Consider the following 113,844-nt stretch of genomic DNA (forward strand, 5'->3'; position numbering starts at 1 on the left):
CACGCAGACTCGACACTACGCGGTCCGCCGCTCCCGGTTCGAGGTCGGTCACCATCCCGACCACGTGCGGCAGGGTCTCCACCGCTTGGAAGGAGGCGCCGCCCTTGCAGTCGACGAGGAGCAGGGAGAGCTCCTGCGGCGAGCACTGCGCGGCGAGAGCCGTGATCCAAGTGATGAGCAGCTCGCTCTTGCCGCTCCCGGTCGTGCCGCCGACCAGTGCATGGGGTCCGTCCGCTCCGAGGTCCAGCAGCTGCACGCCCTCGACGCCGGTGCCGACGGCGGCCCGGAGCGCATCGGGCCGCCAGTCCGATCCCGCCGACGGGCGACGGCCCCGCACCGGATGCACCTGCGCGAAGGCGACGTCGGTCGGCAGACTCGAAAGGGTCGGGGACTCCCCCGTCGTGAGTGCGGCGGCGGTGAGCGCCCCGACGACGTGTTCCGCCTCGGCCTCCGCGAGCAGGGTTGGCGACACCGGCACGGACGAGGAGGCGCCGGTACCGTCGGCGAGGACGGTCCGGCCGTCGGTGTCGAGGACGAGCAGGTGTCGGCAGCGGGTGGGGATGAGCTCGACAGTGTCGGACAGGGCGACGAGTACACCGCCGGTCGGCGGGCGTCCTCCCGATCGCCCCGCGGCGGACCCGACCGCTTCCCAGCGTTCGACGACCGAGACGAGGGTCGGCTCCGCCGTTCGCCCACCGGGCATCGGGTCGGCGGGGTCTGAGACCGCACGGTGCGGGAGGTCCTCGAGGAACGCCCAGGTGCGGTCGTCGGGAGCCGCGGGCTCACCGGAGAACTGCGCTGCCTGCGGTGGGAGCTGCCGGGCGAGCTGCAGAAGGATGCTGCGGGCCACCGCGCGCGCGAACACCTTCCCACCGACGATGCCGATCCCCTCGACCGCCTCGACCACGACCGGCGCCTCGGACAGCCGTCCCGCCCACTCCCATCGGTCGTCGTCCGCCCCCGCGTCCACTCGGACGGCACTCCTCGTCTCCCCTCGCCCGACGCAGACGAGCGTGCGGCGGGCCTCCGGTACCCGCCACCTGGCACGATCGGGTCCGTCGATGACCTCGAGGAGCCGACCGGCAGGGTGGAGTGCTCGCAGTTCCTCGCGTTCCTCGACGTGTGCTCGCGCGATGTCCTGCTCCAGCTCCTGCGCCGCAGCGTCATACGCTGCGCGCGCCCGCCGTCCGCGCCGACGTCTGGTCCAGCGTGCGTCGATGTAGCCGGCGACGGCGATGAGGGGCCCGAGCGCGGCGAAGACGAGGGTCACGGGTGAGCCGGTGATCGCGAACAGGGCGACCGACCCGACGACCGGGGCGAGACTTGCGAGGATCGGGAGCGACCCGGTGGGCGGCTCTGCCGGCGGGCTGGGGGCACGGAGGCGGGCCGGCGTCGGCGCGGGCCGGTGCGAGGTGGTCGCGGAGGGCGTCACGTCCGAAGGGCTCATGGCTCCAGTGGAGCACCCTGTGGCCCTGACCGGCTGACGGGACGATCCGACCGGGCGCGAAGCCCGCGCGAGCAGCGGCTGTGGAGCGAGCTCAGGAGGCGGGCTGCTCGACGCTCTCGTCGACCGCCGCGATGTCGAGCACGATGACCGAGACGTTGTCGCGTCCGCCGTTGTCGAGGGCGGCACGCAGGAGGAGTTCGGCCGCGTCGACCGGCGTGGCCCCCTCCGTCAGGAAGTACCAGATCCCGTGGTCGGTGAGTTCCTTCGTGAGCCCGTCCGAGCAGACGAGCCATCGGGCACCGGTCTCGATCGGGAAGAGCTCGACGTCAGGTACGGGGTCGTCCGACGGTCCGACGGCCCGGGTGATCATGTTGCTGTTCGGGTGGAACTCGGCCTCCTCCGGGCTGATCGCTCCCGCGCGGATCAGCTCCTGGACGATCGAGTGGTCTTCGGTGACCTGAACCAGCTCGCCGTCCTGCAGCCGGTACACCCTGGAGTCGCCGATGTTGAAGACCGCGACGCGACCCTCGCCCTCGTCGGCAGTCAGCACGACACCGGTGACGGTGGTGCCCATGCCGAGTTCGCCCTCCTCCGCGGTGTCGATCATGTCCGCGACGGCCATGCGCAGCGCGTCGACGAGGCCGTCGACGGTGAGGATCTCGGCTCCCTCGGTGGCCTTGGTCAGGCGGTGCGCGACCGCGGCACTCGCGACCTCGCCGGCGGAGTGCCCACCCATGCCGTCGGCCACGGCAAACACGGGAGGGAGCGCCACGAAGGCGTCCTCGTTCAGCTCGCGTCGCTTGCCGACATCGGTCATGCCGGCCCACGCGAGTGAGACTCGACGCCCGCCGGGCAGCGTGACGATCCGTTGCCCGTGCTCGGTCACGTCTGCTCCTCTAATACGGCTGGCGGTGGCTGATGCACCCTCGACGATAGTACGGTACCGGCCGACCGCAGGACCGCCCCACCCGGCTCGGCGGATTCCGTCCGGGGATCGGCGACGACGGATCCGGACGCCGGGGTCGGTCGGTCCTACGGATCCGCTTGCCGCGACCCGTCCACGCTGTCATGATCGACGCATGACACGAGCGAGCTCCGATGCACCGGCGAAGGCGGCGCCGCCCGACGACACCTCGAAGGCGATCATCGAGCAGCTCCAGACCGACGGACGCCGCTCCTACGCCGAGATCGGGAAGGCCGTCGGACTCAGCGAGGCCGCGGTGCGGCAACGGGTGCAGAAGCTCACGGAGTCCGGCGTCATCCAGATCGTCGCGGTGACCGACCCGATGCAGCTCGGTTTCACCCGACAGGCGATGATCGGCGTCCGGGTGACCGGTGACACCCGCGTGGTCGCGGACCGCCTGTCCGCGTTGTCGGCCGTCGACTACGTCGTCCTGACCGCCGGCTCCTTCGACCTGCTGGTCGAAGTGGTCTGCGAGGACGACGAGGAACTGATCGCGCTGCTGAACGACGAGATCCGCACCGTCGACGGTGTCTCCGGAACGGAGACCTTCGTCTACCTGCGCCTGCACAAGCAGCTCTACGACTGGGGCACCCGCTAGAGGGGATCCCCGCACCGGCGCAAGCCGTCCCCAGTATCACGTTCCGCCACCCCCGACAGAGGTACGCTCAACCCATGCCCGCGAAGCCGATCGGAGAACGGACTCCCCCGTCCGGCCCGTCGGCGTCGGGTGACACCGCCTCAGCACCCGGTCTCGCGGACACCGGGCCCACGAGAACGGGCCCGCACGCGGTCGAGGTCCCACGACGCGTCGGCCGGATGACCGGCTACAGCGCCTTCCCACAGCTGCTCTTCGGCCTGGCGGTGGTCGCCATCCTCTTCGCCACGCTCCTGTTCCAGGGCGTCGACGACAACTCCGTCCTCTTCTACATCGGGGTGATCCTGGCGTTCATCGCGACGGCGCTCGCGCCGATCGTGCCGTGGCACCAGGTGCCGCGGCTCCTCATCGCGCTCCCGATCCTCGACATCATCGCCATCGCGCTCATCCGGCAAGGCGAACCCCTGATCGGCGCGGGACTCCTCTGGGTCTTCCCGACCATCTGGATGGCGACGGCCTTCGGCCTCGCAGGTGCCGTGACCGCCATCGTGCTCGTCTGCACGTCGAGCTGGTCATCCCTCGCGATGACCCCGGGGGACATCACCATCGCCAACCTGCCGGCGCTCGTCATCCTGCCCACGGTCCTCGCGTTCGTCGCCGTCTCCACCGCGATGACCGCGAAGCGGACGGAGGCGCAGCGCGTGCTGCTGAACAAGCAGGCCGGACAGCTCGAGACTGCCCTGGGGCGTGCACAGGACCAGGAGAGCCGCCTCGCGGAGATCCTGAACGCCGTGAACTTCGGCGTCGTCCGCTTCGACCGCATCGGAGCCCGGGCGATGGTCAACCGGTTCCAGACGCGGCTGCAGGACGAGGTCGGCGAGCTGTCCGACGTCAATCCCGCACTCCCGGTGTGGGCCGAGGACGGACTGACCCTCCTCCAGCCGCAGGACAAGCCGTACATCCGTGCACGCCGTGGTGAGGAGTTCGAGAACCTCACGGTGTGGCTCGGCGCCCCCGGTACCGAGCGGATCGCCCTCGCCCTCACCTCCCGCCGCCTCTACGACCACGAGGGCGGCTACGACGGCACGGTGCTCGTCTCACGCAACGTCACGAGCGAGATCAACGCGATCCGCGCCAGGGACGATCTCGTGGCCTCCGTGTCGCACGAGCTCCGGACGCCGCTGACGTCGATCCTCGGGTACCTCGACCTCGCGCTCGACGACCCGGGGCTCCCACCGCGGGTCGCGAAGCAGCTCACGATCGCCCAGACGAACGGCGATCGACTCCTCGAACTCATCGCGGACATCCTCGCAGCCTCCCGCGACGTGAACCGGACCATGGTGCTCGAACGCTCCGAGTGCGAGCTGCGGGAGATCGTCGACCGCTCGGTCGAGTCGTTGGCGCACGTGGCCGCCGAACGGAGCATCACCATCGTTCGCCACGACGAGGAGGCCGTGCCGTTGTTCGCCGACCCGTTCCGCCTCCGGCAGGTCGTCGACAACCTGCTCTCGAACGGCATCAAGTACAACCGGGACGGCGGCGAGCTGAGCGTCGGTGTCACCGCGGAGGGCGACACCGCCTGGGTCATCGTGCGGGACACCGGCATCGGCATCTCCGAGGAGGACCAACCGAAGCTCTTCGAGCGGTTCTTCCGCTCCGACCTCGTCCGCAACTCCACGGTGCACGGCAGCGGTCTCGGCCTCGCGATCAGTCGGGACATCGTCCGTCTGCACGGCGGCGACCTCACCGTCCACAGCGTGCTCGGTGAGGGCACGACCGCGGTCGTCCGTATTCCGAGAGGCGGGACCGAATGACCTTCGACAGCCAGACCGTCGCGGTGATCAACGCGCTCGTCATCTTCGTCTGCGGCGCGACGTTCATCGTCAACACCTTCATGCGCAAGGACGACGCGAGCGGGAGGGTGTGGTCCGTGTCCTACATGGCCGGGATGTTCACCAGCTTCTCCTACGTCGTCAGCGCCTTGAGCCAGGAGGCCTGGTGGGCGATCGCCGCCGGGAACGGTGGATACGTGCTGAGCATCGCCGCCCTGTGGTCCGGCGCGCGGCTCTTCAACGGCAAATCGAGTCTGCTCTGGGTCTCACTCATCGGGACGACGGTCACGATCGTCGCCGCGCTCGCCGCCGGGCCCTCGGGAGGCCCCTGGGCGGGCGCGCATGCGACGTTCCTCTGCATCGCCCTCTTCGCGGGCCTCGGCGCGGCTGAGACGCTCGTCGGCGCGATGCGGGACAACCCGACCACTCGTGGCTTCACCATCGTGCTCGGCATCGCGTCGGCGTTCTTCGCGGCTCGGCTGGTCGCACTCCTCGTGGAGGGGCCGGACGGTTCGTTGTTCACGACGCTCTTCGGGACCGTGGCCGCCTCGCTGCTGCTCATCGCGCTCCTCATCGTCGCGACCGTGGTGCTCTCGGTCCTGCGGGCCGAGCGCGCCGCGCCCGCCAGCCGACGGCACGGGAGCATCGTCGCGTACACGGGCGACGACGTCCTCCTCCAGGAGTCCTTCGTCCGGATCGTCGACGACTGGCTGGAACGGGCGAACTTCCATGACGAGCAGCTCGCGATCCTCCACGTCCGGCTCGACGACCTCGATGAGATGAAGACGGCGTTCGGAGCGGCGTTCAGCCGTGAGGTCGCCGAGGGGTTCATCTCCTCGGTCCGTCGGTACGGTCCGACGCTCTCCGACATCGGCGAGGACGGCGCGGGGTGTCTCCTGATCGCGACCCCCGCAACGGACGCCGACGTCGCGCTCCAGGCGGCCAAGGGCATCCAGGACGGCCTGCTCGACCACCCCGTCGAGACCACGCCGCGCCTGCGCCCGACGGCCAGCATCGGGATCGCTCTGACCGACTACCTCGGGTACGACGTCGCCGTCCTCACGCGTGCCGCCAGCGACGCCAGCCTGCGTGCCGCAGCGTCCGGCGGGAACCGCACGGTCCTCGCCTCGTCCTCGCCGACGGGCCGCTGACGGATCGGATCGAGCTCGGTCAGGCGGGCGGGGCGATGGCGATGGTGAGGGTGTCCACCGCAGTCTGCTTCGCATATTCGGCGGACGTCGGCGTCGCCTGCACCAGCAGCTCGTAGGTGATCGTCAAGGTGACGCCGGTCGCGGTGCTGTCCACCTCGGGGAGGACGAACGTCTGGCTGTAGCTGTACGGTGCCTTGATGAGGTACCCCGGTGCCACCGTCGACTGGTCGGTGAACGGGGCAGGCGACTCCAGCTGCCCCTTCGGTCCGTGGACGGTCGTGGTGAGCGTCACCCGCGAGAGATAGAGCGCCTGGAGGTCGTCGGGGTTGAGCACGCCGCTGAGCGAGAAGCTCACCGGTTTGTTGACGTCCGCGGTCCACGCGTCCATCGACAGTGTGGACCAGTAGTCGACCGTGAGGGTGGCGGAGCCCGCCGTGAGCGTGTGCTTGGCACTCCCGCTCGCGAGTTCGTTGGTGATCGCACTCACCGTCGGCCTCGGTGTCTTCGACACGCGCGGCGAGCTGGTCGGCTGCGCGCCAGGCTCCTCCCACGGAGGCGTCCCGCAGGCGCTCAGCCCGAGGACGAGCGCGGCGGCGGTCGCGGCCTGGAGGGCGTGCCTGACGTGCCGGTTCCGGACCGGGCTTGGGTGGTTCGACATGAGGCTCCTGGCGGGTGTCGGAGGGATGATCGAGTGACCCTCGAGGGTCCATATGACCCACGAACTGGGGCCAGCGCGAATCTTGAGGAAATCCTGAGCCGACGCTATCGCATTCACGCGCGAAAGCCGCGCCCAACGCGGCAGAGTTGCAACTGCAGCGCGAACCGTTGCACTCGACCCACTCGGAACAGGACCCCTGATGTCAGAACTCGAAGCGCGACCGGACAGCTCTCGGCCCAACGCCCAGCAGCCTGACCCTCGGTACATTCAGACGCAGCCGCTTCTCGCGCCCGAACTTGAAGCGTATGCCAACGAATTCATCGACTCGGTCAACTCGCTCCCCGAGTACCGCGCGACCATCGGGTGCATCATCCCCGCCTACAACGAGGAGGAGTCGCTGCCGGCGGTGCTCGCGTCCCTCCTCGAGCAGACGCGGATGCCCGATGTGATCCACGTGGTCATCAACAACACCACGGACCGGTCGGTCGACGTCGCCGCGCCCTACGCCGGCCCGCACTCCCGGGTCGACGAGGACGGCTACGAGCAGTTCACCGAGGTGTTCATCCACGACATCGGGAAGAACCCCGACAAGAAGGTGGGCGCGCTCAACTACGGCTTCACGCTCGTCGAAGGCTACGACTACCTGCTCGGTGTCGACGGTGACACGGTCGCCGACCCGACCGCGATCGAGTCGCTCGAAGCCGAGATCGTCTCGGACAGTCGCATCGGCGGCATCTCCGCGATCTTCTCGATCGACGACGAGCCGTTCAAGAAGCAGCTCGTCCCGGCGTTCCTCATCGCCGGCCAGCGCACGCAGTTCGCCGCGTTCAACATGCAGAACATGCTCCGAGGCCGCAACATGGCCGTGCTCGGCGGGCAGTACTCGATCTTCTCCGTCCAGGCCCTGCGCGACGCGATGGAGCAGAACCACCAGTCCACCCCGTGGGTCAAGGACTCCGAGGTGGAGGACTCGCTCCTGTCGCTGCAGATCAAGAGCGCCGGCTACCTCACGAAGATCAGCGCCCGCGCCCGTGCCGACGTCGGTGGGATGACCACGGTCCGCTCCCTCGACGCCCAGCAGGTGAAGTGGAACTACGGAGCGATCGAGCTCATGTGGCCCGGCCAGCGCGGCGACACCAAGGGGCAGCCGTTCCACCCGAACTTGCGACTGCGGTGGCTCGAGAACGCGGAGATGCTCCTCAACATCGTCACGCGCATCCTCTTCGTCGTGCTGCTCGCCGGTTCGCTGTCGATCCACGCCTTCGTGTTCAGCCCCGTGTGGCTCATCCCGCCGCTGGTCGCCATCTTCCTCAACCTGCGCATCGCGCTGTCGATGAAGAAGCGGAACGCCCGCGACATCCTCTTCGCGGTCCTCATCTTCCCAGCCGAGTTCTACATGTGGATCCGCATGGGCCACTTCATCCGTGCCTGGTCGAAGTTCGCGTCGAACAAGAAGGTCGACAACTGGGCCGAGCAGGCGAAGGCAGAACGCGGCTCGGGCAACGCGCACCTCGCGCCGCTCCTGTTCGTCCTCGCCGCCATCATCGCGATCGTCGCCGCCTGGACCCAGCTCTCCCCCGTCGTCCAGTCCACGATCCTCTGGGCGGGCTGGCCGGTCCTCGGCGTCATCACCGTGCTGCAGACGCTCAGCATGTTCGGCAAGCTCATCCGTCGTCAGCGCGGCTACCGCGTGTGACGTCCCCCGACCCGGGCACGGTCGACGCCGACGAACTGCGCAGGTTGCTCCGAGAACTCTCGGGCGACCTGCGCAGTCGTCGTCGGTTCGTCCAGACCTACGTCGAGATGTGGCCCACCCGTCTGGCACGTCTGGGAGCGGCGCTCGACGCGCATGACACCGACGAGTCCAAGGTCGTCCTCCTCAGCATCCGCTCCTCCAGCGTCATGCTGGGCGTGATCGGGGTGGCCGGACTCGCGAGTGCCGGTCTCCAGGCGATCGAGCTGGGGCGACTCGAACGCGCACGCGAGATCCACACCGCCCTCCAGGAGGTCGGCCGCCGCAGCTGCGAACGACTGCTCGAACTCGACGCGGCAGACGCAGCGGAATCCTGAGCTCCGTCCACCAGGCGTCGTTGGTCGCCGGCGAGGCGCCGTCGCGGTCGGGACCGCGGTGGTCTCAGTCGTCGGAGGTCATGCGGTAGCCGACGCCGCGCACCGTCTCGATGAACCGCGGGGCCACGGTGCTGTCCGCGAGCTTCCGTCGCAGGTTGGCGAGATGCACCTCGATCGCACGCTTGTCGGCTTCGCTGACGTAGTAGGCCGTGATGTAGCTCTCGCCACGGAGCATGAGCGCGAGGTCCGCCTTGCTGCGCACTCGACGGCGGGACTCCATCAGTGCTTGCAACAGGTCGAACTCGCTCCGCGTGAGGTCGACCTCGGTGCCGTCGACCTCGACGATGCGGGTGGCCGAGCTGAGCTTCAGACCGCGGTGGACGAGCCACCCCTCGCCGTCGTCGGGCGCTGCGGCAGCCGGTTGCATGATGATCGGGACGACCGACTGACCGACGGGAGCGGCATGACGCGCGACGGTCTCGTGGACGATCGTGGGGTCGGGCGACGACACCTGCTGCTGCAGCGGCGGAGTCGCGACCTGAGCAACGGGAGCCGGCGCGACCGCGGTCGGAGCCGGTTGCGCCGGTGCCGCCGCGGCGACGGCCGGAGCATCACCGTTCGCGCGAGGCCGACGCAGCATCGCCTCGATGCGGGCACGGAGCTCGCGCGGACGGAAGGGCTTGGTCATGTAGTCGTCGGCGCCGGAGTCGAGGCCCTGCAGGGTGTCGATCTCGTCGCCTCGGGCGGTCAGCATGACGATGTAGGTGGAGCTGATGGCGCGGATGCGCTTGGCAGCCTCGAAGCCGTCGATACCCGGCATGCTGACGTCGAGGGTCGTGACGAGGGGGTTGTGCCTCCGCACCGCCTCGACGCCGTCCAGACCGTTCGCAGCGGACACGGTCTCGAATCCGGCCTGCTCGAGAACGGTCTCGAGCAGTTGGCGGATGTCCGCGTCGTCTTCGATGACGACCGCGGTCCGACGTTCGCTCAGCTCTTCGGTCACGATGCCCCTACCCGTTCCACCCGTCAGCGACGTGCCGGATGTAGCCGTTGCCGACTCACCACGCGCTGAATCCCTTGGCCAGTTGCACGGCCTGCTCCGGCCACCATACCCCAGCAAGGGGGCCACCGTTGCACGCTCCGTCGCTCTCGCCGGGGGCTTTCACCCAGAGGTTCGCGTCGAGGTGTTCGGCCTGCGCGGTGAGGGGCTGCTGCCCCACCGTCCGGCCGGACGGGTTGCACCATTCGCCGTTCGAGCCACTGCCGTTCCGAGAGGTGTCGATCACGTAATGGGCGCCGTCGAGGAGGCCGCTCAGTTCCTCCGCATAGGCGATCTCGTCCTCGGTCGTGTTGTAGTTGGAGACGTTGGTGGCGAAGCCCGTTGCGTCGGCGACACCGGCCTCCCGGAGGAGCTCGGCCATCTCGGCGGGCGGTCGCCAGTCGGAGTGGCCGCCGTCGAGGTACACGGGGACCGATGCGTCCGCGAACTGCTCGGTCGCGGCTGCAAGTTGCCGCATCCGCGCGGTGCGGTCACCGCAGTCCGGCGCGAGCGCGACGGCATCCGGTTCGAGGATCACGGCGACGCGGTGATCCGCGACGGCGGCGACGATCTCGGCGACCCAGTCCTGGTACTCGTCGCTCGACAACCCACCGGCGGACTGGTTGCCGCAGTCCCGCTCCGGCACGCCGTAGACCGTGAAGACCGGCATGGACCCGGAGCGCTCGGCGGACCGGACGACCTCGGAGACGGTGTCCCGGACGGTTCCGATCGGGTAGCGCTCCGGCACGAGCCAGATCGCGGTCGGCTCCGCCGCGAGCCGCTCCGCCGCTGCGAGCTGTTGGGCGACGTCGCTCGGGTCGCCGTTCGAACCGCCGCTCGTCCCGGCCGTGGCGGAACTCGTCGGTTCCTCGGTCGCGGCCGCCGGATCGGCTGCGGCGGCTCGGGCGGCAAGCGAGGACGGATCGACGTACAACTGCGCTCCGTCGAACGGGCCGGCAGCGGCGTTCGGGACGCGGCTCACGAGCGACACCGCGAGCGCACCGCCGGCGAGGAGGACGGCGACGACGCCGAGGGCGACGGCCGTCCGGGTACGTCGTCGGTCGCGGGGCGTTCTCGGCACGGATCCTCCTGCATGGTCATCCGCAATTGTGCCCGACAAAGCCTCGCCACGGTGCCGATTCGCTCGAATCCGTGCCCCGAGTGGGGGTGGGCGCGATGTCCGAGAGGCACCGACGCGTCCGGGACCGCCCAGCCGCTCGACGAGCGCGCACGCCGGACTGCACACCAGGGCCCGCTGCGCAACGTTGTCCGGATCGCCGCGGCTCCCTACCCTTGATGATCGTGGCGACGCAGGGTCGCCCGCACGGCCCGAGGAGCGCACACGTGAGCACGAAGACCATCCCCACCTCCGACGCGGCGGCTGGTGACGCCCCCGCGAAGGTCATCCCCTGGGTGCTCGGGCCGGCCCTCGTGGTCATCCTCGGTGTCGCGCTGTTCTCGATCCTGCTCCCGAAACAGGCCGAGTCCGTCTTCAACGCCATCCAGTCCGGGATCATCGGAGGCCTCGGGTGGTACTACGTCCTGCTCGTCGCCGGGTTCGTCATCGTGGCGATCGTCTTCGCCGTCTCGAAGTTCGGCGACATCAAGCTCGGCAAGGACGACGACGAACCGGAGTTCTCGCTCCTGTCCTGGTTCTCCATGCTGTTCGCCGCCGGGATGGGCATCGGGCTCGTCTTCTACGGCGTCGGTGAGCCGCTCACACACTTCCTCGAGCCGCGCCCCGGGGTCACGGGCTCCCAGCAGTCCCTGGCCCAGCAGGCCATGAGTCAGACCTATCTCCACTGGGGACTCCACGCCTGGTCGATCTACGCGGTCGTGGGTGTGGCCCTGGCGTACGCCGTGCATCGCAAGGGGCGCCCGATGTCGATCCGGTGGTCGATCGAGCCGTTGCTCGGCAAGCGCGTGCAGGGCGGCTGGGGCAATGCGATCGACGCGATCGCCGTCATCGGTACCGTGTTCGGCGTCGCGACCTCGCTCGGCCTCGGTGTGCTGCAGATCTCCGCGGGGCTCGGGTACACGGGCATCGCCGAACCGAACATCGTCACGCAGGTCATCCTCATCCTCGTGATCACCGGCGTCACGATCTTCTCCCTCGTCTCCGGCGTGCACAAGGGCATGAAGTGGATCTCGAACACCAACCTCGTCCTCGCGGCGCTGCTGCTGTTCTTCGTCCTGTTCGCCGGCCCGACGCTGTTCCTCCTCCGCGAATGGGTGCAGGCCATGGGCGCCTACCTCCAGAACGTGGTCGGGCTCACCTTCAACGTCTCCGCGTACCAGGGTGCTGCGGGCGAGGCCTGGCAGTCCTCGTGGACGACCTTCTACTGGGGCTGGTGGATGTCGTGGGCGCCCTTCGTCGGCGTCTTCATCGCCCGCATCTCGAAGGGACGCACCGTGCGGCAGTTCGTGCTCGGCGTCCTGCTCGTCCCGACCCTCGTCACCTTCCTCTGGTTCGCCGTGCTCGGCGGCACCGCCATCATGCAGTCGCTGGAGGGCCGTGACTTCAGCGGCGCCGACGGCCCGGTGGATCTCAACACCGCCCTGTTCAACATGCTCGCCGGGCTCCCTGGCGGATCGATCGCGACCGTCGGTGCCCTGCTGCTCATCCTCCTGTTCTTCGTGACCTCGGCCGACTCGGGATCGCTCGTGATGGGCATGCTCACCACCGGCGGCACGGAACCGCGGAACCGGGTGCGGATCGCGTGGGCGCTCGTGACGAGCCTCCTGGCCATCTCGCTGCTGATTGCCGGCGGTCTCGCATCGATGCAGACGGCGGCCATCATCACCGCGCTGCCCTTCAGCGTCGTGATCATCCTCATGTGCATCTCGTCGTTCAAGGCATTCGGGATCGAGGTGCGACGGGAGCAGCGGGCGAAGCGCCGCCTGTTCGCCGCAGAGCTCACCGAGAGCGTCTCAGCCGACGTGAGCGAACAGCTGTCGGATCAGGTCTCGGAGCAGGTCACGGAGCACTTCGGCACGATGACCGCCCAGCTCGACCTCCGGCAGCTCGCGTCCCCGGACGCACCGGGGTCATCGGCCGCATCCACGGAACCGCAGACGCAGGACCCGGAGCAGCGCCGCTCGAAGGACTGACCGGACGGCTCAACCGACGGGGAAGCGGTCCGAGATCCAGGCCGCTTCCTCGGCGGTCGGCGACCACGCCGAACCGGCCGCGGCGTTCGCGCGGATCTGTTGCGGAGTGGTCGCACCGGCGATGACACTCGTGAGCCCGTCCTGAGCGAGCAACCAGCCGAAGGTCGCCTCGAGCATGGAGATGCCGCGCTCGTCGCAGAAGACCTGGTAGGCCTCGATCGCGTCCCAGGGCGCCGTGTCGAGGAGGTGCTTGCGCTGGCGCATGATGCGGCTGTCGGCCGGCCCGCCGTCGCGGGAGAACTTCCCCGTGAACAGGCCGTTGTAGAGCGGGAAGTACGGGAGGAAGCCGACGCCGGCGGCGCGTATGGCCGGGAACAGCTCGCGCTCCGCTCCCCGGACGAGCAGGCTGTACTCGTTCTGGGCCGAGATGAAGGCGGGGTGGCCGGCGGTGCGAGCCGCCCAGTCCGCCTCGGTCAGCTGCCAACCGGCGAAGTTCGAGTGGCCGGCGTAGCGGATCTTCCCCTCGTGGACGAGCTCGTCCAGGGCCGCGATCGTCTCCTCGATGGGCGTGAACGGGTCTGGGGTGTGCAGCTGGTACAGGTCGATCCAGTCGGTGCCCAGGCGGCGGAGCGAACCTTCGACCGCGAGCCGGATGTAGCGACGGGAGCCCTTGGCACCCCAGTTCGGGATCGGGCTCTCGTAGTCCACATGGCCGAACTTGGTCGCGAGCACGATCTCATCCCGCCGTCCGGCGATCGCCTGCCCGAGGAGTTGTTCGCTCAGCCCGTACTCCCGGCCGTAGATGTCGGCGGTGTCGAAGAGGGTGACTCCGGCGTCAATGGCCGCGTCGACGACGGCTCGCGTGCCGTCCAGGCTCTCGGTGACCGTGCCCTCGCGTCCGAAGTTGTTGCAGCCGATGCCGACAGCTGAGACGAGGAGGCCGCTGCGACCGAGTGGGCGATAGCTGAGATCAGACATGCATCCAGGCTAGCCCGACCGTCCTCCACAGGCACCCGTCGGCCCCCGACGCCGCGGCCAGGCCCACGTGACGCATCGCGCCGATCACGGGCTTCCTACGCTCGGTGCATGACCACACACCTCACCGTCACCGCTCCCGTACTCCCCTGCTCCGTCATCGCCGACCCGACCACCGAGGGCTTCCTCAGGATGCCGACGCCGGTGGGGCGGATCGAGCTCCGCTCCGTCGACGACGCGGTCTCAGCCGTGCGCTTCGAGCACCACGGGCGACTCCCCCTCGACGGCGTGGACGAACGCCCCACCGCGGTCCTCCTCGACGCCGCGGAGCAGATCGACGAGTACTTCCGCGGACGACGCACCGTGTTCGACCTCGCGCTCATCACGACCGGCACGCCGTTCCAGCAGGCGGTCTGGTCGGCGCTCGGCGAGGTGCCGTTCGGCGACTCCATCGGGTACGGCGCCCTTGCGGCCGCGGCCGGTGCCCCGCAGGGCGGCCGGGCGGCCGGCCAGGCGGTCCGGGCGAACACCATCGCACTCCTCATCCCCTGTCATCGCGTCCTCGGAACCGGGCGGATCGTGACGGGCTATTCTGGCGGAGACGGACCGGCCACCAAACGCTGGCTCCTCGACCACGAAGGGATCCCGTACCGCCGATGAGTCCAGCCTCCCCGACCATCGTCGGCACCGACGGCCTGACCCGCTGCGCCTGGGCCGGGACGGACGCGGAGTACCAGCGCTATCACGACGAGGAGTGGGGCGTACCGCTCCACGGACAGCGGCAGGTTTTCGAGAAGATCAGTCTCGAAGGGTTCCAGGCCGGGCTCTCCTGGATCACGATCCTCCGGAAGCGACCGGCTTTCCGGGAACGGTTCCACGGCTTCGACCTCGACGCCGTCGCAGCGTTGACGGAGGCGGATGTCGAGAGCCTGCTCGAGGACGCCCGGATCATCCGGCACCGCGGGAAGATCAACGCGGTCATCGGCAATGCCCGCACCGCCCTCGAGCTGGGCGACGACCTGGACGAGATCCTCTGGAGCTTCGCTCCCCCGCCACGGCCCGCACGGTTCGCCCAGTGGACGGAGGTTCCCGCGGTGACCCCCGAGTCCACCGCGCTCAGCGCCCACCTGCGGAAGCGCGGCTACCGGTTCGTCGGCCCGACGACGATGTACGCCCTCATGCAGTCCGGAGGCCTCGTCGACGACCACCTCGTCGGCTGCTGGCGCTCCGAGAGCACTCCCTGATCCGGAGGTATCAGACGACGAGGGCGAGCTCCGTCACCCGACCGTCGTCGGCACGGGAGTGGATATCGAGCACCCATCCGGTCGACCGCGCCCACTCGAGCAACGAGTCGACATCAGGGTGGTCGACACCGGCCTCCAGCATCGCGCGGGTGAACCGGCCCTTGCCCTGCTTGTTGAAGTGGTTGAGCGCACGACGGCGGCCATCGTCACCGACCGTGAGCACACGCAGGTAGACGGCACCGACGCGGTCCGGCAACGGCCCGAGCGACGCGTAGCCTTCCGAGCGCAGGTCCAGCAAGACACCCTGGACGGCGTCCAACTCTCGCGCGACCGGCACCGCCCAGTGACGTTTCAGGACGAACCCGGGGAGCCTGGAGTCGTGGGAGAGCCGATACGCCGGAATGGGATCGAGCGCGCCGACCGGGCCGAGCAACGCCGAGTGCACGACCAGGTGCTCAGCGGCGAAGCGTCGCGCGTCCGCTGAGAGCGTGGCACCATCGAGCGCGTCGTACAGCACCCCCGTGTACCGGTCGATCGCCGGCATCGTCGAAGACGTCGCCGCCACGCGGTTGCGCTGGACCTCACCGAGCTGCTTGGGGCCGAGCTTCAGCGCCTTCACCGTCGCGGCCTCATCGGCAGCGAGCGACACCAGGGCGCCGAGGCAATCATTCCGGGACGAGGAGAGCCCTGGAAACCGCAGCAGGGCGGTGTCCAGGGCTCGTCCGTCGCCGCCGTCCCGCTTCGTCTCCGAAGGGGGAAGGAGGATCAGCACTGAATCAGGAGCTGGTCACGAGCGTGGCGTTGCCGGCCACGACGGTGACGGTGTTGTTCTCGACCGACAGGAAGCCGTCTTCAGCGTTCGCGACGATCTTCGAGCCGTCTTCGAGCGTGACACGGACCTCACCGGCGGCGAGGATGGCCAGCATCGGCTCGTGGCCGGGCAGGATACCGATCTCGCCGTCGACGGTCTTCGCGATCAGCTGGCGTGCCGGGCCGGACCACACTTCGTGGTCGGCCGCGACGACGCTCACGGTCAGAGGAGCGGAAGCCATGCTTAGCCGTTGTCCTTCTGGATCTGAGCCCACTTCTCTTCGACGTCGGTGATGGAACCGACGTTGAAGAAGGCCTGCTCGGCGACGTGGTCGAACTCACCCTTGGCGATGGCGTCGAACGACTCGATGGTGTCCTTCAGCGGGACGGTCGAGCCCTCGACACCGGTGAACTTCTTCGCCATGTAGGTGTTCTGCGAGAGGAACTGCTGGATCCGGCGCGCACGCGACACCGTGATCTTGTCTTCCTCAGAGAGCTCGTCGACACCGAGGATGGCGATGATCTCCTGCAGTTCCTTGTTCTTCTGGAGGATCTGCTTGACCGTGGTGGCGACGCGGTAGTGGTCGGCACCCAGGTAGCGGGGGTCGAGGATACGGCTCGTCGAGGTCAGCGGGTCGACGGCCGGGTACAGACCCTTCGACGCGATCTCGCGGGAGAGCTCGGTCGTCGCGTCGAGGTGCGCGAAGGTGGTCGCCGGTGCCGGGTCGGTGTAGTCGTCGGCGGGGACGTAGATCGCCTGCAGCGAGGTGATCGAGTGACCACGCGTCGAGGTGATGCGCTCCTGGAGGAGACCCATCTCGTCGGCGAGGTTCGGCTGGTAGCCCACGGCGGACGGCATGCGACCGAGCAGGGTCGACACCTCGGAACCGGCCTGGGTGAAGCGGAAGATGTTGTCGATGAAGAGCAGCACGTCCTGCTTCTGGACGTCGCGGAAGTACTCCGCCATCGTCAGCGCGGAGAGGGCGACGCGCAGACGCGTTCCCGGCGGCTCGTCCATCTGGCCGAACACGAGGGCCGTCTTCTCGAAGACACCCGCCTCTTCCATCTCGTGGATGAGGTCGTTGCCCTCACGGGTGCGCTCACCGACACCGGCGAACACCGACACACCACCGTGGTCTTGCGCGACGCGCTGGATCATCTCCTGGATGAGGACGGTCTTGCCGACACCGGCACCACCGAAGAGACCGATCTTGCCGCCGAGGACGTACGGCGTCAGGAGGTCGATGACCTTGATGCCGGTCTCGAACAGCTGCGTCTTCGACTCGAGCTGGTCGAAGGGCGGCGGCTGACGGTGGATCGGCCAGCGCTCGGTGATCTCGATCTGCTCGCCGGGCTCGGCGTTGAGCACCTCGCCGATGACGTTGAAGACCTTGCCCTTGGTGACGTCGCCGACGGGCACCGAGATGGGCGAACCCGTGTCGGTGACCTCCTGGCCGCGGACGAGGCCGTCCGTGGGGTTCAGGGCGATGGCGCGGACGAGGTCGTCACCGAGGTGCTGTGCGACCTCGAGCGTGAGGACCATCGTCTGCTCGCCGATCACGACGCTGGTCTTCAGGGCGTTGTAGATGCCCGGGATCGCGTCGTGCGGGAACTCGATGTCGACGACCGGGCCGGTGACGCGGGAGATGCGGCCGACGGCGCCGGCCTTCACCTCTGCAGCGCCCTGCTCGGCAGTTGCGGTGGGAGTCATGTTCTTCTCTTCTCTGTCTCTACAGATACGTGTGCGTGTTGCGATGACTAGGACGAGAGCGCGTCTGCGCCGCCAACGATTTCGGAAATCTGCTGGGTGATCTCGGCCTGCCTCGCGTTGTTGCGGAGGCGGGTGTAGTCGGTGATGAGCTTGTCGGCGTTGTCGCTGGCCGACTTCATCGCCTTCTGCGTCGCGGCGTGCTTCGCGGCGGAGGACTGCAACAGCGCGTTGAAGATCCGGCTCTCGATGTAGTTCGGGAGCAGTGCATCGAGCACGCTCTCCGCATCCGGCTCGAACTCGTACAGCGGCAGCACAGCGGTGTCGGTGGGCTCCTCGACGCCTTCGACGACCTCGAGCGGCAGGAGACGGACGACCTCGGGGGTCTGCGTCATCATGCTCACGAGGCGGTTGTAGACGATGTGGATCTCGTCGACGCCACCCTGGGAGGCGTCCGTGAGGAACGCCTTGAGGATGGACTCGCTGATCTCCTGCGCCGTGGCGAAGTCGGGGTTCTCCGTGTTGCCGACCCACTCCCCTGCAGCCTGCATCCGTCGGAACGTGAAGTAGGCGACGGCCTTGCGGCCCACGAGGTAGTGCGTGACGTCCTTGCCCTGGCTGCGCAGGAGCTCGGTCAGCTCGGCGGCCTCACGGAGGACCTGCGAGTTGAAGGCGCCGGCGAGGCCTCGGTCGGATGCGAACACGACGACCGCAGCCCGCTCAACCTTCTCCGGCTCGGTCGTGAGCACGTGGTCGACGTTGGAGTACGTCGCGACGGCGGACACGGCACGAGTGATCGCACGAGAATAGGGTCCGGATGCCGCCACCCGCGCCTGCGCCTTCTGGATGCGCGACGCGGCGATGAGCTCCATCGCCTTCGTGATCTTCTTGGTCGTCTGCGCAGACTTGATCTTCTGCGTGTAGACCCGGAGTTGAGCGCCCATGGACTAGCGGCGACCCTTCACGATCTTCTCCTGGTTGACGTCTTCAACCGGGAGCTCCTCGACCTGCTCCGAACCGAGGGCAGCGCCCTCGCCCGTCTGGAACTCGAGCTTGAACTGGTCGACAGCGGCATCGAGCTTCGAGACGGTGTCGTCGTCGAGCACGTTCGTGTCGCGCAGCGTGGAGAGGACCTCGGTGTTCCGACCCAGGTAGTCGAGCAGTTCGCGCTCGAAGCGGAGGACGTCCTCCACCGGGACGTCGTCCAGCTTGCCCTTGGTTCCGGCCCAGATGGAGACGACCTGCTCCTCGACGGGGTACGGCGAGTACTGCGGCTGCTTGAGCAGCTCGGTGAGGCGGGCACCACGGGCGAGCTGACGGCGGCTGGCCGCGTCGAGGTCGGATGCGAACATCGCGAACGCCTCGAGCGAGCGGTACTGCGCGAGCTCGAGCTTCAGCGTTCCGGAGACCTTCTTGATGCTCTTCACCTGAGCGTCACCACCGACGCGCGAGACGGAGATACCGACGTCGACCGCGGGGCGCTGGTTGGAGTTGAAGAGATCGGACTGCAGGAAGATCTGGCCGTCGGTGATGGAGATCACGTTGGTCGGGATGTACGCGGAGACGTCGTTCGCCTTGGTCTCGATGATGGGCAGACCCGTCATCGACCCGGCGCCGAGCTCGTCGGACAGCTTCGCGCAACGCTCCAGCAGACGGGAGTGGAGGTAGAAGACGTCACCCGGGTAGGCCTCGCGTCCCGGCGGACGACGGAGGAGGAGGGAGACGGCACGGTAGGCCTCGGCCTGCTTCGACAGGTCGTCGAAGATGATCAGGACGTGCTTGCCCTCGTACATCCAGTGCTGGCCGATGGCCGAACCGGTGTAGGGGGCGAGGTACTTGAAGCCGGCCGGGTCGGACGCAGGCGAGGCGACGATCGTCGTGTACTCGAGCGCGCCGGCCTCTTCCAGCGCACCCTTGACGGAGGCGATGGTCGAGCCCTTCTGGCCGATGGCGACGTAGATGCAGCGGACCTGCTTGTTGACGTCGCCCGAGTCCCAGTTGGCCTTCTGGTTGATGATGGTGTCGATCGCGATGGCGGTCTTGCCGGTCTGGCGGTCGCCGATGATGAGCTGGCGCTGGCCGCGGCCGACGGGGATCATGGCGTCGATTGCCTTGATGCCGGTCTGGAGCGGCTCGTGCACCGACTTGCGCTGCATGACGCCCGGAGCCTGGAGCTCCAGTGCGCGGCGGCCGGTGCTGGCGATCTCGCCGAGGCCGTCGATCGGGTTGCCAAGCGTGTCGACGACACGGCCGAGGTAGCCGTCGCCGACGGGGACCGAGAGGACCTCGCCCGTGCGGGTGACGTCCATGCCTTCGACGATCTCGTCGAACTCACCGAGGACGACGACGCCGATCTCGTGCTCGTCGAGGTTGAGCGCAAGGCCGAGGGTGCCGTTCGCGAAGCGGAGGAGCTCGTTCGCCATGGCGCCCGGGAGGCCCTCGACGTGGGCGATGCCGTCAGCGGCATCGATCACGCGTCCGACCTCGGTGGCCGCGGCGGTGCCGGGCTCGTAGGCCTTGACGAAGTCCTTGAGAGCATCCCGGATCTCGTCTGGGCTGATCGTGAGTTCTGCCATCATGTTCCTTTTGGTTGTGGAACCCGGGGGTTCCGAGAGGTGCGATCCGTCAGGATCAACGTCTTGAGTTGTGGAGACAGTCGGGCCGGTCCCCGCGCTGCACGGGCCGTTATCCGGCCAGTTGCAGACGGAGGTCGTTCAGTCGGGCAGCGAGGCTGCCGTCGATGACGTCGTCCCCGAGCTGCACGCGCAGTCCACCGACGACGGCGGGGTCGATCACCTGGTTGATCTTCACCTGACGGCCGTAGGCCGTGGCGAGGTGGCGCTCGAGGCGCTGGAGCTGCGACGCCTCGATCGGTGCGGCTGCCGTGACCGTGGCGACCGCGAGGCCCTGCTGGTCGGCGACGATGCCTGATGCGTACCGGAGCAGTTCTCCGATCCGACGGTCACGGGGCTGCTGCACGAGCTGACCGACGATGCTGACGGTCTGCGGGCTCGCCTTGCCCGCGAGGAGGGACGCCGCGAGGGCACCCTTCGCAGCGGACGAGCCGAGCTTGCTGCTGAGGGCGAGTTCGAGCTCGTGGTTGCTCGACACGAGCTTCCCGAACTCGAACAGCTCGGCCTCGATGTCGCCCTGAGCGCCGGCGGAGATCGAGGCGGCCCGGAGGCCGAGCTCCTCGATGCCCGCGAGCAGGTCGGCCTCGCTGGACCAGCGGCCGGAGACGACGGTCTGCAGCAGGCCGAGCGCCTGAGCGCTCAGCTGGGTGCCGAAGATCCGCTCGACGACGGTGCGCTTGGCACCGGCGTCGGCTGCGGGGTCGCTGAGCGCTGCGCTCAGGTGGCTCGAGCCGCCGATGGCCCGGCCCGCTGCGAACAGTCCGTCCGCGGTGGCCAGATCGGCCCCGGCGCCGAGGGCGGCGAGGGCCTCCTTCGACGAGGCGAGTGCTTCTCTGGTCGCGCTTCCCATTACTTGGCTGCCTTCTCCGACGCTTCGAGGTCCGCGAGGAACCGGTCGACGACCGCCGTGGCCTTCGCGTCGTCGTTCAGCGTCTCGCCGATGACGCCACTGGCGAGGTCGAGTGCGAGCGTGCCGACCTCGGCACGCAGCGACACGACGGCCGCCTGACGCTCGGCTTCGATCTGTGCCTGAGCGCTCGCGGTGACGCGAGCGGCTTCGACCGTGGCCTGCTCCTTGAGCTCGGCGAGGATCGTCTGACCCTCGACACGAGCCTGCTCGCGGATGCGGCCGGCTTCCTGACGGGCCTCGGCGAGCTGAGCGTTGTACTGCTCGAGCGCCGCTTCGGCCTGCTTCTGCGCTTCATCGGCCTTGGCGATGTTGCCCTCGATGGCCGCTGCGCGGTCGTCGAGGAGCTTCTGCACCTTGGGCAGGACCAGCTTCCAGAAGAAGCCGAGGATGATGATGAAGACGACGGCAGACCAGACGATGTCGTAGACCGCTGGGATGAGAGGGTTCGTTGGAGCGCCCTCTTCAGCAGCGATGATCACTGCATCAAACATCTTGCCTCCTTCGGAGATGTGAAAGGGGGCTTAGACGAAGATGAAGTAGGTCGCGATGCCGATGAAGGCGAGCGCCTCGGTGAAGGCGATACCGATCCACATGAGGACCTGGAGACGACCACCCAGCTCGGGCTGACGCGCGGTGCCTTCGATCGTCTTGCCGACGACGATACCCACACCGATGGCGGGGCCGATGGCTGCGAGACCGTAACCGACCGTCGCGATGTTTCCTTCAAGGGCGGCGAGAACGGTAGTTGCGTCCACGTTTGTTTCCTTCCGTTGGGTGAGACCTGGCGGGTGCCGGGCTCGATTAGTGCTCTTCTGCGACCGCGAGCTGGATGTAGACCGCGGTGAGGAGGGTGAAGACGTATGCCTGGAGAACTGCGACCAGGAGCTCGAAGAGGGTGAAGACGAGGCCGAAGGCCAGCGTCCCGACGCCCATGAGGGCGAACCATCCGCCGAGGTTCACGATGAAGAACTGGGTTGCCGCGAAGAACAGGACCAAGAGCAGGTGCCCGACGATCATGTTCATGAGGAGTCGGAGCGTCAGCGTGAGCGGGCGGATGACGAAGGTCGAGATGAGCTCGATCGGCGTGACGATGATGTACACCGGCCACGGCACCCCGGAGGGGAAGAGAGAGTTCTTGAAGAACTTGCCCGGACTCTTCTTGATACCGGCGTAGATGAAGGTGACGTAGGACACCAGCGCGAGCACCAGCGGGACACCGATGACGGAGGTACCGGCCAGGTTCAGCCCGGGGATGATGCCCGTCAGGTTCATCGCGAGGACCATGAAGAAGATGGTCGTCAGGATCGGCAGGAACCGGAGGCCGTCCTTCTTGCCGAGCAGGTCTTCCGCGATGTTGACGCGGACGAAGCCGAGCCCCATCTCGGCGAGGCTCTGTGCGCGGCCGGGGACGAGGCGCATCTTGCGCGTCGACAGCCAGAAGAACAGGAGGAGCGCGATCACCGCGATGAACCGGATCAGGATGACCCGGTTGATCGCGAAGGGCGTGCCCTCGAAGAGGATGATGTCGGGGAAGAACTCGTCGATCGACGGACCGTGGAACTCGCCATCTTCGGCGGCCATCGGTGCGATCAGGTGCACGGCGTTAGCGAACAGCACGTATCTCCAGTTTCGGGGGCGTGGAGCAGAGCTCTCGCGGCGACGAACAGGGGGGATGTCTCCTCGCCGCACGCCGAAGCGGTGCTAGTGGGAGGATTCGTTGACGAGTCTAGCAAGGAAACCGGGCCCCGACGAACCCAGGGGTGGTATTCCACGGCTATATTCCGAGCCGCGACCTCGGCTGCGCCTCGGATACCGGTTCCGGCATGCTCCCGCGCGACCACGTTGCGTCCGCGGCGTCAGCTCGGGTCGGAGTCCTGCGGCGACGCCTTCGGGAGGATGTCGTCCGAGACGTAGGGCACCCGCACCTTCGCAGCCACGACGGCGTCGATCACGAGCGATCCGACGACACCCACGATGACGCTCCCGAACAGGATCGGTGCGTTGACCCACGGCTGGTCCTTCAGGATGAAGCCGAGCACGAGGAAGATGACGAACTTCACGAGCCAGCTGCCCATCACCACCCCGAACAGGATGCCGACGAAGAACTCCTGGCCGGACCAGCGGTTGGCGAAGAGGATGCTCACCGAGGTGATGCCGAGGAACACGAGCGCCATCGCGGTGCCGATGAGCGCACTCGTCAGCCCGCGGGAACCGTCGACGCTCCAGCCGACCACTCCCCCGACGACGGCGATCACGAGCGCGAGGAGCGCGCTGTACCGGAGTGCCGTGCGGAAGACCCGGTTGGCGCTCGCGTGCGAGCCGGCCTGGGCGGGAGGAGTCATGGGTGCTGGTCCTTCTTGGCGAGAGAGTCGAGGGTGTCGAGGGTGTCGCCGCTCACGGGCGCCTCGGGGTCGCGCTGCCCGGAGGCCTCGTCGAGCCGATCGTACAGCGCGGACCCGGGAGCGCCCTCCGTGCCGGTGGCAACGCGCTGCGCGAGCCGGTCGGCCCGCCTGCGGCGACCGATCGGCAGGAGGGTGAACGCCGTGCAGGTGACGACCCCCACGGAGACGAAGAGGACGGCCAGCCACGTCGGGGCAGCGAAGAACGCCAGGCATCCGACGGAGATGACGACCGTCCAGCCGTAGAAGATGAGGACGGCGTGCACCTGGCTGTGACCGAGGTCGAGCAGCCGGTGGTGGAGGTGCATCCGGTCGGCGCTGAACGGTGACTTTCCGGCGCGGAGACGACGCAGGACGGCCAGGACGAAGTCGGCGAGCGGCACGACGAGGATGGCGAACGGCAGCAAGATCGGGATGAACGCGGGCAACAGTTGCGTGCGGCCGAGGGCGGCCGGGTCGACCTGGCCGGTCACGGCGGCTGCGGAGGTCGCCATGAGCAGCCCGACGAGCAGGGCGCCGGCGTCGCCCATGAACAATCGGGCGGGGTGCCAGTTGAGCGGGAGGAAGCCGAGGCAGGCTCCGACGAGGATCGCGGCGATCAGCGAGGCCAGGTTGAAGTAGTCGCTCGCCCCGGTGGAGGTCACGAGCAGCTGGGTGTAGACGAAGAACACGGTGTTCGCGATGACGGCGACACCGGCGACGAGTCCGTCGAGTCCGTCGACGAAGTTGATCGCGTTCATCACGAGCACGATGGCGAAGACCGTCATCGAGAACGACACCCATGACGAGCCGACCGTCAGGCCACCGATGGGCAAGGAGTAGATCTGCACACCGAGCCAGGCGACGAGCCCTGCCGCCATGAACTGCGCGGCGAGCTTGATCATCCAGTCGAGGTCCCACAGGTCGTCGGCGACGCCGATCCCGACGATGAACAGGGCGGCACCGAGGATCGCCAGCACCGGTTCCGGATCGGCGAACACGAGGTCGAAGAACGGCAGCTGCCAGGCCACGCCGAACGCGACCAGGATGCCGATGAACATCGCGACCCCGCCGAGCCGCGGCGTCGGCGTCTGGTGGACGTCGCGTTCGCGGATCGGCGGGTGGAGACCGTACTTCACGCCGACCCGCCGCGCGAGGTGGGCGAAGCCGAAGGTGATGCCCGCGCTCACGACGAGCACGATGAGGTACCCGGAGAACTGGCTCATGGTTCGCGCGGCTCGGGGAGCAGATCGCCCACCACGCCGCGGATCGCCTCGCGGGAGACGGCTCCGTCGCGCAGGACGACGATCCGTTCGTCGGCTGTGCCGAGTCGGGTCGCGTCGATGATCGTCGACGACTGCTCGCCGCTTTCGCCGCCGTCGAGGTAGACCGAGACCGAGTCGCCCAGCATCTCGAGCGCGGCAGCGGCTGAGGTGGCGGCCGGTCGGCCGGTGAGGTTCGCCGAGGAGACCGCCAGCGGGCCGGTGTCCTGCAGGAGTTCGAGGGTCACCGGGTTCGACGGCATCCGGAGCGCGACCGTGCCCGCGGTCTCGCCGAGGTCCCAGGCGAGCGACGGCTGGGCCTCGAGCACGATGGTCAGGCCGCCGGGCCAGAACGCCTCGACGAGCCGGTGCACGGCATCCGGGACGGACGCCGCCAAGGCCTCGAGCGTGTTCACACCGGAGACGAGGACGGGCGGCGGTGACTGCCGGGTCCGACCCTTCGCGTCGAGCAGGCGCTGCACCGCGGCCGGCGAGAACGCGTCGGCGGCCACCCCGTAGACCGTGTCGGTCGGGAGCACGACCAGCTCACCCCTCGCCAGGGCCGTCCGTGCCAAGCGCATCCCGGCGAGCAGCTGCGCGTGATCCTGGCAATCGAAGGTCTGCGGCATGTGGTGGGTCCTGGCTGAACGGGGCCGCCGATCGGTGATCAGTCGGCCGGATGATCGGGGTGACGACGCTCAATCATAGCCTCGGGCGTCTTCCGAGCAGTCTGGGCAGGCACAGGTAGACGGCGAGGACGAGCAGGATGCCGAGGACGGCGAGGACCTGGAAGGGCCAGGTGCCCGTCGCGACGACCACCCCGAGGAGCCCGGTGGCGAGGGTCGCGACGCTGACGACGGCGGTGGACCCGAGGTGGCCGAGTCCTCCGGCGGCGAGACGCTGGTACACGTGGCTGCGATGCGCCTCGTGCAGCGGCTCCCCCCGCCTCCAGCGCGCGATGATCGTCGTGCCGGTGTCGGCGACGTACACGAGGACCGGGCCGATCAGCGCGACGAAGGAGATGCCGCTGAAGGCCGCGTAGATGGCGACCGCGACGAGGGAGCCGCCGAGCAGGTAGCTGCCGACGTCGCCCAGGAACATCCGGCGCCGAGCGAGATTCCACGGCAGGAACCCGAGGAACGCGGCCGCCACGACGAGGCCGGCTGCCGTGACGCCCGGGAGACCGGCCACGGCGCCGAGACCGGCGTAGAACCCGCCGACGACCGTGCCGTGCATCGAGGAGATGCCGTTGACGCCGTCCATGAAGTTCGCGATGTTCGTGTAGGCGACGAGCGCCACGATCCCGAGCGGGATCCACCAGGAACTCGCGGCCATCGAGACGACGAGCACCCAGGTCGCCACGAGTCCGAGCACGACCTGCAAGCCGAAGCGCACCCGGACGGGGAGTCCGCGGACGTCCTCCACGGCTCCGATGGCCGCGTTCACGATCGACACGGCGGCGACGATCCAGAGCGGCAGACTGTGGAGCAGGACAGCGGCCGTGCCGAGGCCGACGGCGACCGCGAGCGCGACCCCGATCCCTCCCCCGCGAATCGTCGGGGTGACGTGCATGGATCGGTGGTTCGGGGTGTCGACGACCGCCCGACGGAGGAGGATCGGGCGGATGGCGAGCTGGGACAGCAGGCTCACGACGAGCGCGAGCACCCCCGCCAGGATGGCAACCGTCATTGCACCAGGTGGTGGGTGCCGGCGCCCTCGTCGGCGATCGTCTCCCGCCAGACGGCGATGTCGAGCAGTGCCGGGTCGAGCGGCTGGATCCGCGTGTGCGAGACCTTCGGGTGCTTCGAGCGGTCGGCGATCTCGTCGGTGTCGATGAGGACCTCGTGCAGCTTCTCGCCGTGCCGGAGACCGGTGTACACGATCTCGACGTCCTTGCCGGACGCGGCGATCATGCGCTTGGCGACGTCGAGGATGCGGACCGGACGGCCCATGTCGAGGATGAGGACCTCGCCCGGGTCGCCGATCGCGCCGGCCTGGATGACGAGCTTCGACGCTTCGGGGATCGTCATGAAGAAGCGGGTGACGTCGGGGTGCGTGACCGTGACCGGACCGCCTGCCTCGATCTGGGCGGTGAACGCCGGGATGGCGGAACCGCGGCTGCCGATGACGTTGCCGAACCGGACCGAGAGGTACCGCGCGTCGGTCTCCTGGGCGCTCATCCATGCGGTGAGCTTCTCGGCGATGCGCTTGCTGTACCCGAGGACGGTCGTCGGGTTCGCGGCCTTGTCGGTCGAGATGTTGACGAAGGTGCCGACGCCGACCGCCCGCGCCGCGTTGAGGACGTTCAGGGTGCCGAGGACGTTGTTCTTCCAGGCCTCGTCGGGGTACTGCTCGAGCATCGGAGCGTGCTTCAGCGCTGCCGCGTGGAAGACGACGTCGGGACGGCGGTCCTCGAAGATCTCCATGAGCGACGGGAGGTCGCGGATGTCGGCGAGCACGACCTCCTTGGTGTCGAGCAGTCCGTGTCCCGAGATCGAGAGCTGTGTGGTGTGGAGCCCCGTCTCGTCGCGGTCGAGCAGGACGAGCTCCGCCGGGCCGAACTGGTTGACCTGGCGGGCGATCTCGGATCCGATGGATCCGCCGGCACCGGTCACGAGCACGCGCTTGCCGGTGAGGTACCCCGCGATGCTCTCGACCTGGAGGTCGACGGTGTTGCGGCCGATGAAGTCCTCGACGTTGAGGTCGCGCAGGCTCGGCGCGCTCTCGCCCGTCCCGGGAGCCAGCATCGTGTCGATGGGCGGCACGACGAGCACCCGGAGCTTCGCCTCGTCGGCTCGCTCGCTGACCTGGCGGATGAAGTCGTTGTCGACGTCCGCGATGCTGATGATGAGCGCCTGCGCCCCGGTGCGCTTGACGGCCGCCACCAGGTCGGCTCCCGTGCCGACCACGGCGACGGAGGCGATGCGGAAGTTGCGCTTCGACGGGTCGTCGTCGATGACGCCCACCGGGAGGTAGGGCGACTGCGGGTCGCGCATGAGCCGAGGGATGATCGACATCCCGAGCGCACCGGCTCCGTAGACGAGGACGCGCTGCGCCTCGATCGGCCGACTGCGGCTGTCGACGAAGAGGCGCTTGACGTAGCGCGTGATGCCCATGAAGACGATGGCGAACGGGAACGCGATGACCGTCGTGGATCGCGGAACCCCCCAGGCGACGCCGAACACCGCGTTGACCGCGATGAGGATCGCGGTGACGATCAGCGCGACGACGATGAGCTGTTTCGCCTCGTAGAAGCTGCCGAAGCTGTGCAGGCCGTGGTAGTAGCTCCACAGGTAGGCCACGACGAGCTGGGCGACCACGGCGATGACGCACAGGAGGACCGTCCCGACGAGGGCCACGCGCTCGTACTCGAGCTCGAACCGGACGAGCTGGGCGACCACGATGGCGAGCACCCAGCACAGTGCGTCGAGGGCGGTCTTCGCGGCGAAACGAGGGCCTGGCGCCTGCGTCCATCTACGGGGGGCGTCGGGGAGCGTGGAGGTCATAACGTGTCGATCCTACCGATCGCCGGCTTCGCGTTGGCTGCGCACGGACTGCGCGTCGGGGCCGGGCGCACCGCGCTCCGCGGCGAGGGCTGCGATCGAGGACCGGAGACCGTCGTCCGTCGCCGTCGGCATGCGGTCGTGCCCGAGCGCGCCGAGCAATCGGGCACCGGAGACGCGGTAGTCCTCGGTGAGCTTCGCGAGACGCCCGGAGTTGAGCGGCACGGCGGGGACGCGATCGCCGACGGCGGCCGCCAGCCGGACGAGTGCCGGCGGCAGGGCCAGGCGACGGACCCGGCGACCGGTGACCTCGGCGATGAGGCTGACGAGGTGCCCCGTCGACACGGCCTCGTCGTCGGCGACGAGGTAGACACCCGTCGTGACGGCGGGCGTGTCGATGATGCTCGTGATCGCCCACGTGAGGTTCTGGATCGACACGAAGCTGCGCTCGTTGCGGAAGGCGTCGAGCGGGTACGGGATGCCGCGGGACAGGAGGCCGAAGAGGAGGCGGAGGTTGCCCTTGTCCCCCGGCCCGTGCACCATCGTCGGACGGAGGACGATCGTCCGGCGACCGGCAGGGGGCTCGACGGCGAGCAGGAGCCGCTCGGCCGCGAGCTTCGACTTCCCGTACGGGGTCACCGGGTGGGGCTCGGCGGACTCGTCGAGCACACCGACGACCGTCGCCTCGTTCACCGCGGCGACGCTGCTCAGTTGGATGAAGGTGGTGGCGTCCGACGCCAGGAAGGCGACGTACGCGCGTTCGGCGAGGTCGGTGTTGATCCGGCGGTAGACCTCGGGAGAGGCGGTGCCGTCGAGGTCGTGCGCCTTCCCGGCGAGGTTGACCACGACGTCGACGTCCGCGGGGAAGGGCTCCCCCGTCCACCCGCGCAACGAGAACGGCACGACCTCGTGGCCGGCCGCCTCGAGGACGGGGACGAGGTTCGTCCCGATGAAGCCGGTCGCACCGGTCACGAGCACCCGGCTCATCGTCCGAACCATCCCCACGTGCGGAAGTACACGAAGGCCCCCTGGATCGAGTACCACATCAGCTTCCGGTTGTGATGCGAGCCCTTCGCGAAGTGGTGGTGGATCGTCGCGCCGGGATAGTACGCGGTCCGGGACACCTGGAGGAAGCGTCGGGTGAGGTCGGCGTCCTCGATGTACATGAAGATCCGCTCGTCGAAGAAGCCGACGCGGTGCAGGGTCGAGGTCCGGAGGAACATGAAGCACCCCGAGAGGTAGGGCACGTCGAACATCGTCTTGCTGTAGTCGTGCGCCGGGTTCTCGTCGATGTCGCGGTACTCGTAGCGGGCCATGCGCTTCGCGACGAGCGGCTTCAGCGGACCGGGCAGGAATCGGCGGGCGAACAGGTCGAAGACGGAGGGGTTCCGCTTCACCAGGTACTGGAGGGATCCGTCGGGGTACAGCACCTTCGGCATGACGTGCCCGACCTCGGGGTGCTCGAGCATGAACTCGTGGAGCTGCTCGATCGCCTCCGGCTCGAAGTACACGTCCGGGTTGACCACCATGTGGAACTTCGAGCGCCCGAGGACCTTCGCGATCGCGAGGTTGTGGGCGGCGCCGAAGCCGGGGTTCGAGGGGTTGTGCAGGTACTCGACCCGCGGGTCGACCACGAGGTCGCGGAGCTCGTCCGTCGGCGAGTTGTCGACGAGGTAGAGCGTCTCGACGAGCGGGCTGCCGAGGGTCGAGTCGATGGCCGCACGCAGCTTGTCGCGATCGTTCCGGTACATGACGATGCAGGCGGTCACAGGACGGTCCACGGTTCACCCTCTCCGGCGGCGGGGACGGCACCGCCGAGGCACGACGGACGTGGGCCCGACGCGCCTGGTCAGTCTACGTGCTGCCCGCGTCCGGTCCTGGGAGCCCGTGGCCGCATACTGGAGTGGTGCCAGAGCGTGTGTTCTTCTTCGACTGCGACAAGACCCTGTACGACTACGACTTCCGGAAACGCCTCCCGGCGCTCTCCCGGTTGACGGGCGTGAGCCAGTACCGGCTCGCGAAGCAGTGGTGGGTCGGCGGCCACGAGGCCGCGGCCAACATCGGCGAGTACCCGACGAGCGACGACTATCTGGCGGTGTTCGCCGAGGTCACCGGATACCCGCTGTCCCTCGAGGAGTGGCGCGAAGCCCGTGCGGCGGCGATGACCCCGGTTCCCGGCGTCCTGGCCACCCTCGCCCGTGCCGCGACCCTCGGCACGGTCTCCCTGCTGTCGAACAACCCGATCCCGTTCCGGGACTCCTTCGCGCAGCTGGCTCCCGAGGCCGCAGCCCTCCTCGGCGAGAACGACCTCGTGTCCGCCGTCCTGGGAGCGGAGAAACCCGAGCCCCGTGTCTACACCCGCGCGCTCAGCCGGTACGGCGTCGCGCCCGACCGCACCATGCTCATCGACGACTCCGCGGCGAACTGCGCGGGCGCCGAGGCCGTGGGGATGCACGCGTTCCAACTGACGAAGGACGCCTCAGGGGCATTCGACGTCGCGGGACTCGACGCCGCGGTCGACGCCTTCGTGGCGGCCACACCCTGACTCGGCCCACCGGGCGGTGCGTCCCACCGGTCCCTGAACCGAACCGAACCTCGATTCCCTGAACCGAACCACCGGTCCCTGAGCTTGTCGAAGAGCGGCGGATCCACGGCTCGGACTCGCCCTTCGACAGGCTCAGGGACCGGAAGAGGGGCCCACGGAGCGGAGAAGCGCGGGCTCGCGACGCGTCAGCGGATTGCGATGGTGGTGCGGTCTCGGGTGGTGAGGTCGCGGTGGGTCGCCGCAGCGTGCCAGCCGTCGGCCGTGAGCAGCTCGCGGATGGCCTGCCCCTGGAGTTCACCGTGCTCGATGATGAGCGTGCCGCCCCGGTGGAGCAGTCGCTGCGCGGTGGCGGACACCTGGCGCACCACGTCGAGACCGTCCGGCCCGCCGTACAGCGCGGCCGAGGGGTCGTGGAGACGCACTTCGGGATCGCGCGGGATCGCGTCGTCCGGGACGTACGGAGGGTTCGAGATCACGACGTCCACCGAGCCGTCGAGCTCGTGAAAGGCGTCGGCGAGGTGCTCGAAGACCACGGTGGCGTTGGCTGCACCGGATTCGGCGAAGTTCCGTCTCGCCCAGATGAACGCCTCGACCGAGTTCTCGGTCGCGTAGATCGCCGCGTTCGGGACTTCGGTCGCCATCGCCAGCGCGATCGCTCCACTGCCGGTGCCGAGGTCGACGCCGATGGGCCGAGGGATCGGCACGGCTCGGAGCGCATCGATCGCGAACTGCACGACCGACTCGGTCTCGGGGCGCGGGACGAAGACGCCCGGTCCGACCGCGAGTTCCATCGAACGGAACGCGGCGCGACCGGTGATGTGCTGCAGCGGTTCGCGCGCGGCCCGACGCTCGACCAGCTCGGCGAACACGGTGCGTTCTTCGGCGTCCAACACGCGACCGGTGATCGCCGCGGCTTGTACAGCCCCGCGACCGAGTCCGAGCACGTGTCCGAGGAGGAGCTCCGCGTCGACGTCGGGTGACGGCACGGCTGCACGGATGAGGATCTCGACGGCGTGTCGGCGCGCGAGTTCGACGGTCGCAGGGTGGCCGGCGGACGGGGTGTCTGCGGCGGCGGCGGAAGGGGTGCTGGGCATGAGCGAGGTCATCATCTGGGGCGGCCTGGTCGGGTGGGCCGCACCGAGCCTACCCCACCGCCTCGGTGCGGCCGCGGGCCGGCGACCCTCGTCGTCACACGGGACACCCCCGATCGGCCAGGTCGTAGGCTGGACCGAGCCCCGTTCGAGGAAGAGGAACACCGTGACCGGCACCGTCTACACCGACATCACCCAGGCCTACGGCCGTACCCCGCTCGTCCGTCTGAACCGCATCGCCGAGGGTGTCGGCGCGACCGTCCTGGCGAAGCTGGAGTTCTACAACCCCGGATCGAGTGTCAAGGACCGTCTGGGTATCGCGCTCGTCGATGCGGCGGAGGCCTCGGGCCAGCTGCAGCCCGGAGGGACCATCGTCGAGTCGACGAGCGGGAACACCGGCATCGCGCTCGCCCTCGTGGGAGCCGCGCGGGGCTACCGGGTCATCCTCACGATGCCCGCCTCGATGAGCAAGGAACGCCGGACCCTCCTCCGCGCCTACGGTGCCGAGCTCGTCCTCACCGATCCGACCAAGGGGATGGCGAACGCCGTGCAGGAGGCGCAGCGCATCGTCGCCGAGCACCCCGGCGCCGTCTGGGTCAGGCAGTTCGAGAACGAGGCGAACCCCGCCATCCACCGGCGGACGACCGCACCCGAGATCTGGGAGGACACCGCCGGCACGGTCGACGCGTTCGTCGCGGGCATCGGGACGGGCGGGACGATCACCGGCGTCGGCGGCTGGCTCCGCGAGCACAACCCCGACGTGCAGATCATCGCCGTGGAACCCGCGGACTCCCCGCTGCTCAGCGAGGGTCGCGCCGGTGGACACAAGATCCAGGGCATCGGCCCGAACTTCGTGCCCGACATCCTCGACACCTCGTTGTTCAGCGAGATCATCCCGGTCGAGACCGACACGGCCTACGCGACCGCACGACGCCTCGCGACCGACGACGGCATCATCGGCGGCATGTCCTCCGGCGCCGCGGTGTGGGCAGCCCTCGAGGTCGGACGCCGTCCGGAGATGGCCGGCAAGACCATCGTCGTCATCATCCCCGACGCGGGCGAGCGCTACCTGTCGACGACGATGTACGACGACCTGCGCGACTAGGCTCGACGCATGGGAATGCTGTCGCGGGTCCGCGAGGACATCGGTGCCGCACGCGCACACGATCCGGCGGCCCGCGGCACCATCGAGATCGCGCTCAGCTATTCCGGTCTGCACGCCGTCTGGGCGTACCGGCTGCACCATCGACTGTGGCGGCGCGGCTTCCGCACCCTCGCCCGGTTCGGCTCGCAGTTCACCCGGTTCCTCACCGGGATCGAGATCCACCCGGGCGCCCGGATCGGCAGGCGGTTCTTCATCGACCACGGTATGGGCGTCGTCATCGGCGAGACGGCCGAAGTGGGCGACGACGTCATGATCTTCCACGGCGTGACCCTCGGCGGGAAGAGCCGCGGCGTCGGCAAGCGCCACCCGACCATCGGTGACGGCGTCGCCGTCGGTGCCGGGGCGAAGATCCTCGGGCCCATCCTGATCGGTGCGGGGACCATCGTCGGCGCGAACGCCGTCGTCACCAAGGCCTGCCCACCCCGCAGTCTGCTGCTCGGCGTCCCGGCGGTCGAGCGCCCGCGCGGGAGCGGCGCCCACGGCCTCGCGTTGCTCGATCCCGAGTACCACATCTGATCCGCGCGAGGTGAGGTGATCCGTCGCCCACGCCTCCCCCGGACGACGATCTCCCGCATTCCACCCGCATCCCCGCTCCTCGAGAGGTCCCCATGAGTCTCATCCGCCTGCACGACGTCACCGTCCGGTTCGAGGAGCGCCCGGTGCTCCGCGACGTCTTCTTCCGGCTCGAGCCAGGCGACCGGGTCGGGCTCATCGGCCGGAACGGCTCCGGCAAGTCCACCCTCCTGAAGCTCGCGCTCGACCAGCTCCAGCCGGACTCGGGCACCGTGACCATCGAGGACGGGACGCGGATCGGGTACTTCTCGCAGTTCTCGGAGCTCGACGGCAGCGCAACCATCACCGAGGTCCTCGAAGGGCTCTTCGGTCACATCCACGCCATCGAGGCGGAACTCGCATCCATCGACGCCGCGATCGCCGCCGACCCGGACGACCTCGACGGGATGACGAAGCTCATCGAACGGCAGGCCGAACTCTTCGAGGAGATGGAGCGCCAGGACGGCTGGGACTACCAGCGCCACATCGACACCGCCCTCACCACGCTCGGCTTCGACGCCGCGCGCCGCGTGCTCCCCATCGACTCGCTCTCCGGTGGTTGGCGCAACCGCGCGGCGCTCGCGAAGATCCTCCTCGAGCGGCCGGACGTCCTGCTCCTCGACGAGCCGACGAACTTCCTCGACGTCGCGGGGGTCGAGTGGCTCGAATCCTGGTTCGGCTCGTTCCGCGGCGCGGCGATCGTCGTCTCGCACGACCGGACCTTCCTCGACGCCGTGGTCACACGCATCGTCGAGGTCGAGAACTTCCACCTCCACGAGTACCCCGGGAGCTTCGACGAGTACGTCGTCCAGAAGCAGTTCCGGCTCAAGAGCCTCGAGGCGCAGTTCGTCCACGAGTCCGAACTGCTCGCCTTCGAGGCCGAGGGCATCTCGGACCGTCGCGAGGCGGCCAAGGCCGCTGGGAAGAAGGACCTCTCCTCGCAGCTGGCGAAGATCAAGAAGGCCAGGCCGCCGCGTCCGGTCGACGACATCATCACCGACATCTACGGCGGCCTGCACATCAAGGACACGCTCTGCCGGATCCAGGGGCTCACGAAGGCCTACGGCGAGCACACGCTGTTCGACGGACTCGACCTCGAGATCGGCCGCCGCGAACGCATCGTCGTCCACGGTCCGAACGGTGCGGGCAAGTCCACGTTCCTCCGGATCCTCGAGGGCGACGAACGCGCCGACGCCGGTCACGTCACGTGGACCGGCGGGGTCAGATACGCGTCCTACAACCAGATGGTCGACGAGCTGGACCTCACCGACACGGTCGCGCACGCCGTCGGCGCCATGCCCGACAGCCTCGCCTTCGCAGCGACGAAGAAGTCGGTGAACCGCTTCCTCGGCATGTTCCAGTTCTCCGACGCCGACCTCAAACAGAAGATCGGCATGCTCTCGGGTGGGCAGCGCGCCCGCGTCGCCATGGCCCAGTGCCTGCTCTCCGGAGCTTCGGTGCTCCTCCTCGACGAGCCGACGAACCACCTGGACCTCGCGAGCACGCAGGTGATGGAGCGCGCACTCGTGCACTTCCCCGGTGCCATCGTCGTGGTCAGCCACGACCGGTTCTTCGCCGACAAGGTCGCGACGAAGCGACTGCGCATCGGCTGAACGACGAGAGCGCAGTCGTGGTCGTCATCCGAGCGGGATGACGACCACGACTGCGCTTTCGAGTGCTAGTCCTGGTCGCCGATGTCGGCCAGGCGCGCTTCCTCATCGGCGGTGATCGCTGATTCGATGATCGGCCCGAGCGCGCCGTTCATGACGCCGTCGAGGTTGTACGCCTTGTACCCGGTCCGGTGGTCGGCGATGCGGTTCTCGGGGAAGTTGTAGGTGCGGATGCGCTCGGAGCGGTCCATCGTGCGGATCTGCGTCTTGCGGGCAGCGCTGTCGAGTGCCGCCTGCTCCTCCTGCTGACGCGCGAGGATGCGAGCGCGGAGCACACGCATGCCGGCCTCACGGTTCTGCAGCTGGCTCTTCTCGTTCTGCATCGACACCACGATGCCGGTCGGCAGGTGGGTGATGCGCACCGCGGAGTCCGTGGTGTTGACCGACTGACCGCCGGGGCCGCTCGACCGGTAGACGTCGATCTTCAGGTCGTTCTGGCTGATCTCGACCTCCTCCGGCTCATCGACCTCGGGGAAGACGAGGACACCCGTGGTGGAGGTGTGGATGCGGCCTTGGGACTCGGTGGCCGGGACGCGCTGCACGCGGTGCACGCCGCCCTCGTACTTGAGGTGCGCCCAGACCCCCTGCGACGGGTCGGTCGCGTTCGACTTGATCGCCACCTGGACGTCCTTGTATCCACCGAGGTCGCTCTCGGTGCGTTCGAGGAGCTCGGTCTTCCACCCCTTGGACTCCGCGTAGTGCAGGTACATCCGGAGCAGGTCGGCGGCGAAGAGCGCGCTCTCGGCGCCGCCCTCGCCACCCTTGATCTCCATGATGACGTCGCGGCCGTCGTCGGGGTCGCGCGGGATGAGCAGACGGCGGAGCTTCTCCTGGTTGGTCACCAGCAGCTCTTCGAGCACCGGCACCTCCTCGGCGAACGCCTCGTCCTCCTTGGCGAGTTCCCGGGCGGCGTCGAGGTCCTCCTGCGTCGCCTGCCAGGTGTGGTAGGCCGCGATGATCTTCGACAGCTCGGCGTAGCGGCGGTTGATCTTCTTCGACCGTGCGGGGTCGGCGTGGACCGCCGGGTCGGCGAGCTGATCCTGGAGATCCTTGTGCTCGGCGACGAGCGTCTCAACTGATTCGAACATCGTTCTCTTCCTTCATCACCATCATGCGGCACCGGGGGCGAAACGGGACCGACCCCACCCGTTCCCGATGCCAGTGCGGCGCGGGTACGGATGGGGTCGGTCGGGACCGCTAGCGGTGGTTGTTCTCGTGTCCGTGGCTGTGCGAGGTCGGTGCGGGCATCGACTTCTGCATCTGGACGAGGAACTCCACGTTGGACGTGGTCTCCTTCAGCTTGCCGAGGACGACCTCGAGGGCCTGCTGCTGGTCGAGGCCGGCGAGGGCACGACGCAGCTTCCAGGTGACCTTGACCTCGTCGGGGGCGAGCAGCATCTCCTCGCGGCGGGTCGAGGACGCGTTGACGTCCACGGCCGGGAAGATCCGCTTGTCGGCGAGCTGGCGCGAGAGCCGGAGCTCCGAGTTGCCGGTGCCCTTGAACTCCTCGAAGATGACCTCGTCCATCTTGGAACCGGTCTCGACGAGCGCGGTCGCGAGGATCGTGAGGGATCCGCCGTTCTCGATGTTGCGAGCGGCACCGAAGAAACGCTTCGGCGGGTACAGCGCCGCGGCGTCGACACCGCCGGAGAGGATCCGACCCGAGGCGGGTGCGGCCAGGTTGTAGGCACGACCGAGACGCGTGATCGAGTCGAGCAGCACGACGACGTCGTGGCCGAGCTCGACGAGACGCTTGGCGCGCTCGATCGCGAGTTCGGCGACCGTCGTGTGGTCCTCGGCCGGACGGTCGAAGGTGGAGGCGATGACCTCACCCTTCACCGTGCGCTGCATGTCGGTGACCTCTTCGGGACGCTCGTCGACCAGCACGACCATGAGGTGGACCTCAGGGTTGTTGATCGAGATCGCGTTGGCGATCTGCTGCAGGACGATGGTCTTCCCGGCCTTCGGCGGGGCGACGATCAGGCCGCGCTGGCCCTTGCCGATCGGTGCGACGAGGTCGATGATGCGCTGCGTGAGCTTCGTCTGCTCCGTCTCGAGACGGAGGCGCTCCTGCGGGTACAGCGGGGTCAGCTTGCCGAACTCGACGCGGGCGCCGGCCTCGTCGACGGACAGGCCGTTGACGGAGTCGACCTTGACGATCGCGTTGTACTTCTGGCGGCTGCTGCTGTCGTTGTCGCGCGGCTGACGGATGGCCCCGACGACGGCGTCACCCTTGCGCAGGTGGTACTTCTTCACCTGGCCGAGGGAGACGTAGACGTCGTTGGTGCCCGGGAGGTAGCCGGAGGTGCGCACGAAGGCGTAGTTGTCGAGGACGTCGAGGATGCCGGCGACCGGGATGAGGACGTCGTCCTCGGCGATCTCAGGCTCGACGTCGTCGTTCTGCACGGATCCGCGACGCTTGCGGTCGCGGTAGCGGCTGCGGCCGCCACGACCCTCGGAGTCGTCGCCCGGTGCGCCCTGGTTGCCCTGACCGCCCTGGTTGCCGCGGTTCTGCCCCTGCTGCTCCTGCTTGGCGTCGGCCTTCTGGCCGCCGTCGGCGTTCTGGCCACCGTTGTTCTGGTTGCCGTTGTTCTGGCCACCGTTGTTCTGGTTGCGGCCTCGGCCACGACCGCGGCGCCCGCCGGACGACTGGCCGTCCTGCTGCTCGCCGTCCTGGGTGTCGTCGGCGTCCGTGTTCGCGGCGTCGTCGTTCGAGTCCTGCTCGGAGGCGTTCTGTGCGGCGCGGTTCTGCTCGCCGCCGGCCTGCTCGCCGGTGCCCTGCTCAGCCGTGTTCTGCTCGGCGTCGTCGGCGTTGCGGTCGCGATCGCGTCCGCGACCACGGCGGTTGCCGCGCGAACGCCTCGGCGTCTGCTCGGGGGTCGTTTCGTCGGCGCTCGGCGACTCGGCGGTCGCGGCAGCGTCATCGGACTGCTCGGCGGGAGCCGCGTCGGCCGGAGCGGACGGTGCCTCGGCCTCGACCGGGGCGGGCGCTGCAGCCGGCGCAGCCGGTGCCTCGACGACGGGGGCGCCGACGATCGGGGTCGCGTTCGGGGCGACGGTGGCCGTCGTGGCCCGGCGGGACTTGCGTCGCGCCGGCGGGGCCGCCTTCTCGGCACCGAAGGCCTGGTCGAGCGCGAGGTCGAGCTCGGGCAGCTTGGACTGCACCGGTGCCTCCGGCGCGACTTCGAGCGCGGAGACCGACTCGATCACGTCGGCGGTCTCGGTAGCCGCGGCGTCGGTGTCGGTGTCGGTGCTGTTCTGGATGTTCTGGATGGCTTCGACCAGCTCGCCCTTGCGGAGCTTCGAAGCTCCGGCCACTCCGAGAGCGGCGGCGAGACGCTGCAGGTCGGCGACCTTGAGCGTCTTCGGGTCGGCATCCAGCGAGACGCCTGAGGCGCCTTCGTTGACGTCTGTCACGTGTGTCTTCCTTCCCTTGCGTCGAGACAGAGCTGTCTCGCGCAGGCGGCGATCGCACCGGAATCCTGTGCGGCGGGTGGGTGATGTTCACACGACGCAGAGCCTGTGCGGATAGCCCGGTGCGACGACCCGGCGGAGCGCTGCTCAGCAGGATGGAAACACGGTGGGACCCGAACAGACGCGATCAATTGGTGCGAAAGCGATGATTGTGCGGAATTGCCCCGGAAGCCGGTTACGCCGAAGAGGCGGGGTGGGCCGGGTGCCCTCCCACTGTAGCACCCTTGAAGTCGACCGCGAGCATGAGCGACTGCCACGGCGTGGTGGCGTGCTCGGCGACCAGCGCAGTGGCTTCGAGGCGTCGTCCGGGATCGTCCGCGAGCACGAGGATCGACGGACCGGCGCCGGACACGACGGCGGCGAACCCGTGCTCGCGCAGCACCGTGATGAGGGTGTTCGTCTCGGGCATCGCGGCGGCGCGGTAGCTCTGGTGGAGCCGGTCCTCGGTGGCCGCGAGCAGGAGCTCCGGGCTCTGCGTGAGCGCGGCGACGAGGAGCGCCGAACGCGAGACGTTGAACGCCGCGTCGGCGTGTGGCACGTTGGCGGGCTGCAGGCTGCGGGCGAGTTCCGTGGACATCGTGTGCTCGGGGACGAGCACGAGCGGCGAGACCCCGCGATGCACGATGAGCTTCTTGTGCTGCGGGCCGTCGTCCGTCGTCCACGCGATCGTCAGGCCGCCGAACAGCGCCGGAGCGACGTTGTCGGGGTGACCCTCCATCTCCGTCGCGAGCCGGAGGAGGTCGTCCGGTCCGAGCTCGACCCGACCCTCGAGGAGCCCCTTCGCCGCCATGATGCCGGAGACGATCGCGGCGCCCGAGGAACCGAGGCCGCGGCCATGCGGGATGACGTTCCGCGCGACGACGTCGAGACCGGGGAGGTCGTGGCCGTAGGCACGCAGAGCATGTGCGATCGCGGTGATCACGAGGTTGGACGCGTCGGTCGGCACCTCGCCGGCGCCGACACCGATGACCTCCACGAACACGCCAGGCTCCTCGCGGACCGTGACAGTCAGCTCGTCGTACAGGGCGAGCGCCAGACCGAGCGTGTCGAAGCCGGGGCCGAGGTTGGCGGTGGTCGCCGGCACCTTCACGGTGACGGTGCGTCCGATCGCAAGCGGTTCGGTGTGACTCATAGGGATGCCTGCAATCTGGTGAGAGGTCGGCGAGCGACGCGGTCGGTGGTCCTGCGGTTCGGCACCTACTCGGCTCCTTCGACCCGGAGCACGGACACGACCCGCTCGACGTGGGCGTTCGAGGCGAGCTGCTCGACCGTGGCCGCGAGGGCCGATTCGAGCGCCCGGTGGGTGCCGATGACCAGGGTAGCGGTCGACAGCGTCCCGTCCGAGGAGGCCACGGACTGCTGGAAGGTCTCGACCGAGACACCGCCGTCGCTGAGGATCCCAGCGACCGCGGCGAGCACGCCGGGTTCATCGGCCACCTCGAGGGTGACCTGGTATCGCGTCGTGACGCGGCCGATCTCGAGGACCGGCAGGTCGGCGTGCGTGGACTCGCCGACACCGGGGCCGCCGGCGACGTGACGACGGGCCGCCGAGACGAGGTCGCCGAGCACCGCGGAGGCGGTCTCCTTGCCACCGGCGCCGGCGCCGTAGAACATCAGACTCCCGGCGTTCTCGGCCTCCACGAAGACGGCGTTGTTGCCGCCGTGCACCGCGGCGAGCGGGTGCTCCCGACCGATGAGCGCCGGGTAGACGCGGGCGGACAGGCCCTCCTCGCCGGTGGTCTCGTCGACGATCCGCTCGGCGATCGCGAGCAGCTTGATGACGTAGCCCTCGCTGCGGGCGAGGTCGACCTGCGCCTTCGTGATCCCGGTGATGCCTTCACGGTGGACGGCCTCGACGGGGACGGTGGTGTGGAAGGCGAGACTCGCCAGGATGGTCGCCTTCTGCGCCGCGTCGTAGCCCTCGACGTCGAGGGTCGGGTCGGCCTCGAGGTACCCGAGCTCGCTCGCGACGGCTGCCGCGTCCTCCATCGTGTCGCCGAAGCGGTCCATCCGGTCGAGCATGTAGTTCGTGCTGCCGTTGACGATGCCGAGCACCCGGTTGATGCGGTCGCCTGCAAGGCTCTCCCGCAGGGGTCGGATGATCGGGATCGCCGCGGCGACGGCCGCCTCGTAGTACAGCTGGGCGCCGACCTGCTCAGCCGCGTCGAACAGTTCAGGGCCGTGGGTCGCGAGCAGCGCCTTGTTGGCGGTGACGATGTCGGCACCGGCGTTGATGGCCTGCAGGATGTGACTGCGCGCCGGCTCGATGCCGCCGATGAGTTCGATCACGATGTCGGCGCTCAGGATGAGCTGCTCGGCATCGGTCGTGTACAGCTCGTTCGGCAGGTCGACGTCGCGAGGTGCGTCGACGTCGCGCACGGCGATGCCGATGAGCTCGAGGCTCGCTCCGGCTCGGGACGCCAGTTCGTCGGCGTGCTCGAGCAGCAGACGCGCCACCTGCGAGCCCACCGATCCGGCACCCAGGAGGGCGACCTTCAGTCCGCGGTATTCGATCATTCCGTGTCCAATCCCGCATCGCGGCTGAGGAGGTCGTGCTCGGTCTCGCCCCGCACGATGACGCGGGCCGCGCCACCCGACACGGCGACGACGGCCGGGCGACCGAGGTAGTTGTAGTTGCTCGCGAGGGACCAGCAGTAGGCCCCGGTCGCGGGGACGGCCAGGAGGTCGCCGTCGCGGACGTCCGCCGGCAGGTAGTCGGCGTTCACGACGATGTCGCCCGACTCGCAGTGCTTGCCGGCGATCCGGACGAGCGCGGGGGGCGCGTCGCTCACGCGATCGGCGATCCGGACCGTGTAGTCCGCGCCGTACAGCGACGGCCGCGCGTTGTCGCTCATCCCGCCGTCGACGCTGACGTAGCGGCGGACGGCCGTCTCGCCCTCGTCGTTCCAGGCGACCACGACGTCCTTGATCGTGCCGACCTCGTAGAGCGTGATGCCTGCGCCGCCGATGATCGCGCGTCCCGGTTCGAAGGCGAGCTTCGGGATCCGGACGCCGTGGAGGTCTGCCGCAGCCTGGACTCCGGCGAGGATGTCCGCCGCGAGCTGCTCGATCGGCGTCGGGTCGTCGGCGCTGGTGTAGGCGATCCCGAAGCCGCCACCGAGGTTGAGCTCGGGCACGGGGCCGCCCTCGAGCAGGCGCGCGTGCACGGCGAGCAGGCGGGCGGCGGATTCGGCGAACCCGTCGGACCCGAAGATCTGCGAGCCGATGTGGCAGTGGAGTCCGAGGAAGTCGAGCGAGGCGTGGGCCCGGATGCGCGTGACGGCGTCGACGGCGTCCTCGAGCGGCAGGCCGAACTTCTGGTCCTCGTGGGCGGTCGCGAGGTACTCGTGCGTGTGGGCGTGGACGCCGCTGTTCACGCGCAGACGCACCGACTGGACCCGGCCGGCGCGCTCGGCCGCTGCGGCGACGCGGTCGATCTCGGTGAGGCTGTCGAGCACGATGGCGCCGATCCCGACGCCCACGGCTCGCTCGATCTCCGCGACCGACTTGTTGTTGCCGTGGAAGCCCAGCTGGGCCGGATCGGTTCCGGCGGCGAGTGCGACGGCGAGTTCTCCGCCGCTGCAGATGTCGATGCGGAGGCCCTCCGCCGTCATCCACCGCGCGACCTCGGCCGAGAGGAACGCCTTCCCCGCGTAGTAGACGGCGACACTCGTGCCGCGGGCGGCCGCCTCACGCTCGAACGCCTCACGCAGCGTGCGGGCGCGGGCCCGGGCGTCGTCCTCGTCGACGACGTACAGCGGCGTGCCGAAGCGCTCCTGAAGCGTGCGGACGTCGACGCCGCCGAGCTGCAGGCGGCCGTCGGTGTCGCGGGCGGCCGATGCCGGCCACACGGCTGGATCGAGCGCGTTCGGATCGACGGGCTCGGCGAGCCAGTCGGGGGCGAGGGGGTTTCTGGCCACGGGGGTGTCCTGAGTCCTGTTGAGCGGAAAAGGAGGTTCTCGTTGGGCGAGCGGACCCGGTTTGGCCCCTGAAGCACCGATTTGTAGAGCACCGATGAAGGTGGATGCGCACGGCCCGGTGGTTGGTGATCCCGGTCGTCCGCACCCATCGCCGCTCGGTTGGAACGACTGAGGTGGAACACGGGCCGGAGGGCCCGACGGCACACCTCACCGCCCGGTCGGAGCAGTGGGTGTGTGGAAAGTCTAGCGAGACGCGCGTGCCCGTGCAGCATCGTGACGTCGGGTGGCCTGCTCCCCTCCGCCGCCGGGTGGCGGGGCGAGGTTCAGTCGCAGCTGCCGAGCGTCTGCAGCGACGCCTCGTCGAGGCGGAGCGTCGTCGAGGTCAGGGTGGCGGTCGCCGCCTCCGGCGTCACTGCGAGTCCATCGAGGTCGACCCCCTCGGGCAGGTACTGGGCGACGCAGATGCTCGGCGGGTCGCCCTGCAGGAAGCCGGTCACGAGCGCCCGCAGGTCGATGACGCCGAGGAGGCCGGTGTCGACGTTCACGGACGTCGGCATGAGGTTCACGCGGTCGGCCGTGGTGGTCGGCGCCACGGAGAAGTCGTACGGGATGGTGAACCCGAGGACGGTCGCCTCACCCGCGTACCCGATCTCGTCGTCGCCGAGGGTGAGCGTGCCCGGAAGCCCGGCCGTCTTGGCGAGGTCCGCCGCTCCGGCGGCATCGATCCTGATGGTCGCCACCACCCGACCGATGGTCTGCTGCGGGTCGAGGGGGACCCGGTCCGCGCTGACCCGGAGGTCCAGCGGGACGCCGTCGACGCTCGCGTCCGGTGCACGCAGGTCGACGTGCTCGAACGTTCCGGTGAGGTACTGGGCGATGACCGAGGCACCGCCGATCGACACGGCGACGTCCGCGTCGACGTTGTCGGGCAGACTCTGCTCGATCTGCGTCGCGACGCGCTCTTCGGCGACACCGCGCACGATCGCGTCGGCGATCAGGAACGCGCCGACGAGGACGACGAGCACCCCGACGACGATGACGATCGGAAGCCAGGGACGCCTGCGCTTACCCGACGGTTGCTGCTCACTCATGTTCCGAGGGTAGCGAACCGTCGTCGGCAGGAGGACGCCGCGAGCGCAGGACCGTTCCCGAGGAACCGTCCTGCGCTCGCGCGGATCTCCCGCTGCGGGGAAGCTACATGCGCTCCGGCGCGGAGACGCCGAGGAGCGCCAGCCCGTTGCGGATGACGGTGCCGGTCGCGTCGTTCAGCCAGAGGCGCGTGCGGTGCAGGTCGGTGACCGGCTCCTCCCCCATCGGGACGACCCGGCAGCTGTCGTACCACTTGTGGTACAGGCTCGCGGTCTCCTCCAGGTGCCGGGCGACGCGGTGCGGCTCGCGCAGCTGTGCGGCCTGCGCGACGATCCGCGGGAACTCCTGGAGGACGCCGAAGAGCGCCGACTCCGTCTCGTGGACGAGCAGCTCCGGAGCGAAGGCGCTGCGGTCGACCCCGGCCGAGGCGGCGTTGCGCGCCACCGAGTTCGTGCGGGCGTGGGCGTACTGGACGTAGAAGACGGGGTTGTCGTTCGTCCGGCTGCGGAGCTGCTCCGGGTCGAGGGCCAACGGCGAATCGGCCGGGTAGCGACCGAGCGAGTACCGCAGGGCGTCCGTACCGATCCAGGCCTGCAGGTCGTCCAGCTCGATGATGTTGCCAGCCCGCTTGGAGAGTCGGGCGCCGTTCACACTCACGAGCTGCCCGATGAGCACCTCGATGTCGCGGTCCGGGTCGTCTCCGGCCGCGCCAGCGAGCGCCTTCAACCGGTGGACGTACCCGTGGTGATCGGCACCGAGCAGGTAGATCTTGTGCTGGAAGCCGCGGTCGCCCTTGTTCAGGTAGTACGCGGCGTCGGCGGCGAAGTAGGTGTAGACGCCGTTGGAGCGACGGATGACGCGGTTCTTGTCGTCGCCGAAGTCCGTCGTGCGCACCCAGACGGCGCCCTCCTCGTCGAACACGTGCCCCTGCTCGCGCAAGCGGTCCACGGCCTGGTCGATGAGGCTCGTGCCGTCCTCGCCCGTCGCGTGCAGCGTGCGCTCGCTGAACCAGACGTCGAAGTGGACGTTGAAGCGCTCGAGGGACGCGCGGATCTCACCGAGCTGCAGGGCGTAGGCGCGTTCCCGCGCGACCTCACGGGCGTCCGGACGCTCGAGGAGGTCGGGGATCTCGGCCAGCACGGTCTTCGCGAGGTCGCCGATGTACGCCCCGGGATAGCCGCCCTCGGGGGTCGGCTCCCCCTTGGCCGCGGCGAGGATCGAGTCCGCGAAGGTGTCCATCTGGTTGCCGGCGTCGTTGATGTAGTACTCGCTGACGAGCGTCGCACCGGACGCGCTCAGGACGCGGGCCAGGGAGTCACCGAGCGCGGCCCAGCGCGTGTGGCCGATGTGGAGCGGGCCGGTCGGGTTGGCCGAGACGAACTCGATGTTGATGGTCTGACCGGCGAGGCTGTCGTTGCGACCGAACGCGTCACCGGCGTCGACGATCACCTTCGCGAGCGCACCCGCGGCAGCGGCGTCGAGGCGCACGTTGATGAACCCGGGACCGGCGACCTCGACCGAGGCGACACCGTCGACCTGCACGAGCGCGTCGGCGAACTCCTGCGCGAGCTCGCGCGGGTTCGCCCCCACCCGCTTCGCGAGCTTCATCGCGATGTTGCAGGCCCAGTCGCCGTGATCGCGGTTCTTCGGACGCTCCAGCACCACGTCGTCGACCGACACCGCGACCTCGTCGGTGATGCCCGCCGCCTCGCGTCGTCGTTCGACGATCGGAACGACGATGGCGTGCAGGGCGGAGGCGAGGTCTTCAGGAGTCACGAGGAGCGATTCTACCCGGGCGCGTCGCACCGGTGACACGGCGGCCTCGGGGCGACTGTCAGGCGAGCACGACCGCCTGCGCCGGGTCGTCGGCGGGCAGGACGTCGATCAGGGCGTCGATCCGCATGTCCTCGACGGTCACGTTGCCGTGATGGTTGCTCAACCAGGCCACGTCCGCGGCGTCGCGTCCGGTGGCGATGCGGACGAGCGACTGCCGGGGAGCCAGGCCCGTCGCGTCGACCACGTGCCAGGCGCCGTCGACGAAGCCCTCGGCCACCGCGTGGAAGTCCATGGGGACGAGACCCGGGGCGTAGACCGCGGCGTACCGGGCCGGGATGTCGAGCGCCCGCAGCATCGCGATGGTCAGGTGCGCGAAGTCCCGGCACACGCCACGCCCCGCGGCGAGGGTCGACACCGCACTGTCCGACACGGTCGTGGAGCCGGAGACGTAGGAGAGGTGGCGTCCGACCCAGGCAGCCACCCATGGCAGCACCTGCAGACCGCCGGACACCGTACCGTCCTCGTGCAGGCGACGGTGCTCGAGGAGGTAGCCGAGCTCGGAACGCGCGAGCGAGAACAGCGCGTCCGACTCGCAGTACCGGCTGGGACGGAGGTAGGTCACGGTCTCCAAGGCGTCCACGGGACGCGGCACGGCCTGCCCGACGACCACCGCCTCGTAGTCGACCTGCAACCGGCCGGGCTCGGCGATGACCCGGTGGAGTCGTGTGTCGTCCGGACCCACGATCTCGGTGACCGCGCACGGGCCGTCCGAGGAGTGCACCTGCAGTCGCTCACTCGCCAGCGGGGTGCCGCCGGCTGCAGCGATGGAGAAGATGAGGTCGGCTCGATCGTGCACCCGCAGATCGAGCGACGCGGTCAGGGTGCGCTGCATGACCTCATTGTTCCACGCGACGGGCGACGCGGATCCCGCACGCCTCCGGTACCGGCGTGGGTCCCGACTCTGGTAGCTTGGAGACGTTCCGCCTTCGTAGCTCAGCGGAAGAGCGCTTCCCTCCGGAGGAAGAAGTCGCTGGTTCGAATCCAGTCGAGGGCACCATCACCATCTCGCGAGGTCCTGCTTCGCATCGCTCCGACTCCGGGACGCGGGGGCCATGCACCGAGCCGATCCCCTCCCGCAGCCGACGGTCCGCTTCCTGCACTGGGCCAGCGCGGCTGAGCTCGACCTCGCCGGCACGGCCGCCCGGCTGGACGCGTCCGCCAGTGACCGCCTCGACACCTCGTCCGCGACCGCGGCCCGTCGGTTCCTGTTCGGTCGCGCACTGCTCGTGCGCACCGTCGCGGAGACGATCGGCACCGACCCCGAGCGGATCGAGGTCATGGCGGTCTGCCCGGACTGCGGTCTCGCGCACGGACGACCACGGGTGCACACGGGTGACCGGACCGTCCACGTGAGCGTCTCCCACACCACCGACGCCTCCGCTGTGGCGGTGTCGATCGAGCACCCCGTCGGTGTCGACGTCGAACGGCTCGACGCGGCCCGGTTCGCCGGCGTCGCGGACGTCGCCCTCACCCCCGCGGAACGGGAGCAGTGGCAGCGGCTGCCGGACCGACGACGCCTCCGGGCGCTCGCCGAGCGTTGGACGGCGAAGGAGGCCGTGACGAAGGCCCTCGGTACGGGCCTCATGACCGATCCAGCGACGATCGACCTCGGGCCGGATGCCGCACCACACGTCACCGAGACCGCGGGCCACCGCTTCGTCGTCGACCACCCGGAGTCCGTGCCGGGATTCGTCGTCGCGACGGCCCTCTTGCTCCCCTGACCCGGTTCAGCCGACGGGGAACGGCGGGAGCGCCTTCTGGAAGAGCCACGCGTCGAGGAGCGGCTCGACCGGTGCCGGTGCATGTCGATCGGCCATCCGGATGAAGTCGTCCGTCGACACGCTCGAGTGCCGGAAGGACGCCACCCAGTCACGCAGGAGGTCGAAGAACGCTTCGTCGCCGAGCAGTCGGCGCACGGCGTGCAGGGCGATCGCGCCCCGCTTGTAGACCCGGTCGTCGAACATGTCCGCGGGTCCCGGGTCGCCGACGACGAGGTCCTGCGGTGCGCGTCGGAGCGCCGCGTAGTGCGCCCGGGCACAGGCGTCGGCGCTCTCGGCCCCCGACTCCTCCGACCACAGCCACTCGGCGTAGCAGGCGAAGCCCTCGTGCAACCAGATGTCCCGCCAGGTGGCGATCGTCAGACTGTTCCCGAACCACTGGTGGGCGAGCTCGTGCGCGATCAACCGTTCCGAACCGCTGACGCCGTCGACGTGGTTGCGGCCGAACACGCTCATCCCCTGCGCCTCGAGTGGGATCTCCAGCACGTCGTCCGTGACCACGACGCCGTAGCTGCCGAAGGGGTAGGGTCCGAAGGCGCGCTCGAAGCACGCCAGCATGTCGACCTGCTCGGCGAAGTCGTGTCGGAACCGCGCCGTGAGGTCGCGCGGCAGGTGTGCGACGACCGGCACCGTGCTCGTCGCGACCCGAGCGCTGACGGCGAGCCGCTGGTACCGGCCGATCTGCACCGTCGCGAGGTAGGCGGCCATCGGTTCGGGCTGCTCGTAGACCCATGTGGTCCGGCTCGCGCGGGCAACGCGCGACACCAGCTCTCCGGGGGCGACGACCGTGTACGCCGACGACGCCGTGACACTGATCCGATAGGACGACTTGTCCGAGGGGTGGTCGTTGCAGGGGAACCAACTCGATGCGCCGCACGGCTGGGACGCCACGATGACGCCGTCCTCGAGTTCCTCCCAGCCGATCTCGCCCCAGGGGCTGCGCACGGGACGGGGCGCACCCGAGTACCGGACGACCACGGAGAACTCGGCGCCGTCCGCGATGGTGTTCCGGGGCGTCAGCGTGAGCTTGCCCGAGCTGTGCGTCCGCTTCGCCTCGACCCCGTCGACCTGGACACGGGTGACGCGCAGCGCGGCGAGGTCGAGCGAGAACCGCGTGAGCTCCTCCGTCGCGACGGCGGTGAGCCGAGCCGTCCCGGACAGGGCGTTGCGGTCGACGTCGTAGTCGAGCTCGAGCTCGTACCGTACGACGCGGTAGCCACGATTCCCGCTGGAGGGCGTGTAGGGGTCGCCTGCGCTCCGCAGACGGGCGAGAGCCTCCCCCATCAGGACGCGACCTGGGGCTCCCGGTACTCCGCCGTCGTCACCTCGCGCCACGGGCCGATCGGGTTGCCGCTCCACCGGGTGCCCGCCGGGACGCGTTCTCCGCGCATGACGAGCGAGGCCGGTCCGACCGTCGCGTCGTCGTCGATCCGCGCTCCGGGGAGGATGACGCTGTGCGGCCCGAGCGTGGCGCCCGATGCGAGTTCGACCTGATCCATACTCATGATTCGATCATGGAACAGGTGCGTTTGCACAACGCAGCCCCGGTTGACCGTCGCGCCGTCGCCGAGTCGGACGAGGTCCGCCTCCGGCAGCCAGTAGCTCTCGCACCAGACCCCACGACCGATGCGGGCACCGAGCGAGCGCAACCACCAGGTGAGGGCTGGGGTGCCGGTGGCGGGTGCCGCGAACCAGGGTGCCGCGACCATCTCGACGAAGGTGTCGGACACCTCGTTGCGCCAGATGAACGAGGACCAGAGCGGGTGCTCCCCCGTGCGGATCGGGCCGACGATGACCCACTTGGCGACGGTCGTGATCCCGGCCGCGACCGCGCCGGCGGCCAGGAGCACGGCACCGCTGACGGCGATCGCGACACCGAGACCCCAGGTGTCGGCGAACCAGGCGAGGGCGAGGAGCACCAGGAGCGCGATGCCCGTCGTCACCATGACGGGGACGATGCGGCAGAGCTCCCACAGCGCGCGGGCGATCCGGAGCCGGAGCGGCGGGTCGTAGGTGCGGTCGAGATCGGCGTCGGACACCTGCCGCCGGAGCCGCATCGGTGGGCTCCCGAGCCAGGACGAGCCGGACTTGGCCTTCCGCGGTGCGGCCGACAGCACGGCGACGAGGCCGTTCTTGGGGACGTGCATGCCGGGGCCCGCCATGCCGGAGTTGCCGAGGAAGGCGCGCTTGCCGACGGACGCACCGGCGATCCGCATCCACCCGCCACCGAGCTCGTAGGAGGCCACCATCGTGTCGTCGGCGAGGAACGCACCGTCGCCGACGGTCGTCATCCGCGGGAGGAGGAGCACCGTCGACGCCTCCACGTTGCGCCCGACCTTCGCCCCGAGCAGGCGGAGCCAGACGGGCGTGAAGAGGCTCGCGTACAGGGGGAAGAGGAGGGTGCGCGCGGCGTCCAGGAGCCGCTCCGTGGCCCACACCTGCCAACCGACCCGACTGCGCACCGGGAAGTAGCCCTCGCTGAGACCGAGGCCGAGCAGCCGGACCAGGCCGATCGTGCTGATCGCCAGGACGACGAACCACACGAGGGTGGCGACGGGCACCCAGAGGAGCGCGCGCCAGGAGAACTCGAGCAGACTGGTCGCGCCCGACGCCCCGGCCGCCACGACCGCCGCCGCCAGCACGAAGGCGAGGAACGGCAGCACCGACAGCAGCGCCGATCCCGCGCCGTACGCGAACAGCCAGCGTCGGCGACGCGGGGGTCGTTCGGTCGGCCACACCGGCTTCGCCTTGCCGACGCGGACGGCGGGCGACCCTGACCACAGGTGTCCGGAGGGGACGCGGCCGAAAACGGACGATCCCGGCGCGATCTCCGCACGCTTGCCGATCCGGGTGCCGGCGAGCAGGGTACTGCGAGCGCCGACCGTGCTCTCGGCGCCGATGTGGACGTGGCCCAGTCGGAGCGTGTCGCCGTCGACCCAGTAGCCGCGGAGGTCGACCTCGGGCTCGATCGACGCGCGCGCCCCGACGGTGAGGAACCCGGTGACCGGCGGCACGCTGTGGAGGTCCGCGTCGGCACCGATCTTCGCGCCGAGCGCCCTGGCGTAGCTCGAGATCCAGGGGGCTCCGGCGAGACTCACCGCGCCGACCGTGTCGGCGACGCGTTCGGCGAGCCAGAGTCGCACATGGACCGAGCCGCCGCGCGGGTAGTCGCCCGGGCGGACGCCGACGAGGAGGAGCTTCGCCGCGATCACGGAGATCGCCATGCGTCCGATCGGGGTGATGACCACGAGGAAGCCGAGGGCGATCCACCACCACGAGACCATGGGGAGGTACGGGACATCCGCGACGAGGCCGAGGACCCGACTGCCGGCGAGCAGGTACACCAGCCACCGGAGTCCGACGAGGATGAGGAGCGGGACACCCAGGAGGGTCTGTGCCCACTGGGTCGCGAGCGGCGTCGGGAGCACGGGGTCCGCGACGGCCGCTCGGCTGCGACGCTCGGGGCGTCGGCCGTCGAGTTCGGCGGCCATCGCGCCGAGTCGGGGGTGGCCGTAGATGTCGGCGACCGTGAACTCGGCATCGCGGGTGCGGATGAGCGAGACGAGCTGCGCGGCCGCCAGGCTCCCGCCGCCCAGGCTGAAGAAGTTGTCGCTCTCGGCCGTGACCCGGACCCCGAGGACGGCCGTCCACTGCTCGGCGAGCCACGCGGCGGTGCCCGACAGGGTCGAGGCGTCCTCCCCGTCGGCGGCGTCGAGCGGCCACGGCAGCGCGGCCCGGTCGACCTTGCCGGAGGTGCGGGTGGGCAGCTCGCCGACGACCGCGAGGAGCGGGACGAGCGGTGCCGGGAGCTGCTCACGGAGGGTGTCGAGCGCCCGCTCGACGGAGAACCCGTCGCGGTCGGGCACCGCGAGGTACCCCACGAGGACGGCGTTCCCGGCGGCGGTGCGCTGGACGGCTGCTGCCGCACCCGAGACACCCGGCAGCGCCTGCAGGGCGGCCTCGATCTCTCCGAGTTCCACGCGCCGACCGCCGATCTTCACCTGGTCGTCCGCGCGCCCCTGGAACACGAGTCCTGCGGCCTCGTAGCGGACGAGGTCGCCGCTCCGGTACGCCCGCGACCACCCGATGCTCGGCATGGGCGCATACCGTTCGGCGTCCTTGGCGGGGTCGAGATACCGGGCGAGTCCGACGCCGCCGATGATGAGCTCGCCGACGCCGCCCTCCTCGACCGGGACGCCCTCGGCGTCGACCACGGCGAGATCCCAGCCGTCGAGCGGCAGTCCGATGCGCACGGGCTGCTCGCCGGTCAACAGCGCGGCGCAGGCGACGACGGTGGCCTCGGTGGGTCCGTAGGTGTTCCAGACCTCGCGACCGTCCACGGCCAGCCGGGCGGCGAGCTCCGGCGGGCAGGCCTCGCCGCCGAAGATGAGCATGCGGATGTTCTCGAGGGATTCGGCGGGCCACATCGCCGCCAGCGTCGGAACCGTCGACACCACGGTGATGCCCTTCGCGGTGAGCCAGGGTCCGAGGTCCATACCGCTGCGGACGAGCGAGCGCGGCGCCGGGACCAGGCATGCGCCGTGTCCCCAGGCGAGCCACATCTCCTCGCAGGACGCGTCGAAGGCGACGGACAGGCCGGCCAGCACACGATCACCGGGGCCGAGGGGTTCCGCCTGGAGGAAGATCCGCGCCTCGGCGTCGACGAACGCGGCGGCAGAGCGGTGCGAGACGGCGACGCCCTTCGGCGTGCCCGTCGAGCCGGAGGTGAAGATGATCCAGGAGTCGTCGTCGAGTCGCGGTGGTTCGAGGACGGGGATCGCTCGGGTGCCCGGGTGGGGTGCCGCGCCCGTCGCGAGTTGCACCCGTTCGGGATCGACGCCGTCATCGGCCGGGTCCTCCGTTCCGCGGCGCGAACGCTCGAAGACACCGCCGTCGACCAGGACGCCGACGACGGCCGCCTCACCGAACACGAGTCGTGCCCGCTCCTCCGGGTCGTCGGCGTCGACGGGCACGTAGGCCGCTCCGGTGAACAGGATCCCGAGGATCCCGAGGTAGAGGTCGCGGGTGCCCGAGGCGATCCGGACACCGACCCGGTCACCGCGCCGGACCCCGGCGGCGAACAGCCCGGCCGCGACCCGCTCCGCGCTGAGGACGAGCTCGCGGTAGCTGAGCGCTCCCTCCGCGTCCTCGATCGCCGAGGCCTCGGGGTGCGACGCGGCGACGTCACGGAGGACGTCGAGGAGGGTGCGCTCGGCCGGTGCGCGCACGCCACCGAGCAGCGCGGGCTGCCGCTCGATGAGGAGGGCGGTGCTGGTGTCGGCGTCCATACGCGATCCCCTGTCGTCCGGCTGTTCAGCGCCGCCAACGGTAGGCAGCGCGCATGGACGGTTGGTGAACACCAGTCAACCGCCAGATGTCGTGGAATCGTCGGCGACGCTCCGTCGGCCCCAGGCATCCTCGGAGGACGCGCGCCTACCATGGCCTGCATGACCATCGACTACTCCGTGCCCCAGGAACGCCAGCTCGTGACCGCCATCCCCGGCCCCCGATCGCTCGCCCTCACGGAACGGCGCCGCCGGGCGGTGTCACGCGGTGCCGGCAACCTCGCGCCGGTGTGGATGGACCACGGCTCCGGCGGCATCCTCGTGGACGTCGACGGCAACCACATCATCGACCTCGGAACGGGCATCGGCGTGACGACCATCGGGCACGCCCACCCCGACGTCGCCGCAGCCGCAGCCGAGCAGGCGACGAAGCTCACGCACACGCTCTTCACCGTGACGCCCTACGAGAACTACCTGCGCGTCGCGGAGAAGCTGTCCGAGATCACGCCGGGCGACTTCGAGAAGCGCTCGATCCTCCTGAACTCCGGTGCCGAGGCCGTCGAGAACGCGGTGAAGATCGCGAAGAAGTACACCGGACGTCGCGCGATCGTCGCCCTCGACCACGCCTTCCACGGACGCACGAACCTGACGATGGCGATGACCTACCGGCCGGCGCCCGAGCGCCTCGGGTTCGGCCCGTTCCCGGGTGAGATCTACAGCGTCCCGCTCTCCTACCCGTTCCGCGACGGACTCGACGGACCGGCGGCTGCCGAGGTGACGATCGACTACATCGAGCGGCACATCGGTGCGAGCGAGGTCGCCGCGTTCTTCGCCGAACCGGTCCTCGGCGACGGCGGCATCGTCATCCCCGCGCCCGGCTACTTCGCGCGCATCAGCGAGTGGTGCACCGAGAACGGGATCGTGTTCGTCGCCGACGAGATCCAGGCCGGCATCGGCCGCACCGGCGCCTGGTACTCGATCGAGCACCACGGCGTCGTGCCCGATCTCATCACGAGCGCCAAGGGCATCGCCGGCGGCTTCCCGCTGTCGGCCGTGACCGGGCGCGCCGAGATCATGGACGCCGTCCAGCCCGGTGGCATCGGCGGCACCTTCGGGGGCAACCCGGTGTCCACGGCGGCCGCGCTCGCGACGTTCGAGGTCATCGAGCGCGAGGACCTGCTGGGCGAGGCCCGTCGGGTGGAGGCGACCCTGCGATCGCTCATGGGCGACTGGGCCGAGCGGTTCGACATCGTCGGCGAAGTCCGGATCATCGGTGCGATGGCCGGCGTCGAGTTGGTCGTCCCCGGCACGAAGCAGCCGCACCCCACGGCACTGCAGACCGTCATCGACGCGGCGATCGCCCAGGGCGTGCTCGTGCTCGACGCCGGTTCCTGGGACTCGGTGCTGCGACTCCTCCCGAGCGCGGTCATGTCCGACGGGCTCCTCCGCGACGCGGTGTCCGTCCTCGAGGACGCCCTGGGGCAGGTCACCTCCTAGCCGCGGCGGTCGCGCGGGCGGGTCAGTCGACGGTGACGAAGTCGATGAGCTGTTCGACGCGACCGAGGAGTTCCGGCTCGAGGTCGTTGAAGGTCCGGACCTGACCGAGGATGCGCTTCCAGGCCCGGGCGATGTCGGCCTGCGAGTCGTGCGGCCAGCCGAACGCCTGGCAGATGCCCTTCTTCCACTCGATGGAGCGAGGGATGGTCGGCCACTCGCGCAGGCCGACCCTGGCGGGCTTCACGGCCTGCCAGACGTCGACGTACGGGTGCCCGACGATGAGGACGTTCCGGCCGTTCGGTCCGGCCATGACGGCGTCGGCGATCCGCTGCTCCTTCGAGCCGGGAACCAGATGGTCGACGAGGACGCCGACACGGCGGTCCGGGCCCGGCCGGAACTCGGCGAGCGCGGCGTCGAGGTGGTCGACGCCCGCGAGGTACTCGACGACGACGCCCTCCACGCGGAGGTCGTCGCCCCAGACCCGCTCGACGAGTTCCGCGTCGTGGCGACCCTCGACGAAGATCCGGCTCGCGCGAGCCACCCGAGCGGTCGTCTCCACCGCGAAGGAGCCGGAGGCGGTGCGCGCCCGCCCCGTCGGTGCGCGCTTCGGCACGACGAGGACGACGGGTTCACCCTCGAGGAGGAACCCCGCCCCCATGGGGAACACGCGTCGCTTGCCGCGGTAGTCCTCGAGCTCGACCGTCTTCGCCTCGACGCGCGTGATCGCGCCGCAGAAGCCGCCGAGTTCCTCGACCACGAGGTCGGTCACCGCCTCGACCTCACGGGCCACCACGCGGTTCTTCTTCCGCCAGTCCCCCGCGAGGACGTCCTGACCGTACCTGTCTTCGAACACCCGTCAACGCTAACCAACCCTCCGACCTTTCTCAGGACGGCCTCGGCGTGGCGCGGCCGACACGCCGCAATCCAGGCTCGACACGCCGACGCTGTCCTGAGTTGGGGACAGGTCGAGCGGTGGGTCGCCTGCAGCGGGAGGGCCTCCTGGCATGCGAAGCCGCCCGGTGCGGAGACACGCCCCGACTAGGCTGCGGCGCGCTCAGCCTCGCGGGCGAGACCGCCGAGCAGGAGCCCGAGCTGGTCGTCCACGGTGCCGGGGTCCTCCGGGTGCCATTGCACGCCGGTGATCGGCAGGGTGCGGTGCTCGATCGCCTCGACGGTGCCGTCGGAGGCCCAGGCGACGGCACGCAGGCCCTCGCCGAGCTCGCCGACCGACTGGTGGTGGGCGCTCTGCACCTGGAGGTGACGGGCACCGAGTCGGAATGCGAGGGCACTCGAGGGGTCGAGCTCGACCTCGTGCGGGGTCATGCTCTCATCGACCGGGACACCCTCGTTGCGGTGGGCGCTGTGCTCACCGAGGTCCTGCACGAGCGTCCCACCGAGGGCGACGTTGATGATCTGGTGACCGCGGCAGATCCCGAGCAGCGGTGTGCCCCGCTCGGCGGCGCGACGGGCGACCGCGAGCTGGGCGCGGTCGGCCTCGGGGAAGTGCTGGCCTTCGGCGCGGTAGCCGGTGGTGCCGCCGTACTGGGCGGGATCGATGTCGGCTCCACCCATGATGACGACGGCGGAGGCCCCGTCGGTCGAGGCGAGGAGTGCTTCGGTGCCGAGGTCGTGCGCGGCCAACCGGGTCACGCGCCAGCCGGCCCGTTCGGCAGCGGCGATGGTCCGTCCGACGAGGATCTGCACGTACTCGTGGTACGCCTGGTCGTCCTCACGGAACCTGGTGACCTCGACGAGCGCCAGCATGGGTGAGACGTGTCCTTGCATGATGCTCCTTCCAGGGGTTCCGTGAGGTGACTCGACCAGTCTCGCCGGGCAGATGCCCTCGCGCGAGTGGCCGCGTCATGGTCGGTAACAGAGTCCGTCACGGTCGGTGACAGCGTCACGGTCGGTGTCGGCGAAGCCCCGTCACCGCCGTATAGCACAGCTCTGGTTCGGTGCGCTCGCTGGGAGCCCGCTGTAGAGATGTCGAGGGCCCGGACCTAGACTCGGAACCGAGCCGCGGGGTGGGGCTCCAGGGTCCGAACGAGTGACGAGGTGGCCGATGCGGGTTCGCTGGGCGGTATCGATCTGGGCGTTCTGCGTGGCCGTGCTCCTCGGAGCGGGAGCCACCGCCGCCCGGGCGGAGAGCCCGGTGCAGCTCGGGGCTGGGCGCGTGAGCGACAGCGCGGGTGTCCTCAGCAGCGGTGAGGTCACCGAGGTCACGACGGCCGTCGACGACCTGGCCGCGGATCACGGCGTCGACCTCTGGGTGGTCTACGTACCGACCTTCACCGACCCGAGTGACGCCGAGTCCTGGGCGAACCAGACCGCGAAGGACAACAACCTCGGACCGAACCAGTACCTGCTGGCCGTGGCGACCGAGGACCGCGCCTACTACCTCTCCGGCGACTCCAGCGGACCGGTGAGCGGCGATCAGCTGACCGAGATCGAGCAGCAGCGCATCCTGCCGCAGCTGCGTGACGACGACTGGGCCGGCGCCGGCGTCGCTGCCGCCGAAGGCCTGGGCGCCGCCGTCGGCGGCGGGTCGATCGGAGGCACCGATGGCGGCTCAGGGGGCTCGGCCGGTTGGTTGACCATCCTGCTGATCGTGGTCGTCGCCGTCGTGGCCGTCATCCTCCTGGTCGTCTTCCTCCGCCGGCGCCGCGCTGCGAACGGCGACGGCGCGGTGACCGCGGGCCAGCAGGGGGCACCGGTCGACCCGCTGACCACCGCCCCGATCCCCGAGCTCGAACGACTCGCCGGCAGTGCGCTCGTCCAGACCGACGACGCCGTCCGGACGAGCGAGGAGGAGCTCGGCTTCGCCACCGCCTCCTACGGCGAACCGGCCACGGCCGCGTTCACCGCCGCCCTCGCCGGAGCGAAGGACGACCTCGCACACGCCTTCGCGCTCAAGCAGCGGCTCGACGACGCCGAGCCGGACACCGAGCAGCAACAGCGCGACTGGAACCTCCAGATCATCCGGCTCTGCGAGCACGCGAACCACGTGCTCGATGAACAAGCAGCCTCCTTCGACGAGCTCCGCGCGCTCGAGAAGAACGCACCCGCCGCGGTCGAGGAGCTGCGAGCCAGGGCGGCCGCGGCCGGACCGACGGTGACGGCCGCGCAAGACGCGGTGCGCGCCCTGCAGACGCGCTACAGCCCCGACGCCCTCATCACCGTGATCGACAACCCGGCGCAGGCGACGGAGCGTCTCGCCTTCGCCACCGCGGCGATCTCGGACGCAGCTGCACGGCTCGCCGCCGGAGACTCGGGCGAGGCCGCCGTCGGCATCCGAGCCGCCGAGGAAGCGCTCGACCAGGCCACCCAGCTCACCGGGGCCGTGAAGCGGCTGCAGGCCGACCTGACGACCGCCGAGCAGCACCTCGCCGCCCGACTGGCCGAATTGGACGGAGACGTCGCCGCGGCTGGCGGCCAACCGGACCCGACCGGCACCCTTGCCGCGGCGGTCGCGAGCACCACCGCGACGGTCTCCCAGGTTCGCGGCGCGCTCGGCGCACCGAACAACCCGATCGCCCTCCTCGCCCGCCTGGATGCGGCAAACACGCAGATCGACGGTGCTCTCCAAGGGGTGCGCACCGCGGCGGAGCAGCGACAGCGCGCCGCAGCGGCCCTCGGACAGACCCTGCAGACGGCGGGCGCGCAGGTGTCGGCTGCAGAGGACTTCATCGTCTCGCGGCGCGGAGCCGTCGGCCCGGAGGCCCGGACGCGCCTCGCCGAAGCCGGCCGCACCCTCGTGCAGGCCCAGGGCCTCGCCGCCACCGACCCGACGCAGGCGCTCTCCCTCGCCCAGCGCTCCAACTCGCTCGCGAGTCAAGCGGTGCAGCTCGCCCAGGCCGACCTCGGGCAGTTCCAGAGCCAGTCGGCGGGCGGACTCGACGGCATGTTCGGCGGCGGCCAGGGGCAGCAGGGCGGCAACGGGATGCTCGGTGCCGTCCTCGGCGGCATCCTGATCAACTCCGTCCTCGGCGGCGGCGGGTCCCGTTCCGGCGGCGGCATGTTCGGCGGCGGAGGATCGAGCGGCGGCATGTTCGGCGGCGGCTCAGGTCGCTCACGCAGCGCCGGCAGCTTCGGTGGCGGCGGCACCCGTTCCCGACGCGGCGGCGGTCGCTTCTGATCCGCGGCACCACCCACCTCATCACCAGACACCGACCGACACGATCCAGCAGGACACGAGAGAGGAACCACACCATGGCAGAGAAGCAGTCCATCTTCGGACGCATCGCCCAGCTGACCAAGGCCAACATCAACGCGCTGCTCGACTCCGCCGAGGACCCGCAGAAGATGCTCGACCAGATGGTCCGGGACTACACGAACTCGATCGCCGACGCCGAGAGCGCGATCGCCGAGACGATCGGCAACCTCCGGCTCCTCGAGCAGGACCACCAGCAGGACGTCGAGGCGGCCTCCGAGTGGGGCACCAAGGCGCTGGCCGCGAGTCGCAAGGCCGACGAATACCGTCAGGCGGGCAACGCCGCGGACGCCGACAAGTTCGACAACCTCGCGAAGATCGCGCTCCAGCGCCAGATCGGCGCCGAGAACGAGGCCAAGCAGGCCGAGCCGCAGCTGGCCTCGCAGACGAAGGTCGTCGAGCAGCTGAAGAACGGCCTCAACGGCATGAAGACGAAGCTCGAGCAGCTGAAGACGAAGCGCAGCGAGCTCGTCGCCCGGGCCAAGACCGCGGAGGCCCAGCGCAAGGTCGCGGATGCGGTCGGCAGCATCGACATCATGGACCCGACGAGCGACCTGAGCCGCTACGAGGACAAGATCCGCCGCGAGGAGGCGAAGGTGCTCGGCCAGCAGGAGCTCGCCGCGTCGAGTCTCGACGCGCAGTTCAACGACCTCGAGGACCTCGGCGAGCTGACCGAGGTCGAGGCCCGCCTCGCCGCGCTGAAGGGCGGCGGTTCCGCGTCTCCCGCGATCGAGTCCTCCGGCCCCGAGTACACGCCGAACGCCGGCCAGTAGTGCCGATCCGACGGGCCCTCGGGACCTCCCGAGGGCCCGTCGCCCTCGCCCCCTCGCACCACCTCCAGGAAGGCACCGCATGACGAAGTTCGTCGTCGTCCCCCAGTGGCAGGGCTCCGGTTCGTCCAGGGCCATGCAGTTGATCGATGGAGCCGAGGCGATCCGTGGCGACCTGCCCACGGCGGCCACGACACTCGTCCACGTGCCGACGGAGGCCGGCGAGGCCCTCGACACCGACATCCGGCGCGCCAGTTCCCTCGTGACGACCGCGGAACTCCAACGTCAGGCGCTTGTCGGGATCGACGAGCCCGTCATCACCATCGGTGGGGACTGCGGCGTCGAACTCGCGTCAGTCGGTGAGGCCCTCCGACGCGACCCCGGCATCGCCGTCGTCTGGTTCGACGCCCACGGCGACCTCAACACCCCGCTCAGCTCGCCGTCCGGGTCGTTCAGCGGCATGGTCGCCCGAGCACTGACCGGCGAAGGCGCCGCGATGCTCCTGCCCGAGGCCCCACTCGATCCCGCCCGGCTCGTCCTCGTGGGGGTGCGCGACCTCGACGACGGTGAACTCGCCCACATCGAGGAGCGTGGCATCCCCATGGTCTCCTCGGTGATGACGAGCGCCGCCGAGGTGGTCGCCGCCGTCGAGGCGACGGGCGCCGACCGCGTCTACCTGCACGTGGACGTCGACGTCCTCGACCCCGCCGTCATCGCCGGCGTCAGCTCGGCCGTCCCCTTCGGTCTCGAACTCGGCACCCTGCTCGACTGCATCACCGCGCTCCGCGCGCGGTTCGGCTTCGCCGGGGCCGGCGTCACGGGCTTCTCCCCCGGTTCCCCCGACGCCGCAGCCGACGACCTCGGCACCATCCTCCGCATCATCGGCGCGATCAGTCGCGAACCGAAGCCCGACAGCACCAACCCGACAGGAGTCACCCCATGAGCCGTACCGTCGATCTCGTCGTCATCGGAGCCGGACCCGTCGGCGAGAACGTCGCCGACTACGCCCACAAGAGCGGTCTGAGCGTCGTCATCGTCGAGAGCGAACTCGTCGGCGGTGAGTGCTCCTACTGGGCCTGCATGCCGTCCAAGGCCCTCATCCGGTCGGGCGCCGCCCTGCGTGCCGCCAAGCGCACGGGTGGAGCCATCCCCGAGGACACCGCGCTCGACCCGCTCAAGGTCCTCGCGCGACGGGACTCGTTCACGAGCGACTGGTCGGACGACGGCCAGGTCGAATGGCTCCAGGGCGCCGGCATCGAGCTGGTGCGTGGGCACGGTCGACTGACCGGCGAGCGCGAGGTCACCGTGACGGCCGCCGACGGTTCGACCACCGTGCTCACGGCGACGCACGCCGTCGCGGTCTGCACCGGATCCGCCGCGCTCCTGCCCGACATCGCGGGGCTGGCGGCAGTGGAGCCATGGACGAGCCGCGAGGCCACGAGCGTCCAGACCCTGCCAGCGTCCGTCGCCTTCCTCGGAGGCGGCGTCGTCGCCGTCGAGCTCGCGACGGCCTACCGCTCACTCGGGGTCGACGTCACGCTCGTCGCCCGCAGTGGCCTGCTCGGCAACACCGAACCGTTCGCCGGCGAACTCGTCGAGTCCTCCCTGCGTGAGCTGGGTGTGACGATCGTGCACGCCTCCCCCACCGCCGTGTCCCGGGCCGCCGACGGTGCCGTCACGCTCGAGTTCGACGGCCGGGATGCGGTGACGACGGCGGAACTCGTCGTGGCCACCGGCCGGACGCCACGGACGGACGACCTCGGGCTCGAGACCGTCGGCCTGGAACCGGGTGCCTGGATCGAGGTCGACGATCAGCTCCTCGCCCACGGCAGCGACTGGCTGTACGCCGTCGGCGACGTCAACCACCGGGCACTCCTGACGCACCAGGGCAAGTACCAGGCACGCGCCGCGGGCGCGGTCATCGCGGCACGGGCGAACGGCGAGGACGTCGACACCAGCCCGTGGAGCGACCACGCGGCGACCGCCGACCACCGTGCCGTGCCGCAGGTCGTCTTCTCCGAACCGGAGGTCGCCGCCGTCGGACTCACGGCCGCGCAGGCCGAGGCGGCGGGGATCGACCACCGGGTGGTCGACTACGACCTCGGTGGCATCGCGGGCTCGAGCCTCCACGCCGACGGCTACACCGGGCAGGCGAGGATGGTCGTCGACGAGGAGCGCGGCGTGATCATCGGGATGACCTTCGTGGGTCAGGACGTCGCCGAACTCGTCCACGCGGCGACGATCGCCGTCGTGGGTGAGGTGCCGCTGCACCGCCTCTGGCACGCGGTGCCGTCCTACCCGACGATGAGCGAGATCTGGCTGCGGCTCCTCGAGACCTACCGGAGCGGTGCGTGACCCGTCGCGGCGACGTCGATGAGCCGCGGAGCCGTCGTTCCGGCGGCCCGTGGCTCGACTCACCCCTGAGCCGGATCGGGTACTGGTACGCCACGCTCACCGGGCTCGTCTGGGGTGCACTCTGGAGCACCGGTCCGGTCGAACGGCGGGGCGGGATGATCGTCTTCCGCGGGATGCCGTCGTGGACGTTCGGCCGAGGTGGCTCATGCGTCGGCGGGGTGTACCTCACCGACCGGAACGTGTCGACCCGGGTACTCGAACACGAGGCGGTGCACAAGCGGCAGTGGCAGCGGTACGGCATGCTCTTCCCACTGATGTACGCGATCGCCGGTCGTGATCCGCTCCGGAACCGGTTCGAGATCGAAGCCGGCCTCGAAGCGGGAGGCTACCTGCCGAAACGCCGCTGACGAGCGTCGCGGCGTCTGTGCAATGCCGTGCCGGTGCGAGGTCGTGTCAGTGCGATGCGCGCTCGACCGAGCTCGAGCGCTGACGTGCACCGATGCTCGCCAGGGTCATCCTGAGGTCGTTCCGGAGACCGGTGAGGTGCTCCGTCTCGCCGCCGATCCACACGTGGTAGTCGGCCGCGTCGTGTCCGTCGACGTCGAGCATCTCGCTCGCCCAGGCCCGGGTCGCTCGCGCGACGGCCTGACCGCGTGCGCACCGGCTGCCCGTTCCGGGTTCCCCCGAACGCGCCGCGCGGACGAGCCACGTCACGACGACGCGTCCCGGCGAGTCGAGGGTGGTGATCGACGCGGCGTCGTCGACCTCGACGAACACCTGACCGCGGGCGCAGATGGGGAGCAGCGCGAGGACCTCGGCCAGCTCGCCGACCGACGACTCGTCGCCCGCGAGCAGCACGTGGCGTGCGTCCGCGACGGCGAACTCCGCCGGATCCTCGAAATAGCTCACACGATCAGTATAGGCGAGCCTAAGCTCACTTCGATCCCCTGCGCAGGGTCTTCCAAGGCGGCGGAGCACATCACGATCCGATCACTCTGTGACGCCCCCTGACACCGTGGCTGGCACCACACACGTCGACTGGGTACGCTCGCTGGAGCCCCAGCGATGCGGCTTTCCGGACGCGGTCCAGTATTCACGCGGCCCAGGCGGGAATGCCCGCTGCCCGGAACCGGTTGTGCGTCTCCAGATGCCGGCCACTCCAGCATCCCCGAAAGGACCTCCATGCGTCATCGTCAGCTGCGTCGTCAGCTCCTCACCGCCGCGATCGCGGTCACCGGCGCCGCCCTCGTCCTCACCGGCTGCGCAGGCCCGGCCGCGACGCCGACGCCCGACGCCGACGCGACCCTGCGGGTCGGTCTCGTCCTGGAGCCCTCCGACCTCAACATCCGCACCACCTCCGGCGCCGCGCTCGACCAGATCCTCATCGACAACGTCTACCAGGGCCTCGTGTCCCGCACCGAGGACAACCAGATCGTCGACACGCTCGCGAAGAGCCACGACATCAGCGCCGACGGTCTCACGTACACCTTCGTCCTCCGCGACGGCGTGACCTTCCACGACGGCGCCGCCCTGACCGCGGCCGACGTCGTCGACTCCATCACCCAGGTGCAGCAGGACCCGACCTTCGTCGACAACGTGGCCCTCCAGAAAGTCGCCTCGATCACCGCCGTCGACGACTCGACCGTGCAGTTGCAGCTCACCTCCCCCGACTCCAACCTGTTGTGGACCCTGACCGGACGCGCAGGACTCGTGCTGGAGTCGGGCGCCACCAACGACCTGTCGACGACCGCCAACGGCACCGGGCCGTTCACCCTGAAGACCTGGAAGCAGGGCGACAGCATCACCTTCGACCGGAACGCGAAGTACTGGGGCGACGCTCCGAAGGTCAAGGAGGTCGTCTTCAGCTACATCCCCGACGCCTCCTCCGCGGTCAACGCCACCCTCGCCGGCGAACTCGACGTGCAGACGGCGCTCGACGCGAACCTCAAGGACCAGATCACCCGCGCCGACGGGTTCAGCATCACCGAGGGCAAGACGACCGACAAGTACACCCTCGCCTTCAACAACCAGCGCGCTCCCTTGAACGACCCCCTCGTCCGGCAGGCGCTCCGCTCCGCCATCGACCACGCCGCGATCGTCGAGGCCGTCGGCGGCGCCGCGGTCGAGCAGTACGGACCGATCCCCGAGCTCGATCCGGGCTACGAGAACCTCAGCGAGCTCGTGAAGTACGACCCGGAACAGGCGAAGGCGCTCCTCGCCCAGGCCGGCCAGGAGAACCTGTCCCTGACGCTCACGATCCCGAGCTTCTACGGAACCTCGGTGGCCAACGTCCTGGTGTCCGAGTTCAAAGCCATCGGCGTCACCCTCACCGTCAAGAGCGTCGAGTTCCCGACCTGGCTGAACGACGTCTACACGAACAAGGACTACGACCTCAGCTACGTGAACCACGTCGAGGCACGCGACTTCCAGAACTGGGCGAACCCGAACTACTACTTCGGCTACGACAACGCGCAGGTCCAGTCGCTCTATGCTGAATCCGTAGCGGCGACCGATCCGGCCGTCGCAGCCCAGAAGCTCAAGGAGGCGGCGTACCTCGTGTCGAAGGACAACGCCGCCGACTGGCTCTACACCGCGATCACCCTCACGGTGGTGCGCGACGGCGTGACCGGCTTCCCCGTGGACTCGGTCAACTCGCGCATCAACCTGGCGAAGGTCGCCGTGACCGGGTGACCCGCTTCATCCTGACGAGGCTGGTACTCCTCCTCGTCGGGCTCCTCGCCGCCAGCGCCCTGATCTTCTTCACCATCAGGGTGCTCCCGGGCGACGTCGCCCAGGTCATCGCAGGGACGGACGCGACGCCCGAAGCGGTCGCCGCGATCCGTGAACAGTTGGGACTCGGCCAGCCCGTCCTCCTGCAGTACCTCGACTGGATCGGCGGGTTGCTCCGCGGCGATCTCGGGAACTCGCTCATCACGGGCACCCCCGTCGCCAGCGAACTCGCCCAGAAGGCGCAGGTGACCGTCCCGCTCGGCATCATGGCCCTCGTGATCGCCCTCGCGTTCAGTGTGCCGCTCGGGGTGCTCTCGGCCGTCCGGCGCACCCGCGCGACGGGCGTCGTCATCTCCTTCGCGTCGCAGGGGCTCGCCGCCGTCCCGGTCGTCTGGGCCGGCATGATGCTCGTGCTCCTCTTCGCCGTCGTACTCGGTTGGCTCCCGGCGCAGGGCTTCCCGCGCGCGGGCTGGAACGATCCGCTGGCGGCGATCCGCGCCCTCCTCCTCCCGGCACTCACGATCGGCGTCGTCGAGGGCGCGGTCCTGCTGCGCTTCGTCCGTTCCGCCGCCCTCGACGCGATCGGCCAGGACTACGTCCGGACGGCGGCGGCGAAGGGGCTGACCCGTTCGCAGGCACTCATCCGCCACGGGCTGCCGAACGTGGCCCTCTCGGTCGTCACCGTGCTCGGGCTCCAGATCGCCGGGCTCATCGTCGGCAGCGTCATCATCGAACAGCTCTTCACCCTGCCAGGCATCGGGCGCATGCTCGTCGCCGACGTCGGCAACCGCGACCTCGTGAAGGTGCAGGGCGAGCTCCTCGTCCTCACCGGGGTGGTCCTCGTGATCGGTGCCGTCGTGGACGTCGTCCACCGTCTCGCAGACCCGCGACTCCGAGAACGGGAGCGGACCACATGACCGCCCGTCAGGATCACCCGCGTCGGCGCGCGGCATCAGGCGGACTCCGCACCCTCGTGTCCGGCCCGGCCGGCGTGTTCGGGCTCGTCGTGGTCGCCCTGCTCCTCCTGAACGCCGGCGTCTCCTTCCTCTGGACGCCGTACGACCCCCAGCTCACCGATCCGTTCGCGAAGTGGCTGGCTCCGTCGCCGGCCCATCTGCTCGGCACGGACGAGGTCGGACGCGACATCTTCAGCCTGCTGCTCGTCGGTGCGCGGGTGACCGTGGCCGTCGCGATCGGTTCCGCAGTCGTCTCGACGGTCATCGGGGTCGCCCTCGCCGCCCTCGGTTCGCTCACGCGGCGCTGGGTCCGGGAGACGGTCGCGGTGCTGATCGACATCCTCATCGCGTTCCCCACACTGCTCATCGCCATGATGATCGCCTCGGTCTTCGGCGGCTCGCTGTGGGTCGTCATCTGGGCGGTGGGCATCAGCTTCGGCGTGAACATCGCCCGGGTGACCCGCCCCGAGATCCGCCGGGTCTCGCACAGCGAGTACGTGCTCGCCGGCAAGGCCGCCGGTCTCGGACCGGTGAGGAACCTGACGCGGCATCTGCTGCCGAACGTCGCACCGGTGTTCATCGTCCAGCTGTCGTGGTCGATGGCGGTCGCGGTGCTCGCCGAGGCGGGCCTGTCGTACCTCGGCTACGGCGCCCCCTCCAGTGTCCCGTCCTGGGGTCGGATGCTCAGTGAACTGCAGACCTACCTCGCCGTGCACCCGCTGTCTGTGCTGTGGCCGGGGCTCGCCATCACCATCACCGTCCTCGCCCTGAACCTGCTGGGCGACGCCCTCCGGGACGCGACCGATCCGACCCTCGGTCGCCGGGGACCCGCCTCGACCCCCACCTCGCCCCAGGGGGTGACCGCATGAGTCTCGACGTCCAGGACCTCGTCGTCACGCTCGGCGGCCGCCGGGTCGTCGACGGCGTGAGCTTCAGCGTGCCGGCGGGCGCACGGTTCGGCCTCATCGGCGAGTCCGGATCCGGGAAGTCGCTGACGGCGCTGGCGATCCTCGGACTGCTCCCGGACGGCGCCGCGGTGAGCGGCAGCATCCGCTGGCAGGGCGAGGAACTCCTCGGCCGCGACGACCGCGAACTCGCGCGGATCCGCGGGCGTGAGATCGGGATCGTGTTCCAGGAACCTCGGACGGCGCTCAACCCGATCCGCACCATCGGACGACAGATCGGCGAGCCGCTGCGCATCCACGAGGGGCTGTCGAAACGGGAAGCGCTCGACCGTGCCGTCGAACTCGCCGCGCGGGTCCGTCTGCCCGACCCCGAGCGCATCGTCCGGCGGTACCCGCACCAGCTGTCGGGCGGACAACGCCAGCGGGTCGCGGCCGCCATCGCCCTCGCCTGCGGACCCTCCTTGCTCATCGCGGACGAGCCGACCACAGCGCTCGACGTCACCATCCAGTCGGAGATCCTCGGCCTCTTCGAGCGTCTCGTGAGCGAGACCGGGGCGTCCCTCGTCTTCATCACCCACGACCTCGCGGTCCTCTCCCGGATCGCCAGTGACGCCGTGGTGCTCGCGCAGGGGAAGGTCGTCGAGGCCGGGCCGGTGGCCCAACTGCTGTCGATGCCGGTGTCGCCCGTGACGCAGCGGCTGTTGGCCGCCGCGAAGACCATGAGCTGGAAGGGCGAGGACGATGACTGAGCCGCTGGTCCACGCCCAGGGGCTCGGACGGGTCTACACCAACCCGAGGGAGTCGCTCTTCCAGCGCCCGAGCCGCACCGTCGCGCTCCACCCGAGCGACCTCGTCGTCGCCCCCGGTGAGGCCGTCGGCATCATCGGTGAATCGGGGTCGGGCAAGTCGACGCTCGTCCGCCTCCTGCTCGCACTCGACACCCCGAGCTCCGGGTCCGTCGCGTTCGACGGCCGTCCCGTCAGCGCCGCGGCGAGCGCCAGGAGTCTGCACTGGTTCCGTCGACAGACGGGTGTCGTGTTCCAGGACCCGTACGCGTCGCTCGACCCGCGCATGAGCGTGGGGCGGATCGTCGCCGAGCCGCTCTCGGCGCTCGGGATCGAGGGCGACCACCGTTCCAAGGTCCGCGCGGTGCTCCGGCTCGTCGGGCTCGAGGCCGACGCGGCCGACCGCTTCCCGCACGAGTTCTCGGGTGGTCAGCGCCAGCGCATCGCCCTCTCGCGCGCGATCGTCCACCGCCCGCGCCTCCTCGTCGGCGACGAACCGCTCAGCGCGCTCGACGTCACCGTCCGCGCGCAGATCCTCGAGTTGCTCGGCGGGCTGCGGCAGGAGCTCGGGCTGGCGATCGTGCTCGTCTCACACGACATCGGCGTGGTGCAGCATCTCTGCGACCGGGTCGTCGTCATGCGCGACGGGGCGATCGTCGAAGAGGGTCCGGTCGACAAGGTCCTCAGTCGGCCCTCGCATCCGTACACGACCCAGTTGCTCGCCTCGGTCCCCCGCCTCTGACGCCGTCCCGGTCCCTGAGCCCGTCGAGCGGCCTCAGGCCGGCGGGTCCGCCAGGCGCCGGTGCCGGCGCAGGGCCGCGCGCTGGCTCGGTGACTCACCGTGCAGGACGAGCCCCACGATCCACAGGACGACCCGCGTCGCCGTCACGACCGGCAGCGGGATCGGGCCGAGATGGGCGGTGCGGAGCCCGAGGATGCGGCGGTACTCGGGTGGGATCGTCGCGACGGCGCCCGCGAAGAGGATCCCGTAGGCGGGGAGCAGCGAGCGGTCGAGCGGCGGTCGACGGAGGAACGCCAGGGTCTCGTCCACCCGCGGGCCGCCGGTCAGGTCGCCGGCGTCGAGGTACACGCGCAGCTGTCGGGCCAGCTCAGCCTCGGAGCGGGGCGGATCGACGACGCCCATGAGTTCGCCCGCGAGTGCCCAGTCGGCCACATAGGCGTCCGCACCACCGGGGATCCGACCGCCCCAGGTCTGTCGCACGCTCAGGAAGGCGTCGGTGAACGCCAGGTGCACCCAGCGCAGGAGGTCCGGGTCGTTGGCCGAGTACGGGCGCACCACGCCATGGGCGTCGAGGTATTCCCCGACGACGCGTTCGTGGAGCTTGAGCACAAAGTCGCTCGTCCGACGGGCCGTGTCACGGTCGCCGTAGGTGACGGTGAAGATCCAGCGGATGGTGCCGTCGAGCCGTCCGAGGGGGTCCTCCCGGTATCGGGACCAGTCGTGGACACCGGCCAGGGCGCCCGGGTGGGCGGCCTGCAGCAGGAGCGCCCGGATACCGGCGACCATCGTCTCGACCCCGCCGTGGACGACCCAGGCCGCAGACTCGGGCGCGAAGTGGCCGGTGTCGGTGCCGTCCTCGAGATCGAGCGTCCACTGCGGCGGGCGGTCCTGCTCGACGGCGAAGACGGAGAGGATGCGCGCCCGGAGGCCGGCGAGCAACCGTGTGCGCAGACGGGAGACAGGACGTCGCCCGGTACCGCTGTCCGTCACTCGATCGTCCTCCGCCCGCCGTCACGACGAGCCTACGTCGGGATCGCGCGTCACCCGCCCGTAGGGGGATCGTCTCCCGTCTTCCGGTCCCTGAGCCTGTCGAAGGGCGCTTCGGCAGGGCTGCTCACCGGGCGGGCTTGCGGGCCTCGATGAGGGTGCGGGAGGAGTGCGCGACGAACGGGCCGTCGTCCTGCAAGGACCGGTGCAGCTCCTGCAGGCGGTCGAGGTACCGCGCGGAGGTGAATCCGGGCACCATCCAGATCACCTTGCGCAGGAACCAGATGATCGCACCGACGTCGTGGAACTCGATCCGCAGTCGTTCGGTCCGCAGGTCCACGATCTCGAGTCCGGCGGCGCGGGCACCGTCGGACTCGTCGTCAGGGTGACGTGCTCGACGGACGGCTTCGGGCTGCGGGCCGAGGAAGGCCTCGACGAGTTCGAACACGCTCGCCGGTCCGACGTGCTGGGCGAGGTAGCTTCCTCCTGGCGCGATCACCCGCGCCACGTCGCTCCACTCCACGGCGACGGGATGCCGGCTCGACACGAGCGCGAACGAGCCGTCCGCGAACGGCAGTGGAGCACCCTCCTCCGTGCGAACGACGACGACGCCCCGCGGGTGCAGGCGGGCGGCGGCTCGGGCGAGGTTCGGTGGCCAGGACTCGGTGGCGGCGGCGAGCGGCGGAAGCACCGGCGCCGTGTCGAGCACCTCTCCCCCGCCGGTCTCGAGGTCGAGCGACGACGGGACGTCGGCCAGACGTCTCCCCAGCAGTTCGGAGAACCGCCAGGAGGGGCGCTCCTCACTGGCCCGGCCGTCGAGCCAGGAGAAGTCCCACCCGTCGACCGAGGCGGCGTCGGCCTCGGCGACGAGGTCGTCGAACGGTCGTGACATGGTCTCCTCCGTACGTGGCTCCGTGGTCGGTGCGCTCATCCGACGGCCTCGAACCGGCTCGGATCGAGCCGCTCGACGTCGAACCGCGGCACCGCGTCGAGCAGCTCCCGAGTGTACGCGTGCTGCGGATGCCCGAGGACGGCCGAGGCCGGGCCCGACTCGACGACGTGCCCGTTCGACAGCACCGTCACCTCGTCGGCGATCTGCCGGACGAGACCGAGGTCGTGCGAGATGAACAGGTAGCTGAGCGCGTGCTCGTCCCGGAGGTCGAGGAGCAGTTCGACGATCTGCGCCTGCACCGAGACGTCGAGCGCCGAGGTGGGCTCGTCGAGGACGAGGACCGACGGCGCGAGGACGAGCGTCCTCGCGAGCGCGACCCGTTGGCGCTGGCCGCCCGACACCTCCCGTGCACGACGCCCCAGCGCACTCGCGGGGAGGGCGACCTGATCGAGGATGGTCGCGACGCGGCGCCGGCGTTCGTCGGCGCTCCGCACCCCGTGGATCCGCAGGGGCTCCTCGATGATCTGTCCGACGGTGTACCGCGGATCGACCGCCGAGAGCGGGTTCTGGTAGACCAACTGGAGGTCGCGCGCGAATGGGTTGGCGACGGCGTTGTCCCGTGACAGCTCCCGGCCGGCCACCCGCACCGACCCGTCGTCGAAGGACGTGAGCCCGGCGACGATGCGGGCGAGTGTCGATTTGCCCGACCCGGACTCGCCCACGAGCGCGTGGATCGAGCGCGGGCGGAGCATGAGCGAAGCCTCGTCGAGTGCGGGCGGCGTCTGGGGATCGCGCCCGTACCGTTTCGACACGTGCGACACCTCGACCACGGCGGGTGGCACGATCGTCCCGCCGCGCTGCTCCACCTGCACCTGCTCGGCCGCAGCGCGGATGCGTTCCCGGTAGCGCAGCGGCGACGACGCGGGCGAGTCGGCGAGCAGCGCGACCGTGTAGGGGTGCTGCGGTGCAAGCAGCACCTCCTCGGCCGGACCGGACTCGCGGACGTTCCCGTCCTGCAGGACCACGATCGCGTCGCTGCGCTCCTGCGCCAGCGCCAGGTCGTGGGTGATGAAGAGGATCCCGAGCCCGAGCTCCTGCCGGAGGCCGTCGAGGAGGTCGAGGATGCGCCGCTGGACGGTCACGTCGAGCGCGGACGTCGGTTCGTCGGCGATGAGCAGCTTGGGCCTCGCCGCGATGGCGATCGCGATGAGCACCCGCTGCAACTGCCCGCCGGAGAGCTCGTGCGGGTAGGACCGCACGCGGGCCGAGGCCTGACGGATGCCCACGTGCTCGAGCAACTCGATCACGCGCGCGGGGACCTCCGAGCGCGGGGTGTCGCCCGCCACCTGGACCGCCTGGGCGATCTGCACGCCGATCCGCTGCAGCGGGTCGAGTGAACTCAGCGGATCCTGCGGGATGAAACCGAGCGTCGAGCCGCGCAGGGGGCGCCACTGCTTCCGGGAGAAGTCGGCGACCTCGTGTCCGGCGACCGCGACCCGACCGGCGGTGACCGAGCCGTTGCCCGGGAGGAGTCCCGCGACCGCCCGGGCGATCGTGCTCTTCCCCGAACCGGACTGACCCACGAGCGACACCGTCTCGCCGCGGCCGACCTGGAACGACACGTCGCGCACCGTGTCAGTCGGCCCCCTCGAGCCACGCGTCCGGTACCCGACGGCGAGCCCGTCGACGAGCAACGGCACCGGAGCCGCGTCGACGACGTGGAGTGAGCTGTGCTGTAGGGCTGCCTGGTTCATGCGGTGGTCCTCTCGCGGGTGAGCTGGCTGAGACGGCTGATGGCGAGCACGGTGACGGCGATCACGAGGCCCGGGACGACGACGAGCCACGGCGAGGACACGACGTACTGACGACCCTCGGAGACGAGCAGGCCCCACTCCGGGTCGGGCGGTGGGGCTCCGTACCCGAGGAAGCTGAGCGAGGAGATCCAGATGATGGCGAGGCCGAACTGGAGGGCCGTGAGCGACAGCACCGCGGAGTACGAGTTCGGGAAGACGTGCTTCGCGAGGACGTACGCCCGCGAACCGCCGAGATGGTGACTCGCCTCGACGAACGGCAGGTCCTTCTCCGTCAGCACCTCGGAGCGCATGATCCTGGTGAACGCCGCGATCGAGGAGATCCCCACGGCGACGGCCGCGTTCAGGGTGCCGAAGCCGAGCGCCACGACGACGACCATCGCGAGGAGCAGCCCGGGGATCGAGAGCAGCACGTCGACGATCCGGCTGATGACGGCGTCGACGAGACCGCCGAACGACGCGGCGACGAGCCCGAGGACCGTGCCGGCGCCGAGACCGATGAGGACGGCGACCGCCGAGCCGAGCAGGGTCCGACCGGTGCCGTGGATCACCCGCGACAGCAGGTCGCGACCGAGGGAGTCGGTTCCGAACCAGTGCGCGACCGATGGAGCGGCGAGCGCGTTGGCGTCGTCGGGCTCGAGCGGGTCGTACGGCGTGAGGAGGCCTGGTGCGATCACGGACACGAGGACGAGACCGACGACGATGATCGCCAGGACGTCCGCGACCCCGAGGCGGCCGAGGAGTCGACGGAACGCGTCCGGTCCGTCGTCGGCCGCGGTGACGTCACGGTCCGCTTGGAGTCGGAGGCTCATGCGTCCACGCTCGCTTTCGTCGGGATACCGCCGGGTACCGCCGTCCCCGTCGCCGCCGCTGTCGCGACAGCAGGCCTGGCGAGGCGGGAGCGTCGTGACCTCCCATGCCCGGGCCGGACGATGCGCGGGTCGAGGACGGGGTAGACGAGGTCGGTCACGAGGTTGATGCCGACGTAGATGGAGGAGATGAGGATGACGACGGCCAGGATCACCGGGGTGTCCTGATCGCGCACGCTCTCGAAGGTGATGAATCCGAGGCCGGTGCGGGTGAACACGGCCTCCACGACGACGGCACCGGCCAGCAACTCTCCGACGACGAGGGCGAGCATCGTGATCGACGGGATCGCACCGTTCTTCAGGACGTGGCCGAGGGCGATCCGGACCTCGCTCGTCCCCTTCGCGCGGAGCACGGTGACGAAGGGTTCGTCCGCAGCCTTCCGGAGTCCCTGGATCAACACCTGCGTCAACGGACCGTTGACGGCGAGCGCCAGGGTCAGCGCCGGGAGCACGTAGGACACGAAGCCCTGATCGCGCACCGACGACACCCAGCCGAGCTGGAAGGAGAAGATCGCGAGGAGCACGAAGCCGATGAGGAAGCTCGGCGCGGAGATGGAGGCGATGGGCGCCGATGCCGCGATGCTCCTGATCGCCCTGACGGGGGCGTACACGGCGGTGAGCGCGATCGCGAGCGAGAGCACGATCGTCATGACGAACGCCACGCCCGCGAGCACGATCGTGTCCGAGAAGCCCTGCGCGACGAGGTCCGACACGGCACGACCGCTCACGAGCGAGTAGCCGAGGTCCCCGTGGAGGAGCCGCCCGACCGTCAGCGTGAACTGCTCGAGCGGCGACAGGTCGAAGTGGTAGTACGCCCGCAGTGCTTCGCCGGCGGACGGGGGCAGTGGGTTGAGCGGACTCGTCAGCTTGTTCTCGATGGGGTCGCCGGGCAGGACGAAGAGGGTGAAGAAGACGAGCGTGTAGACGAGCGCGATGACGAGGAGCGCCTGGGCGACGCGCCTGATCACGTACTCGCGGTACTGCCGGTGTCGCGTGTCCGCCGCGCTGGCGTTCGGATGCTGGTTGGACATGTGGGGCCTCCTCTCGGAAGGGACGGGACCGGACACGGGAGGGAGGGCGGACCGATCGACGGCCCTCCCGCTCGCTCAGTCCTCGATCGAGGTGTTGTAGAACTCCGGCAGGGCGCCGTCGCTGAGGGAGAAGCCCTTCACCCGCTGCTGGGTGACGAACACCTGGCTGTCGTTGAGGATCGGCACGACGTAGGCCTGGTCGATCAGGTGGTCCTGGATCTGTCCGAGGATCGCCGCACGGGTGTCGTCGTCGGTCGCGGCGTTCTGCGCGTCGAGCAGCGACTGCAGGGTCGTGTCGGAGCCGGCGAGACCGAGGAGGTCTGAGCCGTCCTTGCTGTAGTACTCGCTGAGGCCCTTCGAGGGGTCCGGGTGCGGCCAACCGACCCGGAGCGCCCCGACCTCCGGGTCCGCGAACGCGGTCGCCCAGTAGGTGGAGTAGTCGAGCTCGTTGAGCGACAGCTCGATCCCGACGTCCTTGAACTGGTTCTGGATCTGCTGGAAGAGGCTCTTCGCCGTGTTGTCGTAGACGTCGATGTAGGTCTTCACCGTGAGCCGCTCGCCGCCCTTCGTGCGGTAGCCGTCCGCGTCGCGCTCGGTCCAGCCGACGCCGTCGAGGAGGCGGTTCGCCGCATCCGGGTCGTAGGCGAACTTCGCCGATTCGTCGACGTAGCCGAAGGTGCCCGGCGACAGGACCGACGTGGCGGGCGTCCAGCTGTCGGTGTACTGCGTCTCGATGATCTGCTCACGGTCGATCGCGTGCAGCAGCGCCTTGCGGACGTCGACGTCGTCGAGGAACGGCGCCTGGCTGCGGAGGAACCACTGGTTGCTGAGACCGACACCCGTCTTGGACACGATGTCGTAGCCGGCGTCGACGAGCCCTTGCTCCTCGCTCGGCTGGACGTAGCGGATGACGTCGGCCTCGCCCGACTTCAGGGTGCCGAGCCGGACGCTGTCCTCCTGCACGGGGATGACCGTGACCGAGGCGAGGTGCGCCTCGCCCTGGTTCGGGGAGGACGGCGGGGCCCAGGCGTACCCCTCACGACGGTCGAGCACGATCTCCTTGCCGTAGGTCTCGGAGGCGACGACGAAGGGACCGGAACCGATGAGGTTCACGAACTTCGACTGCTCCTCCTTGCTCGCGTCGATCGTGGCGTCGGCGACGAGCCCGGATCCCCACCCGGTGAGCACGTTGAGGAAGGGCGCGTAGGGTGCGGCGAGGACGACGGTGACGGTGCTGGTCGCGTCGTCCGGCGTCGCGACGAGACCGGGCGGGAACTGCGCGTTCGGGGTCGTGCCCTTCGCCTCGTCGCCGGTCGACTGCCAGTTCAGGTTCTTCGCGACGCTCGTGGCGTCGACGGCGGTGCCGTCGCTGTAGGTGACGCCGTCACGGATCACGAAGGTGTACGTGAGACCGTCGGGGCTGACGGTCCAGGAGTCGGCGATCCACGGTTCGAGTTCGCCCGTCTCCGCGTTGCGGTAGAGCAGTCGGTCGGTGATGTTCTGCTGGAGCGCACGGGTCTGCCATGTGCCCGCCTCCTGCACCTGCGCCGAGGTGGGGATCTCCGCGTCGAGGTAGGTGAGGCTGCCACCGTCCGCGTCGGACGAGGCCGACGCCGCCGAGCAGCCGGTCAGCGCGATGCTCACGGCGACGAGGGCTGCGGCGGCGAGTCGTGCTCGCCGTCTGGTGGTTCGGGTCATGACGGGTACTCCTGTGGGTCGGGGTGGTCCGGTGCTGTGCCGGTGTGGTTGCCCATCCTGGTCGGCACACCGGGCCACCCCGCGGCTCTGTTACGACAGGTTTCCCGCGGGTTCCCTCGATGACGCCGTGTGACCGTCGAGCGCCCTCTCGTGCTGGTCGCCGAGGTTCCGTCCTCCGCGATACCGGGCGGCCGGGTGGTCGTCCGGGAGCCGGGCCGCTCCGCCCGTCAGGCGCTCACGGAGCGTCTCCCCCGGTCGATACGCGTCGCGCAGTCGTCCCCGACGACGCAGCTCCGGCACGACGAGTTCGACGAAATCGGTGAGCGTGTCGAGGCTGTGGTACTGCCGCAGGTTGATGCCGTCGATACCGACCTCGTCCAACCATCGCTCGATCTCGTCGGCGACGACCTCGGGGGTGCCGACGGCGAAGAAGTCCCGTTCGAGGTCGCTGCCGACCCGCACGATGAACTCGCCGACGGTGCCGGCCGTCACCTGCGGCGGCAGGGCGTCCGCCGGGACCCCCTCTGCGGCGAGCGCCTCGGCGACGGTCCGGTCCTCCGGGTGCGCCAGCGGGTCGAACGGCAGCCCGGCGTGCACGAACCGGCCGACGATACTCGCATGCTCGCGGTACTGCGCGGCCTTGGCCTCGGCCTCCTCCTGCGTCCGCGCGACGATGACGGCCGCCTGGACGACGATCTTCAGCGCGGCCCCGTCGCGTCCGTTGTCGGCCGCTGCCGCACGGAACCGCTCCAGGAGGGGGCCTGCACCACCTGGACCCCGCACGCCCGTGAACACGGCCTCGGCGTGCCGTCCGGCGAACGCGATGCCGGCCGGTGAGGCGGTCGCGGTGTAGAGCAGCGGTGTCCGTTGGGCGCTCGGCTCGGACAGGTGCGGTCCGGCGACCTGGAAGTAGCGCCCGACGTGATCGATGTACCGCACCTTGTCGGGGTCGGAGTAGACGCCGGCCTCCCGGTCGCGGATGACGGCGTCGTCGTCCCAGGACCCTTCCCAGAGCTTGTAGAGGACGTCCAGGTACTCCTCGGCGATCGCGAACCGTTCGTCGTGCGGGATCTCCTCGGCGAGGCCGAAGTTCCGTGCGGCGTTCGGCAGGTAGGAGGTGACGATGTTCCACGCGACGCGGCCGTTCGTCAGGTGGTCGAGGGTGCTCATGCGACGCGCGAAGGCGAACGGCGGCTCGTAGCTCGTCGAGAAGGTGATGCCGAAGCCGAGGTGCTCGGTCACGGCGGCCATCGCGGGGACGACGAGCAGCGGGTCGTTGTTCGGGATCTGCAGGCCCTCACGCAGGGCGTCGGCCGGGCCGCCGCGGAAGACGTCGTAGGCGCCGACCACGTCCGCGATGAAGATCGCGTCGAACCCGCCCGCCTCCGCTGTCCGGGCAAGTGTCGTCCAGTACCGGATGTCGGTGTACTGGTCGCGTCGGTTGTCCGGCAGGCGCCAGAGGCCGTGGGTGATGTGGCTCACGCAGTTCATCTCGAACAGGTTGAGGATGAGCTGCTTGGGGCTGGACCGCGTCGGGCTGGACTGTTCGCTGATGATCGACTCCTCCGGTGGAGCGGCGATCGGTCCGTCCGGACCGGGCCGCCTCAGCACCCTAGGCGCAGCGGGAGGGACGAGGTCCGGCCGCGGTGTCACATCCCGTCATACGCCACCGGGCGACGCGGGGCGACGATCGGTCAGCGGGCGACGGACGGGACGCGGTCCTGCCAACGCAGTCGCCGCTCCAGTTGCGCACCGAGGGCGAGCAGGGTGGCCTCGCCTCCGGGACGCCCGATCAGCTGGACGCCCATCGGCAGCCCCTCGGACGTCTCGTGCACCGGGAGCGTGATGGCCGGCAGGCCGGTCGCGTTCACGAAGGAGGTGTGCGGCGCGTAGCGCACCTGCTGCTCGAAGTTCAGCTCGGGCGAGTCCTGGTCGTACCACCCGATCGGCCGTGGTGTCTGGGCGAGCGCCGGCGTGATGATCGCGTCGAACGGCGCGAACTGCGCGAGGACGCTGCGTTCGAACCGGTGGAGACTGGCGAGCGTCTCCATGAGCCGGGTCGCCGGCAGCGCCCGACCGCGCTCGACGAGGGACCTCGTGATGGGTTCGAGGAGCGCCAGCTCCGCCTCCGAGGACGCCGGGACACCGGCCGCTGAGGCCTGCCAGATCGTCGTGAAGTCGGTCGGGTACCGTTCGGCGTCGCGAAGGGTGAGCTCCTCCAGGCCGTGCCCCATCGCGGTGAACGCCCGGGTGGCGACGTCGACGGCGGCGCGGGCCTCCGGGTCCACCGCCAGCTCGAAGGCGCTGTCCCAGGGTGAGCCGTCGAGGACCGCCAACTGGAACCGGCCCTCGCCGCGCACGGCGTGCCCGAGCAGGGGTCCGTCGTCGGCGTCGGGTGCTCGCAGCGTGAAGTGATGGTCGATGCGTCCGTGCACGCGCTCGATCATCGCGTCGAGCAGGAGCGCCGCGTCGGCGACGGTCCGGGCGATCGGCCCGGGGACGACGAGGCCGGCGAGTCGGTCGACACCGGAGCCCGCGGGGACGAGCCCCCGCGTGGGCTTCAGGCCGACGAGCCCGCAGGCGGCCGCCGGGATGCGGACGGAGCCGCCACCGTCGGAGCCGGGGGCGAACGGGAGGAGCCGCGCGGCGACGGCGGCTGCGGCCCCGCCACTCGACCCCGCCGCTCCGCGGTCGAGGGCCCACGGGTTCCGCGTCGGCACCCCGTCGAGCGGCTCCGTGTAGCCGTACAGCCCGAACTCCGGGGTCGCGGTCTTCCCGAGGCTCACCGCTCCGGCCCGGTCGAGGACGCCGACCAGCTCGTCGTCGGTCGTCGCCACGACCTCCGCGGTGAGCCGTGACCCGAAGCGGACGGGCTGACCGGCACGGGACACGAGGTCCTTGTCGCCGATCGGGAGTCCCCAGAGCGGTGCGGTCCGAGGAAGTGCCTCGACCGCCTCCACGCGTTCGGCGAGCGATCCGGCGGCGACCGAGGTGAAGGCGCCGATCGCGTCGTCGAGGCGCTCGATGCGGTCGAGGTAGTGCCGGGCGAGCTCCGTCGGTGAGACTTCGTCCCGCTGCAACGCCTGCCACTGCTCGAGCGCCGTCAGCTCGTGGAGTTCCGCCATGCGACCAGCCTAGAGGCGGCGCTCTCCTGTGGTCCCCGTTCCCCGGCGGTTCCGGTCTCTGAGCCCGTCGAAGGGTGTCGACCGGTTCAGCGCTTCAAGGACTTCTGGAGGAGGACCGTGCCGATCCAGCGGCCGAACTTGAAGCCGACACGGCCCATGCGGCCCACCTCGGTGAACCCGAACTTCTCGTGGAGGGCGATCGAAGACTCGGCGCCCTTGTCGGCGATGACGGCCAGCATCTCCTTGAGCCCGGCGGCCTTCGAGCGCTCGATGAGCTCACCGAGCAGATCGGTGCCGAGGCCCTTGCCGGTCGCCGCCGCTCCGAGGTAGATCGAGCTCTCCACGGTGAATCGGTAGGCGCGCTTCTGCTTCCACGGCGCGCACAGCGCGTACCCGAGGATCTGTCCGGTCGGGTTGACGGCGACGATGAACGGGAGCTGGAGCCGCTGCAGGTAGGCGAACTTGGAGCGCCACTCGGCGAGGGTCATCGCGTCCTCGTCGAAAGTGACCATGCTGTTGGCGACGTAGTGGTTGTAGATCGCCCGGATGTCGGGCAGGTCGGCCGCAGTGGCGTCGCGCATCGTGAAGGCGAACGGCGTCTCGGGGGTCGGCGGCTTGCGCAGGTGCGGCGGCAGCCGGCGCCTCGGCTCGTACTCCTCTTCCAGCATCCCCCAAGCCTAACGAGGGGGTGGGTCGGCGGACAGCCCTTGCGGCCGATGCCACGACCCGGTCGTCAGTCGAGCGACCAGTCGATCGGGTCCACGCCGCGGGAGACGAGGAAGTCGTTCGTGCGGCTGAACGGCTTCGAGCCGAAGAAGCCCCGCGAGGCGGAGAGCGGACTCGGGTGCGCCGAGACGATGACGTGGCGGTCGGGGTCGCCCGATGATTCGAGCAGCGGTGCCAGTCGTTCGGCGTCCTTGCCCCAGAGGATCGACACGAGCGGTGCGGGGCGTGCGGTGAGCGCGCGGATCGCCTGTTCCGTGACCGCCTCCCAGCCGTGTCGGCGGTGCGACCCGGCGGAACCCGCCTCGACCGTGAGGACGCGGTTGAGGAGCAGCACGCCCTGTCCGGTCCACGAACTGAGATCGCCGTGTTCCGGCGTCGGGACACCGAGGTCCTCGCGGAGTTCCCGATGGATGTTCGCGAGGCTGCGCGGCACCGGGCGGACCTCCCGGTCCGCGGCGAACGACAGGCCGATCGGATGACCCGGCGTCGGGTACGGGTCCTGCCCGACGATGAGGACCCGGACCGCGCTGAACGGCGTACGGAAGGCCCGCAGGACGAGCTCGGGTGCCGGCAACCATCGGGCACCGGCCGCTGTCTGCGCCGCGAGCCAGTGGTCGATCGTCGCGAGGTCGTCCGCGACGGGTGCGAGCGCGCCGGCCCACCCCTCGTCCATCGACCCCGCCGCGGCGAGCTGTGCCGGGGTGCCGCCGAGGATCCCGTTCGTCATGGACTACTGCTGCTGCGGCTGCTCGGCACCGATCGTGCGGACGACGACCCCGTGCTCGGCGGTGAAGACCTGCCAGACACTGCCGCCACCGAGGACGGAGAGCGCCCCCTGCCCGACGACGAGCGCCGTGTTCTCGTCGATCGCGACCCCGCCGTCGACGACCCCGGCCTCCGTCGCGGCGACGAGCCGCCCGAGGGTGCCCCACTGTGCGGCATGCGCCTCGACCGCGATGTCGACGAGCCCGAGACCGTCGCCGATCGTGACCTCGTCGAGTTCCTCGGACGCCGCCTCGGGGCTCACGGGGACCTCGCCGACACGCCATCCGCCGATGATCGCGTGCTCGGCGGCGATCATCGCGCCGGCCGAGATGCCGAGGTAGGGCAGACCGGACGCGACGAGGCGTCGGATGTCGGTGGCGACCGGCGCGACCGCCTCCGCGTAGGCCGAGGGCAGTCCGCCGCCGACGACGATCCCGTCGACCTCGGCCAGCTGAGCCTGCGCGACCACGCCGCCCTCGCGGACGACCACGCGGATCGCCTCGATCTCACCGGAGCGTGCGACGGCACGTTCCAGGGCGGCGGACTGCTCGAGCCCGTCACCGTCGTGCACGACGACGATCGCGATGCGCGGGGCCAACCGACCGGCGACGACCGCGAGCGCGGCCGCCTCGGCGATGAACGCTGCGTAGACGGTCGACTCGGTCTCTGGGGCGGCCGGACCGCCGAGGAGGAAAACACTCACCCTGAGACCCTACCCGGCACCCCGGATCAGGCGGGGACGATCAGGCCGTGATCGTCGGCAGCGTCGACCAGGGGAAGGAGATCCAGCGGTCGACACGCTTCCACACGTAGTCGGGGCGGAGCACCGTCTGCGGCTTCTCGTACAGCGTCACCGTGCGGACCTCCGCACCGCTCGCCTGCATGAGTTCCAGCACCATCGCGAGCGTGCGACCCGAGTCGGACACGTCGTCGACGAGCAGCACCCGGCTCCCCGGCAACCCGGCCACGTCGAGCAGCGGCGGGAGCACGACGGGCTCGGGGAGACGCGCGTCGACCCCGGTGTAGAACTCGACGTTCAGCGCGCCGCACGCCTTCACGTCGAGGGCGTAGGCGATGGCACCGGCGAGCAGGAGCCCACCGCGCGCGATCGCGACGACGGAGTCGGGCCGGAACCCGCTCGCGACGATCGCACTGGACAGTTCGCGGGCCGCGTCACCGAACGTGGGCCAGTCGAGGACCTCTCGCTCCGGGGACGCTGCGCTGGGGTTCTCGGTCGACATCCTCCAACGCTATCCTGCCGGCCGGGCCGCCTGTACCATCCCCACATGGCGCGAGACAGCACGACGACCGGCGGAGCCTCGGCGACCGGATGGCGGACGTCGATCCGTGGGTCGGCAGCCGGCATCACCGCAGGACTCATCGGCTGGTTGTTCCTCGTCGAGATCACGAGCGGCGTCCTGCAGGGCTACTACGTCCCGCTCATCCCGGACCTCGTCGAGCACCTGGGCATCCACGACGCGGACTTCAACTGGTTCGAGGCCGCGCAACTGCTGTTGTCGGCGCTCGTCGTCCCCGTCCTCGCGAAGCTCGGCGACATGTTCGGGCACAAGCGGGTCCTCCTCGTCTCCACCGTGTTGACGGCCGGCGCCAGCTGGTGGCTCGTCCTCGCCGGGGACTTCTGGTCGTTCCTCGCGGCCTGGGCGCTGCAGGGCTTCTACGTCGTGTGGCTGCCACTCGAGATCGCACTCATCTTCGAGCGGGGCCGTCGCTCCGGCACCGGGGCCTCGCAGACCCGCCGGGCCGCCGGCCTGCTCGTCGTGGCGCTCGAGGCCGGCGCCATCATCGGTGCGCTGTCGAGCGGACGCATCCTCACCGCCCTCGGCGGCGACATCCCACTCACGATGATGCTGCCGGCAGTCGCGGTGACCCTCGTCTTCTTCGCCATCCTGTTCGGCGTCCCCGAGTCCGAACCCCTGCCGGGCAGGACTTTGGACCTCGCGGGCTTCGTACTCCTCAGCCTCGCGCTCCTGCTCATCACCTCTGGGCTCACCTTCCTGCGACTCAACGGTCCGCAGACGTGGTGGGTGTGGGGGCTCATCGCGATCGGCGTGCTCGCGTTCCTGCCGTTCGGGCGACATGAACTGCGGCAGCCCGACCCGGCGATCGACCTCCGGGTGCTCCGGCAACCCAACATGTGGCCGGTGCAACTGACCGCCGGGCTCATCGGGATCAGCCTGCTCGGCGCCCAGGCCCCGCTCAGCACCTATGCGGGGACACCCCGGGAGAACGGATACGGACTCGGGCTCGACGCCGGCGACATCTCCACGCTCATCGGCGCCTACCTGATCTCGATGATCGTCGGTGCGCTCCTGTTCCCACTCGTGTCGCGCTGGGCGACGCCTCGGATCGCGCTCATCATCGCCGCCTCACTCGTCGCGGTCGGGTACCTGCTGTTCCTCCCGTTCCACCTCGAGACGTGGCAGGTCTTCCTGAACATGGCGATCGCGGGGCTCGGCTCCGGTGCCCTCGTCGGAGCCATGCCGGCCGCGGCCGCGGCCGCGGCACCTCGCGGGCAGACGGGCGTCGCGTCGGCACTGACCAACACGACGAAGACGATCGGTGGCTCCTTCGCCTCGGCCGTCTTCGGCGTGGTGCTGTTCGCCGGCGCCGCGCAGGCCGTCACGGCCGGGGCGTCGAGCCTGTCCGGCTACCTCACGGTCTGGGCGATCTGCGGGGCGGGTGCGCTCGTCGCCGCCGTCCTGCTCTGCTTCGTCCCGAAACTCGCCTTCGCGGACGCGGCCCCGGTCGACGCGGAACCCGGGCCACGCATCGATCCCGCTGCCGAGCACCCGACCGGTCACTGACCTCCCGCCTGGTCCCTGACTGCAACCGGTCCCTGAACTCCCGACCGGTCCCTGAACTCCCGACCGGTCCCTGAACTCCCGACCGGTCCCTGAGCCTGTCGAAGGGTCTACTCCGCGACGCGCAACGGCCCCTTCGCCAGGCGGTACGGGGCGGCCTGGGCGACCGGCTTGATCGTGATGAGGTCGAGGTTGACGTGGGGCGGCAGGGAGGTCGCGTGGACGATCGCCTCGGCGACGTCGTCGGCCGAGAGCGGATCCGGCACGTCCTCGTAGACGGCGTCGGCGCGGTCCTGGTCGCCACCGAAGCGCACGAGCGAGAACTCCTCCGTGTGGACCATGCCCGGCGCCACCTCGATCACCCGGATCGGTTCGCCGTTGAGCTCGAGCCGGAGCACCTCGAAGAGCGCCCGCTCGGCGAACTTCGCCGCGTTGTACCCGCCGCCACCCACGTAGGCGACGTGGCCCGCGATCGAGGTGACACCGACGATGGTGGCGGCACCACCCTCCGGGATGCTCCGGCGGAGGATCGGCAGGAGCGCCTGGACCACGCGCTTCGTGCCGAGGACGTTGATGTCGAACATGCGGCGCCAGTCCTCGGCGTCGCCGTCCTCGACGGACGCGAGGCCGAAGGCACCGCCCGCGTTGTTGACGAGCGCCTGGGCGCCACCGAGTACCTCCACCCGGGCGGCGAGCGCGTCGACGTCCGCCTGCACGGTCAGATCCGCGACGACCGCCGTACCGCCGATGTCCGCGACGAGCGCCTCGAGCCGCTCTGCTCGGCGGGCCACCGCCACGACGTCCCAGCCGTCGGCGGCGAATCGCCTCGCGGTCGCCTCCCCGATCCCTGAACTCGCACCGGTCACCACCACACGTCTCGTCGTCATGCCTCCAGGGTAGCCACCGGTCCGAGGCGTTACGCCGTGTTTCCGCGTGGTTGGCGCGTGCAGGTGGGGCCGGTAGCCTCGGGGTCACGACGGAGCACCACCCGGAGCCACGCCCGGCGACATCGCTGTCGGACCGAGCGGCCACACCGGCGGCACCCATCACCCGAGCAGCACCGACCACCCGAGCAGAGGGGACCATCCACCATGAGCGATGCCACGAACGACTGGAAGTTCGAGACGAAGCAGATCCACTCCGGAGCTGCGCCCGACCCGGTCACGAAGGCTCGGGCCACGCCGATCTACCAGACGACGAGCTACGTGTTCGACAACGCCGACCACGCCAAGAACCTCTTCGCCCTCGCGGAGTTCGGCAACATCTACACGCGCATCCAGAACCCGACGCAGGCCGTCGTCGAGGAGCGCCTGACCGCGCTCGAGGGTGGCAGCGGCGCCCTCCTCCTCGCCTCCGGGCAGGCGGCAGAGGCCTCGGCGGTCCTCAACATCGCGCAGGCGGGCGACCACATCGTGTCGTCCTCGTCGATCTACGGCGGCACGTACAACCTCTTCAAGTACACGCTCGCGAAGCTCGGCATCGAGACCACCTTCGTGGAGAACCAGGACGACGCCGAGGAGTGGCGGCGTGCGGTGCGCCCGAACACGAAGCTGTTCTTCGCGGAGACGATCGGCAACCCGAAGATCAACATCCTCGACATCCGCCTCGTCGCCGACGTCGCGCACGAGGCCGGCGTCCCGCTGATCGTCGACAACACGATCGCCACGCCGTACCTCATCCGTCCCTTCGAGCACGGAGCGGACATCATCGTGCACTCGGCGACGAAGTTCCTCGGCGGTCACGGCACGGTCATCGGCGGGGTCATCGTCGACGGCGGCACCTTCTCCTGGACCGGGCACGCGGACAAGTTCCCGGGCCTCACGACGCCGGACCCCTCGTACCACGGCGCGGTCTACACCGACGCCGTGGGCGACTCGCTCGCCTACATCATCAAGGCGCGCGTGCAGCTCCTGCGCGACCTGGGTGCGGCCATCGCCCCGGCGAGCGCCTGGCAGCTCATCCAGGGCATCGAGACGCTCAGCCTCCGCATCGAGCGCCACGTGCAGAACGCCCAGCAGGTCGCCGAGTGGCTCGACGCCCACCCCGACATCGCGAGCGTCAACTACTCGGGTCTGCCGTCGAGCCCCTGGTACGCGGCGGCCAACCAGTACGCCCCGAAGGGTGTCGGAGCAGTTCTGTCCTTCGAGCTGAAGGGCGGGGTCGACGCCGGCCGCGCCTTCGTGAACTCGCTGCAGTTGTTCTCGCACCTCGCGAACATCGGCGACGTCCGTTCGCTCGTCATCCACCCGGCGTCGACGACGCACTCGCAGCTCACCCCGGAGCAGCAGCTCACGGCCGGCGTCACGCCCGGGCTCGTGCGGCTCTCGGTGGGACTCGAGAACATCGACGACATCACGGCCGACCTCCAGGCCGGTCTGACCGCCGCGAAGCAGGTCGTCGAGGCCGCCCGGGTCTGAGTCCGTCCCGAGGCGTCCCCTCCTGGGTTGCGCCAGCGCGGTGCGCTGACGCGAGCGCACCCCACAACCGCGAGCGCGGGTCTCCAGAGACCCGCGCTCGCGTCGTTCGTTGCGCACTCGGGCCGGTCCCGCGTCACTCGGGCCGGTTCCCCGTCGCTCGAGCCCGTTCCGGTGCGCCGGAGCCGAGGGGAGCGCACTCGCGCCAGCGCACCGCGCCGACCTCGATCGATCGGGTGACGTAACACGGCCGGTCGACGCCCCAGGGCACGCCACAATGGAGACCTATGGACTGGCAGACCCCGGAAGACAGCGTGCCCTCCCGCTTCGTGACCGAAGCCGAGGTCGGCGCCCTGCTCGCGAACCCGCCCTCGAGCGGCGCCTGGCGCGACGGCGACCGGCCGGGCGACCGGCTCTTCGCCCCGCTCGGCCGCCTCGACTTCGAGCACGGCGGGAGCATCCCGCACGCCAGACTCGCCTACGAGACCTGGGGCACGCTCGACGACGACGGCGGCAACGCTGTCCTCATCCTCCACGCGCTCACCGGAGACAGCCACGTCCTCGGAGGCGCCGGCAACGGGCATGCGACCGCCGGGTGGTGGGCCGGCATCGTCGGTCCGGGACTCGCCGTCGACACGGACCGCTGGTTCGTCGTCGCGCCGAACATGATCGGCGGCTGCCAGGGCAGCACCGGCCCCTCCTCCTTCGCGCCCGACGGCGTCGAGTGGGGTTCGCGGTTCCCGTACACCTCGATCCGCGACCAGGTCGAGGCCCAGCACCGATTGCTCGGACACCTCGGACTCGACCGCTGGGCCGCGGTGATCGGCGGGTCGATGGGCGGCATGCACGCCCTCGAGTGGGCCGCCACCCACCCCGAGCTCGTCGACCGACTGGCCGTGATCGCCGCGCCCCCGGTCACGACGGCCGACCAGATCTCCCTGAACTTCGTGCAGCTCGAAGCGGTCCGCACGGATCCACACTTCCAGGGCGGCGACTACTACGACGCCCCGGACGGTGAGGGCCCGCACCGCGGCCTCGCGCTCGCCCGACGGATGGCCCTGCTCAACTACCGCAGCCCGGGTGAGCTGAACGCCCGGTTCGAGCGCAGCTGGCAGTCGAGCGTGAGCCCGCTCGGGCACGGCGGACGCTTCGCCGTCGAGTCCTACCTCGACTTCCACGGCAACAAGTTCACGCGACGCTTCGACGCCGGGAGCTACGTGACCCTCGTCGAGGCGATGAACTCGCACGACGTCGGACGCGATCGCGGCGGCGTCGGCGCGGCGCTGCGGGCCTACACCGGTCCGTCGCTCGTGCTCGGGATCGACAGCGACCGGCTCTTCCCGGTCAGTGGGCAGGAGGAGATCGCGCTCCACCTCCCCGGCAACCTCGACGGCACACGACCGTCGGTCCTCCGGTCCGACTTCGGACACGACGGCTTCCTCATCGAGAACGCGTTGGTCGCCCCGCATCTCAGCCGGCTCCTCGCCGTCTGACAGCTGCGCCCCGTCTGTCCGACACCCGTTCCGCGGCGGTCGTGTCACCCGATAGGGTGACTCCTCAGAGGAGCGTGAGCATGGATCGGGTGGCGAGGACCCAGCGACGGCTGCTGCTGCGTACGACGCGTCTCTTCGGACTCGCGGGGTGCGTCACGGCCGCGATGATCCTCAGCGTCCCGGGTGTCGTCTCGGGAGGTCGGTACACCGTCCTCCTCGTCCTCGTCGCCGCCCTCGCGCTCACCCACGTGGCCGCCGAGCAGTACGACGGCCGTCGGTGGGTGGTGCTGGTGTTCCTGGTCGGTGTCGGGGTCGTGATCGTGATCGGTCTGTCCGACGGGAACACCGGCCAGGTCGGCTCCGCGAGCGCGATCGCCGCGATCACCTCCCTCGGCATGGGCGCCGTCGCGGCCCGACTCGTGCCGCTCCGGCGCACCTGGCCGTTGCTCCTGACCGCGTTCGTCGTGACGGCGGTCACCATCATCGTCGTCACCGGGCCCACCGCGCTCACGGTCCCGACCATCGGCCTGACAGCGGTCGTGTGGGTCGCGATCGGTGCCTTCGGCGGGTGGCTCGACACGAGCATCCCGCGGCTCATCCGCCGGGTCGACACCATCGGCAACGCCTACAACGCCGAGCGGCTCGCGAGCCAGGCCGAATCACAGCGACGCCAGGACGCACGACTGCTGCACGACACCGCGCTCGCGACCCTCACGATGCTCGCCCACTCCGGACGCGGCGTCGACGCCGCAGCCCTCCGTTCGCAGGCCGGGAACGACGCGCATCTGCTCCGCAGCCTCCGCCTCGGCGAGGAGCTCAGCCCCGTCTCCTCCGGCTCGTACATCCTCCAGCGAGGTGCCGACTTCACCCTCGACGAGGGCATCGAGGCCGTGACGGACCGGTTCGCCGGGCTCGGCCTCACGGTCAACGTCTACGGCGGTGGACAGGCGAACCTCGACCCACGTGTGCGGGAGGCGTTCCTCCTCGCGCTCGGGGAGTGCCTGGAGAACGTCCGGCGTCACTCCGGGGTCGACTCGGCCGACGTCACGGTCTCGATCGACGAGCTGACCGCCCGACTCCTCATCACCGACACCGGCACCGGGTTCGATCCGTCGGCCGTGCCGGACGGCCACCTCGGCGTCGCGGAATCGGTCGTCGCGCGCATCCAGGAGGTCGGTGGGCAGGCGCGTGTCTTCTCCGCCCCGGGGGCCGGGACGACCGTCATCCTGGAGGTCCCGCAAGCATGAGTGTCGACGCCCTCGTTGAGGCCACCGGGCCGACCCGGCGCTACCGCCATCGGCGCGCCATCGACCGGCAGCGCTCGTCACTCGGAACGACACAGCTCGGCATCGGGCTGTCGGTGTCCGGCCTCATCCTCGTCGTCTACGCCGCGATCCGCTTCGTCGGCTCGGTCCACCACTACCCGCGACCACTGCTCAGCGTCGTCGCCTGGCTGCTGCTCACCGCGGCGATCGCGTCGACCTTCCTCCTGCTCCGCCGTTCCGCGTTCCACCTCTCGGACCGGCTGTTCGTCGCGCTCCTGATCCAGCTGGTGGTGGTCGCCGCGCTCGACCTGGCGAGCGTCTGGAGTCGCGACGCCGTTGGCGTCTATCCGACGGCGGCCGCGGCGGTCGGCGGCGTCCTGCTCGCGGTCGTCGCCCTCCGCCCGGTCCGCGACATCGCCGCCGCGACCGTGGTGCTCGGGCTGATGCTCGTGGGGTCGATCCTCACCGTCACGCGGACCCAGACCGCGACGCTCGGGGCTGAGCTGCTCTTCGCCGCGGTCGCCGTCGTCCCCCCGCTCATCGCCTGCGCGATCGTCTCCCAGTACCGCCGGATCGTCCGCCTCGAACTCGACCGGGTCATGGTCGCCTCCACGGTCGCGAGCGTCCGGGACGCACTCGGGTTCTTCGACTCGGAGGAACTCGTCACCCTCGACCTCGAAGCGGAGGAGCTGTTCGTCGGTGTCGCCGACGGTTCGGTCGACCTCCCGCTCAGCCCCGAGCTCGCGGCGCGCGCCTCACGCCTCGCGACCGAGCTCCGGCGTCATCTGATGTCCGAGGGCAAGGAGTCCTGGCTCGAGCACGCGTTCCAGGAGTCGTCCGTGTTGTCGGACCGCGCGACCCTGCGCGACCCCGAGCGACTTGCGACGTATCTCGCAACGGATCAGCGGGATGGACTGCTCTCTGCAGTATGGTTGCTCCTCGGGGAAGCAGATGCGCAGAGTGCCAGAGCTGTGCTGACGCTCGGACCGGTCGACCGCTCCGAACGACCGGGCCGATCTGGTGCGCTCGTCATCCCGATCGTCCTCGAAGCGGTCGGAGTGCAACGCGCCAAGGTGGATCCCGCGGTGTGGGAAGCGCTCGGACGAGTGGGCAGCTCCACGGACACGTACCAGAAATCCCGGATCAGGATCGAGATCGACAGCACCGTCGACAATCCTGCTGCGGGCCAGCGGAAAGGGGAACGTCAATGACGTCACAGGAGTCTCGCATCAGGGTCGGCATCGTCGATGACCACCGGATGCTGCTCGGTGCGCTCACCGAATGGATCAGGAGCGTCGCCGACGACATCGAACTCGTCGTCGTGACCCCGTCCTGGCCGGAGCTGCTGACGCACCCCGCCTTCCCCGTCGACGTCCTGCTGCTCGACGTCGACCTCAAGGACAACGTTCCGGTCGCCGTGAAGCTCGCGACGCTGAAGACCACGGGCGTCACGACCGTCCTCATGAGCACCTACAGCGACCCGGCGGTCGTCCGAGAGGCATTGGCCGCCGGCGCCCTGGGCTACCTCGCGAAGAGCGAGGACGCCGAGACCATCGTGCACGCCCTCCGTGCGGCGTCACGCGGTGAGTCCTACATCTCCCCCGAGCTCGACCTCGCCCTCGCGAGCGGCGCCTCCGGGACCGGCCCCCGCCTCAGCGCGCAGGAGCGTCGCGTCATGGCGCTGTACGCCGCCGGTGAGCCCGTGAAGATGGTCGCCGAGAGCCTCGGCATCTCCGACGAGACCGCGAAGAGCTACCTCAAGCGCATCCGCGAGAAGTACCGCAACGCCGGCATCGACGTCGGCACGAAGGTCGCCCTGCGCAAGCGGGCGATCCTCGACGGCATCATCGTCGACTAGCAGCGCGGTGCGCCGACCCGAGCGCGCGGGTGTCGGTCAGACGGGGATCGGTGCCGTCGGCGGGTTGCGGTCCGCGATCCGGCGATCCTCGGCGTCGTTCGCCCGCAGGAGTTCGCGCCGGAGCTGCCGGCGTTCGACGGAGAAGCTCGTGATGACGATCCCGAGGCCGATCCCGGTCAGCACCACACCGGTCCAGACCGGAGCGAGGTAGCCGAGGCCACCGGCGATGACCACACCGCCGAGGAAGGCGCCGAGCGCGTTGCCGATGTTGAGCGCCGAGTGGTTGAGCGCTGCGGCGAGCGATTGGCTGTCGCCGGCGACGTCCATGAGCCTCGTCTGGATGGCCGGACCGAGGCCCTGCGACGCGAAGCCGACCGCGAAGACGAAGAGGAACATGGTCGGGGTCCATGTCGCGGTGAGCGCGAGGGCGGTCAGGACCACGATCATGAGCGCGAAGAAGACGATCAGGGCTCGCTTCACCCCACGGTCCGCGAGATGCCCACCGACCAGGTTGCCGATCGTCATGCCGACCCCCATGGTCGCGAGCGCCCACGGGACGAGCGTCGCCGACTCCCCCGCGACCTCGGTCACCAGGGGCGCGAGATAGCTGTACACGGCGAAGAGGCCGCCGAACCCGATCGACCCGAACCCGAGCACGAACCACACCTGGCCTCGTCGGAAGACGCGGAGCTCCCGACGCATCGTCTGCTGCGGGTTGCCCGCCTGCACCGGCACGGCGAACCAGATGGTCACGGTCGCGAGCGCGAAGATGCCGGTGACGATGAGGTAGGCGGAGCGCCACCCGAACTCCTGGCCCACCCAGGTCGCGAACGGCACGCCCACGACGTTGGCGATCGTCAGCCCGGTCATGACGAGCGCGACGCCCTTGCCGCGCTTCCCGGGCCCCATGAGACTCGCGGCGACGAGGGCCGCCATGCCGAAGTACGCGCCGTGCGGCAGGGCCGCGACGAACCGTGCGAGGAGGACGAGGCCGAAGCTCGGCAGGACCGCAGACGCGAACGTGCCGACGGTGAACGCGACGCCCAGCCAGAGCAGGACGGTCTTGCGCCGGTATCGCGCGACGAGCGCGGCGATCGTCGGCGCACCGACCACGACGCCGAGCGCGTACGCCGTGATCAACCAGGCGGCTTGCGCGTTCGCCTGCTCCTGGCTGCGAGCGACCAGCTCGGGCAGGAGGTCGGTCGCGATGTTCGGCAGCAGACCCATCGCCACGAACTCGGTCGTACCGATGCCGAAGGCCCCGACGGCGAGCGCGAGGATGGCAAGACGAACACGGGTCGGCGACAGCTGCGTCGACCCGTCCAGGATGGTGGGCATGGATCGAGTGTACGGGAATCCTCGAATCGATTCGAGTCCCCGAGCGGCGAAACCGGACGACCGCTCGGGGGTGGGCTCAGCCGTCGTTCTCGAGCGCGGCGTCGAGGCGGTCGAGCTTGGCGGTCAGCTCACCCGTGTAGCCGGGACGGATGTCGGCCTTGAGGACGAGCGAGACCCGGCTGCCGTAGGCGCCGACCGCCTCGGTGGCGTCCTTGATGACCGCGAACACCTCGTCCCACTCCCCCTCGATGGTCGTGAACATGGAGTCGGTCCGGTTGGGCAGGCCGGACTCGCGGACGATCCGCACGGCCGCGGCGACCGCGTCGTGGACGGAACCGTCCGAGTTGCCGGAGCCGCTGGGGGCGACGGAGAAGGCGACGAGCATGGTCACTCCTTGTGGGTTCGAGCGGGGACGGGGATGGACACCGACGAGACGTCCTCGTCGTGGTGGGACGGGGTGAACAGCGCGTGGACGGCCCAGCCTGCGAGGACCAGGTAGGCGAGGTTGCGGACCGTCAGCACGGTCACGAGGACCGGGTCGACGTTGAGCAACCACAGGTACAGGTAGGGGTAGACGAGCTGCGTGAGCGCGGCGATCATCAGCGCGAGCACGGCCGGCGCGACGAAGCGCCGACGCTGCAGGACGATCCCGAGGATCACCGGTGCAGCCAACCACATCGCGAACTGCGGTGACCCGACCTTGTTGAAGATGATGAGCGTGAGGACGAAGAGGAGCGACAACGGCGCGAGCACCTGCACGAGGGGGCGTCCGGACCGCACCGCGAGCACCCCGAGGAGCACCGCCCCGGCGACGGCGAGGCCGAGCAGCGGCGTCATGACGGCGATCGCCGTGTCGACACCCGGGCCGGTGACCTGGAAGGTCAGGATGTCGCGGTCGTAGTAGACGAAGCTCTGCGGGACACCCAGGACGGCGAGCCACAGGTAGGCGTTGCCGATGGGCGACTCGATCTGGAGACCACGTCCGGTCTGCTCCGTCACGAAGCTGACGGCGTTCGCACCGCCGAGCACGAGGCCGACCCCGAGGACCACGACCGACGTCGCCGCCGCCGCGACCAGGACCTGTCCGCGATGGCGGTGCGCCAGGACGATCGCGCCGATCAGGGCCGCCGGCCAGATCTTCATCCAGGCGGCGAGCGTCAGGAGGACGGCGGCGACCCGCGGGCGGCCGGCGACCAAGAGGAGCCCGACGATCGCGATGGGGACGGTCACGGAGTCGATCCGGGCGAGCGCGATCGGTCCGAGCAGGAGGAGGAACGCGAGCCACCACCATGCCGCGATCAACCGTGGGCGTGAGTGGCCGTTGCCGAGGAGGACCGCGAACGCCCCGGCGTTCATCGCGGTCACCAGCAGGAGCCAGCCGACGCCGTACCCGGCGCTGCCGAGCAGCAGGGGGATCAGCATCGGCACGATCGCGAGGATCGGATAGACCCAGGGCTCGTCGATGGCGGGGATCGGGCCGCCGGACGTCGCCTGTTCGACCCACGGCCGGTACACGAGGACCACGTCGCCGAGCGGGAGGCCCTCCGCCACGAGGCACAGCCAGCCGACGAGGAGGTGCACGAGGCCGAACCCGCACCAGAGGAGCCAACGCCGCATCACGTGGACCATCCTAGGCTCGTGCCGCCGATGGAACCGGTCCGCCACTCGCTCGACGCCCGAGCGGGTCGGGTCCGCGAGCCTGCTGATCAGTACCCGCTGAAGGCGTCGGTGCGGACGTGTCCGACACCGATCCCGCGCAGGGCTGGCTTCAGGGCCTCGATCATCGCGGGCGGACCGGAGATGAAGACCTCGCGCTCGGCAAGGTCGGGGACGGCCTCGGCGAGGCGCTCGTGGTCGAGGCGCCCGGGTCCGAGACCACGCCAGCCGTCCGGCAGCCGGACGTCGTCCGTCGGTCCCACGACGAGCACCGGTGTCCCCCAGGTCTCGAGCTCGGCCGCGTAGGCGAGCTCCTGCGGGTCGGACACGACGTAGACGAGGACGACGTCACGCTTGTCGGCACGGAGGTGCAGTCGGGAGAGCTGGCTGACGAACGGGGTGATCCCGATCCCGGCGGCGAGGAGCAGGATCGGCTTGCTCGTGTCCTTCGGCAGGACGAAGTCGCCCCACACCCCGGTCGCCGAGAGGCTCGCGCCGACCGGCAGCGCGTTCAGCGCCCGCTTGAAGCTACTGGCCCGCTCGGGCACGCGCATGGCCACGCGGATCGTACGGTCGTCGTCGGGTGGCGAGGAGATGCTGAAGACGCGCCTCGAGCCGCGGACGTCGGCTCCGCGGTGCGGCAGCGACAGCTCGAGGTACTGGCCGGCCGCGAACGGGATCGACCGCTTCGAGCTGAACCGGTACTCGACCGCCGTCGGGGTGAGCGCGCGGGTGCCTTCGAGCGTCAGTCGCATCCCGCGACGACGGGCGACGATGAACGCCAGCACGTTGCCCACGATGAGCGCGAGCTCGGGGGTCGACGCCACCTGGCCGAGCGTGAACGGGATGGAGAACAGCGCCGCGACGATCGCCGCCTCGGCGAGCTGCTGCCAGCGCCGCGGTGGAAGCGTGAGCGGCTCGGTGAGCATGAACGCGGCGAGGAAGAGGATCGGGTAGGACGTGAGCGGAGCCAGCAGTGCCGGTCCCAGCTCTTGACCACCGGTGACGAGCCGGACGGTGACGAGCGCCCAGGAGAGCACGATGAAGACGAGTGCCATCGTGAGTCGCTTCGTCCGGATGAGGACGAGGCCGCCGAGGATGACGACACCGGGCAGCAGCCACGGGTTGGCGACCCACCAGACCGACGGTGAGACGCCGGGGAGGGTGACGTAGCTCGCCAGCACACTCATCACGAGTGCGGCGATGGCCGCCGGGTTGAGGACGTGTCGGCCCCGGATCGCGAGCAGGTACTTCGACGCCGAGGCGACCGTGGCGGCGAGGGCGATCCAGGCCAGCGCGGTGGGCTCGCTCGTCGGCCACAGGATGAAGAACAGCAGGAGGGAGGTGATGACGGACGACTCGCTGTGCGGCTGCACCTGGAACAGCGCGCCGAACAGGCGGTTCGTCAGGTAGCCGACGACGAGCAGCGTGGCCAGGGTGGCGAGGAGCTCGAGCGGCTTGTAGAACACCTGCCCGAACAGCGACAGCACGAAGGCGTAGATCGCGAGGGTGCCGAGTGACAGCGTCACGAGGCGGTACATGGTGACCCGCCCGAGGACGGTGCCGAAGAAGGAGCCGGTGCGGCCGTTCATGTGCGGTCTGCTTTCTGGAAGATGGTGCCGTCCGGGCTCAAGCCCTGTGGCGCGTGACTCAGGTGAAGAGTTCGCCGGGGAACCCGACGGACCGGTCGGTGAGACCGGTCGTGAACATACGGACGCTCTCGAAGGTGAACGCCTCCGCCAGGGTCTCGTGATCGGTGAAGAACAGTGCGGTGGCCAGTCCGTCGGCGACCATCGCGTTCGGGGCGGTGACCCAGGTCGCCGCGACGGTCCTCGTCGGTTCGCCGGTCCGGCCGTCGATGACATGGTGGAGTCCGTCGCCCCAGGCACGACGATTGGTCGCGGAGGCGCACAGGGCGCCGGCGTCGATCGTCGCGACCCCGATGGCCTTGCTGGGATCGTACGGATGCTCGAGCGCGATACGGAGCGGGTCCGCCGCGCGGGACCCGTGCTCGTGACGCAGGTCGCCCGAGGCGTCGACCGTGAAGGACTCGTGACCGTGGCTGCGGAGGAGGTCCGCGACGAGGTCGACGAGCCGCCCCTTGCCGGCCGCACCGATGTCGATCACGAGCGGGAGGCTCGTCTCGAGCACCTCGCCGTCCCACCGGGCCACGTCGTCCCAGTGCGGGGCGGCGACCGCCGGGCCCTGGGGGACGAGCGAGTAGGAGGCGTCGTAGCCGAGCCGTTCGAGCGAGGTGCCGATGAACGGCGTCACGGCCCCGGCGGTGGCATCGTGCAGACGGCGGTACGTGTCGAGCAGTGCGACCGCATCCTCGCGCGCGCCATCGGGGAAGGCGGTCGAGACCGGGCCGGCGGCAAACCGCGCGATGAACGCGTCGTCCCGGAACCTCGACCACGTCCGGTCGAACCGGTCGATGCACGCGGCGACGGCCTCAGCGGTCTCAGGCGCGAGCGGGAGCGCCGTGTCGAGCTCCCATCCGGTGCCGATCGCCTCGAAGCGCAGTGTCGTCTCGCTCATCGTCGGTCCGGCCCCGCGGCTCAGCCCTTCGCTTCGGTCTTGATCGTGTCGATGGCCGCGTTGAAGCCGCCGCTCGTGAGCGAGGAACCGGCGACCTTGGAGACCTTGAGGCTGTCGATGTCCTTGCCGACCACCTCGGCTGCGATCCCGGAGATGAACTCCGCCTGGTAGCGCTTGCTGTTCGCGCTCTCGGCGTGCGAGACGACGTCGACCGCCGTGACCTTGTCCTCGGCTAGCGTGACGGTCACCGTGATCGACTCGGTGCCGTTCGGCGACTGGTAGCTGCCGTCCGCGGTGTACGAGCCGTCCTGGTAGTCGGTGGCGCCGGAGCCCGCTGCAGCGTCGGTGGAGGTGGTCGCCTCCGGCGCCGCCGTGCTCTTCGTCTCGGGAGACGTGGTCGTGGTCGAGCTGCCGGCGTCGGCCGCCGAGCAACCGGCCAGGCTGCCGACGAGGGTGAGGCCGGTCAGGGCTGCGAAGGTCGTCTTCTTCGCCGCCACGGACAGGCGTGGCGTGCGAACGGGAGGCTGGGTGGTGGTGGGGTTGCGCATCGTTCAATCTCCTCGGGCGATGTGTGGGCCGCGGTGCGGCGGCCGCCGTGGCGAGGTCTCCGCCGCGGTGGCACCAGTGTCCTGAGCTTCCCTATGGGCGAGCTATGAGCGTTCTGGGAGTTGTCCTTCGTCCACCGATGAACGATCGTTCAGCGCAGGAGACCACCGACGACACCGCGCACCGCTTCGGCCACGTCGAGCGCGGCCAGCGGGCCCTCGGCTGCCGCGGCATCCCCGGCAGCCGCGTGCAGCAGCACCCCGCTGGCGGCGACACTCGCCAGGCAGCCGGGGTCGGCGAGCACGCGCTCGGCGTTCGTGGCGACGAGCGCGCCGATGATCCCGGCGAGGGCGTCGCCGGTGCCGGCGGTCGCGAGCCAGGGCGATCCGCCGGAGACCGTGATGGCGTCACCGTCGGGCGCGACCACGTGGGTCGTGCCGCCCTTCAGCACCACGACGATGCCGAGGCGGGCGGCGACGTCGGCCGCGTACGACACGGGGTCGGCACGGATGGCCCCGACCTCGGCCGGGCTCCCCAGACCGCTCAACATGGTCGCCAGCTCTCCGACGTGGGGTGTGGCCACGATGCGCCACGACTCGTCGACACCGAACACCCGCTGGTGCGCACCCGCTGCGACGCGACGGAGCGACCCGGCATCGGCGACGACCGGCTCGCCCCCGTGCAGGGCGGCGTCGAGCAGGGAGCTCTCCTCGCGGGTCAGCTTGCCGGGGTCCATGCCGGAGCCGATGAGCCACGCCTGCACCCGCCCCTCCGCCGTCACGATCTCGGGGCGGCGCTGCAGCACGAGGTTCGCCGGACGGTCCGCGCCGAGATAGCGCACCATGCCGACGCCGGTGCGGATCGCCGCCTCGACACCGATGACGGCGGCACCCGGGTAGCGGTCGGACCCGGTCACGACCCCGAGGACGCCCCGGGAGTACTTGTCCGAGTCGGCGTCGGGCACGGCGATCCAGTCTCGTGCGTCGGCAGGGGTCCAGAGTCGCGGTTCGGCCATGCCATCACCCTAGGCCAGTCGTCGCGGCGGACTGACGCTGAGCCGTCGATCGTCGGTCATCCTGCAGGCGGGAATCCGAACGCATTCCGGAACGTTGGGCCGGGTGGCGACGCCCGTCGCCCCGAGACCCGAGGAGTTCCGTGCCCCAGCTGTTCGATCCGATCACCATCCGCGACCTCACCATCCCCAACCGCCTGTGGATCGCCCCGATGTGCCAGTACAGCGTCGCCGCCCAGGACGGCGTCCCGACCGACTGGCACCTCATGCACCTCGGCCAGTTCGCGGCGGGCGGCTTCGGCCTCGTCATCTCGGAGGCGGCTGCGATCAGTCCCGAGGCCCGGATCTCGCCCCAGGACGCAGGCATCTGGAACGACGAACAGCGCGACGCCTGGCGACGGATCACCGCGTTCATCACCGAGCAGGGTTCCGTGCCCGGCATCCAGCTCGCGCACGCCGGCCGGAAGGCCTCCACGTTCGCCCCCTGGGGCACCGACGGTCAGGGCAGCGTCCCGATCGAGGACGGCGGCTGGTCGACCGTCGCCCCGTCGCCCGAGGCCTTCCCGGGCTACGCGGTGCCGGAAGCCCTCGACGATGAGGGCATCGACCGCGTTGTCGACGACTTCCGGGCGGCGGCCGTCCGGTCGGTCGACGCCGGCTTCCAGGTGATCGAACTCCACGCCGCGCACGGCTACCTGCTGCACCAGTTCCTCTCCCCGCTCGTCAACCACCGCGAGGACGGCTACGGCGGCTCGCTCGAGAACCGGGCCAAGCTCCTCCTGCGGGTCGTCGATGCGGTGCGCGAGGTCCTCCCGGCCGGTCTGCCGTTGTTCGTCCGGTTCTCGGCCACGGACTGGGTGGACGACGGATGGGACGAACACCAGACCGCGACCGTCGCCGCCTGGTGCGCCGAGCGCGGCGCCGACTTCTTCGACATCTCCACCGGCGGAGCCGTCGGCGGCGTCCGCATCCCGCTGTCCCCCGGCTACCAGGTCCCGTTCGCGGCGCACATCGGGTCGACGGGTGTCGACACGAGCGCCGTCGGGCTCATCACCGACGCCCAGCAGGCCGCGGCCATCGTCGCCGACGGGCAGGCGGAGGCGGTCATGGTCGCCCGCGAGGCGCTCCGTGATCCGCACTTCGCGTTGCGCGCCGCCACGGAGCTCGGCGTGGAGGTGGCCTGGCCGGGCCAGTACGAGCGGGCCAAGCCGCGCTCCTGAGCGCGACCCCGACACGACGACGGCCCGCACGCGATCGCGCGTGCGGGCCGTCGTCGTGTCAGCGCTCAGCCGTCCGATCAGCGACGCCGGGTGGCGTCCTGGACCTCTCCGACGAGTTCCTCGATGATGTCCTCGAGGAAGAGGACCCCGGTGGTGGCGCCCGCTTCGTCGAACACCCGGGCGACGTGGGCTCCCGAGCGGCGCATCGTGGTCAGTGCGTCCTCGACGTCCGAGTCCTCGAACACCGACACCAGCTGCCTGATGTGCTTCGCGGGCACCGGGCGCTCCTCGTCGCCACTGCCGTCGAGGTCGTCGTACCGCAGGACGTCCTTCAGGTGCAGGTAGCCGATCGGCACCGACTCGTCGTCGACGATCACGTACCGCGAGTAGCCGTACTTCGCCACCGCGCGCTCCACGTCCGAGGGGGTGGCCTCCTCCGTCAGCGTGATGAGGCTCCCGAGCGGCAGGGCAACGTCGTGGACCTTCTTCTCGGTGAATTCGAACGCCGCCACGAGCGCACCCGTCGAGTCGGTGAGCACACCCTCGCGGGTGGACTGGTCGACGATGGTCGCCACCTCGTCCAGCGTGAACGCGCTCGCAGCCTCGTTCTTCGGCTCCACCCGGAACAGACGGAGGACGGCGTTCGCGGTCGCGTTGAGGGACACGATGATCGGACGGAAGACGCGCGCCACGAAGACGAGCGGCGGAGCGAGCAGCAGGACCGCACGATCCGGGATCGAGAAGGAGAGGTTCTTCGGGACCATCTCACCGAAGACCACGTGGAGGTAGGACACGAGGAGCAGCGCGATGATGAACGCCACCGTACCGATGGTCTCCTCGGGCCAGCCGGTGAGTGCCAACGGCACCTCCAGCAGGTGGTGGATCGCCGGCTCGGAGACGTTCAGGATGAGCAGCGAGCAGACGGTGATGCCCAACTGACTCGTCGCCAACATGAGCGTGGCGTGTTCCATGGCCCACAGCGCGGTCTTGGCGCTCCGGCTCCCCTGTTCGGCGAGGGGTTCGATCTGCGACCGTCGCGCGGAGATGACCGCGAACTCGGCACCGACGAAGAAGGCGTTCGCGAGCAGCAGCACCACGAGCCAGGCGATTCCTGCCCAGTCACTCATACGTCACCACCGTCCTCCGACACGACGGGTCTCGGGGTGAATCGGATCCGATCGATCCGTCGGCCGTCGAGTCGCTCGACGCGGAGCGTGCCGTCCTCGAGCTCGAGCTCGTCGCCCGAGACCGCGAGTCGTCCGAGCTCGCTCATGACGTAGCCCGCGACCGTCTCGTACGGACCGTCTTCGGGGACGCGCACGCCGGCGCGCTCGAGGAGTTCGTCGGGACGGAGGCTGCCCGGGAAGGTCGTGGAGTCGCGTCCGCGGACCACCCCGGCACGTGAACGGTCGTGCTCGTCGGCGACCTCGCCCACGAGTTCCTCGACGAGGTCCTCGAGGGTGGTCACGCCGGCGGTGCCGCCGTACTCGTCGACCACGACGGCCATCTGGTAGCCGCGTCCCCGCAGCTGCGAGAGCAGCACGTCCAGCTTCATCGTCTCGGGGACGCGCAGGGCCGGCGACTGCAGGGCCGAGACGGGCACCTCGCCGCGTCGGTCGCGCGGGACCGCGATGGCCTGCTTCACATGCACGACACCGGTGATGTCGTCGACGTCGGCATCGGTGACCGGGAAGCGCGAGTGGCCGGTCGACCTCGCGAGGGCGAGCACCGCCTGGGCGGGTTCGCCGCGCTGGATCGACGCGATGCGCGGCCTGGGCGTCATGACGTCCGACGCATCGTGGCTCGAGAAGCGGAGGGTGCGGTTGAGCAGGGTCGCGGTGTCGGCCTCGAGTGTGCCCTCGAGCGCCGATCGACGCACGAGGGACGACAGCTCCTCGGCCGTCCGGGCTCCCGACAGCTCCTCCTTGGGCTCGATGCCCATCGACCGCAGCAAGCCGTTGGCGCTGCCGTTGAGTACGACGATGGCGGGCTTGAACACCCAGGTGAAGGCCGTCTGGAACGGGACGACGAACTTGGCCGTCTGTCGGGGCAGCGCGAGCGCGAAGTTCTTCGGGACGAGCTCGCCGATGATCATGCTGAGCAGCGTGGCGAGGGTGATCGCGACGATCGTCGCTACGACTGCGACGACGCCCTCGGGGATCCCGATGGAGCCGAGTGGACCGGCGAGCATCGACGACAGCGCCGGCTCCATGGTGTACCCGGTGAGGAGCGTGGTCAGGGTGATCCCGAGCTGCGCGCTCGACAGGTGCGTCGAGGTGATCTTGAGCGCTGCGATCGTCATCGTCAGGCGGGTCTCGCCACGGTCGCGGCGGGCCTCGAGGTCGGCGCGGTCGAGGTTCACGAGCGCGAACTCGGAGGCGACGAAGAAGCCCGTCCCGATGGTCAGTACGAGGCCGACGCCGAGCATGATCCACTCAGACATGACGATCCCGTCCGTGCTGAGCGGTCGATGCCGGAGTGGGGGTTCCGTCGCCCGGGTGGGCGGTCGTCGCCCGTGATCGGGTCAGCACGGGGCTGGGATGGTGGCCGGGGGATCTGTCTGAAGGAGGGTCGTCCATTGTGCGGACGAGTCTATCGGACATCCGCGGCTGTGGACCCCGGATTTCCGGGGTTCTTCTCAGCCTCCGCGAGACGCCGGCGCTCCTCGGCCGCGCGACGCTTCCGACGCCGCAGGAGGAGGAACCGCACGCCGATGCACGCCGCGGCGAGCGCCGGGACCCCACCCGAGACGATCATGCCCACGTGTGCCCCGGCGACCTCGACGAGCCACCCCATGAGCGGACCGCCGATCGACTGTCCGCCGAGCAGCACCAGGATGTACAGCGACATCACCCGGCCACGGATCGCCATGTTGGACGACAGCTGGACGAGTGAGTTCGCCGCCGTGATGAAGAGGAGGTTCGCGACCCCGCCCGCGACGAGCAGGAGGGCGAAGGGGAGGAGCACGGGCATCGCCCCGGCGGCCGCCTGCAGGACGCCGACCGCCGCCGCCGCGACGATCACGATGCGCAGGTCCACACCCCCGCGCCGCGTCGACGCGAGTGCACCGGTCAGCGCGCCGACGGCGACGAGGGCGTTGAGGAACCCGTAGCCGCTCGCGCCGATGTCGAAGACGTCCGAGGCGTAGGCGGCGAGCAGGACCGGCAGGTTGAACGCGAACACCGACATGAACGCGACCATGATGACCGTCCACCGGATGGCCGGCTTCCGCATGGCGTACCCGAGTCCCTCCTTGAGCTGGCCCTTCGCCTTCGCGACGACCGGCGTCGGGACGAGTTCCGAGACACGCATGAGCGCCAGGGTGAGCACGACGCCGGAGCAGGCGAGGGCGTTGATCGCGAAGGACCACCCGGAACCGACGGCGGTGATGAGGACACCACCGACGGCCGGACCGACGAGCTGGCCGAGCTGGAAGACGGCGGAGTTGAGGCTGATGGCGTTCCGCAGTCTCGCCGGGCCCACGAGCTCGTTCACGAACACCTGCCTCGCCGGGTTGTCGACGACGGTGACGAGACCGAGCATGAAGGCGATGACGTAGATGTGCCACACCTCGACCGCGCCGCTGAGCGTCAGGATCGACAGCGCGACCGCGAGGACGGCGGCGAGCGACTGCGTGATCATGAGCAGCACGCGCTTGGAGTAGCGGTCCGCGATCACGCCGCCGAGCAGTCCGAACAGCAGCATGGGCGCGAACTGCATGGCGACCGTGATCCCGACGGCGGCGACGCTGCCGGAGAGCTCGAGGACGAGCCAGTCCTGCGCGATGCGCTGCATCCCGATCGCGGTCGTCGCGACGATGTGCCCGATCGTGAAGAGTCGGAAGTTCGGGACGCGGAGCGAGGAGAAGGTGTCCCGCCAGGCGGGACGCTCCCCCACGATCGGCATGGGGGCGGTGGGCGGTGGTGGAGCGACGGCGGTGTCGGATGGAGGGGTCACGGAGAAGGCCAGCGTTTCGTATGTCGAGTGCGTGTCGTATGGGTGGAGCCGCGGAGGCCGTCGGCTCCCTTCCACGCTATTGCCGACGCGACCATTTCCGAGCAGGATGATCCCTATCAGTCCTATTCGATTCCCGAATGATCGGCTCACGCATGTTCGACCCCGCCCTGCTGCGCACCTTCCTGGCCGTCGCCGAGACGAAGAACTTCACGCGCGCCGCCGCGCAGCTCGGGTTGAGCCAGCCGACGGTCAGTCAGCAGATCCGACGGCTCGAGGAGGCTGCCGGCCGGTGGCTCGTCGTCCGGGACACGAGAGCGGTCCGCCTGACCGACAATGGTGATGCGATGGCCGGATTCGCGCGCACCATCCTCGCTGCACACGCCTCGGCGGAGAGCTACTTCACCGGCTCGGCGATGAGCGGTCGACTCCGCTTCGGGGCCGCCGACGACCTCGCGATGACCCAGCTCCCTCGGATCCTGCGGCACTTCCGTCAGGGTCACCCACAGCTGAACCTCGAACTCACCGTGAACCAGAGCGGGCCGCTCTACCGTCGGCTGAAGGCGGGCGCCCTCGAACTCATCTTCATCAAGATGCACCCCGGCCAGAACGAGGGCAAGCTCGTGCGGACCGACTCGATGGTCTGGGTCGGTCTCGAGAAGACCACGATCGAACCGGGCCAGCCCGTCCCCCTCATCGCCTACCAGGACCCGAGTCTCTCCCGGCAGCTGGCGATCGACGCCCTGGAAGCCGCTGGGCGCACCTGGCGGATCACCTGCAGCACCCGGGAGGTGAACGGCGTCCTCGCGGCGGTGCGGGCCGGGCTCGGCGTCGCGGTCTTCCCGCGCAGCCTGATCCCGAGCGACCTCGTCATGCTCAGCAACCGGCTGGAACTCCCGACCCTGGGCGGCGTCGACTTCACCCTGCTCGCGAACCCGTTGGCGGCGGCCGGCCCGGTGGAGGCGCTCTCCTCGGCCATCATGGACCGGTCGCTCGCTTGAAGGAGCACGCGGCGGTCAGGCGTCGACGGACTCCGACGCCTCGGCGAAGGGTGCGGGGATGAGGTAGGTCTCGCGGACCTCGGCCGATTCGTGCGGGCCGCTGCCGTCGGGCGGCGTGAAGGGTTCGTCGAACTCGACGATCCACGTCGTCAGCTGTTCGGTCCACACCGAGATGAACGCCGCAGCACGCTGGCGGCCGGGTGCGACGATGACCCCGGAGGCACGCTCCCCCGTCGAGGGATCGGATCCCGGGTCCACGAGCACGAGGACCTGCATGCCGACACCGAACCCGTGCGTCCCACCGTTCACCACCATGGGCCCATCATCCCACCGCGGTCGTGCGTGTTGCACCAGCGCCCCGGCTCACCAGGAGACGGGCAGCGCCTTGCCCTCCTCGTACCCGGCGGCCGACTGGACGCCGACGATGGCGCGCTCGTGGAAGCCGGGGACCGAGTCGGCACCCGCGTAGGTGAACGACGAGCGCACCCCGGCGGTGATCATGTCGAGGAGGTCCTCGACCGAGGGCCGGAGCGGGTCGATCGTGATGCGGGAGGACGAGATGCCCTCGGCGAAGAGCGTCTTCCGCGCGAGTTCGAACGGGTCGAGTCGGCCGAAGCGCTCGTGCACGGCCTTGGTCGACGCCATGCCCCAGCTCTCCTTGTAGAGCGACCCGTCGGCGGCGCGCTGCAGTTCACCGGGGGCTTCGATCGTGCCTGCGAACCAGGAACCGATCATGACCGAGGACGCGCCGGCCGCGAGGGCGAGGGCGACGTCGCGGGGGTAGCGGACACCACCGTCCGCCCAGACCTTCGCACCGAGGGCGCGGGCGGTCGCGGCCGTCTCGAGCACGGCCGAGAACTGCGGACGCCCGACCGCCGTCATCATCCGCGTGGTGCACATCGCACCGGGTCCGACACCGACCTTGAGGATGTCCGCACCGGCGTCGACGAGGTCCTGCACCGCGACGGCGGACACGACGTTGCCGGCGACGATCGGGAGGCCGAGACCGAGGGCGCGGACGGCCGCGATCGCCCGGAGCATACCCTCCTGGTGCCCGTGGGCGGTGTCGATCACGAGGACGTCCACCCCGGCGGCGGCGAGCGCCTGCGCCTTCACGGCGACGTCGCCGTTGATGCCGATCGCCGCGGCGACCCGCAGTCGGCCCGACGCGTCGAGCGCCGGCGTGTAGATGGTCGAGCGGAGCGCACTCGTGCGGCTGAGGGTGCCGACGACGGCGCCGTGGTGCAGCACGGGCGCGAACTCGAGGTCGGCGGCGACCATGAGGTCGAACGCGGCCCGGCCACCGGTCACGTCGTCGGCGTCGATCGAGGCGAGCGACCCGCGAGCGAGGTCGCCGAGCCGTGCGTCGGGCAGCGCCGTGGCGAGACGTGCGGCCGGGATGCAGCCGGCGAAGGCGTCGCGCTCGTCGTGGAGCACGATGCCGTGACCGGCGACCGCGGGGATGAGGCGCAGGGCGTCGGCCGCGGTCTGATCGGCGCGCATGATCAGCGGGGTGTCGAAGGCGACCGGCTGCTCCTTGACCCAGCGGATCGCCGCGTCGAGCTCCTGGAGCGGCATGTCCTGCGGCAGGACGCCGAGTCCGCCGCGCCGCGCCAGTGCCGCCGCGAGGCGTGGGCCGGTGACGGAGTTCATGTTGGCGGAGACGATCGGGATCGTGGCGCCGGTGCCGTCGTCCGGAGCCAGGTCGACGTCGAGTCGACTCGTGATCCCGGAGCGGCTGGGGACGAGGAACACGTCCGAGTACGTCAGGTCGTGGCTGGGAATCTCACCGATGAACCGCATGAGAACACCGTATCCCGACCGGCGTCCGAGCCGCACCGACGACGGAATGGGTTTAGGCTTGATGACTGGATCGTGCGGGCATGTTCCCTGCCTGCAAACAGTGAGAATTCAACGGAGAGAGTGGGCGATCGACGGTGTCGAGCCAGATGACCGGAGTGGGCGCCGATGACGGCGCAACGAACGAATTCGGAGCCAATGAATGGCTCGTCGACGAGATGTACGAGCAGTACCTCGTCGACAAGGATTCCGTGGACCGCTCCTGGTGGCCGATCCTCGAGCACTACCGGCCGGTGAACGGCGCAGCCCAGGGAACGACGGGCGGCCAGTCGGACGACGGTGCGGCGTCCGCCGGCACCACGGCGTCGGCTCCCGCCCCTGCGGCGGCGGACGAGGCGGCCCGGGTCAACCCGCCGACGGCCCCGATCCAGGTCATCGGCGCGCAGCCGGTCGCGCGCACCACCTCGGTCCAGGCGAAGCCGGCCCCGATCCCGGCCGACGCCCCGATGACGAGCCCCAACCAGGTCCAGCAGCCGAAGAGCGACCAGACCGAACCCGCTCCGGAGGACGTCGACAAGGTCACCGTGCTGAAGGGCATGGCCAAGTCGCTCGCCACCAACATGGACGCGAGCCTGACGGTCCCGACCGCGACGAGCGTGCGCACCATCCCGGCGAAGCTGATGATCGACAACCGCATCGTCATCAACAACCACCTGAAGCGTGCCAGAGGCGGCAAGGTCAGCTTCACCCACCTCATCGGCTGGGCCCTCATCCAGGCGCTGAAGGACTTCCCGAGCCAGAACGTCTACTACGAGGAGACCGACGGCAAGCCCACGGTCGTCGCCCCGGCGCACATCAACCTCGGCATCGCCATCGACCTCCCGAAGCCCGACGGCTCCCGCGCCCTCATGGTGCCGGGCATCAAGCGCGCCGACACCCTCACCTTCAACGAGTACCTCTCGGCCTACGAGGACCTCGTGACCCGCGCCCGCAAGGGCAAGCTCACCGGAGCCGACTTCCAGGGCGTCACGATCTCGCTCACGAACCCCGGTGGCATCGGGACCGTGCACTCGGTCCCCCGCCTCATGAAGGGCCAGGGCTGCATCATCGGCGCCGGCGCCCTCGAGTACCCGGCCGAGTTCCAGGGCGCCTCCGAGCGCACGCTCAACGAGCTCGCGATCGGCAAGACGATCACGCTCACGAGCACCTACGACCACCGCGTCATCCAGGGTGCCGGCTCGGGCGAGTTCCTCAAGGTCGTCCACGAGCTGCTCATCGGCAGCCGCAGCTTCTACCAGGACATCTTCGCCGCGCTCCGCATCCCGTACGACCCGATCCACTGGTCGCCCGACATCAGCGTCGACCTCGCCGACGCCGTCGACAAGACCGCCCGCGTCCAGGAGCTCATCAACGCGTTCCGCGTCCGCGGCCACCTCATGGCCGACATCGACCCGCTGGAGTACGTGCAGCGCTCGCACCCCGACCTCGAGATCGAGACCCACGGCCTGACCTTCTGGGACCTCGACCGCGAGTTCGTCACGGGCGCCTTCGGCTCGGCCCGCACGGCCAAGCTGCGCGACATCCTCGGCGTCCTCCGCGACTCGTACTGCCGCACCACGGGCATCGAGTACATGCACATCCAGGACCCCGCGCAGCGCAAGTGGATCCAGAGCAAGGTCGAGCGCAAGTACGAGAAGCCGACGCACGACGAGCAGATGCGCATCCTCGGCAAGCTCAACGAGGCCGAGGCCTTCGAGACCTTCCTGCAGACGAAGTACGTCGGCCAGAAGCGCTTCAGCCTCGAAGGCGGCGAGTCCACCATCGCCCTCCTCGACACCATCCTCCAGGGTGCGTCGCAGGCCCAGCTCGACGAGGTCGCGATCGGTATGGCCCACCGCGGCCGCCTCAACGTCCTCACGAACATCGCCGGCAAGACGTACGGTCAGATCTTCCGCGAGTTCGAGGGAACGCAGGACCCTGCGAGCCACGGTTCCGGCGACGTGAAGTACCACCTCGGCACCGAGGGCACCTTCAAGGCCGAGGACGGCCGCGAGATCCCGGTCTACCTGGCAGCGAACCCCTCGCACCTCGAGGCCGTCAACGGCGTGCTCGAGGGCATCGTCCGCGCGAAGCAGGACCGCGGGCCGATCGGCGCGTTCGGCACCCTCCCGATCCTCATCCACGGCGACGCGGCGATGGCGGGGCAGGGCGTCGTCCTCGAGACGATGCAGTTGTCCCAGCTCCGCGGCTACCGCACGGGCGGTACGGTCCACGTCGTCATCAACAACCAGGTCGGCTTCACCACGCCTCCTGGCGAGGGCCGCTCCTCCATCTACAACACCGACGTCGCGAAGACCATCCAGGCGCCGATCTTCCACGTGAACGGCGACGACCCCGAGGCCGTCGTGCGGGTCGCGGAGCTCGCCTTCGAGTACCGCCAGGAGTTCAAGCGCGACGTCGTCATCGACCTCGTGTGCTACCGCCGACGCGGCCACAACGAGGGCGACGACCCGTCGATGACGCAGCCGCTCATGTACAGCCTCATCGAGGCCAAGCGCTCCGTGCGCAAGCTGTACACCGAGGCGCTCGTCGGCCGCGGCGACATCACCGAGGAGGAGTACGAGGCCGCGCACCGCGACTTCCAGGACCGCCTCGAACGCGCCTTCATGGAGACGCACGCCGAGCAGACCTCGCCGACGCCGATCCCGACCGAGGTCCTCGACGAGGACGGCTACTCCGGCGAACTCGAGACGACCGGCGTCTCCGAGGGCGTCGTGCAGCTCATCGGCGACGCGTTCAACAACAAGCCCGCCGGGTTCACCGTGCACCCGAAGGTGCAGCAGCTCCTCGAGAAGCGACTCGACATGAGCCGCAACGGCAACATCGACTGGGGCTTCGGAGAACTGCTCGCACTCGGATCGGTACTCATCGAGGGCACCCCGGTGCGGATGTCCGGACAGGACTCCCGCCGCGGCACCTTCGTGCAGCGTCACGCCGTCCTCCACGACCGGGTCAACGGCCAGGAGTGGCTGCCGCTCGCGAACCTCAGCGACAACCAGGCCCGCTTCTGGATATACGACTCGCTCCTCAGCGAGTACGCGGTCATGGGCTTCGAGTACGGCTACTCGGTCGAACGTGCCGACGCGCTCGTGCTGTGGGAGGCGCAGTTCGGCGACTTCACCAACGGCGCGCAGACGATCATCGACGAGTTCATCTCCTCCGCCGAGCAGAAGTGGTCGCAGCGGTCGAGTGTCACGCTCCTCCTCCCCCACGGCTACGAAGGCCAGGGCCCCGACCACTCGTCCGCGCGGATCGAGCGGTTCCTGCAGCTCTGCGCCGAGGACAACATGACCGTCGCACGGCCGTCGACCCCCGCGTCGTACTTCCACCTCCTGCGTCGCCAGGCGTACGCCCGCCCGCGTCGGCCGCTCGTCGTCTTCACCCCGAAGGCGATGCTGCGTCTGCGTGGCGCGACCAGCCCGGTGGCGGACTTCACCTCCGGCCGCTTCCAGCCGGTGATCGACGACGCACGGATCACCGACAAGGCCGCGGTCAAGCGGGTGCTCCTGCACTCCGGGAAGATCCACTACGACCTCCTCAGCGAGCTGCAGAAGCAGCCGAACGACGAGATCGCCCTCGTCCGCGTCGAGCAGTTCTACCCGGTCCCGGTGGCCGAGCTGAACGCCGTGGTCGCGCAGTACCCGAACGCCGAACTGGTCTGGGTACAGGACGAGCCGGAGAACCAGGGCGCGTGGCCGTTCATCTGCCTGGAGGCTGCCAAGCACCTCGAGGGTCGGACGATCCGCAACGTGTCGCGCACCGCGTCCGCCTCCCCCGCCACGGGTTCGGCGAAGCGTCACGCCGCCGAGCAGGCGGAGCTCCTCCGCACCGCGCTGTCGCTCTGACCTCAGCCGCACGACCGACGACCGCCTGTTCCGACAGGCGGCGGTCGTCGTCGTCTGCGTCGTCGTCCGGACGCGGGCGGTCAGCACGGCGACAGCGATCCGTGAGTGGGCGGTGAGCCACCGCCAATAGGCTGACGCCATGGACTTCGCATTCCTCGCCGTCGTCGCGGTGGTGACCATCGTCGCGGTGGCCCGCTTCGCGAACAAGCTTCGCGTGGCAGCCCCGCTCATCCTCGTCCTGGTCGGCCTCGCCCTCAGCTATCTGCCGTTCGTGCCGGACGTCGAGGTCAAGCCGGAGTGGATCCTCGCCGGCGTGCTGCCGCCGCTCCTCTATTCGGCTGCCGTCAACGTCCCGCTGGTCGACTTCCGCCGCAACCTCAAGGCGATCTCCGGGCTCTCGGTCGTCCTCGTCGTGGTGTCGTCGGTCCTCATCGGCTGGATCCTGTCGACGATCCTCCCCGACCTGAGCCTGGCCGCCGGCATCGCCCTCGGCGCCGTCGTCAGCCCGACCGACGCGGTCGCCGCGACCTCCATCGGCAAGCGGCTGGGCATGCCGTCGCGACTCGTGAGCGTCCTCGAGGGCGAGAGCCTCGTGAACGACGCCTCGGCCCTCGTCCTCCTGCGCTCCGCCATCGCCGCGACCGCCGGGACGGTCTCGTTGTGGGGTGTCCTGGGCGACTTCGCCTATGCCGTGGCGCTCGCGATCGCGATCGGGATCGTCGTCGGGTTCATCACGGTCCGGATCCGATCCCGCCTCGGCGACCCGGTCCTGACGACGGTCATCTCCTTCGCCGTGCCGTTCATCGCGTATCTGCCCGCCGAGCACTTCCACGCCTCAGGCGTCCTGTCGGTCGTGGTCGCCGGGCTCTACACCGGGCATCAGAGCGCGAAGTACTTCACCGCCCAGGACCGCATCAGTGAGCGGATCAACTGGCGGACGACGCAGTTCCTCCTCGAGAACGGCGTGTTCCTGCTCATGGGGCTCGAGCTCGAGGCCATCGTCTCGCAGGTGGAGCAGGACGACCTCGGCATCTGGTCGTCGATCGGCCTCGGGTTGCTGACCGCCATCACCCTCATCGTCGTCCGCATCGTGTTCGTCGGCGTCCTCGTCTGGTCGTTGCGACGCGATGAACGGGAGGCCCTCGCCCGGCGGCCGAGACTGGAGCAGGTCTCCGCACGCCTCGAGGAGCATCCGACGGAGAACGCGCGATCAGCCAAGCGCAAAGCCGCCTTCTCGAGGTCGATCGCCCGGCGGAGCGCCGACCTGGACTTCCTGCAACGTGAAGGACTCGGCTGGCGGGGCGGCGCGGTGCTCGCCTGGGCGGGGATGCGCGGTGTCGTCACGATCGCCGCCGCGCAGTCGCTGCCACTCGACACCCCGTATCGGGCGGAGCTGGTGCTCATCGCCTTCACGGTCGCGATCGTCACCCTCCTGCTCCAGGGCGGGTCCCTCCCGCTCGTCATCCGGATGACCCGGGTCGGCGGGACGGACGAGCAAGCGGCGATGGCGGAGCTGGCCGGTCTCGTCGAGGAGATCTCGACCGTCGGTGTGGCCGCCCTCGACGACCCGCAGCTGCGCACGGACGGCGGGGAGCCGTTCGACTCCGCGGTCGTCGACCGGGTGCGCACGAGCAGCCTCATCCGCGTCGAGTCGGCGGCGGAACGCACCGATGCCGGCGTGGGCCCGCACGAGCAGTTCCGACAATTGCGACGCCGAGTGCTCGACGCCGAACGCGATGCGCTCCTCGATGCGCGGGCGACCGGCAGCTACTCCTCCGAGGTGCTGGCGAAAGCGCAGCGGATGCTGGACGTCGAGGAGTCACGCCTCGACGGCGCAGGCTGATGCGGTCGGTCCGTCGTCAGGCGCTCTCGTGGGTGGCCTGGGTGGCCCGCAGCGACGCCAGGACCTGGTTCTTCAGGTCTTCGGGTGCCGTCTCCTTGCACGCCCGCTGGACGGCCTCGGTGAGGGTCTGCGCGATGAGCGCCTCGTTCTGACACTCCGGGCAGTTCGCGAGGTGCTCGCGGATGTCGGCCGCTTCGGTCGTGCACACCTCGTGACGGAGGTACTCCTCGAGGTCCTTCTTGGCCTTGTCGCAGCCGCAGTCGCTCATTTCTTGCTCCCCTGCTTCGTCACGGTGAACCCCCGGGACTCGGCGTAGTCGGCCAACAGGTCGCGGAGGAGTCGTCGGCCACGGTGCAGACGACTCATCACGGTCCCGATGGGCGTTTTCATGATGTCGGCGATCTCCTGGTAGGCGAAGCCCTCCACGTCGGCGAGGTACACCGCCAGGCGGAAGTCCTCCGGGATGGCCTGCAACGCGTTCTTCACGTCGCTGTCCGGCAGGTGATCGATCGCTTCGGCCTCGGCGGATCGGCTGGAGGTCGCGCTGATCGACTCGGCGCCGCCCAACTGCCAGTCCTCGAGGTCGTCGATGGTGCCCTGGTAGGGCTCGCGCTGCTTCTTCCGATACGTGTTGATGTACGTGTTCGTGAGGATGCGGTAGAGCCATGCCTTCAGGTTGGTGCCCTGTTCGAACTGCGCGAACGCGGCGAAGGCCTTGACGAACGTCTCCTGGACGAGGTCCTGAGCATCCGACGGGTTCTTCGTCATGCGCATGGCAGCGCCGTACAGCTGATCGATGAACGGCAGTGCCTGTGCTTCGAACAGTGATCGGGGGTCCGGCTCGGCCGGAAGGGCTTCTGGGTCGACGGAGGTCATCACCGGCCAGTCTACGGCCAGCGCCAGACGACCGTGATCGGCCTCCGTCACCGGTCGTTCCAGTACCGCTGTGGACATCCGCTCCTCCTTCTGCTCTCGACCCCGACTACTGTTGGAACCAATGTTGACCAATCCGTATTCCGCACCAGATTTCGACGTGTACGGCGATGCCGAACCCGAGCACGACGACGCAGCCTGGCCGGCGCCCGTCGCGGGCGGTCCGGTCGACGCGACCGTCTCGCTCCCGGGCTCGAAGTCGCTCACGAACCGCGAGCTCGTCCTGGCCGCTCTGGCCGACGGGCCCTCCCTCCTGCGCGCCCCGCTCCACTCGATGGACAGCACCAACATGGTCGAGGCGCTGCGCGCACTCGGGACCACCATCGTCGAGCGACCGGCGTCGGGCGCGTTCGGCAAGGACTGGCTCGTCACGCCGGGTGAGCTGTTCGGCAGCACGACCGTCGAGTGCGGGCTCGCCGGCACCGTCATGCGGTTCGTTCCTCCGCTGGCCGCCCTCGCCCTCGGGCCGACCGTGTTCGACGCCGACCCCTCGGCCAGGAACCGGCCGATGGCCACCATGATCGGCTCGCTCCAGGCGCTCGGCGTCGACATCAGCGACGACGGCCGGAAGGCGCTCCCCTTCACGGTGCACGGCACAGGCACGGTCGCGGGTGGCAAGCTCACGATCGACGCGTCGTCGTCGAGCCAGTTCGTTTCCGGCCTCCTGCTGGCCGCGGCCCGCTTCGAGCAGGGTCTCCACCTCGTCCACGAGGGCGAGCGTCTGCCGAGCCTGCCACACATCGAGATGACCATCGCGGCCCTCGCGGCCCGCGGGGTCACCGTGGAACAACCGGCTGTCGGTGAGTGGGTCGTCGCCCCCGGCACGATCGCCGCGCTCGACGTCGACCTCGAGCCCGACCTCTCCAACGCCGCACCGTTCCTCGCGGCGGCGCTCGTCACCGGCGGAAGCGTCACGCTCCGCGGCTGGCCCACCTCCACCACCCAGGTCGGTGCCGACCTGGCGGACCTCCTGCCCCGCTTCGGCGCGACGGTCACCCTGGACGGCGACCGCCTCACCGTCACCGGCGGCGAGCGGATCACCGCGGTCGACCTCGACCTGACCACCGGCGGCGAGCTCGCGCCCGCCCTCACCGCGCTCGCGGCACTCGCCGACGGACCGTCGACCATCACGGGCATCGGGCACATCCGTCACCACGAGACCGACCGCCTCGCGGCCCTCGCGACGGAGATCAACAAGCTCGGGGGCGCCGTCACGGAGCTGCCGGACGGCCTCCGCATCGAGCCGCGCCCCCTCCACGGCGGCGAGTGGTCGAGCTACCACGACCACCGCATGGCGACCACGGGAGCGATCCTCGGTCTCGTCGTGCCCGGGGTCACCATCGAGAACGTCGCCACGACCGCGAAGACGCTCCCGCAGTTCACCGAACTGTGGCACGCGATGCTCGGGGGCTGAGCCGATGAGCTGGTGGGACGACGGCGTCGACGACGACGAGCCGGAACTCGACGAGTCGAGCATCAGGATGCGGCCGAACCCGAAGGCGAACCGCCCACGGACGAAGACGCGGCCCGAGCACCTCGATGCACTGACCGCACGCGTCCTCGCGGTCGACCGCGGTCGCTACACCGTGCTCCTCGACGAAGGCACGCCCGAGGAGCGCGTCCTGACGTCGACCCGCGCTCGTGAACTCCGTAAGCAGGCCATCGTGACCGGCGACCGGGTCGATGTCGTCGGCGACACCTCGGGTGCCGAGGGCACGCTGTCGCGCATCGTGCGGATCGTGCCGCGCACGACGCTGCTCCGCCGCAGTGGCGACGACACCGACGCCATGGAGCGCGTCGTCGTCGCCAACGCCGACCAGATGCTCATCGTCGTGGCTGCGGCGAACCCCGAACCACGGGCCCGACTCGTCGACCGTTATCTCGTCGCCGCCTACGACGCGGGGATCACCCCGATCCTCTGCATCACGAAGACGGACCTCCAGGACCCCGACGAGTTCCTCGCGAACTTCGCCGGGCTCGGCCTGCGCGTGTTCCGCAGCCGGGAGGACGACGTCCCCCTGGCCGAGATCACCGAGGCCCTCATCGGCCACGACACGGTCTTCGTCGGCCACTCGGGCGTCGGCAAGTCCACCCTCGTCAACGCCCTCGTCCCGACCGCTGAGCGCGCCACAGGGCATGTGAACGTCGTCACCGGGCGTGGCCGCCACACCTCCTCGTCGACCGTCTCGCTGCGCATCGAGGCGCCCCGAGGATCCGGGTGGGTCATCGACACCCCGGGCGTCCGATCGTTCGGTCTCGGACACGTCGACACCGCCAACATCCTGAAGTCGTTCACCGACCTCGCGGAGATCGCGCTCGAGTGCCCACGCGGCTGCACCCATCTGCCCGACGCCCCCGACTGCGCGATCATCGAGGCCGTCGCCGAGGGGCGGCTCGGGGAGAACGGCCCGGCACGCCTCGACTCGCTCCAGCGGCTGCTGGGCACCTTCGCGACGATCAAAGCCGACCAGTACTCCTGACTAGGCTTGGGGTATGCCTGAACCCCTCCGTCTCTCCGCCGGCGACCCGGCCCCCGCGTTCACCCTCACCGACCAGGACGGCGCCAGCGTGTCCCTGTCCGACTTCGCTGGACGACGGGTGATCCTCTACTTCTACCCCGCCGCGATGACGCCCGGCTGCACCACCCAGGCGTGCGACTTCCGCGACAACCTCGCATCGCTCGGCGGTGCGGGGTAC

At 69.9% G+C, this 113,844-nt stretch carries 100 protein-coding genes and 1 tRNA gene (2 of these 101 only partly in view); 38 read left to right on the forward strand and 63 right to left on the reverse strand.

All coding sequences use genetic code 11. The features are described from left to right. Both IFU30_RS18450 and IFU30_RS18455 read right to left on the reverse strand, forming a co-directional pair. Window positions 1-1,447 carry the 5' portion of an FtsK/SpoIIIE domain-containing protein gene (locus IFU30_RS18450; protein ID WP_192006647.1) on the reverse strand. It extends 1,604 nt beyond the left edge of the window, so 1,447 of the gene's 3,051 nt are visible here — the first part of the coding sequence; its start codon is at window positions 1,445-1,447; its stop codon lies off the left edge, out of view. A gap of 91 nt (window positions 1,448-1,538) precedes the next feature. Next, on the reverse strand, window positions 1,539-2,333 hold the full coding sequence (locus tag IFU30_RS18455) for a PP2C family protein-serine/threonine phosphatase (RefSeq protein ID WP_229939081.1): 795 nt from the start codon (window positions 2,331-2,333) through the stop codon (window positions 1,539-1,541). A gap of 193 nt (window positions 2,334-2,526) precedes the next feature. Between IFU30_RS18455 and IFU30_RS18460 the strand changes: the two genes are divergently transcribed. From IFU30_RS18460 to IFU30_RS18470, 3 genes are all read left to right on the forward strand, one after another. Then, window positions 2,527-3,009, forward strand: coding sequence for an Lrp/AsnC family transcriptional regulator (locus IFU30_RS18460; protein WP_064295326.1), 483 nt, complete (start codon window positions 2,527-2,529; stop codon window positions 3,007-3,009). 74 nt (window positions 3,010-3,083) lie between these two features. Beyond that, a complete protein-coding gene (locus IFU30_RS18465) occupies window positions 3,084-4,820 on the forward strand; it encodes a sensor histidine kinase (RefSeq protein WP_159879183.1) in 1,737 nt (578 codons plus the stop codon). Beyond that, complete coding sequence (locus IFU30_RS18470) at window positions 4,817-5,989, forward strand: diguanylate cyclase domain-containing protein (protein ID WP_192006651.1); 1,173 nt, start codon at window positions 4,817-4,819, stop codon at window positions 5,987-5,989. The genes IFU30_RS18465 and IFU30_RS18470 overlap by 4 nt, the downstream gene beginning before the upstream one ends. 19 nt (window positions 5,990-6,008) lie before the next feature. Here the strand turns inward: IFU30_RS18470 and IFU30_RS18475 are convergent, their stop codons facing one another. Continuing rightward, a complete protein-coding gene (locus IFU30_RS18475; RefSeq protein WP_229939078.1) occupies window positions 6,009-6,647 on the reverse strand; it encodes a hypothetical protein in 639 nt (212 codons plus the stop codon). Between the two features lie 199 nt (window positions 6,648-6,846). On the opposite strand from IFU30_RS18475, the gene IFU30_RS18480 reads away from it, so the two are divergent. After that, a complete protein-coding gene (locus IFU30_RS18480; RefSeq protein ID WP_079707182.1) occupies window positions 6,847-8,343 on the forward strand; it encodes a glycosyltransferase in 1,497 nt (498 codons plus the stop codon). Continuing rightward, complete coding sequence (locus IFU30_RS18485) at window positions 8,340-8,717, forward strand: hypothetical protein (RefSeq protein ID WP_137243289.1); 378 nt, start codon at window positions 8,340-8,342, stop codon at window positions 8,715-8,717. The genes IFU30_RS18480 and IFU30_RS18485 overlap by 4 nt, the downstream gene beginning before the upstream one ends. A 64-nt stretch (window positions 8,718-8,781) precedes the next feature. Here the strand turns inward: IFU30_RS18485 and IFU30_RS18490 are convergent, their stop codons facing one another. Both IFU30_RS18490 and IFU30_RS18495 read right to left on the reverse strand, forming a co-directional pair. Then, the gene (locus IFU30_RS18490) at window positions 8,782-9,720 is read right to left on the reverse strand and encodes a response regulator transcription factor (protein WP_371742739.1); all 939 of its coding nucleotides are present in this window, start codon (window positions 9,718-9,720) and stop codon (window positions 8,782-8,784) included. Window positions 9,721-9,775: 55 nt separating this feature from the next. Then, entirely contained in the window at window positions 9,776-10,837 is a 1,062-nt protein-coding gene (locus IFU30_RS18495) for a glycoside hydrolase family 6 protein (protein ID WP_161578601.1), read from the reverse strand. A gap of 215 nt (window positions 10,838-11,052) precedes the next feature. Here IFU30_RS18495 and IFU30_RS18500 point away from each other — a divergent pair, with 215 nt between their 5' ends. Next, window positions 11,053-12,867, forward strand: coding sequence for a BCCT family transporter (locus IFU30_RS18500; protein WP_079707184.1), 1,815 nt, complete (start codon window positions 11,053-11,055; stop codon window positions 12,865-12,867). Window positions 12,868-12,876: 9 nt separating this feature from the next. Here the strand turns inward: IFU30_RS18500 and IFU30_RS18505 are convergent, their stop codons facing one another. After that, the gene (locus IFU30_RS18505; RefSeq protein WP_192006653.1) at window positions 12,877-13,845 is read right to left on the reverse strand and encodes an aldo/keto reductase; all 969 of its coding nucleotides are present in this window, start codon (window positions 13,843-13,845) and stop codon (window positions 12,877-12,879) included. Between the two features lie 108 nt (window positions 13,846-13,953). Here IFU30_RS18505 and IFU30_RS18510 point away from each other — a divergent pair, with 108 nt between their 5' ends. Both IFU30_RS18510 and IFU30_RS18515 read left to right on the forward strand, forming a co-directional pair. Further along, entirely contained in the window at window positions 13,954-14,502 is a 549-nt protein-coding gene (locus IFU30_RS18510; protein ID WP_249404925.1) for a methylated-DNA--[protein]-cysteine S-methyltransferase, read from the forward strand. After that, window positions 14,499-15,086 carry a DNA-3-methyladenine glycosylase I gene (locus IFU30_RS18515; RefSeq protein WP_192006654.1) on the forward strand — a complete coding sequence of 196 codons (588 nt, stop codon included), beginning with the start codon at window positions 14,499-14,501 and terminating at the stop codon, window positions 15,084-15,086. The genes IFU30_RS18510 and IFU30_RS18515 overlap by 4 nt, the downstream gene beginning before the upstream one ends. 10 nt (window positions 15,087-15,096) lie before the next feature. Here IFU30_RS18515 and IFU30_RS18520 read toward each other — a convergent pair whose 3' ends face one another. The 16 genes from IFU30_RS18520 to IFU30_RS18595 form a co-directional block, all read right to left on the reverse strand. Beyond that, window positions 15,097-15,858 carry a peroxide stress protein YaaA gene (locus tag IFU30_RS18520; protein WP_192006655.1) on the reverse strand — a complete coding sequence of 254 codons (762 nt, stop codon included), beginning with the start codon at window positions 15,856-15,858 and terminating at the stop codon, window positions 15,097-15,099. Between the two features lie 4 nt (window positions 15,859-15,862). Then, entirely contained in the window at window positions 15,863-16,138 is a 276-nt protein-coding gene (locus IFU30_RS18525; protein ID WP_064295316.1) for a F0F1 ATP synthase subunit epsilon, read from the reverse strand. Window positions 16,139-16,140: 2 nt separating this feature from the next. Beyond that, window positions 16,141-17,607, reverse strand: coding sequence for a F0F1 ATP synthase subunit beta (gene atpD, locus IFU30_RS18530; RefSeq protein ID WP_079707188.1), 1,467 nt, complete (start codon window positions 17,605-17,607; stop codon window positions 16,141-16,143). Between the two features lie 47 nt (window positions 17,608-17,654). Beyond that, window positions 17,655-18,548, reverse strand: coding sequence for a F0F1 ATP synthase subunit gamma (locus tag IFU30_RS18535; RefSeq protein WP_192006656.1), 894 nt, complete (start codon window positions 18,546-18,548; stop codon window positions 17,655-17,657). Between the two features lie 3 nt (window positions 18,549-18,551). Continuing rightward, on the reverse strand, window positions 18,552-20,180 hold the full coding sequence (gene atpA / locus IFU30_RS18540) for a F0F1 ATP synthase subunit alpha (RefSeq protein ID WP_192006657.1): 1,629 nt from the start codon (window positions 20,178-20,180) through the stop codon (window positions 18,552-18,554). Window positions 20,181-20,289: 109 nt separating this feature from the next. Beyond that, complete coding sequence (locus IFU30_RS18545) at window positions 20,290-21,087, reverse strand: F0F1 ATP synthase subunit delta (protein WP_071262369.1); 798 nt, start codon at window positions 21,085-21,087, stop codon at window positions 20,290-20,292. Continuing rightward, complete coding sequence (locus tag IFU30_RS18550) at window positions 21,087-21,638, reverse strand: F0F1 ATP synthase subunit B (RefSeq protein ID WP_064295311.1); 552 nt, start codon at window positions 21,636-21,638, stop codon at window positions 21,087-21,089. Before IFU30_RS18550 ends, IFU30_RS18545 begins: the two co-directional genes overlap by 1 nt. Window positions 21,639-21,668: 30 nt before the next feature. Continuing rightward, entirely contained in the window at window positions 21,669-21,902 is a 234-nt protein-coding gene (gene atpE / locus IFU30_RS18555) for an ATP synthase F0 subunit C (RefSeq protein WP_064295310.1), read from the reverse strand. 46 nt (window positions 21,903-21,948) lie between these two features. Next, a complete protein-coding gene (gene atpB, locus IFU30_RS18560; protein ID WP_175117868.1) occupies window positions 21,949-22,728 on the reverse strand; it encodes a F0F1 ATP synthase subunit A in 780 nt (259 codons plus the stop codon). A 275-nt stretch (window positions 22,729-23,003) separates the two neighbouring features. Then, window positions 23,004-23,489, reverse strand: a complete 486-nt coding sequence (locus IFU30_RS18565; RefSeq protein ID WP_086473956.1) for a hypothetical protein — start codon at window positions 23,487-23,489, stop codon at window positions 23,004-23,006. Beyond that, on the reverse strand, window positions 23,486-24,751 hold the full coding sequence (locus tag IFU30_RS18570; RefSeq protein WP_079707192.1) for an MraY family glycosyltransferase: 1,266 nt from the start codon (window positions 24,749-24,751) through the stop codon (window positions 23,486-23,488). The genes IFU30_RS18565 and IFU30_RS18570 overlap by 4 nt, the downstream gene beginning before the upstream one ends. Beyond that, window positions 24,748-25,416, reverse strand: a complete 669-nt coding sequence (locus tag IFU30_RS18575) for an L-threonylcarbamoyladenylate synthase (RefSeq protein WP_079707193.1) — start codon at window positions 25,414-25,416, stop codon at window positions 24,748-24,750. Before IFU30_RS18575 ends, IFU30_RS18570 begins: the two co-directional genes overlap by 4 nt. A gap of 73 nt (window positions 25,417-25,489) precedes the next feature. Continuing rightward, on the reverse strand, window positions 25,490-26,476 hold the full coding sequence (locus IFU30_RS18580) for an MraY family glycosyltransferase (RefSeq protein ID WP_192006659.1): 987 nt from the start codon (window positions 26,474-26,476) through the stop codon (window positions 25,490-25,492). Further along, window positions 26,473-28,293 (reverse strand): polysaccharide biosynthesis protein, encoded by a 1,821-nt coding sequence (locus IFU30_RS18585; protein ID WP_079002758.1) that lies wholly within the window; start codon window positions 28,291-28,293, stop codon window positions 26,473-26,475. Before IFU30_RS18585 ends, IFU30_RS18580 begins: the two co-directional genes overlap by 4 nt. Window positions 28,294-28,305: 12 nt before the next feature. Beyond that, a complete protein-coding gene (locus tag IFU30_RS18590) occupies window positions 28,306-29,277 on the reverse strand; it encodes an NAD-dependent epimerase/dehydratase family protein (protein WP_192006661.1) in 972 nt (323 codons plus the stop codon). After that, window positions 29,274-30,071, reverse strand: coding sequence for a glycosyltransferase family 2 protein (locus IFU30_RS18595; protein WP_139382577.1), 798 nt, complete (start codon window positions 30,069-30,071; stop codon window positions 29,274-29,276). Before IFU30_RS18595 ends, IFU30_RS18590 begins: the two co-directional genes overlap by 4 nt. A gap of 125 nt (window positions 30,072-30,196) precedes the next feature. On the opposite strand from IFU30_RS18595, the gene IFU30_RS18600 reads away from it, so the two are divergent. Then, entirely contained in the window at window positions 30,197-30,835 is a 639-nt protein-coding gene (locus IFU30_RS18600; protein ID WP_342450896.1) for an HAD-IA family hydrolase, read from the forward strand. Window positions 30,836-31,020: 185 nt separating this feature from the next. On the opposite strand, the gene prmC is transcribed toward IFU30_RS18600, so the two are convergent. Beyond that, complete coding sequence (prmC, locus tag IFU30_RS18605) at window positions 31,021-31,929, reverse strand: peptide chain release factor N(5)-glutamine methyltransferase (protein ID WP_249404926.1); 909 nt, start codon at window positions 31,927-31,929, stop codon at window positions 31,021-31,023. Window positions 31,930-32,092: 163 nt separating this feature from the next. Here prmC and cysK point away from each other — a divergent pair, with 163 nt between their 5' ends. From cysK to IFU30_RS18620, 3 genes are all read left to right on the forward strand, one after another. Continuing rightward, a complete protein-coding gene (cysK, locus tag IFU30_RS18610) occupies window positions 32,093-33,031 on the forward strand; it encodes a cysteine synthase A (protein ID WP_079707199.1) in 939 nt (312 codons plus the stop codon). A 9-nt stretch (window positions 33,032-33,040) separates the two neighbouring features. Next, on the forward strand, window positions 33,041-33,607 hold the full coding sequence (epsC, locus tag IFU30_RS18615) for a serine O-acetyltransferase EpsC (RefSeq protein ID WP_079707200.1): 567 nt from the start codon (window positions 33,041-33,043) through the stop codon (window positions 33,605-33,607). Between the two features lie 92 nt (window positions 33,608-33,699). Continuing rightward, window positions 33,700-35,256, forward strand: a complete 1,557-nt coding sequence (locus IFU30_RS18620; RefSeq protein WP_192006665.1) for an ABC-F family ATP-binding cassette domain-containing protein — start codon at window positions 33,700-33,702, stop codon at window positions 35,254-35,256. A 65-nt stretch (window positions 35,257-35,321) separates the two neighbouring features. On the opposite strand, the gene prfA is transcribed toward IFU30_RS18620, so the two are convergent. The 8 genes from prfA to IFU30_RS18660 form a co-directional block, all read right to left on the reverse strand. Then, window positions 35,322-36,401, reverse strand: coding sequence for a peptide chain release factor 1 (gene prfA / locus IFU30_RS18625; RefSeq protein ID WP_071262434.1), 1,080 nt, complete (start codon window positions 36,399-36,401; stop codon window positions 35,322-35,324). Between the two features lie 109 nt (window positions 36,402-36,510). Then, window positions 36,511-38,730, reverse strand: a complete 2,220-nt coding sequence (rho, locus tag IFU30_RS18630) for a transcription termination factor Rho (RefSeq protein ID WP_124769593.1) — start codon at window positions 38,728-38,730, stop codon at window positions 36,511-36,513. Window positions 38,731-38,962: 232 nt separating this feature from the next. Further along, complete coding sequence (thrB, locus tag IFU30_RS18635) at window positions 38,963-39,919, reverse strand: homoserine kinase (protein ID WP_124769594.1); 957 nt, start codon at window positions 39,917-39,919, stop codon at window positions 38,963-38,965. Between the two features lie 65 nt (window positions 39,920-39,984). Then, window positions 39,985-41,304 carry a homoserine dehydrogenase gene (locus IFU30_RS18640; RefSeq protein ID WP_192006667.1) on the reverse strand — a complete coding sequence of 440 codons (1,320 nt, stop codon included), beginning with the start codon at window positions 41,302-41,304 and terminating at the stop codon, window positions 39,985-39,987. Further along, on the reverse strand, window positions 41,301-42,707 hold the full coding sequence (lysA, locus tag IFU30_RS18645; protein ID WP_192006669.1) for a diaminopimelate decarboxylase: 1,407 nt from the start codon (window positions 42,705-42,707) through the stop codon (window positions 41,301-41,303). The genes IFU30_RS18640 and lysA overlap by 4 nt, the downstream gene beginning before the upstream one ends. A 323-nt stretch (window positions 42,708-43,030) precedes the next feature. Continuing rightward, window positions 43,031-43,798 (reverse strand): LmeA family phospholipid-binding protein, encoded by a 768-nt coding sequence (locus IFU30_RS18650; RefSeq protein WP_192006671.1) that lies wholly within the window; start codon window positions 43,796-43,798, stop codon window positions 43,031-43,033. Between the two features lie 103 nt (window positions 43,799-43,901). Then, complete coding sequence (locus tag IFU30_RS18655) at window positions 43,902-45,572, reverse strand: arginine--tRNA ligase domain-containing protein (protein WP_192006673.1); 1,671 nt, start codon at window positions 45,570-45,572, stop codon at window positions 43,902-43,904. A gap of 58 nt (window positions 45,573-45,630) precedes the next feature. Beyond that, on the reverse strand, window positions 45,631-46,464 hold the full coding sequence (locus IFU30_RS18660) for a transglutaminase-like domain-containing protein (RefSeq protein WP_086473968.1): 834 nt from the start codon (window positions 46,462-46,464) through the stop codon (window positions 45,631-45,633). Between the two features lie 90 nt (window positions 46,465-46,554). Here IFU30_RS18660 and IFU30_RS18665 point away from each other — a divergent pair. Together IFU30_RS18665 and IFU30_RS18670 are read left to right on the forward strand one after the other, a co-directional pair. Continuing rightward, a tRNA-Arg gene (locus IFU30_RS18665) sits at window positions 46,555-46,629 on the forward strand. A 55-nt stretch (window positions 46,630-46,684) separates the two neighbouring features. After that, window positions 46,685-47,353 (forward strand): 4'-phosphopantetheinyl transferase family protein, encoded by a 669-nt coding sequence (locus tag IFU30_RS18670; RefSeq protein ID WP_192006675.1) that lies wholly within the window; start codon window positions 46,685-46,687, stop codon window positions 47,351-47,353. A gap of 6 nt (window positions 47,354-47,359) precedes the next feature. On the opposite strand, the gene IFU30_RS18675 is transcribed toward IFU30_RS18670, so the two are convergent. Continuing rightward, entirely contained in the window at window positions 47,360-48,694 is a 1,335-nt protein-coding gene (locus IFU30_RS18675; protein ID WP_192006677.1) for a M1 family metallopeptidase, read from the reverse strand. Continuing rightward, window positions 48,694-52,698 carry a Pls/PosA family non-ribosomal peptide synthetase gene (locus IFU30_RS18680; protein ID WP_192006679.1) on the reverse strand — a complete coding sequence of 1,335 codons (4,005 nt, stop codon included), beginning with the start codon at window positions 52,696-52,698 and terminating at the stop codon, window positions 48,694-48,696. The genes IFU30_RS18675 and IFU30_RS18680 overlap by 1 nt, the downstream gene beginning before the upstream one ends. A gap of 159 nt (window positions 52,699-52,857) precedes the next feature. On the opposite strand from IFU30_RS18680, the gene IFU30_RS18685 reads away from it, so the two are divergent. Further along, entirely contained in the window at window positions 52,858-54,192 is a 1,335-nt protein-coding gene (locus IFU30_RS18685) for an aminotransferase class III-fold pyridoxal phosphate-dependent enzyme (RefSeq protein WP_441005558.1), read from the forward strand. 22 nt (window positions 54,193-54,214) lie between these two features. On the opposite strand, the gene IFU30_RS18690 is transcribed toward IFU30_RS18685, so the two are convergent. Together IFU30_RS18690 and IFU30_RS18695 are read right to left on the reverse strand one after the other, a co-directional pair. Further along, a complete protein-coding gene (locus IFU30_RS18690) occupies window positions 54,215-55,045 on the reverse strand; it encodes a DUF3097 domain-containing protein (RefSeq protein WP_071262446.1) in 831 nt (276 codons plus the stop codon). A 185-nt stretch (window positions 55,046-55,230) separates the two neighbouring features. After that, window positions 55,231-55,977, reverse strand: a complete 747-nt coding sequence (locus IFU30_RS18695; protein ID WP_124769603.1) for a gamma-glutamyl-gamma-aminobutyrate hydrolase family protein — start codon at window positions 55,975-55,977, stop codon at window positions 55,231-55,233. A gap of 277 nt (window positions 55,978-56,254) precedes the next feature. Here IFU30_RS18695 and IFU30_RS18700 point away from each other — a divergent pair, with 277 nt between their 5' ends. From IFU30_RS18700 to IFU30_RS18720, 5 genes are all read left to right on the forward strand, one after another. Then, window positions 56,255-58,327, forward strand: coding sequence for a TPM domain-containing protein (locus IFU30_RS18700; protein ID WP_192006683.1), 2,073 nt, complete (start codon window positions 56,255-56,257; stop codon window positions 58,325-58,327). 74 nt (window positions 58,328-58,401) lie between these two features. After that, window positions 58,402-59,175: a PspA/IM30 family protein gene (locus IFU30_RS18705; protein WP_064295284.1), complete on the forward strand. Its 774-nt coding sequence runs from the start codon at window positions 58,402-58,404 to the stop codon at window positions 59,173-59,175. A gap of 79 nt (window positions 59,176-59,254) precedes the next feature. After that, window positions 59,255-60,115: an arginase family protein gene (locus tag IFU30_RS18710; RefSeq protein ID WP_064295283.1), complete on the forward strand. Its 861-nt coding sequence runs from the start codon at window positions 59,255-59,257 to the stop codon at window positions 60,113-60,115. Continuing rightward, window positions 60,112-61,527: a dihydrolipoyl dehydrogenase family protein gene (locus tag IFU30_RS18715; RefSeq protein WP_192006685.1), complete on the forward strand. Its 1,416-nt coding sequence runs from the start codon at window positions 60,112-60,114 to the stop codon at window positions 61,525-61,527. Before IFU30_RS18710 ends, IFU30_RS18715 begins: the two co-directional genes overlap by 4 nt. Beyond that, window positions 61,524-61,934: a Fe-S oxidoreductase gene (locus IFU30_RS18720; protein WP_079707214.1), complete on the forward strand. Its 411-nt coding sequence runs from the start codon at window positions 61,524-61,526 to the stop codon at window positions 61,932-61,934. Before IFU30_RS18715 ends, IFU30_RS18720 begins: the two co-directional genes overlap by 4 nt. Before the next feature lie 46 nt (window positions 61,935-61,980). On the opposite strand, the gene IFU30_RS18725 is transcribed toward IFU30_RS18720, so the two are convergent. Beyond that, entirely contained in the window at window positions 61,981-62,436 is a 456-nt protein-coding gene (locus IFU30_RS18725) for an SIP domain-containing protein (RefSeq protein ID WP_159453431.1), read from the reverse strand. 273 nt (window positions 62,437-62,709) lie between these two features. Here IFU30_RS18725 and IFU30_RS18730 point away from each other — a divergent pair, with 273 nt between their 5' ends. From IFU30_RS18730 to IFU30_RS18750, 5 genes are read left to right on the forward strand one after another with little or no spacing between them, the layout of a single operon-like run. Next, the gene (locus IFU30_RS18730; protein ID WP_086473978.1) at window positions 62,710-64,218 is read left to right on the forward strand and encodes an ABC transporter substrate-binding protein; all 1,509 of its coding nucleotides are present in this window, start codon (window positions 62,710-62,712) and stop codon (window positions 64,216-64,218) included. Then, the gene (locus IFU30_RS18735; protein WP_192006687.1) at window positions 64,215-65,174 is read left to right on the forward strand and encodes an ABC transporter permease subunit; all 960 of its coding nucleotides are present in this window, start codon (window positions 64,215-64,217) and stop codon (window positions 65,172-65,174) included. Before IFU30_RS18730 ends, IFU30_RS18735 begins: the two co-directional genes overlap by 4 nt. Continuing rightward, a complete protein-coding gene (locus IFU30_RS18740) occupies window positions 65,171-66,082 on the forward strand; it encodes an ABC transporter permease (protein ID WP_192006688.1) in 912 nt (303 codons plus the stop codon). Before IFU30_RS18735 ends, IFU30_RS18740 begins: the two co-directional genes overlap by 4 nt. After that, window positions 66,079-66,867, forward strand: coding sequence for an ABC transporter ATP-binding protein (locus IFU30_RS18745; RefSeq protein WP_079707219.1), 789 nt, complete (start codon window positions 66,079-66,081; stop codon window positions 66,865-66,867). The genes IFU30_RS18740 and IFU30_RS18745 overlap by 4 nt, the downstream gene beginning before the upstream one ends. Beyond that, on the forward strand, window positions 66,860-67,645 hold the full coding sequence (locus IFU30_RS18750) for an ABC transporter ATP-binding protein (RefSeq protein ID WP_192006690.1): 786 nt from the start codon (window positions 66,860-66,862) through the stop codon (window positions 67,643-67,645). The genes IFU30_RS18745 and IFU30_RS18750 overlap by 8 nt, the downstream gene beginning before the upstream one ends. Before the next feature lie 33 nt (window positions 67,646-67,678). On the opposite strand, the gene IFU30_RS18755 is transcribed toward IFU30_RS18750, so the two are convergent. From IFU30_RS18755 to IFU30_RS18810, 12 genes are all read right to left on the reverse strand, one after another. Further along, complete coding sequence (locus IFU30_RS18755; RefSeq protein ID WP_342450897.1) at window positions 67,679-68,635, reverse strand: oxygenase MpaB family protein; 957 nt, start codon at window positions 68,633-68,635, stop codon at window positions 67,679-67,681. 124 nt (window positions 68,636-68,759) lie between these two features. Then, window positions 68,760-69,524 (reverse strand): SAM-dependent methyltransferase, encoded by a 765-nt coding sequence (locus tag IFU30_RS18760; protein ID WP_192006692.1) that lies wholly within the window; start codon window positions 69,522-69,524, stop codon window positions 68,760-68,762. A 35-nt stretch (window positions 69,525-69,559) separates the two neighbouring features. Then, window positions 69,560-71,278 carry a dipeptide ABC transporter ATP-binding protein gene (locus IFU30_RS18765; RefSeq protein ID WP_192006694.1) on the reverse strand — a complete coding sequence of 573 codons (1,719 nt, stop codon included), beginning with the start codon at window positions 71,276-71,278 and terminating at the stop codon, window positions 69,560-69,562. After that, entirely contained in the window at window positions 71,275-72,147 is an 873-nt protein-coding gene (locus tag IFU30_RS18770; protein ID WP_192006696.1) for an ABC transporter permease, read from the reverse strand. Before IFU30_RS18770 ends, IFU30_RS18765 begins: the two co-directional genes overlap by 4 nt. Then, complete coding sequence (locus IFU30_RS18775; RefSeq protein ID WP_197977659.1) at window positions 72,144-73,235, reverse strand: ABC transporter permease; 1,092 nt, start codon at window positions 73,233-73,235, stop codon at window positions 72,144-72,146. The genes IFU30_RS18770 and IFU30_RS18775 overlap by 4 nt, the downstream gene beginning before the upstream one ends. A 75-nt stretch (window positions 73,236-73,310) precedes the next feature. Further along, the gene (locus IFU30_RS18780; protein WP_192006698.1) at window positions 73,311-74,933 is read right to left on the reverse strand and encodes an ABC transporter substrate-binding protein; all 1,623 of its coding nucleotides are present in this window, start codon (window positions 74,931-74,933) and stop codon (window positions 73,311-73,313) included. 90 nt (window positions 74,934-75,023) lie between these two features. Then, complete coding sequence (locus tag IFU30_RS18785) at window positions 75,024-76,544, reverse strand: NtaA/DmoA family FMN-dependent monooxygenase (protein ID WP_342450898.1); 1,521 nt, start codon at window positions 76,542-76,544, stop codon at window positions 75,024-75,026. An 83-nt stretch (window positions 76,545-76,627) separates the two neighbouring features. Further along, the gene (locus tag IFU30_RS18790) at window positions 76,628-78,058 is read right to left on the reverse strand and encodes an amidase (RefSeq protein WP_137243320.1); all 1,431 of its coding nucleotides are present in this window, start codon (window positions 78,056-78,058) and stop codon (window positions 76,628-76,630) included. Window positions 78,059-78,144: 86 nt separating this feature from the next. Next, window positions 78,145-78,726 (reverse strand): GNAT family N-acetyltransferase, encoded by a 582-nt coding sequence (locus IFU30_RS18795; RefSeq protein ID WP_079707223.1) that lies wholly within the window; start codon window positions 78,724-78,726, stop codon window positions 78,145-78,147. Between the two features lie 65 nt (window positions 78,727-78,791). Further along, window positions 78,792-79,511, reverse strand: coding sequence for a uracil-DNA glycosylase (locus IFU30_RS18800; RefSeq protein WP_159879257.1), 720 nt, complete (start codon window positions 79,509-79,511; stop codon window positions 78,792-78,794). Between the two features lie 3 nt (window positions 79,512-79,514). Next, window positions 79,515-80,252, reverse strand: a complete 738-nt coding sequence (locus IFU30_RS18805; protein WP_064295268.1) for a Type 1 glutamine amidotransferase-like domain-containing protein — start codon at window positions 80,250-80,252, stop codon at window positions 79,515-79,517. A gap of 40 nt (window positions 80,253-80,292) precedes the next feature. After that, the gene (locus IFU30_RS18810; protein WP_071262460.1) at window positions 80,293-80,790 is read right to left on the reverse strand and encodes a phosphoribosyltransferase; all 498 of its coding nucleotides are present in this window, start codon (window positions 80,788-80,790) and stop codon (window positions 80,293-80,295) included. Window positions 80,791-80,835: 45 nt separating this feature from the next. On the opposite strand from IFU30_RS18810, the gene IFU30_RS18815 reads away from it, so the two are divergent. Next, window positions 80,836-82,374, forward strand: coding sequence for an MFS transporter (locus IFU30_RS18815; RefSeq protein WP_192006701.1), 1,539 nt, complete (start codon window positions 80,836-80,838; stop codon window positions 82,372-82,374). A 107-nt stretch (window positions 82,375-82,481) separates the two neighbouring features. On the opposite strand, the gene IFU30_RS18820 is transcribed toward IFU30_RS18815, so the two are convergent. Next, on the reverse strand, window positions 82,482-83,258 hold the full coding sequence (locus tag IFU30_RS18820; RefSeq protein ID WP_191941430.1) for an SDR family oxidoreductase: 777 nt from the start codon (window positions 83,256-83,258) through the stop codon (window positions 82,482-82,484). A gap of 204 nt (window positions 83,259-83,462) precedes the next feature. On the opposite strand from IFU30_RS18820, the gene IFU30_RS18825 reads away from it, so the two are divergent. From IFU30_RS18825 to IFU30_RS18845, 5 genes are all read left to right on the forward strand, one after another. Beyond that, complete coding sequence (locus IFU30_RS18825) at window positions 83,463-84,788, forward strand: bifunctional o-acetylhomoserine/o-acetylserine sulfhydrylase (RefSeq protein WP_079707226.1); 1,326 nt, start codon at window positions 83,463-83,465, stop codon at window positions 84,786-84,788. A 284-nt stretch (window positions 84,789-85,072) separates the two neighbouring features. Then, on the forward strand, window positions 85,073-86,278 hold the full coding sequence (gene metX, locus IFU30_RS18830; RefSeq protein WP_137243323.1) for a homoserine O-acetyltransferase MetX: 1,206 nt from the start codon (window positions 85,073-85,075) through the stop codon (window positions 86,276-86,278). Between the two features lie 80 nt (window positions 86,279-86,358). Next, a complete protein-coding gene (locus tag IFU30_RS18835) occupies window positions 86,359-87,525 on the forward strand; it encodes a sensor histidine kinase (RefSeq protein ID WP_137243324.1) in 1,167 nt (388 codons plus the stop codon). After that, complete coding sequence (locus tag IFU30_RS18840) at window positions 87,522-88,754, forward strand: hypothetical protein (RefSeq protein ID WP_192006704.1); 1,233 nt, start codon at window positions 87,522-87,524, stop codon at window positions 88,752-88,754. Before IFU30_RS18835 ends, IFU30_RS18840 begins: the two co-directional genes overlap by 4 nt. Further along, window positions 88,751-89,401: a response regulator transcription factor gene (locus tag IFU30_RS18845; protein WP_056012577.1), complete on the forward strand. Its 651-nt coding sequence runs from the start codon at window positions 88,751-88,753 to the stop codon at window positions 89,399-89,401. Before IFU30_RS18840 ends, IFU30_RS18845 begins: the two co-directional genes overlap by 4 nt. Before the next feature lie 36 nt (window positions 89,402-89,437). Here IFU30_RS18845 and IFU30_RS18850 read toward each other — a convergent pair whose 3' ends face one another. The 7 genes from IFU30_RS18850 to IFU30_RS18880 form a co-directional block, all read right to left on the reverse strand. Then, entirely contained in the window at window positions 89,438-90,739 is a 1,302-nt protein-coding gene (locus tag IFU30_RS18850) for an MFS transporter (RefSeq protein ID WP_192006706.1), read from the reverse strand. A gap of 76 nt (window positions 90,740-90,815) precedes the next feature. After that, entirely contained in the window at window positions 90,816-91,124 is a 309-nt protein-coding gene (locus IFU30_RS18855; RefSeq protein ID WP_079707231.1) for a thiamine-binding protein, read from the reverse strand. Between the two features lie 2 nt (window positions 91,125-91,126). Beyond that, a complete protein-coding gene (locus IFU30_RS18860) occupies window positions 91,127-92,356 on the reverse strand; it encodes a glycosyltransferase 87 family protein (protein ID WP_249404927.1) in 1,230 nt (409 codons plus the stop codon). Window positions 92,357-92,445: 89 nt separating this feature from the next. Then, window positions 92,446-93,987: an FAD-dependent oxidoreductase gene (locus IFU30_RS18865; protein WP_192006708.1), complete on the reverse strand. Its 1,542-nt coding sequence runs from the start codon at window positions 93,985-93,987 to the stop codon at window positions 92,446-92,448. A gap of 58 nt (window positions 93,988-94,045) precedes the next feature. Then, on the reverse strand, window positions 94,046-94,933 hold the full coding sequence (locus IFU30_RS18870) for an FAD:protein FMN transferase (protein ID WP_192006711.1): 888 nt from the start codon (window positions 94,931-94,933) through the stop codon (window positions 94,046-94,048). 20 nt (window positions 94,934-94,953) lie between these two features. Next, window positions 94,954-95,481: an FMN-binding protein gene (locus tag IFU30_RS18875; RefSeq protein ID WP_139382578.1), complete on the reverse strand. Its 528-nt coding sequence runs from the start codon at window positions 95,479-95,481 to the stop codon at window positions 94,954-94,956. Window positions 95,482-95,630: 149 nt separating this feature from the next. After that, entirely contained in the window at window positions 95,631-96,494 is an 864-nt protein-coding gene (locus IFU30_RS18880) for an ADP-dependent NAD(P)H-hydrate dehydratase (RefSeq protein ID WP_192006713.1), read from the reverse strand. A 140-nt stretch (window positions 96,495-96,634) separates the two neighbouring features. Here IFU30_RS18880 and IFU30_RS18885 point away from each other — a divergent pair, with 140 nt between their 5' ends. Continuing rightward, a complete protein-coding gene (locus tag IFU30_RS18885; RefSeq protein WP_192006715.1) occupies window positions 96,635-97,711 on the forward strand; it encodes an NADH:flavin oxidoreductase/NADH oxidase in 1,077 nt (358 codons plus the stop codon). Window positions 97,712-97,788: 77 nt separating this feature from the next. On the opposite strand, the gene IFU30_RS18890 is transcribed toward IFU30_RS18885, so the two are convergent. The 3 genes from IFU30_RS18890 to IFU30_RS18900 form a co-directional block, all read right to left on the reverse strand. Then, the gene (locus IFU30_RS18890; protein WP_064295254.1) at window positions 97,789-98,838 is read right to left on the reverse strand and encodes a hemolysin family protein; all 1,050 of its coding nucleotides are present in this window, start codon (window positions 98,836-98,838) and stop codon (window positions 97,789-97,791) included. Then, window positions 98,835-100,154, reverse strand: coding sequence for a hemolysin family protein (locus IFU30_RS18895; protein ID WP_137243333.1), 1,320 nt, complete (start codon window positions 100,152-100,154; stop codon window positions 98,835-98,837). The genes IFU30_RS18890 and IFU30_RS18895 overlap by 4 nt, the downstream gene beginning before the upstream one ends. A 149-nt stretch (window positions 100,155-100,303) precedes the next feature. Then, complete coding sequence (locus tag IFU30_RS18900; protein ID WP_159880341.1) at window positions 100,304-101,617, reverse strand: MFS transporter; 1,314 nt, start codon at window positions 101,615-101,617, stop codon at window positions 100,304-100,306. A gap of 203 nt (window positions 101,618-101,820) precedes the next feature. On the opposite strand from IFU30_RS18900, the gene IFU30_RS18905 reads away from it, so the two are divergent. Next, window positions 101,821-102,666, forward strand: coding sequence for a LysR substrate-binding domain-containing protein (locus tag IFU30_RS18905; protein WP_192006871.1), 846 nt, complete (start codon window positions 101,821-101,823; stop codon window positions 102,664-102,666). Window positions 102,667-102,681: 15 nt separating this feature from the next. Here IFU30_RS18905 and IFU30_RS18910 read toward each other — a convergent pair whose 3' ends face one another. Continuing rightward, window positions 102,682-102,981 carry a hypothetical protein gene (locus IFU30_RS18910; protein ID WP_079707238.1) on the reverse strand — a complete coding sequence of 100 codons (300 nt, stop codon included), beginning with the start codon at window positions 102,979-102,981 and terminating at the stop codon, window positions 102,682-102,684. A 48-nt stretch (window positions 102,982-103,029) separates the two neighbouring features. After that, window positions 103,030-104,469, reverse strand: a complete 1,440-nt coding sequence (locus IFU30_RS18915) for a GuaB1 family IMP dehydrogenase-related protein (RefSeq protein WP_071262471.1) — start codon at window positions 104,467-104,469, stop codon at window positions 103,030-103,032. A 134-nt stretch (window positions 104,470-104,603) separates the two neighbouring features. Between IFU30_RS18915 and IFU30_RS18920 the strand changes: the two genes are divergently transcribed. Both IFU30_RS18920 and IFU30_RS18925 read left to right on the forward strand, forming a co-directional pair. After that, complete coding sequence (locus IFU30_RS18920; RefSeq protein WP_192006718.1) at window positions 104,604-108,371, forward strand: multifunctional oxoglutarate decarboxylase/oxoglutarate dehydrogenase thiamine pyrophosphate-binding subunit/dihydrolipoyllysine-residue succinyltransferase subunit; 3,768 nt, start codon at window positions 104,604-104,606, stop codon at window positions 108,369-108,371. A gap of 139 nt (window positions 108,372-108,510) precedes the next feature. After that, window positions 108,511-110,214, forward strand: a complete 1,704-nt coding sequence (locus IFU30_RS18925; RefSeq protein WP_192006720.1) for a cation:proton antiporter — start codon at window positions 108,511-108,513, stop codon at window positions 110,212-110,214. Between the two features lie 16 nt (window positions 110,215-110,230). Here the strand turns inward: IFU30_RS18925 and IFU30_RS18930 are convergent, their stop codons facing one another. Both IFU30_RS18930 and IFU30_RS18935 read right to left on the reverse strand, forming a co-directional pair. Next, window positions 110,231-110,482: a zf-HC2 domain-containing protein gene (locus tag IFU30_RS18930; RefSeq protein WP_192006722.1), complete on the reverse strand. Its 252-nt coding sequence runs from the start codon at window positions 110,480-110,482 to the stop codon at window positions 110,231-110,233. Beyond that, window positions 110,479-111,168: a sigma-70 family RNA polymerase sigma factor gene (locus IFU30_RS18935; protein ID WP_079707243.1), complete on the reverse strand. Its 690-nt coding sequence runs from the start codon at window positions 111,166-111,168 to the stop codon at window positions 110,479-110,481. Before IFU30_RS18935 ends, IFU30_RS18930 begins: the two co-directional genes overlap by 4 nt. A 43-nt stretch (window positions 111,169-111,211) precedes the next feature. On the opposite strand from IFU30_RS18935, the gene aroA reads away from it, so the two are divergent. The 3 genes in view from aroA to bcp are tightly spaced (at most 13 nt apart) and all read left to right on the forward strand, a layout consistent with a single transcriptional unit that may run on beyond the window. Further along, window positions 111,212-112,561 carry a 3-phosphoshikimate 1-carboxyvinyltransferase gene (gene aroA, locus IFU30_RS18940; protein ID WP_085513349.1) on the forward strand — a complete coding sequence of 450 codons (1,350 nt, stop codon included), beginning with the start codon at window positions 111,212-111,214 and terminating at the stop codon, window positions 112,559-112,561. A 4-nt stretch (window positions 112,562-112,565) separates the two neighbouring features. Further along, window positions 112,566-113,627 carry a ribosome small subunit-dependent GTPase A gene (gene rsgA, locus IFU30_RS18945; protein WP_192006724.1) on the forward strand — a complete coding sequence of 354 codons (1,062 nt, stop codon included), beginning with the start codon at window positions 112,566-112,568 and terminating at the stop codon, window positions 113,625-113,627. Between the two features lie 13 nt (window positions 113,628-113,640). After that, a protein-coding gene (gene bcp, locus IFU30_RS18950; protein WP_192006726.1) for a thioredoxin-dependent thiol peroxidase crosses the window boundary here: on the forward strand, window positions 113,641-113,844 show its 5' end (the start). It continues 276 nt past the right edge of the window; only the first 204 of its 480 coding nucleotides appear in the window; the start codon lies at window positions 113,641-113,643; its stop codon lies beyond the right edge, outside the window.

Source organism: Plantibacter sp. CFBP 8798, assembly GCF_014841195.1.
In the GTDB taxonomy this organism is placed as follows: Bacteria; Actinomycetota; Actinomycetes; order Actinomycetales; family Microbacteriaceae; genus Plantibacter; species Plantibacter auratus.

What these genes read in the sequence shown, in the direction of transcription:
- rsgA (WP_192006724.1), top strand. Translation starts at nt 112,566, where the DNA reads ATGAGCTGGTGGGACGACGGCGTCGACGACGACGAGCCGGAACTCGAC.
- IFU30_RS18775 (WP_197977659.1), bottom strand. Translation starts at nt 73,235, where the DNA reads ATGTCCAACCAGCATCCGAACGCCAGCGCGGCGGACACGCGACACCGG.
- IFU30_RS18640 (WP_192006667.1), bottom strand. Translation starts at nt 41,304, where the DNA reads ATGATCGAATACCGCGGACTGAAGGTCGCCCTCCTGGGTGCCGGATCG.
- IFU30_RS18670 (WP_192006675.1), top strand. Translation starts at nt 46,685, where the DNA reads ATGCACCGAGCCGATCCCCTCCCGCAGCCGACGGTCCGCTTCCTGCAC.
- IFU30_RS18535 (WP_192006656.1), bottom strand. Translation starts at nt 18,548, where the DNA reads ATGGGCGCTCAACTCCGGGTCTACACGCAGAAGATCAAGTCTGCGCAG.
- IFU30_RS18890 (WP_064295254.1), bottom strand. Translation starts at nt 98,838, where the DNA reads ATGAGTGACTGGGCAGGAATCGCCTGGCTCGTGGTGCTGCTGCTCGCG.
- IFU30_RS18590 (WP_192006661.1), bottom strand. Translation starts at nt 29,277, where the DNA reads ATGAGCCGGGTGCTCGTGACCGGTGCGACCGGCTTCATCGGGACGAAC.
- IFU30_RS18825 (WP_079707226.1), top strand. Translation starts at nt 83,463, where the DNA reads ATGAGCGATGCCACGAACGACTGGAAGTTCGAGACGAAGCAGATCCAC.
- IFU30_RS18565 (WP_086473956.1), bottom strand. Translation starts at nt 23,489, where the DNA reads ATGACTCCTCCCGCCCAGGCCGGCTCGCACGCGAGCGCCAACCGGGTC.
- IFU30_RS18820 (WP_191941430.1), bottom strand. Translation starts at nt 83,258, where the DNA reads ATGACGACGAGACGTGTGGTGGTGACCGGTGCGAGTTCAGGGATCGGG.
- IFU30_RS18930 (WP_192006722.1), bottom strand. Translation starts at nt 110,482, where the DNA reads ATGAGCGACTGCGGCTGCGACAAGGCCAAGAAGGACCTCGAGGAGTAC.
- epsC (WP_079707200.1), top strand. Translation starts at nt 33,041, where the DNA reads ATGGGAATGCTGTCGCGGGTCCGCGAGGACATCGGTGCCGCACGCGCA.
- IFU30_RS18770 (WP_192006696.1), bottom strand. Translation starts at nt 72,147, where the DNA reads ATGAGCCTCCGACTCCAAGCGGACCGTGACGTCACCGCGGCCGACGAC.
- IFU30_RS18905 (WP_192006871.1), top strand. Translation starts at nt 101,821, where the DNA reads ATGTTCGACCCCGCCCTGCTGCGCACCTTCCTGGCCGTCGCCGAGACG.
- IFU30_RS18750 (WP_192006690.1), top strand. Translation starts at nt 66,860, where the DNA reads ATGACTGAGCCGCTGGTCCACGCCCAGGGGCTCGGACGGGTCTACACC.
- IFU30_RS18800 (WP_159879257.1), bottom strand. Translation starts at nt 79,511, where the DNA reads ATGACGAACGGGATCCTCGGCGGCACCCCGGCACAGCTCGCCGCGGCG.
- IFU30_RS18840 (WP_192006704.1), top strand. Translation starts at nt 87,522, where the DNA reads ATGAGTGTCGACGCCCTCGTTGAGGCCACCGGGCCGACCCGGCGCTAC.
- IFU30_RS18525 (WP_064295316.1), bottom strand. Translation starts at nt 16,138, where the DNA reads ATGGCTTCCGCTCCTCTGACCGTGAGCGTCGTCGCGGCCGACCACGAA.
- metX (WP_137243323.1), top strand. Translation starts at nt 85,073, where the DNA reads ATGGACTGGCAGACCCCGGAAGACAGCGTGCCCTCCCGCTTCGTGACC.
- IFU30_RS18475 (WP_229939078.1), bottom strand. Translation starts at nt 6,647, where the DNA reads ATGTCGAACCACCCAAGCCCGGTCCGGAACCGGCACGTCAGGCACGCC.
- IFU30_RS18740 (WP_192006688.1), top strand. Translation starts at nt 65,171, where the DNA reads ATGACCGCCCGTCAGGATCACCCGCGTCGGCGCGCGGCATCAGGCGGA.
- prfA (WP_071262434.1), bottom strand. Translation starts at nt 36,401, where the DNA reads ATGTTCGAATCAGTTGAGACGCTCGTCGCCGAGCACAAGGATCTCCAG.
- IFU30_RS18815 (WP_192006701.1), top strand. Translation starts at nt 80,836, where the DNA reads ATGGCGCGAGACAGCACGACGACCGGCGGAGCCTCGGCGACCGGATGG.
- IFU30_RS18575 (WP_079707193.1), bottom strand. Translation starts at nt 25,416, where the DNA reads ATGCCGCAGACCTTCGATTGCCAGGATCACGCGCAGCTGCTCGCCGGG.
- IFU30_RS18900 (WP_159880341.1), bottom strand. Translation starts at nt 101,617, where the DNA reads ATGCCGATCGTGGGGGAGCGTCCCGCCTGGCGGGACACCTTCTCCTCG.
- IFU30_RS18710 (WP_064295283.1), top strand. Translation starts at nt 59,255, where the DNA reads ATGACGAAGTTCGTCGTCGTCCCCCAGTGGCAGGGCTCCGGTTCGTCC.
- IFU30_RS18855 (WP_079707231.1), bottom strand. Translation starts at nt 91,124, where the DNA reads ATGCTCGTCGCCTTCTCCGTCGCCCCCAGCGGCTCCGGCAACTCGGAC.
- IFU30_RS18585 (WP_079002758.1), bottom strand. Translation starts at nt 28,293, where the DNA reads ATGACCTCCACGCTCCCCGACGCCCCCCGTAGATGGACGCAGGCGCCA.
- IFU30_RS18915 (WP_071262471.1), bottom strand. Translation starts at nt 104,469, where the DNA reads ATGCGGTTCATCGGTGAGATTCCCAGCCACGACCTGACGTACTCGGAC.
- IFU30_RS18515 (WP_192006654.1), top strand. Translation starts at nt 14,499, where the DNA reads ATGAGTCCAGCCTCCCCGACCATCGTCGGCACCGACGGCCTGACCCGC.
- IFU30_RS18650 (WP_192006671.1), bottom strand. Translation starts at nt 43,798, where the DNA reads ATGAGTGAGCAGCAACCGTCGGGTAAGCGCAGGCGTCCCTGGCTTCCG.
- IFU30_RS18870 (WP_192006711.1), bottom strand. Translation starts at nt 94,933, where the DNA reads ATGAGCGAGACGACACTGCGCTTCGAGGCGATCGGCACCGGATGGGAG.
- aroA (WP_085513349.1), top strand. Translation starts at nt 111,212, where the DNA reads ATGTTGACCAATCCGTATTCCGCACCAGATTTCGACGTGTACGGCGAT.
- IFU30_RS18760 (WP_192006692.1), bottom strand. Translation starts at nt 69,524, where the DNA reads ATGTCACGACCGTTCGACGACCTCGTCGCCGAGGCCGACGCCGCCTCG.
- IFU30_RS18845 (WP_056012577.1), top strand. Translation starts at nt 88,751, where the DNA reads ATGACGTCACAGGAGTCTCGCATCAGGGTCGGCATCGTCGATGACCAC.
- IFU30_RS18865 (WP_192006708.1), bottom strand. Translation starts at nt 93,987, where the DNA reads ATGAACGGCCGCACCGGCTCCTTCTTCGGCACCGTCCTCGGGCGGGTC.
- IFU30_RS18765 (WP_192006694.1), bottom strand. Translation starts at nt 71,278, where the DNA reads ATGAACCAGGCAGCCCTACAGCACAGCTCACTCCACGTCGTCGACGCG.
- thrB (WP_124769594.1), bottom strand. Translation starts at nt 39,919, where the DNA reads ATGAGTCACACCGAACCGCTTGCGATCGGACGCACCGTCACCGTGAAG.
- IFU30_RS18570 (WP_079707192.1), bottom strand. Translation starts at nt 24,751, where the DNA reads ATGAGCCAGTTCTCCGGGTACCTCATCGTGCTCGTCGTGAGCGCGGGC.
- IFU30_RS18550 (WP_064295311.1), bottom strand. Translation starts at nt 21,638, where the DNA reads ATGTTTGATGCAGTGATCATCGCTGCTGAAGAGGGCGCTCCAACGAAC.
- IFU30_RS18460 (WP_064295326.1), top strand. Translation starts at nt 2,527, where the DNA reads ATGACACGAGCGAGCTCCGATGCACCGGCGAAGGCGGCGCCGCCCGAC.
- IFU30_RS18715 (WP_192006685.1), top strand. Translation starts at nt 60,112, where the DNA reads ATGAGCCGTACCGTCGATCTCGTCGTCATCGGAGCCGGACCCGTCGGC.
- IFU30_RS18935 (WP_079707243.1), bottom strand. Translation starts at nt 111,168, where the DNA reads ATGTCCACAGCGGTACTGGAACGACCGGTGACGGAGGCCGATCACGGT.
- IFU30_RS18810 (WP_071262460.1), bottom strand. Translation starts at nt 80,790, where the DNA reads ATGTCGACCGAGAACCCCAGCGCAGCGTCCCCGGAGCGAGAGGTCCTC.
- IFU30_RS18500 (WP_079707184.1), top strand. Translation starts at nt 11,053, where the DNA reads ATGATCGTGGCGACGCAGGGTCGCCCGCACGGCCCGAGGAGCGCACAC.
- IFU30_RS18880 (WP_192006713.1), bottom strand. Translation starts at nt 96,494, where the DNA reads ATGGCCGAACCGCGACTCTGGACCCCTGCCGACGCACGAGACTGGATC.
- IFU30_RS18730 (WP_086473978.1), top strand. Translation starts at nt 62,710, where the DNA reads ATGCGTCATCGTCAGCTGCGTCGTCAGCTCCTCACCGCCGCGATCGCG.
- IFU30_RS18695 (WP_124769603.1), bottom strand. Translation starts at nt 55,977, where the DNA reads ATGCAAGGACACGTCTCACCCATGCTGGCGCTCGTCGAGGTCACCAGG.
- IFU30_RS18895 (WP_137243333.1), bottom strand. Translation starts at nt 100,154, where the DNA reads ATGTCTGAGTGGATCATGCTCGGCGTCGGCCTCGTACTGACCATCGGG.
- IFU30_RS18745 (WP_079707219.1), top strand. Translation starts at nt 66,079, where the DNA reads ATGAGTCTCGACGTCCAGGACCTCGTCGTCACGCTCGGCGGCCGCCGG.
- prmC (WP_249404926.1), bottom strand. Translation starts at nt 31,929, where the DNA reads ATGCCCAGCACCCCTTCCGCCGCCGCCGCAGACACCCCGTCCGCCGGC.
- IFU30_RS18795 (WP_079707223.1), bottom strand. Translation starts at nt 78,726, where the DNA reads ATGCTGGAAGAGGAGTACGAGCCGAGGCGCCGGCTGCCGCCGCACCTG.
- atpB (WP_175117868.1), bottom strand. Translation starts at nt 22,728, where the DNA reads ATGGCCGCCGAAGATGGCGAGTTCCACGGTCCGTCGATCGACGAGTTC.
- IFU30_RS18875 (WP_139382578.1), bottom strand. Translation starts at nt 95,481, where the DNA reads ATGCGCAACCCCACCACCACCCAGCCTCCCGTTCGCACGCCACGCCTG.
- IFU30_RS18705 (WP_064295284.1), top strand. Translation starts at nt 58,402, where the DNA reads ATGGCAGAGAAGCAGTCCATCTTCGGACGCATCGCCCAGCTGACCAAG.
- IFU30_RS18545 (WP_071262369.1), bottom strand. Translation starts at nt 21,087, where the DNA reads ATGGGAAGCGCGACCAGAGAAGCACTCGCCTCGTCGAAGGAGGCCCTC.
- IFU30_RS18505 (WP_192006653.1), bottom strand. Translation starts at nt 13,845, where the DNA reads ATGTCTGATCTCAGCTATCGCCCACTCGGTCGCAGCGGCCTCCTCGTC.
- IFU30_RS18620 (WP_192006665.1), top strand. Translation starts at nt 33,700, where the DNA reads ATGAGTCTCATCCGCCTGCACGACGTCACCGTCCGGTTCGAGGAGCGC.
- IFU30_RS18700 (WP_192006683.1), top strand. Translation starts at nt 56,255, where the DNA reads ATGCGGGTTCGCTGGGCGGTATCGATCTGGGCGTTCTGCGTGGCCGTG.
- IFU30_RS18465 (WP_159879183.1), top strand. Translation starts at nt 3,084, where the DNA reads ATGCCCGCGAAGCCGATCGGAGAACGGACTCCCCCGTCCGGCCCGTCG.
- IFU30_RS18680 (WP_192006679.1), bottom strand. Translation starts at nt 52,698, where the DNA reads ATGGACGCCGACACCAGCACCGCCCTCCTCATCGAGCGGCAGCCCGCG.
- IFU30_RS18580 (WP_192006659.1), bottom strand. Translation starts at nt 26,476, where the DNA reads ATGACGGTTGCCATCCTGGCGGGGGTGCTCGCGCTCGTCGTGAGCCTG.
- IFU30_RS18850 (WP_192006706.1), bottom strand. Translation starts at nt 90,739, where the DNA reads ATGCCCACCATCCTGGACGGGTCGACGCAGCTGTCGCCGACCCGTGTT.
- IFU30_RS18480 (WP_079707182.1), top strand. Translation starts at nt 6,847, where the DNA reads ATGTCAGAACTCGAAGCGCGACCGGACAGCTCTCGGCCCAACGCCCAG.
- IFU30_RS18675 (WP_192006677.1), bottom strand. Translation starts at nt 48,694, where the DNA reads ATGGGGGAGGCTCTCGCCCGTCTGCGGAGCGCAGGCGACCCCTACACG.
- IFU30_RS18780 (WP_192006698.1), bottom strand. Translation starts at nt 74,933, where the DNA reads ATGACCCGAACCACCAGACGGCGAGCACGACTCGCCGCCGCAGCCCTC.
- IFU30_RS18685 (WP_441005558.1), top strand. Translation starts at nt 52,858, where the DNA reads ATGACCATCGACTACTCCGTGCCCCAGGAACGCCAGCTCGTGACCGCC.
- IFU30_RS18925 (WP_192006720.1), top strand. Translation starts at nt 108,511, where the DNA reads ATGGACTTCGCATTCCTCGCCGTCGTCGCGGTGGTGACCATCGTCGCG.
- IFU30_RS18660 (WP_086473968.1), bottom strand. Translation starts at nt 46,464, where the DNA reads ATGCAGCGCACCCTGACCGCGTCGCTCGATCTGCGGGTGCACGATCGA.
- IFU30_RS18470 (WP_192006651.1), top strand. Translation starts at nt 4,817, where the DNA reads ATGACCTTCGACAGCCAGACCGTCGCGGTGATCAACGCGCTCGTCATC.
- IFU30_RS18510 (WP_249404925.1), top strand. Translation starts at nt 13,954, where the DNA reads ATGACCACACACCTCACCGTCACCGCTCCCGTACTCCCCTGCTCCGTC.
- atpD (WP_079707188.1), bottom strand. Translation starts at nt 17,607, where the DNA reads ATGACTCCCACCGCAACTGCCGAGCAGGGCGCTGCAGAGGTGAAGGCC.
- IFU30_RS18790 (WP_137243320.1), bottom strand. Translation starts at nt 78,058, where the DNA reads ATGGCGGAACTCCACGAGCTGACGGCGCTCGAGCAGTGGCAGGCGTTG.
- IFU30_RS18835 (WP_137243324.1), top strand. Translation starts at nt 86,359, where the DNA reads ATGGATCGGGTGGCGAGGACCCAGCGACGGCTGCTGCTGCGTACGACG.
- atpA (WP_192006657.1), bottom strand. Translation starts at nt 20,180, where the DNA reads ATGGCAGAACTCACGATCAGCCCAGACGAGATCCGGGATGCTCTCAAG.
- IFU30_RS18860 (WP_249404927.1), bottom strand. Translation starts at nt 92,356, where the DNA reads ATGCGGCGTTGGCTCCTCTGGTGCGGGTTCGGCCTCGTGCACCTCCTC.
- IFU30_RS18910 (WP_079707238.1), bottom strand. Translation starts at nt 102,981, where the DNA reads ATGGTGGTGAACGGTGGGACGCACGGGTTCGGTGTCGGCATGCAGGTC.